Below are 112,755 nucleotides of genomic sequence, written 5' to 3' on the forward strand. Positions count from 1 at the left end.
GGATCTGATCTGCAGGGCGCGCCAGCGACATGCCCCCGTTTCGGCCACGCTGCGTGCTCAGATAGTCCAACTGACCAAGTTGATTGATCACCTGCGCCAAGTGGTTTTCCGAGATGTTGCACACCTCGGCAATCTCGGATTTCGTCACCAGCCGATCCGGATGCGCCGCGCAATACATCAGCAGGCGCACAGCAATATTCGTTCGTTTGGTAATCCGCATAGGGACCTCCCTCGCTCAAATATACAGCCTTATTGCATGTTCGGCGAAAAAGCGGTTTGACATACATCAATTACCCGAAAAGGCTCCTAGCAGATGGCAGACCCCTATTTCTTTGGCTACGGCAGCCTTGTGAACCTAGCCACCCATGACTTCCCTGATCCGCGACCGGCAAAGCTCAAAGGGTGGCGACGAGCGTGGAAGCATACGGATTTGCGGTCTGTTGCCTTCCTGACTGCGGTTCCCGATCCAGACTCCGAAATCGAAGGCATGATCGCGCATGTCCCCCAGAACGACTGGGCCGCGCTGGATGAACGGGAATGGGCCTATGATCGCATCCCGACGACGCAGTCGGTCTCCCATCCGCTGGCCCGTGACGTCGAAATCGCGGTCTATGCGGTGCCAGAGGAACGACACAATCAACCTTCGGATCACCACCCCTTGCTGCTCAGCTATATCGATGTGGTTATACAGGGATATCTGCGCACATTTGGGCCAGACGGGGCCGACCGTTTCTTTGCAACGACTGATGGCTGGGACGCACCTGTGCTGAATGACCGGGCCGAGCCAAGATATCCGCGCCACCAACAGCTTAACCCAGATGAGACCGCGTTTGTGGATGACCGCTTACAGCGCGCGTCGGTAACGATCCTTCAGCCGCAGCATCAAAAAGAGGCAGACGAATTGCCTGCCTCCTTCAAATTCTAGTTTGCTTTCGGTTCAGGGCTTTCAGCCCCGCGCGCGGATCACCTGTAGCAGCGGCAACAAAGCCGCCATCTCTGGTCCCCGCTCCATCCCTGTCAGCGCCTTGCGCAGCGGCATGAACAGACCTTTGCCCTTGCGGCCCGTGGCCTCTTTCACCGCTTTGGTCCAGCTGCTCCATGTTTCATCGTCGAACGGTCCGTCGGGGAGCAGCGCAACCGCCTCGCCGATGAATTCACGGTCTTCATCGGCGATCAAGGGCTCTGCCCCGTCACGGCACAGCTCCCACCAGCCCTTGAGATCGGACAGAGTGGTGATGTTCTCACGAGCCATCGCCCAGAACGGCTCGGCCAGTTTCGTCGGAACGCCTGCCTCGGCCACGGCATCTGCAACATCCGCCAACGGTAACGATTGCAGGTGCTTGGCGGTCAGCGGGAACAGGTCCTGCACGTCGAACTTAGTCGGGGCCGCGCCAAAGCGGTTTACATCAAAGCCTTCGATCAGCTCGGCCATGTCAGAGCGCAGTTCAACCGGATCGGACGAGCCCAAACGCGCCATCAGGCTCAACAAGGCCATCGGCTGCACGCCTTGTTCGCGCAAGTCGCGCAAGGCCAGCGTGCCAAGCCGTTTCGACAGTGCCTCACCCTGCGGGCCAGTCAGCAGCGAGTGATGAGCAAAGCGCGGGCAGTTCCCGCCCAGCGCTTCGATGATCTGAATTTGGGTCGCCGTGTTGGTCACGTGGTCCGACCCGCGCACCACATCCGTGACACCCATCTCCGTGTCATCCACGACCGACGCAATCGTATAGAGTACCTGACCATCGCCCCGGATCAGCACCGGATCAGACACCGAGGCCGCATCGATCGAGATGTCGCCCAGAATGCCATCATTCCATTCGATCCGCTCGTGATCCAGCTTGAAGCGCCAGACACCATTGCCGCGTTCAGCCCGCAGCGCCTCTTTCTCCGCTTCCGACAGGTTTAGCGCAGCGCGATCATAAACCGGAGGCTTGCCCATGTTCAGTTGCTTCTTGCGCTTCAGGTCCAACTCGGTCGGCGTCTCGAACGCCTCGTAGAAGCGGCCCATCTCGCGCAGTTTGTCAGCGGCTTCGGCATAGCGGTCCAGCCGGTCCGACTGATGCTCGACCTTGTCCCAGTGCAGGCCCAGCCATTCCATATCCCGCTTAATCGCATCTACATATTCTTCTTTCGACCGCTCTGGGTCGGTATCGTCGATACGCAGGATGAACGTTCCGCCCACCTTGCGAGCGATCAGATAGTTCATCAATGCGGTGCGCAGGTTGCCCACATGGATGTAACCGGTGGGCGACGGGGCGAAACGGGTGGTTGTCATGGGTGTCTCCTGTTGGCGCGGCTCTTGTCACAAAGGCGCGTTTTTGTCCAGCAAGGTTTCCGATCACCCTATCACCCGGATCACGAGATGAACAAATGTTCACACGCAATGTTCATCCATGCTGATAACGAACCCAAGTATATACTGGCAGAGGAACCTTAGCGATCTATGTTCCGATATGGCATTTTCACAGGGAGACTAAGAAATGGCCATCAATTTGACACGCAGAGCGGCCCTTGGCGCCGCCGCAGCCCTTCCATTCGCATCCGCAGCGGCTCCGCTGTTGGCGGCAGGGGCTGAGACCAAGGCAAATTCGACCATCGCCAAATCCTTCGCGCTGGGTGATTTCACCGTTACAACCTTGCTGGATGGCAGCGCCGCGCGCGACGATGTCCGAACACTGTTTGGCGCCGATGCGTCTGAAGAAGAATTTAATCAGATTTCGTCGGATAATTTCATCTCCCCCGACAAGGGATTGTTGGCCTTCACACCATCCCTGGTCCACACCGGATCAGAATTGGTGCTGTTTGACACGGGGCTGGGTCAGGGTGGAATTCAGGCCGCGCTGGCGGATGCAGGTGTATCACCTGACCAGATTGACGTGGTTGTCATCACCCATATGCACCCCGACCATATCGGCGGCATGACCACCGATGGTGCGGTAACATTCCCGAATGCGCGCTATGTTACGGCGGCAACCGAGTATGACTTCTGGTCCGGTATGGACGCTGGCAACCCTGTCGGAGATTTGGTGGCATCCAAGGTCAAGCCGCAGGCCGAAAAGATGACGTTTGTCGAAGACGGCGGCGAGGTCACATCAGGCATCACCGCAATGGCCGCCTTTGGCCACACACCGGGTCACATGGTTTTCCATCTGGAAAGCAATGGGCAGCGGCTGGTTTTGACCGCCGACCTGGCGAACCACTATGTCTGGTCCTTTGCGCGCCCCGACTGGGGGTTCAGCTTCGATGGCGACAAAGAGGCCGCCTCGGCGTCGCGTCGCAATGTGCTGGGTATGCTGGCGGCAGATAAGGTGCCGATGATCGGCTATCACATGCCTTTCCCCGCCGCCGGTTTCGTGGAAACACGAGGCGACGGGTTCCGCTTTGTGCCGGTCAGCTATCAGATGATGGGCTAAGCGCTTGATATCCCGGGTCCGGCCGCACCTTTGAGCCATCGCTGAACCGCGACAGGCGAAAGGCGGCCGGGTCCACACAGGGCGCGCGCTGGGTGACCAGATCAGCCGCCAAGCGCCCGGCCCCGGGCCCAATCCCAAAGCCATGCCCCGAGAACCCTGTGGCAATGACAAGTCCGGGGACGTGATTGACCGTGGAAATCACCGGGATCGCATCTGGTGTGACATCGATTAACCCAGCCCAGCTTTGTACGATTTCTGCCTTGTGAAGGGCCGGGAATCCTTTTTTAGCGCGGGCCCAGGCATTGCGCAGAACCTTCTGCGATGGTTCGGGATCCAGGACCCTGCAATGCTCGAACGGGGTGACATCGGTAGGTAGCCACTTCCGATCTTGCGCGGCTTCAACCTTCCAACGGCCAGACAGGCGAAAGCGCAGCGACCTCCATTCCTGAAAAAACGCTGGCAGAAACTGCAGTGCCAGCCGGAAACTATCAGGCACAAGGTCATAGGTGTTTTCATGACCCGACGCGATGGTGTATCCCCCATCTGCCCGCTTTCGGATCGCGAAGTCATCTGACCAAAGCGCGGCTTCGGGGCCGTCTTCAACGGGCGAACTGCGCATGACGGTGTTCAGGACCTTTAGCTGAGGTAAATCGATCCCGGCATTGCCCGCGAACAGGCGCGACCACGCACCACCCGCAAGCACCACATGATCACAGGCAACGCGCCCGCGTTCCGTGAAGACCCCGGTGATCTGACCAGCCTGCAGATCAAGACTGCGAACAGCACAATTGGTCATCACCGCAGCGCCTTTGTCTCGCGCACCTTCGGCAATCGCAGGGGCCGCAAGCTGTGGTTCCGCGCGCCCGTCCTGTGGCATGTATAGCGCGCATTTCAAGTCGGTTTCTTGCCCGTGCAGCAGCTCTGCCAGTTCAGGTCCTGAAACCATCCTTGCCCCGGTCTGCAGCCCGTCAACGTTGCGCAACCAGCGTTCCAGATTGCGCGCATCTCGCACTCCAGACGCTCCGAACAGGATGCCTGCTTGTGTGTAGCCAGTCGGTCGCTCGATACGCGCATCCAATTCCGGCCAAATACGCAAAGCCTCTTGCATCAACGGTATCTCACGCGGGTCACGCATGCCAAGTCGAACCCAACCCCAATTGCGAGAACTTTGTTCCCCCGCAATCTGCCCTTTTTCGCACAGCAAAACCGAAACTCCACGTTCGGCCAGTTCCAGCGCGGTGGACACGCCAATGATGCCGCCGCCTATCACGACAACATCAACAGATTTTGGCAGCGAGAGATCAGGTTCAAATGGGTTTGGCTTGGGGCCTGGCATCAATGACTCGTTCTTAACACATACGAGCCCTCAAGATGCCAGAGCCGGATGCTCTGACAACAGAAATCGAAACTATCAAACCGATAGTATCAGCCTGTGGCAAAGGTGCCAGCAGGCGCAGTGCATGATAGATTTGGCAGCGCTTAAGCTGCGCCGGACAGTTCAGCCCATTTCTGGCGCAACACGCCAGACAAACCGCCGTCTTTGGTATCAGTTTTTGCCGAAATTTCAGGTTGTGACTTCAAATCAGGGAATTCCAGACGCTGCGGGGGCTCCGCGGTTTGCTCCCCAATCAGATCGGCAATTGCTGCGTCTAGCTTTGCTTCATCCAGCTCCTGAGCCGGAGATTCCATTGTTCTGTACTGCCACGGCTTGTGCAGAGACCTATCGTATTCCTCGTACATGTTAACACCACACCATTAACTCAGACATCCAACCCCGGATGCATCACACAGACAAAACACTTGTCAAAAACTGCAAACTCTACAGCAATGCGTCACATCCGCCCCATATAGGGCAACTTCCAAGCATAAATGTGGCAGAAAAATGTCGACCAAACAAGCACTGACACAGTCAGAACCGCCTGAAATCGCTTGGTTTTGTCAGATTTTGGAAACAGTTACCGCAATTTATGGTCACTGTTTATGATTTAGGGCCAGCGTGCTTAACCACGATCTCGCCAGCGATTCACAATCGGATAGCGCCTGTCCAACCAAAACGCGCGGCTGGTCAAACGTGTGCCAGGGGCGGATTGAAAACGCTTGTATTCGCTGATGTAGACCAGATGTTCGACCTTGCGCGCGTCCTGTTCATCATATCCAGCGGCAACGCAATCCGCGATGGATCCATCCTGATCCACCAGAATCTCAAGAATACCGTCCAGCACGGGATAATCCGGCAGGCTGTCGCTGTCTTTCTGATCCTCCCGCAGCTCAGCGCTTGGAGGCTTGTCGATGACCGAGGGGCGAATGACCTCGCCATCCGGTCCCATCATCCAATCGCAGTGATTGGCATTGCGCCAGCGACAGGTTTCAAACACGCGGGATTTGTACAGGTCCTTGATCGGGTTATAGCCGCCATTCATGTCGCCATAGATCGTGGCATAGCCAACCGCGACTTCGGATTTGTTGCCCGTGGTCAGCAACATCTCGCCAAACTTGTTCGAGATCGCCATCAGCAACACGCCACGCAGGCGCGATTGGATGTTTTCTTCGGTCAGGTCCGCGTCCCGCCCGGCGAACAACGGGGCCAGAGTGTCCGTCACAGCGGCGCGACTGTCTGAAATCGGAACAAAGTCATAATGCACGCCCAGCGCTTTTGCGACCGCCTCGGCATCATCCAGCGAGGCCTGGCTGGTGTATTCCGAAGGCAACATCACGCAGCGCACATTCTCGGCCCCGATGGCATCCACGGCGATGGCCGCGACAAGGGCTGAATCCACACCACCCGACAAACCCAGCAACGCCTTTTTGAAACCGGTTTTGCCCATGTAGTCACGCAAGGATTCCACCATGGCGCGATAGTCCTGCTCCCACGCATCGGGCTGGGGCACGATTTCTGCGGGGATAATCCGCCAACCTTCGTCGCCGCGCTCAAGGTCCACATGAGCGATCGTCTCATCAAAGACCGGCATGCGAAAGGCCAGCTCTCCGCCCGGGTTCAGGCCGAACGTGGCGCCATCGAACACCTGATCGTCCTGCCCGCCGACCATGTTCAGGTAAATCAGCGGCAGACCTGTCTCGACCACGCGCGCTACCATATGGTTCAAGCGCACATCGTATTTGTCGCGGAAATAGGGCGATCCATTGGGGATCAGCAGAAACTCGGCCCCCGTTTCTTCCAGCGTTTCGGCAACATCCGGGTGCCAGCTATCTTCGCAGATCGGGCTGCCGATGCGCGAATTGCCAACCGAATACGGCCCACCAAGAGGGCCTGAATCGTACAGACGCACCTCATCAAACACCGTTTCATTCGGCAGGTGATGTTTCAGCACTTTACTGGTGATCCGACCGCCTTTGAGGATCAGATAGGCGTTGAACAGGCTGTCATCCTCGGCCCAAGGACTGCCGATGGCCAGGGCCGGTCCTTCGGCACATGTCTTGGCCAGTTCCTCAACCGCAGCCATTGCCGCGCGGTGAAACACCGGCTTCATGATCAGGTCCTGCGTGTTGTATCCGGTGATGAACATCTCGGGCAGCGCGACCAGATCAGCTCCGGCCTCGCGACCTTGTTCCCAAGCCGCAAACGCCTTGGCTGCATTGCTTTCAAGATCGCCCACAACAGGGTTGAGTTGCGCCAGTGTGATACGGAAACGGTCGGCCATGCTGCCCTCTTGCCTTCGCCAGTCCTACTGCATTTAGCAGATCATTGCGCGAGTGGAAGACCAATGGCTCAAAAGCCGTTGCTCTGATCTGTGTGGTCCCCTATTTTTGCCCAAACGCATATGAAACCGATAATCGGGCAGGCAGGACAAACCATGAAGCTGATCCGCAATTCTCTCACGGCCGGGATTCTGTGCCTTTCGATCACGGCGGCATGGGCCCAGGATGGTACAGTGATCGTCAAAGATGACGAACTTGGCGGGGTCTACGAAGGCACGTTTGAAAACGGGTTGCGCCACGGTACCGGCACATACCGGTTACCGGATGGGTTTGAGTATTCCGGTCAGTGGGTTGAAGGCGAAATTCAGGGGCAAGGCACGGCTCGCTTCGCCAACGGATCGGTTTATGAGGGTCAATTCGCCAAGGGACAGCCCGAAGGTCAGGGTAAAATCAGCTATGCGGATGGCGGGACCTACGAAGGCGAATGGCGTGACGGTGCAATCAATGGCTCGGGCATTGCCGAATACGCAAATGGCGTGCGCTATGAAGGAGAGTTTCAGAACGCCCGCCATCACGGCAAGGGCACCCGCACCGACCCCAACGGCTATGTCTATGACGGTGAATGGGTTGATGGTGCACAGCAGGGCGCGGCCCGGATCACCTATCCGGACGGGTCGGTTTATGAGGGCGATGTTCAACAGGGCCAACGCCACGGGCAAGGGCGTTTGGTCCAATCGGACGGGCTGGAATATGACGGGCAGTGGGTTCAGAACCTTATGACCGGAACCGGGCGGCTGACACTGGCCAATGGCGATGTCTACGAAGGCGAGGTCACCGAAGGTCGCCGACAGGGCAAAGGCAAAGAGACCTATGCCAATGGCAATGTCTATGAGGGCGACTACCAAGACGACCGCCGCCATGGCAAAGGCACCTTCATCGGCACAGATGGCTATCGCTATACCGGCGAATGGTCCGAAGGTCAGATCGAAGGATTTGGTGAGATCACCTACCCCGACGGCTCGGCCTATATCGGTGCGCTCAGCGCCGACCTGCCGCATGGCAAGGGCCAAAGCACCTATGCCGACGGGACCGTCTATGACGGCGAATGGATCGCGGGAGTGTTTGAGGGGACTGGTACTGCAACTTATCCCAACGGGACCGTTTACACCGGCCAGTTCCGCAATGCGGTGAGCCATGGAACCGGCACCGTCACCTTCGCCAATGGGTATCGATACGAAGGCGAATGGGTCGATGGTGTCCGTCAGGGCAAAGGGAAATCTACCTTTGCCGATGGCACGGTGTACGAGGGCGATTTCATCAACGGCGCGCGCCATGGCAAAGGGACTATTACCGCGCCCAGCGGCTTTACTTATTCAGGAGATTGGGCTGACGGAAAGATCACCGGTGTTGGCGCGGCAACCTATCCCTCGGGCGATGTCTACGAGGGTGGTTTTTTTGAGAACAAGCGTCAGGGTCAGGGCACAATGCGCTATGCCAATGGACAGGAAGAAGCGGGTGTCTGGGACAACGATGCCCTATCGTCCGAAGAGACACCTGAAACCGGTGGCGAAGAAGCAAACGCGCAAGAGCCTGCGACAGACGGTGAAAACCCCGAAGCGCCTGCCGAAAATTAAGCCGCTACCACGGTACGCGCGCACCTGACCAGTCAAAGAACCCGCCTGTGTCTTCCGGTGTCAGTCCCTGGATGACACTCAGAAGGTTTTCGGCAGCTGTATCCGGTTCAACCGCGGGATGGCGACCAAGATATTTCTGTGTGAACGCTGTTTTAACGGTGCCGGGATGCAGCGCGACGCAGATCGCTTGCTTATGCGTGCGGGCCAGTTCAATCGAGGCTGTGTGGACCACCTGATTAACCGCCGCCTTGGACGCGCGATAGCTGACCCAACCGCCCATGCGATTATCCCCGATCGATCCAACCCGCGCCGAAAGCACCGCGATCACAGAGCGCCTGTTTCGAGTCAGCAGCTTATGCGCACGGCTCAGAATCAATGCCGGTCCAACCGCGTTCAAAGCGAACTGATCCATCATGGCCTGCGCTGTCACCGCGCGCATAGTCTTTTCAGGCTGCGCGCCATTAATCTCCAAAGCTCCAGACGCGACCAGAACCAAATCGAACCGATCTTGAAAAGCATCAAGTGTTTTCAGGGCTACCTCGGGTTCAGTCAGATCGAACCCGTCACCTGACCGCGACAATCCTGTCACCGCCACATGCTGCGCAGTAAGCCGATGACTCAGCGCACTGCCGATGCCACCTGATGCGCCAATGATCAAAGCCGTTTGCATATTGGGCGACCTAGTGGTCTGCACCTTCAGTTCAATGACATGTGCAAAAGAAACCTCAGCAAATCGGCCCTGGCTAAATTTTGGTTCTTTTCATTCGCCGTGCGCTCTGTATAACCTAATCCCATGATCAACCGCGCAGATATCCTTGTTGCCGACACCGCCCTTCGCGGTGCGTCGCTGCGTGGCCTACTGATCCTAATCCGCCTCTGAGCGTGCCATCCGGCGCGCCCGCTCAGAGGAGGACGCCAGCGCGCCATAGGCTTTAGGACAGAAGAAGAAAGAGAATCCCATGACCAACGTGACCGACCAAGACCGCGTCTTGATCTTTGATACCACTTTGCGCGACGGAGAGCAGAGCCCCGGCGCCACGATGACCCATGCCGAAAAGCTGGAGATTGCCGAGCTGCTGGACGAGATGGGCGTCGACATTATCGAAGCCGGTTTCCCAATCGCATCCGAAGGCGATTTCAAAGCAGTATCTGAGATTGCCCAAAGGTCGAAAAACAGCCGCATCTGCGGACTCGCGCGCGCCAATTTTGCCGATATTGACCGGTGTTGGGAGGCGGTGAAACACGCCGAACAAAACCGCATTCACACCTTTATCGGCACGTCCCCGCTGCACCGCGCGATCCCAAATCTGACCATGGACGAGATGGCCGACAAGATCCACGAAACGGTCAGCCATGCGCGCAACCTGTGCGAAAACGTGCAGTGGTCGCCGATGGACGCGACGCGGACCGAATGGGATTACCTGTGCCGCGTGATCGAGATCGCCATCAAGGCCGGTGCTACAACCATCAACATCCCCGATACCGTGGGCTATACTGCTCCGGTCGAAAGCGCTGACCTGATTAAACGCCTGATCGAAACCGTACCGGGCGCGGATGAGGTGGTGTTTGCCACCCATTGCCACAACGACCTTGGCATGGCGACCGCGAACTCTCTGGCCGCTGTTGCAGGGGGTGCGCGCCAGATCGAATGCACCATTAACGGTCTGGGTGAGCGCGCAGGCAATACAGCCTTGGAAGAGGTCGTGATGGCGTTGCGCACACGCAATGACATCATGCCCTGGCACACCGGTATCGATACGACCAAGATCATGCATATCTCGCGTCGTGTGGCAACGGTGTCAGGCTTCAACGTGCAGTTCAACAAAGCCATCGTCGGTAAGAACGCCTTTGCGCATGAAAGCGGCATCCATCAGGACGGGATGCTCAAGAACCGCGAAAACTTCGAAATCATGCGCCCCGAGGATATCGGCCTGTCGGGCACCTCTCTGCCATTGGGCAAACATTCAGGTCGCGCTGCGCTGCGCGACAAGCTGGAAACGCTGGGCTTCGAGGTTGGCGACAACCAATTGCGCGACATCTTTGTACGGTTCAAAGATTTGGCCGACCGCAAGAAAGAAGTGTTCGACGACGACCTGATCGCGCTGATGACCCTGGATGAGGAGGATGACTATCTGCAACTGGTGTCAATGAAGGTCACCTGCGGTACCGGCGGGCAAGCCGAGGCGACGGTCGAGCTGGAAATGGATGGCAAGGACATTATTGCAACCGAACATGGCGACGGCCCGGTTGATGCCGCGTTCAAAGCCATCCGCGCAATCCACCCAAACACAGCCCGCCTGCAACTCTATCAGGTGCATGCGGTGACCGAAGGGACAGACGCGCAGGCGACCGTTTCGGTGCGCCTGGAAGAGGATGGCATGATCGCAACAGGCCAATCAGCGGATACCGATACGGTCGTAGCATCGGCCAAGGCCTATATCCACGCCTTGAACCGTTTGATCGTCCGCCGGGAAAAAGCAGGCCCAGGGGCCGATGCGCGCGAGATCAGCTACAAAGACCTGACCTGAGCAAAAAACGCCCAAGCATAGGGTTCCCGCGTTCGCGGGGCCCCGACAGCAGCGACGTGAATGAGTGACTGGCTCGTACGCTGCCCTTCAAACCCAGTCCAAACCGCTATATCCCGGCTGATGCTTGCGGTGACGTCACGCCTGAAGCCCACGAGCGCGCGATGGACCGCCTGGTTCAAGCAGGTGCAATCCCGATGAATTCGCTGCAGTTCGTATTCGAGCTTCAGCAGGATTGGGCCCGCGGTGATAGATCGACGAGGAGTTCCGATCAAACAGTCGACCAATCGAGCTCATCGACTCTCCGCGTTGCCACCGATCCCAGATCTCCGCCATTTGCTTCTCTGTAAAATAAATTCGACGTCGATAGGCCATTCCAACACTCCATCTTTGCTCTCAAAGTGAAGTGTTGCGTCGATCCATTGAGACCGCCGCAGAAAGCTGCCGAATGCGTCCGCAGCGCCAACGCTGAGCGGCAATGACTGGTAAGGGCTCTGTCCGTAACGCGCAGCTACTGGCTTGTCTGGCACGAAAACCAGGCCGTTGCCCGCCGCGTTCGCGCCGTTGTGGACCTTTTGGAGCAGATTCTCAGCGAAGACCGCAGCATGTTTCTGCCGGCATCCGAACCCTAAAGCGTGAATGCGTCCCGGAAGGCTTCCAGCGCGGCGTCCTCGTCGCCTTTTGCAAACGCCTCCATGCCGACAGGGCCGGAATAGCCTAGTTCAGACAAAGCGCGCGCAACCGCCGCATAGTTGATTTCGCCTGTTCCTGGCTCGCAGCGGCCCGGGTTGTCTGCGACCTGGACCTCACCGATCCATGGCAGGCAGGCTTCACACCAGCGGATCAAATCCCCTTCTCCGATCTGGGTGTGGTAGAGGTCGAGGTTGATCCTGAGCTGCGGGCGGTTGACAGCGGACACAAGGGATAGCACGGCCTCGGTAGATCCGAACGGGCATCCCGGGTGGTCCAGCGGGTTGAGATTCTCGAGCGTAAACGTCACGCCCTCTTCTTCGGCCATGTCGCAGATGCGATTGAGCGTGTCGCGTGCGCGCAGTTCCATCCCGGGCGCAAACGTGCCGTGGCGCGGGATCGGGATGCCGCCATCGCCAAGCCCGGTGCCATGCAGGTTCAGACGGTCAACACCCAACCGTTTGCCAACCTGCGCTGTCTCGTGCGCCGATTTCAGAAGCATCTCGGCGCCCTCGTCGTCGGTCAAGCGTCCTTCGAGGTAGCCGTTCATGATGGTGAAGTTCGCGCCGGTTCTCTGCAGCGCGTCCAGGTCCCATTCGGGCCAGTTCCACAGACCGACGCCAAAGCCCATCTCGTGAAGCTTCGCCGCGCGCCAAGCGATCGGTTTGTTTTGCCAAAGCATCTCTGCGCAGGCGGCGAGTTGAAATCTTGCGGTCATCTCAGGCGTCCCGTTCCATAATCCATTCGACCTCAGATGCAGGCACAAAGCGCCATTTGCGCAGCGGCCCGGCCATGACATTGAGGTAGTACATTTCGAAGCCGTAGGGCGCGCCGCACGGGTGGTGGCCGCGCGGGACGAGGACCACGTCGTCATCTGCCACGGCCATGGTTTCGTTGAGTTGCAGGTCGTCGGTATAGACGCGCTGGATGCCGAAACCGTTCGCAGGGTTCAGGCGGTGGTAGTAAGTCTCTTCGAGGTAGGTGATGCGTGGGAAGTCATCCTCGTCGTGGCGGTGGCTGGGATAGGACGACCAGTGGCCCGCGGGGGTGAACACCTCGGTGACCAGAAGCGAGTCACAGTAATCCTCGTTCTCCATCGCGATGTTGTTGATGTGGCGCGTGTTGGTGCCCTTGCCGCGTTCGGTGAGCGTGATCCCGTCGGGCCCGATCCGGCGCGCTTCGTGGCCGCCCATGCCGGGCGCTGAACAGACGGCAAGAACGCAATCGGTTTCGGCCGTGGCCGCCCATTCCGTGCCATTTGGCAGGTAGAGGCAATGCGGCGGGGTCTTTTCGAAGACATTCATGCGATCGCCCAGAACGCCCCAATCCTGCCCTGCGCCGGTGAGCGCGACCTTACCCTCGACCACCACGAGGATCACCTCGCGGTCGCCCGTCGCCTCGGCGGCGGTATCGCCCGCGCGCAGGCGGTAGAGAGAGAACCCGACGTAGCGCCACCCGGCGCTTTCCGGCGTGATCTGGTGCACCTTGCCGCGTGTACCAAAGGGTTTTCTGAGAAGATCGGGCATATCGAGGTCTCTCTATTCGATGGTCAGACCGGAGCGGCCACAGATTTCGGTGATGTGGTCGAAACCAAGCTTCGAGTATTCATATGGCGGTGCCTTGGCGGGGTCCTGTTCCGCCTCGACGACAATCCAGCCGGCATAGTCCATGGCCTTGAGTTTGTCGGTGATCGTCTGGAAGTCGATGCAGCCCTCTGGGTCGCCCGGGACCGAGTATATGCCTGCCGCGACGCCATCGAGGAAACTGCGGTCCTCGGCCCGAACCCAATCCAGCACGGGCTGGCGCACGTCCTTGAAGTGGACGTGGTGAACCCGGTGGCCCCACTTTTCGAGCACCGCGACGGGGTCCGCCCCAGCAAAATGCAGATGACCGGTATCATAGAGCAGAGTCAGATCCTCGGTTGACCCCTCCATCAACCAGTCGATGTCTTCGGCGTCCTGCACCATCGCGCCCATGTGGTGGTGATAGCTCAGCACACAGCCCTCGTCGGCGGACCATTTGGCAAGCTCCGAGAGCTTGGCGCCATAGGCCATGACCTCGTCGCGCGAGAGCTTGGGGCGCTGGCTGACGGGTTGGCCGTTGTTTCCCTGGATCGTGTTGGAACACTCGGCATAGACGATGCAGGGTGCGTTCAGCGCAGCGAACTGTTCGACCTGCTGGCGGATCGCCTCCTTTTCCTCGTGGACCGAGGCCACCATCAGGTTGCCCGAACACCAGCCGCCGCACAACGCAACGCCGTAGCGGTCGAGATAAGCGCGCAGACCTTCAGTGTCGGTGGGCATCCGGCGGCCACGTTCAACGCCGGAATAGCCGATCTTGGCCGCATCCTCCATGGCGCCTTCGGTGGTGAAGGCCGCAGTCAGCTCCGGCAGATCGTCGTTCTGCCACGCGATCAGGGATATTCCGATCTTTACACTCATCAATCTGCTCGCTGGGTTTTCTTGTTTTGGATGTATTTCTCATGGGCCGCGTTGACCTCGGCCCGCTCGGAGACTTCTGGCACGCCGACATCCCACCACGTTCCACCGGGTTCCGTGGACGGATAAGGATCGGTGTCGATGACGACCACGTAAGGGCCTTTGACATCGCCGCGTTTCGCCAACGCCTGCTCCAGCTCAGCGATCGAGGCGACCTTGACGGATTTCGCGCCCATCGCTTCAGCGTGTTTGGCAAAGTCGATGTTGGAGTTTTCGCCGCCGATCGCGTGATCCAGCAGGTTGTTGAACTCCGCCCCGCCGGTGCCCATTTGCAGCCGGTTGATACAGCCATAACCGCGGTTGTCGGTGACCACGACGGTGAAGGAGACACCCTTCATCGCGGCTGTCGCCATCTCGGAATTGGCCATCATATAGGTGCCGTCGCCAGTAAAACAGATAACATCCCGCTCCGGCTGGGCCATCTTGATACCCATGGCACCAGCGATCTCGTAGCCCATGCAGCTAAAGCCGTACTCCATGTGGTAAGAGCCCGGCTTTCCCGCCTTCCACAGCTTGTGCAGTTCGCCCGGCATAGTGCCTGCGGCGCACATCACCACCGTGTCTTCGCCTGCAGCGCGTTGGACAGCCCCGATCACCTGCATGTCGGTGGCAAGTTCGTTGCCTTCAGGCGCGTCGGTCAGCGGATCGACCTTGGCGAACCAGTCCGGTTTCAGCCCGTCGATTTTGCCGGGAGATTGGTGTCCGCCAAGCGCCGCACCCAATTCATTGAGGCCGACCATCGCATCCGATTGCAACGGTACGGCCCCGTGCTTCATGGCGTCATAGGCCGCAACGTTGAGCGAGATCAGCCTGCGTTCGGGATTGGCAAACAGTCCCCATGATCCGGTGGTGAAATCCTGAAAGCGGGTTCCGATGCCGACCACCACATCTGCCTCGGCGCAGACCGTGTTGGCCGCTTCGCCCCCAGTAACACCGATGGGCCCAAGATTGAGGGGGTGATCCCAAGGCAGGGCCGACTTGCCCGCCTGCGTCTCGACAACGGGGATGTTGTGCGCTTCGGCAAAACCCGCCAGCACCTCGGTCGCCTGCGCATAATGCACACCGCCGCCCGCCACGATCACGGGGCGCTTGCCTGCGCGGATCAGCGCGGCAACCTCAGCCAACTCGGCTTCATCGGGGCGGATACGGCGCTGACGCCAGACCTTTGGCTCGAAGAAGCTCTCGGGGTAGTCATAGGCTTCGGCCTGCACATCCTGACAGAACGACAGGCAAACCGGACCGCACTCCGCCGGGTCGGTCATGGTGCGGAAGGCGCGTGGCAAGGCTGTCAGCAACTGCTCTGGCCGCGTTATGCGGTCAAAATAGCGCGTTACCGGCTTGAAGCAGTCGTTCACGGTCACGGTGCCGTCAGAGAAATCCTCGACCTGTTGCAAGACAGGGTCAGGGCCACGATTCGCAAAGACATCTCCGGGGATGAGCAGAACCGGCAGGCGGTTCACATGTGCGAGTGCGGCAGCCGTCACCATGTTCGCAGCACCAGGACCAATCGAGGACGTCACGGCCATCGCCTTGCGCCGATTTAATTGCTTGGCATAGGCGATGGCGGCATGCGCCATCGTCTGCTCGTTATGCCCGCGCCATGTCGGGAAGTCGTCCTTGGCAGCATGCAGAGCCTCGCCGATCCCCGCCACATTGCCATGACCGAAGATCGCCCAGCAGCCTTCGATGAAACGCGCGCCATCGTCATTCTGTTGCGCCACAATATAGCGCACCATGGCTTGCGCGGCCGTCAGTCGGATTGTCTTACCCATTAGATCACTCCACGTTCAGACGAGCATCAGCCCGCGCCTTGTCCCAAATTTCGCAGAGCCGTGTATAGCGCTCGGACATCTGAGCCACGGCCGCGGCATCTGACATCTCACCCTTCAACCAAGCGCGTGCAGCATCGCCGAATATCGTCCGCCCTACGGCAAAGCCTTTGACCAGCGGCTGCTTGGCCGCCAGCGCGAAACTTGCCGCCAATTCGGCTTCCGGCGCGTCGAGGCCCAGAACCACGATGCCACGGGTGCGCGGATCGTTCCGCTCGATGGCGTCGACCGCATTTGCCCAAGCGGCATCTGTCTTGAATGGCTCCAGCTTCCACCAATCAGGATAAACGCCCGCGTCATAGAAGGACTGGATCAGCGTGGCTGATGTATCATCATCCACAGGACCAACTTTCGACGGGATGATCTCGAGCAGGAACTCCAGCCCGTTGCGCCGCGCGGCTGAGAACATGCGTTTCACGCGCGTCAGGTGCTTTTCTTGCGTTTCCGCGTCATCATCGGGATGCACAAAGACCAACAACTTAACGACGTTTTCACGCGCCCATTCGCCCAAACCGCCAAGATCTTCGCCCAGTTCCGGCTCAAATTCGATGGGCCGAGGCCCAGGAAGTTCCGTCGGTCTGCCAATCCAAAGCCCGGTACCTGTGGCCTTGTGCAACGCAGATCGCCCGATCCGGTTATCGCAAAGGATACCAAAGCCTGATCGTCCGCCTTGCACGTTCAAGGCCGCCTCAAGACAAAGTTCCTTGAAAGCGCCGCCTTTTTCCAGCGTGTAGCCGGCCATCTCTTCCAGTTGCAGCCGGTGATCAAAGGCAAAGGTCTTGACCGAAGCCCAATCCCCCGCACGGTTCGTGGCCCAGTGCACCTGTTCAAGCTCCGCATCGTTGCGCAGATCGGGCCGCTTGATCCCGCGATCAAAGAAGAACTGAAGCTCTTCCCATGATGGATACGCTGGCGTGCACCCATGGCGGCTAACTGCAAAAGCACCGCAAGCATTCGCGTATTTCAATGCCGTCGGCCAGTCCTCGCCATCCAGCCAGCCTTTCAGCAGGCCAGACATAAAGCCGTCGCCAGCCCCCAGGACATTGAACACCTCGATCGGAAAACCCGGGCCCGCTTGCCCATCATCCAGACTGTCCGGTACGTCGCCAGTGAAGGCCACCGCGCCTGCCGCGCCGCGTTTACACACCAGCGTCGCGCCAGACACCGCACGCACCGCGCGCAGTGCAGCGATCGTATCGGTCGAACCACCCGCGATGTGGAACTCTTCCTCGGTGCCGACGATCAGATCAAAAAGGTGCAACGTCGATTGCAGTTTCGCCGTGACCGCTTTGCTTTCGACAAAGCGACTTTCGCCATCGCCATGCCCGGCCACACCCCATAGGTTCGGGCGATAATCGATGTCGAGCGCGGTCTGCTGTCCGTTTGCACGAGCAAGTTCCAGAGCCTTGATGGTTGCCGCCTCTACCTGCGGGTGACTCAGATGCGTCCCCGTTGCTACAACCGCGCGGGCTGAACGAATAAAGTCCGGGTCGATATCATCAGCCGTCAAACCCATATCCGCGCAATTCTCGCGGTAGAAAATCAATGGGAACTGTTCCTGATCGCGGATGCCCAGAAGCACAAGCGCGGTCAATCGGTCCGGATCGGTCTTGACGCCGTCAGTGTTGACGCCCTCGCGCTGCAATTGCTCCACGATGAACCGGCCCATATGCTCGTCGCCGACACCAGTAATCACCGCCGACTTGAGGCCCAGCCGCGCCGTGCCGCAAGCGATATTGGTGGGCGAGCCGCCAATATACTTGTCAAACGACCCCATATCTTCCAGTCGTCCGCCAATCTGCGCCCCGTAGAGATCAACCGAGGACCGACCAATGGTGATGAGGTCAATTTTTGTCATTGTCCGTGCCTTAAACGTCATTTTGAAAAAGTGGGGCCGATAAGACTTCTCTCACCAGCCCCACTGACCACTTTTTTATCCTTGGGAGGAATCCGAGTGGTATTCGGCAAGCTTCGCTAAACTGTCCCGCCGAGCGACCCTTCGAGCTGGGCCATTTCTTGGCCCCCAGCCATGAGATCCTGCAACTCTTCTGGGCTGATCTCACCGCGCTTTGCGGTTCCAAGCGTTTTGCCACGGTTTAGCACAGTGAATCTGTCTCCAACTGCTAGCGCATGTCGGACATTGTGGCTGATGAAGACCACTCCGATGCCCTGCTTGCGCACCTTGTCGATTGTCGCCAACACGTTGGAGGTTTGACGCACGCCAAGTGCGGAGGTCGGTTCATCGAGGATCAGGACTTTCGCTCCGAAATACACGGCACGGGCAATGGCAACCGTTTGGCGTTCACCCCCTGAAAGGGTGCCAACCGCTTGGTCGGGCGCACGCAGGTTAATGCCCATCTTGCGCATCTCGGCCATCGTGATTTCGTTCGCCGTTTCCAGATCGAAACGCTTCATCGGCCCGCGCCCTTTCGTCGGCTCGCGCCCCATAAAGAAGTTCCTAGATACGGACATTAACGGGATCATTGCGAGATCCTGGAACACGGTTGCTATACCCGCTTCCATAGAATCCCGCGGTGTGGCGAAACTCATCGGCTTGCCTTCAAACAGAATTTCCCCATGCGTAGGCTGGTGCACGCCTGACATTGTTTTGATGAAGGTCGATTTACCTGCACCGTTATCGCCCAGCAGGCAGTGGCATTCGCCGGGGCGGATATCAAAACTGACACCGGCAAGCGCGATGATGTTGCCGAAGTGCTTTTCAATGTCCTTCATCTGGACGATTGGGGCAACGCTATCGTCAACATCGCCGTGGTGGAATTTGCTGTCTTCGGTCATATCAACGCTCCCCCGTGACGCGCTTGCGAATGGCATTGTTGAAGAGAACCGCGATCAGGAGCATGCCGCCCAGGAAAACCTGGAACCAATCCTGGTCAAAGTCGGTGTACGTGAGGCCGATAACCACCATCCCGAAGATGATTGAGCCGAAGAAGGCCCCGATGGCCGACCCGTAACCGCCAGTCAGAAGGCAGCCGCCGATCACCGCGGCGATGATCGCCTCGAATTCCTTCTGGAAACCGCGACGCGCGTCGGTCGAGCCTGCGTCGATCACGGTGATGATGGCGACAAGCGCAGCGCAGCAAGCCGTGACCATGAAGAGCGAGATCTTGACCCGGTTTACTGGCACACCCGAATTTGAGGCTGCGCTGCTGTCACCGCCCGCTGCAAAGATCCAGTTGCCGGCGGGTGTGCGAAGCAGGATGTAAGTTGCAGCCAAGGCAAGAACGATGAACCAAAGGATCTCAACCGGGATCCCCGTGACTTTGGGCGTGCCGTTCTTGAAGGTCTCGACCAGACCGCGTTCGGCCAGCCAGCCGAAGAGAGCCGGAAAGGCATCCCCGGAGAAGACAGGTGCAAGCCAATCGTTCTCGGTCGCATCACGTACACCGCGCAACTGGGTTGAGCCTCCGGACGCCCATTTCAAGCCGACGAGCGACAGACCGCGCAGGATGAAAAGGAACGCCAAAGTCACGATGAAGGACGGCAAGCCAGACCGGATCACGATGAGCCCGTTGATCGCCCCGACGAAAGCCGAGAACAGGAAAGTCAGAGGAATGGCGATTATCAAGGGCAAGCCCCAAACCATGACGCAGACCCCAAAGAAGAGACCGGCGAAGGCAACCATGGACCCGATGGAGAGGTCGAACTCGCCGCCGATCATCAGCATCGCGGCACCGATTGCGAGGATGCCAAGCTGTGCGGCGGGTGTCAGAAAGTTGATGATGCCCGAAGTGGTGAACATCGCGCTATCGGCGGTGATCACGAAGAAGATAGCCACCAGCACAACACCCGCGATGGCGCCAAGCTCGGGCCGTTTCATCAGACGTGAGAGCAAAGGCTCTGCCTTGATCCTTTCGTCTGTCATTGAATTCGGTGTCGTGTCGCTCATTGGATTCCCTCCCCCTTTTGGCTTGTGAGTGGCACACACATGCGCCACTCACTTTTGCTCTTCGCTAAAGGCTTAGCGGATGCCTTGAGCGGACAGTTCGATCACTTGCGCGGCTTTGTCGGCGGTGATCAGGTTCGGGCCGGAAGCCACGTCGCCACCCGGCATCAGGCCGTACTTGGCCTGCAACGCCATGATAGAGACGCCCATGTAGCCCTGCAGGTACTGCTGCTGGTCCAGAGCGAAGGCGGCATCGCCGTCAACGATCGACTGCAGGAAGCCAGCCGAAAGGTCGAACGTGGCGACATTCACGTCGCGGCCCGAAGCTTTCGCTGCAGCAACGGAAGGCTCACCAGCCGTGGATGCGCCCAGTGCCATCACGGTGTCGACGCTTTCGTCGGATGCCAGAGCAGCGGCAACCTTGGATTCGATTTCCGCCGGATCGTTGGTAGTCGGCAGAACCGTCACGGTGCCGCCGAAACCTTCCTCAAAGCCAGCACAGCGCTGGTCGAGAGAGATGTTGCCGACTTCCTGGTTCACGCAGAGCGCGTTCGTGCCTCCCATTTCGGCAAGCGCTGCACCAGCGGCGACACCTGCGTCATATTCGTCCTGGCCCACGTGCATCGCCGTGCCCAGCTCTTTGCCCTGCGCACCACCGGCGTTGATGGTGATGACAGGGATGCCAGCCGCAATCGCACGTTCAACCGAGGGCCCGAGCGCATCGGGGTCGGGGAACGAGATGATCAAGCCATCGGGCTCTTCGTTCACGGCAGCGTCGATCAGTTGCGACATCAGAACCATGTCGAAGGTTTCAGGCGAGTTGTAAGACACGTTCGCGCCGGTATCGGCAGCGGCCTGATCGACGCCGGCCTTGACGACGGACCAGAACGCATCGTTGGCCTGACCGTGGACAACAACCGAGATGTCCTGGGCAACGGCGGGTGCTGCGACAGCGATGGCCGTGGCGGCGACCGCGCCTTTCAAAAAGGTTTTCATTTGGGATCCTCCCTTGGTTTGCCTTTCACGCCGGTCACCCGGCGGCTCTTTCACGCGACTCCGTCGCGCATTTCGCATCGCCCCGAGAGGACGAGTGCCTCTTGTCAGGCCGCCTCCCCGCGACCCGAAATCTCTAAAACGTCTGCCATTGCGACGGGCTGGCCTCTCTGCGCAGAGCGCGTCGCGGCCTCAGCCATGGCCAATGCCTCGACGCCGTTGTGCAGGTTGACTGGCATGTCCGACTTGCTCTGAACGGCTTCCACGAAAGCGGCCCATTCGGCCTTGTAGGCGGGCATGTAGCGTTCGAGGAAAAAATATGTGGGCTTGGCACTGCTGACGCCAGCCGTCGTGGATTTAACCAGTGTGTTCTCGAGCACGTTCTGTGCCTGAAGCAAACCTTCTGAGCCGAGCACTTCGACCCGCTGGTCATAGCCATAGACCGCGCGCCGGGAATTCTTGATCACAGCAATGCGACCGTCCGCGTAGGTCAGTGTCACAGCAGCGGTGTCAACGTCACCAGCCGCGCCGATGGCGGGATCGACCACCGATGTCCCGACGGCGCTTGCGGACACGGGCGCTTCGCCCATGATGAAGTTCGCCATGTCGAAGTCGTGGATCATCATGTCCCGGAACAGGCCGCCGGAAACCTTGATGTACTCGACCGGCGGCGGGGCGGGGTCAAAGGACGTGATCGACAGCAACTCAGGCTTGCCGATCTCACCCGCGTCGATGGCTGCCTTGAGCGCGCCGAAGCTCGGATCAAAGCGGCGGTTGAAACCGATCATGATGTTTGAGGCCTTGTCGCCGACATTGCCAAGACAGGCCGATGCGCGTTCGAGGCTGAGGTCCACAGGCTTTTCGCAAAGGACTGCCTTCTCTGCTGCTGCGGCTGCTTCGATCAGGTCGGAGTGCGTGTCGGTCGACGTTGCGATAAGGACGGCATCGATGGATGTGTCTGCGATGATCTCATCCGAGGTGCGAACTTCACAGCCATAACTCTTCGCCAGAGCCTGGGCGTTCTTATCAAACGCATCCGAAACCGCGACCAGTTCGCTCTCCGGATGCGAAGAAATCGCCTGTGCATGAACATTTCCGATGCGCCCTGCGCCGAGCAATCCAACCCGCATCCTGAGACCTCCCGATTCTCGTTTGAGAGAGACCATCAACATTTCTGCACCCGCGTGCAAGAAAAATTTGCACCCGCGTGCAAATTCCTGCTAGCCTTGCACAGAGTACCGGGCATGGATCGTTTGTGATTCCAAGAGTTTCGAGCGCTGGGAGGTCTGCGAAAAAGATGAACGATCAGGGAGGATCCACTACAGCAGATGATGTCGCAGCGCTTGCTGGCGTGTCCCGCTGGACAGTGAATCGCGCCTTCAAGAAGGACGCGTCAATCTCTGCCAAATCACGCGAAAAGGTTATGAAGGCAGCCGAGGAGCTTGGCTATGTCCCGGATCTGCTGGCAACCAGTCTTGCGACGGACCGAACCAACCTCGTCGCGCTTCTGGTCGATGACTTTGCCAACCCGCACAAGCTGATCATGATGGAGCGCCTGACGCGCATATTGCGAAAGAACGGCTATGACACCCTGCTCGTCAACACGAGCGACGAAGAAGACGCCTCGGCCGCCCTGCTCAATGCAAGCCAAAGACGGGTAGATGCGGCTGTCCTCATTGGGGTCAGTTTCAATGACCAAAGCCTTGAAACCGCGCTTGGGGCTAAAAGGGTCAAGAAACTGATCGTTTTTGCCCGTATGTCCAGCAATGACAACACGATCTCTATCTGCTGCGATGACCGCGCTGCCATGACCGCGATCACGCGGCATGTCTTCTCGGCGGGCTATCGCAATCCGCTATTTATCGCAGGCCCGCAATCTCAATCGGCACATCTTCAACGGAAGGAAACGTTTCTTTCGCAATGGGAAAGGGCCACAGGATCACGTCCCAAATTCGCGTCGGTCGACCGGTATGATCCCAAGATGGCATACGATCTTGTGGCTGAGTGGTTCCGGGATACACCAAAGTCCGAGCTACCGGACGTTCTGGTCTGCGAAAACGATGCACTGGCTATGGGAACGATCGACGCGATCCGCTTTGAGCTCGGTCTGCGCGTGCCCGAGGACATCGCTGTTACTGGTTTCGACAACGCGCCTCAAGCCTCCAGCCCGCATTACGAACTGACAACCTATCGCCAGCCCCTAACGGACATGGCAGAAGCGTTGGTGGATGTCCTTGACGGCAAAAAACGCACCAAGAAGTTGAATGCATTTCTGGGAAACTTGATTATCCGCAAGAGCGCATAGGCTACTCATTGATCAAAAGCCTCTGACGGGCCTGCCGAGTTCGCTGTCTTGGGCTTGAGTTTGTCGTCATGCCTCTGATGCTAATACGAAGTGCGCAAAGCGGATTTTGCCCAAGGAAGTAAGGCAGATTGCATTGGTGCTTCTTGGTGTCGATCTTGCGTCGGACAACGGGTGGATTGGGATAGCTGAAGCCCTTTCCTCCAAACGACCGGTTCGGTGAAGTCCAGGGCAGAATTGAAATTTGAGTGCTGCGGTCGCGAAGATTTTCTGCTTCGGCAAAAGCGGCAGGTGCATAAGTCCGGTTTGTCCGCATCTTGTCCCTGCACGCGTGTTGCAACGAAGGTGATCTACAGCGTGGATCCGCCGCTGCCGCCAATTTCATTGCAAAGGAACAATTCAGGCAGGTGCATCATCTGACTTGGGGCGAACATCTCACTCCTGGTCATACTATGACGGTTGGATCAGGTTCGTGTAACGTTCAACAGCTCCAAGAGACGCGAACCGATCCGAAAGGCGGGTCATCTCTTCCTCAATACCAAACGGCGCGTTCAACATGAACATCCCCGACCCAACCATTCGATGCCCATTCCGCGCAGGCGGGAACTGCACTTCATGGAAGACGGCTTTGGGGTATTTCTGCAACCTCAGCGCCTCGATCATTGAAGTGTGGCGCCCATCCGTCAGGATCGGATACCACAAGGCAATCACACCGACATTCCATTTGTGGTGAAACTTGGCGATGAGCCCCGGTAAGCGCGCATAATCGGCCTTCACCTCATAGCTGGGGTCAATCAGCATCAACCCGCGCCGAGGAGTCGGTGGCAGCAGGGATTGCGCCAGTTCAAACCCATCTTGCTGGTAGGTCTTCGCGCCAAACGGCGACACCGCCAGTGACAGGGCTGTATGCTCCTGCGGGTGCATCTCTGCGAAATGCAGCGCATCCTGATCCCTCAATAGTTGCGCCGCGATCAGAGGTGACCCGGGATAGGCCGCTGCGCCATATCGCGCCTGTGTCGCCTGCAGCACCTGTGTCATTGGATGATCAGCACCGAACCATGCCTCACGCCGAGCACGTTCGATCCCGGCTGCGGCTTCGCCAGTTCGAAGCGCCTCGACCGCGTCCAATTGGTACAGACCGCGCCCGGAATGGGTCTCGACATAGCTGATCGGCTTGTCCTTGCGGGTCAGATACTGCAGAACCGACGCCAATAAAGCGTGTTTTTGTACATCAGCCAGATTTCCTGCATGGTAAATATGTTGATATGAGAGCATTTTGCCTTCTAAAGTCCTTACCAATGAGGCGAAAAGGTGCTGATTGTCACGGAATCAGCCCTTTTACCGGGCGAGTTGGCACCCTATAAGTCATCCGTCCCGGAACCGTCGAGTCGCGGGCAGAAGAAAAACTGACATACAGGATCAGGGGAAACATGGGGATCTTAGGCAATCTGGGCGGCCTGTTCACTTCGGACATGGCCATCGACCTTGGGACAGCAAACACGCTGGTTTATGTCAAGGGTCGCGGTGTGATCCTGTCTGAACCGTCCGTTGTTGCCTACCACGTCAAAGACGGGGTCAAAAAGGTTCTGGCCGTCGGCGAAGACGCCAAATTGATGCTGGGCCGGACGCCCGGTTCGATCGAGGCCATCCGCCCAATGCGCGAAGGTGTGATCGCCGATTTCGACACCGCTGAAGAAATGATCAAGCACTTCATTCGCAAAGTGCACAAACGCTCGACATTCTCTAAACCCAAGATCATCGTCTGCGTCCCCCATGGCGCGACACCAGTGGAAAAACGCGCGATCCGTCAGTCGGTTCTGTCTGCGGGGGCCCGCCGCGCCGGTCTGATTGCCGAACCAATTGCCGCGGCGATTGGCGCAGGGATGCCCATCACCGATCCGACCGGAAACATGGTCGTGGATATCGGTGGCGGTACAACCGAGGTTGCCGTTCTGTCGCTAGGTGACATCGTCTATGCCCGCTCGGTCCGTGTGGGCGGAGACCGCATGGATGAGGCGATCATCTCGTATCTGCGCCGTCAGCAGAACCTGCTGGTGGGTGAGTCCACGGCTGAGCGGATCAAAACAACCATCGGCACCGCACGCATGCCCGACGATGGCCGCGGCCAGTCGATGCATATCCGAGGCCGCGACCTGTTGAACGGTGTACCGAAGGAAATCGAGATCAGCCAGGCTCAGGTGGCCGAAGCGCTTTCAGAACCTGTGCAGGCGATCTGTGAGGCCGTGATGACCGCCTTGGAAACCACACCACCCGATCTGGCAGCGGACATTGTCGACCGGGGCGTGATGCTGACCGGTGGGGGTGCTTTGTTGGGCGATCTTGATCTGGCACTGCGTGAACAGACCGGTCTGGCGGTGTCGATAGCCGATGAAAGCCTGAATTGTGTGGCTTTGGGCACTGGCAAAGCGCTAGAATACGAAAAACAACTGCGCCACGCGATTGACTACGAAAGCTAAGGCGCGCACCCTTTGAATGTAGGGTAAATTCGGCACGAGCAGCACGGGAAGGTAACCTGTGGCAAAAGACCGATCACAGCGCGATGACTACACGACCCCGCTGCGCCGACTGTTGCTGGGGATTGTTATACTGTGCTTGCTGGGCATCTTCCTTGTCTGGCGCATTGACAGCCCAAGGGTCGAACGGTTCCGCGCACAGGTGGTGGACGCCGTTGTTCCATCAATGGAATGGGCCATGGTCCCGGTCACGGCAACAGTAAATTTGGTGCGTGACTTTCAAAGCTACCAAAGCCTCAGCGAACAAAATCAAGAGCTGCGCAGCGAATTGCGCCTGATGCGTGCGTGGAAAGAGGCCGCGCTGCAGCTAGAGCAGGAAAACGCGCGCCTTTTGGATCTGAACAATGTGCGTCTTGATCCACGCCTGACCTATATCACCGGTGTGGTGATGGCCGATAGCGGCTCTCCGTTTCGGCAGTCCGTTCTGTTGAACGTGGGCGCACGGGATGGGATCGTTGATGGCTGGGCCACGATGGACGGGATCGGACTGGTAGGGCGTATCTCGGGAGTGGGGCCCGATACAGCGCGAGTGATCTTGTTGACCGACGCCTCCAGCGCGATACCGGCAACCATCCAGCCTTCGGGGCAAACCGCCTTGATTGCAGGCGACAACACGCCTGCCCCCGCGGCCGAGTTCCTGGAGAATCGGGAACTCGTGCGCCCCGGGGACCGGGTGATTACGTCCGGGGATGGTGGCGTTTTTCCTGCCGGGCTGCTCATCGGGCAAATCGCAGAGGACCCGGGGGGCCGCCTGCGCGTGCGCCTGTCTGCCGATTTTGAGCGGCTAGAGTTTCTGCGGGTTCTGCGCTTCAATGCAGCCCCAACCATTCGGGACCCCGGCACGGTTGTAGGACCCACACAACCCGAAGCGTCGCTGACATCCGAGGAGGCAGGCGATGGATAGACCCGCCTCTTACAATTGGGCCATGCGCGGGCTTTACGTCCTGATGGCGTTTCTTGTTCTTTTCCTGCACTTGCTGCCGCTGAACGCACAGCCGGATCGCTGGCCCTTTCCGGATGTGATGATCGCGCTGACCTTTGCGTGGGTATTGCGCCGCCCAGAATATGTTCCAACCTTGTTGATTGCGGCTGTGATGCTGATGGCAGATCTGCTCTTGCAACGCCCACCCGGATTGCTGGCGGCTTTGATCGTACTCGGCGCGGCCTATCTGAATGCAGCCGCGCCCAGCATGCGAGACGCCGGGTTCATCGGTGAATGGATATCCGTCAGCATGGTCACTACAGCGGTATTTCTCGGCAATCGTATTTTGCTGGCCCTCGTATCTGTCGACCAAGCTGCCTTCGGACCCGTTCTGTTCCAGCTGATCGTGACGATTGCAGCTTATCCTGCGATCGTCCTTCTCAGCCAATCCGTGTTCGGCGTTCGCAGGATATCAGCGGCGGACGCTAGTGTTGCGGGGGCGCGGGCATGAAGCAACGCAAATCCAAAGCGCAAGGCCTTGCCTATAAACGCCTCCCGCGTCGGGCGCTGATACTGGGCGGTTTGCAAGCCGCCTTTGTCGGCGGGCTGGCCGCGCGGATGCGGTTCATGCAGGTTGAACAAGCCGACCAGTACCGGCTTTTGGCCGAAGAAAACCGCATTAACCTGCGCCTGATCCCACCAACACGCGGTCGGATCTATGACCGCAATGGTCAGATCATCGGGCAGAACACGCCATCATATCGTATCGTGATCGTTCCCGAAGATGCAGGTGATCTGGACAAGGTGATTGCCAAGCTGTCCAACCTAATCCCGCTGACCGAGGATGAGATAGAGCGCGCCAAGACCGAGATACGCCGCTCGGCCCCATTCCTGCCGGTCACACTGGCCGATCAGGTGACGTGGGAGGATATCTCGAAAGTTGCGGTGAACGCACCTGCACTTCCTGGCGTGACGCCCGAGGTCGGCTCAACCCGGCAATATCCCAGATACGAGGATTTCGCCCATATCGTCGGTTATGTTGGCCCGGTCAGCGACTATGACCTCAGCCAGATCGAAGACCCCGAACCGGTGCTGCGCATCCCTCGGTTCCAGATTGGCAAGGTCGGGTTGGAGGCAAAACAGGAAATCTCGTTGCGCGGTCGGGCCGGGTCCAAACGGGTCGAAGTCAACGCAACAGGCCGTGTCATGCGCGAGTTGGATCGGCAGGAGGGTCAGCCCGGTGCCGATCTACAATTGTCAGTCGACGCAAACCTGCAACAATACGCACAGGCAAGACTGGCCGGGGAAAGCGCCGCCGCTGTTGTGATCGATTGCGAAACCGGCGATCTGCGCGCGATGGCCTCGGCCCCCAGTTTCGACCCCAACTTGTTCGTGCGCGGTATCTCAGTCGCAGATTATCAGTTCCTGACACAGGACAAGTATCGCCCGCTGGCCAACAAGACAGTTCAGGGCACTTATCCGCCGGGGTCGACCTTCAAGATGGTCACCGCACTGGCCGCACTAGAAGCTGGTGTCGTGGGCCCCGGTAATACCGTCTATTGTCCCGGCCATCTGAAAGTCGGCAGCCGCCGCTTCCACTGCTGGAAACGCGGCGGTCATGGCATGGTGGACTTGAACACATCTCTGAAACGCAGCTGCGACGTTTATTACTACGACGTGGCGATCAAGGTCGGCATCGACAAAATATCTGAGATGTCCAACATCCTTGGCCTGGGAATCAAGCATGACATCCCCATGTCCGCCGTGCGCGCCGGGCTGGCGCCCAATCAGGCATGGAAACAGCGGGTTCATGGCGAGGAATGGCTGATCGGTGATACGGCCAACGCGTCCATCGGGCAGGGCTTCATGCTCGCCTCGCCCATGCAACTGGCCGTAATGACCGCAAGGATCGCCACGGGACGCGCCGTTGCGCCCCGACTGGTGCGGTCGATCAACGGAGTCGAACAGCCCTCGGGCGCGGGTGAAGCGCTACCGATCAGCCTGACCAACCTGCGCTACATTCGCGAGGCGATGTGGTCGGTGTCGAACGACCGGCGCGGGACGGCCTATCGCAGCCGGATCATCGCGGATGATCTGCGTATGGCGGGTAAGACCGGCACCAGCCAGGTTCGCAACATCACCAAGGCTGAACGGGCCGCCGGTGTGATCCGCAACGAAGATCTGCCCTGGGAACGGCGCGACCACGCCCTGTTCGTCAGCTTTGCGCCCTATGACAACCCCAAATACGCAATTGCCGTGGTGGTGGAACATGGCGGTGGCGGATCAAAAGCTGCAGCCCCCGTCGCGCGGGATATCATGCTACAGGCGCTTTACAACGGCACCCCGCCACTTGAGGCCTATCCGGTTGCCGACCGCGACCGCATCAAGGAACAGCAAAAGAGGCTTGAGGGCGATCGTCGCCCCAAAGCGCGTCCTGACGAAAAGGACCGCGCATGAGCTATCTTGAGTATAACGTCAAATCCACGCCATCGGGGTTCCGCAAGTTTCTGTACATGAACTGGCCCTTGACCCTGTTGCTGATCAGCACGGCGAGCGCCGGGTTCCTGATGCTGTATTCAGTGGCAGGTGGGTCGTGGATGCCCTGGGCCGAACCTCAGATGGAACGGTTTGGTCTGGGCCTCACGGTCATGTTCATCGTCGCGCTGGTGCCGATCTGGTTCTGGCGGAACATGTCTGTGCTGGCCTATCTGGGCGCTATCGCCCTGCTGGTTTTTGTTGAGCTTTTTGGCACCGTTGGGATGGGCGCGCAACGCTGGATCGATCTGGGGTTCATGCGGCTGCAACCCTCTGAGGTCATGAAGGTCACGCTGGTCATGCTGCTGGCGGCCTACTATGACTGGCTGCCGTCACACAAAACATCGCGCCCGCTTTGGGTGATCCTACCGGTGATCCTGATCCTGATCCCAACCTTCATGGTTTTGCGGCAACCGGATCTCGGAACCTCGATCCTGTTACTGGCTGCCGGTGGCGGGCTCATGTTTCTGGCTGGTGTGCACTGGGCCTATTTCGCTGCTGTCATCGCTGCGGTCGTCGGCCTGATTGCGACCGTGTTCAACAGTCGGGGGACCGAGTGGCAATTGCTGAAAGACTATCAGTTCCGCCGCATTGATACGTTTCTGGACCCGTCCACAGACCCATTGGGGGCAGGCTATCACATCACCCAGTCCAAGATCGCGCTCGGATCGGGTGGCTGGAACGGTCGGGGCTTCATGCAAGGCACCCAATCACGCCTGAACTTCCTGCCCGAGAAGCACACCGATTTCATCTTCACAACGCTGGCAGAGGAATTCGGCTTTGTCGGCGGTATCACCCTGCTGGTACTCTATGCCCTGATCCTGATCTTTTGCATGGTCACGGCGCTGTCGACCAAAGATCGGTTCTCCTCACTGGTCGTGCTCGGGATCGCTCTGAATTTCTTCCTATTCTTTGCGGTCAACATGTCGATGGTCATGGGGCTGGCCCCTGTGGTGGGCGTACCGTTGCCGATGGTCAGCTATGGCGGATCGGCCATGTTGGTCCTGATGGCCGCCTTCGGCATCGTCCAAAGCGCACATATCCACCGCCCTCGCTGATCTGAAAGGCCCTTCATGCCCGTCAACGTTCTATTCTCTGCGCGCCCTGAACTGTGGCCGATATATGAACCGCTTCTGACCATGGGGCTGGCTGAGGCGGGGTTAGACGTGCATCTGGCCACAGACATCGAACCGGATCAGGTAGACTACGTCGTTTATGCACCAAATGGCGGCTTACTGGACTTCAAACCCTATTCTCAGCTCAAAGCCGTGCTGAGCCTCTGGGCCGGGGTCGAAAGCATCGCCGACAACGAAACCCTGACCGTTCCGTTGGCCCGTATGGTCGATCATGGATTGACGCAAGGCATGACCGAATGGGTCGTGGGTCATGTTCTGCGGTATCATCTGGGCATGGACACCCATATCACCCAGCAGGACGGTGTTTGGACCCCGATCGCGCCACCGCTTGCGACCGAGCGCACGGTTTGCGTGCTGGGGCTGGGAGAGTTGGGTCAGGCGGCAGCGCAGGCGCTGGCCGCGTTGAACTTTCGCGTCCTAGGGTGGAGCCGCACGCAGAAGGACATCCAAGGCGTGACCTGCCTGCATGGTGCCGACGGTCTGCACACCGCCTTGTCCCAATCCGAGATTGTCGTGTTGCTGCTCCCCGACACACCCGCGACGGAAAGCACTCTGAACGCCGAAACGCTGGCGCTGTTGCCGAAAGGGGCAAAGATCATCAATCCTGGACGCGGCCCGCTGATCGATGACGGCGCCCTTCTGGATGCGCTGAACGCCGGGCAGATCGGACACGCGACGCTTGATGTATTTCGGGTCGAACCTCTGCCGCCCGAACACCCCTATTGGGCACATCCAAACGTCACGGTCACCCCGCACATCGCGTCCGAGACCCGACCCGTCACAGCCGCGCAAGTGATCTGCGAAAACATCCGGCGCGGTGAGACGGGTGAGCCCTTTGTGCACCTGGTGGACCGCCAGTTGGGGTACTGACGGCCCGATCCGATCAGGCTGCGATCAGTCCGCGCCCTTTCAACAAAGCCTCGACACCCGGCAGACGCCCCCGGAAAGCCAGATACAGATCTTCAGCCTCGCGCGAGCCACCGGTGGACAGGATGTTGTCTTCCAGCGCTTTGGCCCGTTCGGGGTCAAAGGCGCCTCCGGCCTCTTCAAACGCGGCGAAGGCGTCGGCATCCATGACCTCGGACCACATGTAGCTGTAGTAGCCCGCGCTGTACCCGTCGCCCGCAAAGATATGGGCGAAATGCGGCGTCGCGTGGCGCATCCCGATGGCCTTTGGCATGCCGATTTCGGCCAGAACCTCGGCCTGCTTGGCCATCGGATCCGCCGGGGCCGCGCCGTCATGGAAGGCCAGATCGACCAGCGCCGAGGCCACATATTCAACCGTCTGGAACCCCTGATCGAAATTGGCCGCCTTCAGCACCTTCTCCAACATCGCCTGAGGCATCGGTTCACCGGTCTCGGCGTGGGTCGCGTATTCCGCCAGAACCTCGGGCACTTCCAGCCAGTGTTCATAAAGCTGGCTGGGCAGTTCGACAAAATCCCGCGCAACGGACGTGCCCGAAATACTTTCATAGGTCACGTTCGAAAGCATCTGATGCAGCGCATGGCCGAACTCGTGGAACAGGGTCCGCGCGTCATCATAGGACAGCAGCGCCGGATCGCCCTTGGCGAAGTTGCACACGTTGATTACGACGGGGGCCTGTTCTTCGGGGAACTTCGCCTGCGCCCGCATGGCGCTGCACCACGCGCCCGACCGTTTCGAGCCACGGGCAAAATAGTCCCCAATGAAGACCGCCAAATGACGTCCGTTGCGCGTCACTTCCCAGGCCCGGCAATCGGGGTGATAGAGCGGCACGTCCAGCGGCACAAACTCCAGCCCGAACAGACGGTTGGCGCAGGCAAAAGACGCCTCGATCATCCGGTCGAGTTGAAGGTAGGGTTTCAGCGCGGCCTCATCCAAATCATGCTCGGCCTTGCGGCGCTTTTCGGCATAGTAGCGCCAGTCCCACGCCTCCAATAGGCCGTTCACACCATCCTCCTGCATCATGCCGGTCAGAATCTCGGCATCCGCATCGGCGCGGGCTTTGGCGGGCTCCCAAACCTGCATCAACAGATCGCGCACGCGGTCGGGCGAGCGGGCCATTTCGGTTTCCAGTTTGAAATCCGCAAAACTGTCGTAGCCAAGCAATTTCGCCCGCTCTTCCCGCAGGGTCAGAATTTCGGCTGCAATCTCGCGGTTGTCGGTCTCGTTCCCATTTGCCCCCCGCGCGGCCCAGGCGCGATAGGCTTTTTCCCGCAGGTCGCGGCGGGATGAGAATTGCAGGAATGGCACGATCAGCGAGCGATACAGGGTCACAACCGGCCCGTTCGCACCCTTTTCCTCACCCGCCGCTCGCGCGGCAGCGACGACGAAATCTGGCAGGCCGTCCAGATCATCTTCGGCCAGCTCCATGAACCAGTCACGCTCATCCGCCAACAGATTCTGGGTGAAAGACGTGCCCAGCGAAGCAAGGCGGGACTTGATTTCTTGCATCCGGGCATCGGCCTCACCCTCCAGCGCAGAACCGGCGCGGACAAAGCCGCGATGGGTCAGCATCAGAACGCGGGCTTGTTCGTCACCCAGGTCCAGATCACCGCGCCGCTGCCACAGATCGGCCACCCGACGGAACAGATCCTTGTTCGATGAAATGCCCGAGAAATGCGCCGAAAGCTTCGGTGAAAACTGCCGCTGCAATTCCTCGCGTTTCGGGTTGCTGTCAGCGCCCGCCACCGTGAAAAACACTGACAGGACCTTGTCCAACTGCTCACCCGCCGCTTCGAGCGCTTCGATTGTGTTGGCAAAGGTGGGCGCGTCCGGGTTGTCAGCAATCGCGTTGATCTGTGCATTATGCGCGGCCATCGCTTCGTCCAGCGCAGGTGCGAAATCCCCATCTGAAATCGCGGAAAACGGGGCGATCTCAAAGGGCGTGGTCCAGTCGGACAGGATCGGGTTGGTCATGCAGGTCTCCTTTGACCCTCAAGCTATGTAGAGGGTCGCCAATGGTCCAGAGGGGGGGGTGTGAAATTACAGCCCCGACTTAGCCGCAAATCGGGCAATCGGCGCGTTTCGACAGGGTGATCTTGCGGCTTTCCCCATAAAGCGCATCATAGATCAGCATCTCACCGCGCAAGGCGGCACCGGCACCTGTGATCACCTTGATCGCCTCGACCGCCATCATCGACCCAACCACGCCGGGCAGCGGCCCGATCACTCCAGCCTCGGCACAGGACGGGGCGAGCCCGGCGGCGGGTGCTTCGGGGAAGATACACTGGTAACACGGGCCTGCGGTTGCAGGATCAAAAACGCTCAATTGCCCTTCCCATTGTGATAAGGCACCTGAAATCAGCGGTTTGCCCAAAGTTACAGCCGTTCGGTTGGCCAGATAGCGGGTATCGAAGTTGTCCGTTCCGTCTAGGATCAGGTCGAAATCAGCGAACAGATCGGCCGCGATCTCCTCTGTCAGGCGGCGGTGATATGGCAGTACCGTCACGTTCGGGTTCTGCGCTTCCATTGCCTGCTGTGCGGAAAAAACCTTGGGCATTCCGATATCGGCATCGCGGTGAATGACCTGTCGTTGCAAATTGGCGTTCTCGACCACATCGTCATCGACCACCCCGATGGTCCCCACGCCCGCAGCCGCCAGATATTGCAGGGCCGGCGCACCCAAACCTCCTGCGCCAATCACCAGCACGCGCGCCTGTTTCATCTTCTTCTGACCCGGTCCACCCAATTCGCGCAGTACGATGTGGCGGGCATAGCGGTCGAGTTCCGTTTCCGAAAACCGATCAGTGCGCGCCTGAGGGTCTTGTTCAGACACGGATGTTGCGCGGCTGCGCAGAGCCTTGATAATCTTGCCATAGCCCAGAACCAACCCGACGCACCCCGCCAGGATCAGCCATATCGCCGCGGACCCGCCTGTCGCCTCGCGCAGGGGGTTGCCATCCGGCAAAACCAACTGCGCCAAGATGACACCCGTCAGCAGCACGCCCACAGAAACCATACGCGCGCTGCGGGAAACGCCCGCGACATAGCCGACACCCCAAAGCCCAGCGGCAAGCAGCAGAACCAGTAGCATCAGCCGCGCCCGGTAGACCCGAACCCGCCCGATCCGCGTTCGGTTTCGCTGAGTCCATCGACAAACTGGAAATCTGCCTGAACCACCGGAGCAACAACCAACTGCGCAATGCGTTCGCCATGCGCAACTTGGAAACTCTCTTGCCCCGCGTTCATCAGGATCACACCCAGTGGCCCGCGATAGTCGCTGTCGATGGTACCCGGCGTGTTTGGCAGGGTAATACCGTGTTTCAACGCAAGCCCGGAACGCGGCCTGACCTGCACTTCATACCCTACAGGAATCTCGATCCGCAGCCCCGTCGGGATCAGCGCACGCTGCCCCGGTTCCAAAGTGATTGAGACACCGCCGGGAAGGTTTGCACGCACATCCGCCCCTGCGGCTCCGGTCGTCTCATAAGACGGCAGTGCCACCAAAGCGTCTGCGCCCGCTTCACGGATCACGCGGATTGCAACCATCATCGTACCTCTTTGTTCAGGGCTGGGGGCATCGGCTACCCAACGCCTCAGCAATCTTTTGCGCCAGTCGGGCCGCAACGGCATCCTTGCCCATGCGCGGCCATTCTTCGGCACCAGCATCCGAAATCAACACAACCGCATTCTCTGTGCCGCCCATGATACCCGTCGCGGGGCTGACATCATTGGCAACGATCCAGTCGCACCCTTTGCGCTGGCGCTTTGCCGTCGCATGTTCAAGAACGTCATTGGTTTCAGCAGCAAAGCCAACAAGCAACGTCGGACGTCCTTGCTCCATGTGTGAGACGCGTTTCAAGATGTCCGGGTTTTCGGCAAACTCAAGCGCGGGCAAGCCATCCTGGGTTTTCTTCAGCTTCCGGTCCGATGCACTGGCCACACGCCAATCCGCCACCGCTGCAGCAAACACGCCCGCATCCACGGGTAAGGCCGCATCCACCGCGTCTGACATCTGCTGAGCTGTTTCGACGCGTACAACCTGCACACCTTCGGGTGGCGGCACATCTGCGGGACCGGTGACAAATGTCACCTCTGCTCCCAGGGCTGCCAGTGCCCCTGCCACCGCCGTACCCTGCGCGCCCGAGGATCGGTTGGCAATGTAGCGCACGGGATCGATCGGTTCATGGGTGGGGCCTGATGTCACAAGGATGCGTTTTCCTTTAAGCGGACCATCTTCCAGTTGCGCTTCGATAGCCGCAACAATCTCCAACGGTTCAGACATTCTGCCGGGGCCGTATTCGCCACAGGCCATATCACCTTCATTCGGTCCGACAAAACGCACGCCATCGGCCTGCAATTGCACAAGATTACGTTGTGTTGCCGGATGATCCCACATCCGCACATTCATGGCGGGCGCACATAGAACAGGCGTATCCGTGGCCATCAACAGGGTTGAGGCCAGATCGTTCGCCAACCCTGCCGCCATTTTGCCCATCAGATCCGCCGTCGCCGGGGCGACCACAACCAGATCGGCAGAGCGCGACAACTGAATATGGCCCATCTCAGCCTCATCCGTCAGGTCAAACAGGTCGCGATAGCATTTCTCGCCCGCCAGTGCGGACACGGACAAAGGTGTCACGAATTCTTCAGCAGCGCGGGTCAGAACCGGGGTCACGGCAGCGCCACGCTCTTTCAGGCGGCGGATCAGGTCCAGCGACTTGTAGGCCGCGATCCCTCCGCCAATGATCAGCAGGATACGTTTGGAAGCCAGCATGTTCAGCCTTTCCCGTTCTGGTCGGCGCTGACATTAGGCAAGGCCACAGCGTAGTACCAGCGGTTAATTCTGCACCTCGAAGGCTTTGCAGGGGTCTTCGCGATCTACTGCAGGGCTATCGATGACCACATCAAAGGTGCCATCGATCTGCCCGTCTTCGGATTGGCCAACGACAAAGACCTTCAAACCGGGACGCAAGCGGGACAGGAAGGTGGGGATACCGCGATCCTTGCGCGCATGGCCGTTGCCAGTGATCACAGCTACCGGCCCGCCGGTATCGTCCACCGCCAGCAGGATCGACCGCGTCAGCACTGCATCACGCAAGCGTTGTATCGCAACCATCTGCGGCAGCACCTGTTCGGGCAGTGCATTGCAATGCGCCACAAGCTGATCCGCCTCACGCGCCGCTTGTTCTTGCGCAGGCAGTGGAACCGTCAGACCGTAGCGTGCCGCATCTGCGCCAAGTGCGGTTGCCGCGCCGCGTTCCATGGCCGCGCGTGATGCGGCGCGAGGCACCATCGCACCGTAGACCGGCGCATCTGTCGCCTGAAAGATGGGATAGTACATGCTGAGCGGCGGCCAGCCCGTTTCTGCCCAGCGCAGGATGCGACCCAGTTCTTCTGGATTGGACACCGCTGTCCGCGCCAAACGTTGTGCGCCCTCTTCGGTAACCATTTCCCAAACGACAGCAGACGGGGCGATCACCTCAATCGCCTCGGTCTGAACCTTGTGATGGTCCGGATTGTCGTGAATCTCGCCCAATATCACGACATCCGCTGCCTGCATCGCAGCAACCACGTCGTCAGGGATAAGGTCAGAGGCAATACCCGGGCACGCCGGGATTGCCGTAACTGTCAGAGCAAAAAGAAGAATCGCAAGCCGTGTCATGCGATGAAGTGTTGCACCTCACGCGATTGGGCTTCAAGGTTCTTACGCATCTTCGTGAAGGCGGCAGCCTCAAGCTGGCGCACGCGTTCCTTTGATAGACCAAGCTCGTCACCCAAGCTTTCAAGGGTTCGTGCCGGTTCCCGCAGCTTGCGTTCACGCACGATGAACCTTTCCCGGTCATTCAGCGATTTCATCGCGGTTAGCAACCATTCGCGTAATTGCTCGGTATCATGGCTGTGTTCTACCGCTTCGGCGGCCTGCTCACGATCATCTTCCAGCGCGTCGATCCATTCGCGCCCATCCTCATCGGCGGATTGCACCGCATTCAACGAGAAATCCGATCCGGACAGGCGACCTTCCATCATCTCGACATCGCGCAGCGGCACACCAATCTCGGTCGCAATCATCTGGTGCAATTGATGGCGATCCAGCTCAAGGCCTTCGGTTGCGGCCTCGCGCTCCAACCGCGCCTGAACACGGCGCATATTGAAAAACAAGGATTTCTGAGACGAGGTCGAGCCAGTGCGCACCATAGACCAGTTGCGCATCACATAGTCCTGAATGCTGGCCTTGATCCACCAGACCGCATAGGTCGAAAACCGCACGCCCCGGTCGGGATCGAATTTGTCGGCTGCTTTCATCAGGCCCAACCCGGCCTCTTGGATCAGATCGTTCATCGGCGCGCCATAGCGTTTGAACTTGGCCGCCATTGAAATCGCCAAACGCATGTAAGCGGTGATCAGACGGTGCAGGGCCTGTTCATCGCGCTCGTCTCGCCACGCATAGGCCAGTTTCAACTCTGTCTCTGCATCCAGCAGTTCGGCCTTCATCGCTCGCCGGGACATCGAAAAGTCGGTCGTGTTGTCAAGTGCCATGAAACTCTCCCTATTTCATATTCGATGGCCGGGCTTGCCTTGCCGACCTATGGTCGATACGCAGAACCCAACAGACCGGATCACTTGAAAGGTAAGAATTGTGCTTCCCGATTTAACCTTTGTTCTGGGTGGGGCTGCATCGGGCAAGTCTGTTTTTGCCGAACAACTGGTTGTTTCGTCGGGCAAAAGCCGCGTTTATCTGGCCACTTCACAAGTGTTTGATGATGAGATGCGTGCGAAAGTCGATCACCATATCGCGCAGCGTGGGCCGGATTGGCCTACGGTCGAGGCTCCGCTGCATCTGGCTCCCGTGCTGGCTGATCTGCACGCCGAACAGATTTGCCTGATCGATTGCGCCACAATGTGGCTGACCAATCATCTGTTGGCAGAAAGTGATTTGCATGTTGCGCAGACTGCCCTGTTACAGGCCCTTAAGAATTGCCCGGCCCAAATCGTCATCGTATCGAACGAGGTGGGGCACGGTATCGTCCCCGAAAACACGCTGGCCCGCCGGTTTCGTGAGGCGCAGGGCCGATTGAACATCGCATTGGCCGCCCAAGCCGGGCTGGTTGTTCAGGTGACAGCAGGTCTGCCAACTGTTCTGAAAGGGGCCCTTACGTGACGCTATTACATCTGGTCCGGCACGGCCCAACCCATGCCAAAACCATGGTCGGGTGGTCTGATGTTCCCGCCGATCTTAGCGACACCGCCGCCCTGAAGCGGTTGCATGATTACTTACCTCGTGACGCCGTTGTTATCTCATCAGACCTGACGCGCGCCGTTGATACCGCATCCGCTATTCAAGGCGCACGCGCACGCCTGCCCCATCATCGTGATTTGCGAGAGATTAATTTCGGGGCATGGGAATTGCGCGGTTTCAAGGAGATCGAGGCAGAAGACGCCGAACTGGCCTTTGCCTATTGGGATAATCCCGGTGATGTGCGCCCACCAAACGGGGAAAGCTGGAATCAGGTCCGCGCGCGTGTCGACCGCACTGTTGACGCCCTAATCGCGGATCATAAGGGCCGCGATATCGTAATCGTCGCCCATTTCGGGGTTATCCTGACGCAGGTCCAGCGGGCCCTTGATCTGGACGGACAACAGACCTTTGCCCATCGTATCGACAACCTGTCGGTCACCCATCTGACCTGTAAGGGAACAGGCTGGTCCGCAGGGGCGATCAATCACCGTCCGTGATCCCACTGCGCACAAATCACTGATTTACCAATTGCCTGTCCGACGCCATCGTGGGCTCATGACCTATGATCTCTTTATCGGTGACAGGCTGTTTTCCAGCTGGTCTTTGCGCGGTTGGCTGATGCTGGAGAAGTTCAGCCTGCCTTATCGAACCCATATGATGGGGCTGTATTCCGGCACTATGGCGCAGGATATGCAAACCCTCGCACCCGCACGGCTTGTGCCCGCCTTGCGCCTGCCCGACGGAACGGTCGTGGGTGAAAGCCTGGCGATGGCCGAAACACTGGCAGAACGCCATCCGGATGCCGGGCTCTGGCCAAAGGATGCGGCAGCACGGGCAACGGCCCGCTGGCTCTGCGCCGAGATGACCGCCGGATTCAACGCCTTGCGTGAAGACTGCCCCATGCAGTTGAAACACGCCTGGCAAGACTTCAACCCATCGCAGGATACGCTGGCCGATTTGGCGCGTGTTGAAACGCTTTGGGCCCATGCCCGCCAGATATCCGGGGCTGCAGATGGCCCATTGTTCGGGGCCTATTCGCTTGCGGATGTGTTCTACACCCCCGTCGCGGCGAGGATTGTGGGCTATGGTCTACCGGTGTCTGACCCCAATCGCGACTATTGCCATTTTCTGCTTGGGGAGACCTCGGTACGGCAATGGCGGGCCATGGGACTGACAGTTGAGTACGATCCATTTCCCTACAATCATGGCTCCGTTTCTTCACCCTGGCCCGTTGGTGGTGTTTCAACTGCCAAAGCTGTCGAGACCGGCCCTTCCTTGAATGCGCACTGCCCGTATTCCGGGGAACCGGTAACGGATTTTCTGGAACTCGATGGGCAATGCTGGGGTTTTTGTAACGCATTCTGCCGCGATAAAACTGCCGCAGACCCCGAGGCTTGGCCAAAATTCATCGCCATACGAGACGCCGTTAACGATTCCTAAACCGCAACCATGGCAGCAACGTCCTGTTAACCAAGAACAGGATTGCCATGGTCGCCCGCGCCCATACTGTTGCGTTTCAAGGGGTTGATGCCCGCCCGGTCGAGGTGCAATGCGCCGTTTCGCCCGGACTGCCCGCGTTTTCGATCGTAGGGTTACCGGACAAGGCGGTCTCGGAAGCCCGCGACCGGGTGCGCAGCGCGCTCAGCGCCATGGCCATCGCTCTGCCATCGAAACGGATCACCATCAACCTGTCCCCAGCGGATCTACCGAAAGAAGGCAGCCATTTCGACCTGCCCATTGCCGTCGCATTACTTTCGGCGCTTGAGATTATTCCTGCCGACGCGGCAGAAGGAACGGTCGCTTTGGGCGAATTATCGCTGGATGGGTCACTGGTTCCTGTAGTCGGGGCTCTGCCTGCCGCGATGACCGCCGCGTCCGAAGATCGCGCCTTGCTGTGCCCGCGCGCCTCCAGCGCCGAGGCGGCTTGGGTCGATGCAACCCAGGTGATTGGCGCTGGGTCATTGGGCGATGTGGTGCGCCACTTTTCGGGCCAGACGCCGCTTGCCGCCGCAATTCCGGGTGAGGTGACCCTCGCAACCAACCAACGTGATCTGCGTGATGTGAAGGGGCAGGAACGGGCCAAACGTGCGTTGGAGATTGCGGCAGCAGGTCGGCACCATCTGATCATGATCGGTACGCCCGGCTCTGGGAAATCCATGCTGGCGGCCCGCCTTCCCGGGATTCTTCCCCCATTGACCCCGATTGAGGCTTTGGAAACGTCAATGATCCAATCGCTCTGCGGTCTGTTGGATGAAGGCGGAATCAGCCGTGCCAGGCCTTTTCGGGAACCACATCACACCGCATCAATGGCGGCGATTGTCGGTGGCGGTAAGGGCGCGAAGCCGGGTGAGATATCGCTGGCCCATAACGGCGTGCTGTTCATGGACGAATTCCCTGAATTCCCCCGAACAGTGCTGGAAACCCTGCGCCAGCCGATTGAAACCGGCGAAGTCATGGTCGCCCGTGCCAATGCACATGTGAAATATCCCTGCCGCTTCATGCTGATCGCAGCAGCCAACCCTTGCAAATGCGGATACTTGACCGACCCGTCCCGCGCCTGTTCGCGTGCACCCGGATGCGGCGAGGATTACCTCAACCGCATTTCCGGCCCGTTGATGGACAGGTTCGACCTGCGGATCGAAGTGCCACCGGTTGCATTTACCGACCTTGATCTGCCGCCCTCAGGCGACAGTTCGACCACCGTCGCCGCACGCGTCGAACAAGCACGGGCGGTGCAGTCCGCCCGGTTCGAGGGACACACTTCTGTGCGTCAGAATGCCGACGTAGAGGGTAAACTTCTGGAGGAAGTTGCGGCGCCCGATGCAGAAGGGAAGGACTTGCTGCTTAAGGCAGCTGACCGGTTCGGCCTGTCAGCCCGCGCATTTCACCGCATCCTTCGGGTCGCACGAACCATTGCCGATCTTGAAGGGACCCCGGATATCCGCCGCCCCCATGTGGCCGAAGCGCTGAGCTTTCGCATCAGCGCCAAGGTGATGGCTTAAACTTTGGCCTCAATCGCCTGCCAGATTTTTTCGGCAATGTTCTCACCATTGAACCGCTCAAGCTCTTGTATGCCGGTTGGGGAAGTGACGTTGATCTCGGTGAGGTAGTCGCCAATCACGTCGATGCCGACAAAGATCTGACCTTTTTCTCTCAGAAGCGGGCCGATAGCAGCGCAGATTTCCAGATCACGTTCTGAAAGTCCGATTTTCTCGGGCCGCCCTCCCACATGCATGTTTGATCTGGTCTCACCTTCGGCCGGAACGCGGTTAATGGCTCCAACGGCTTCGCCATCCACAAGGATCACGCGCTTGTCGCCATTTCTGACATCCGGCAGGAATTTTTGCACAATCAACGGCTCACGCGAGAAGCCAGTGAAAAGCTCATGCAGAGAGGTCAGGTTGCGATCACCCGCATCCAACCGAAACACGCCCGCACCGCCATTGCCATATAGCGGTTTCAGGATGATATCCTGATGCTTGTCCTTGAACGCTTTGATGGTTCGCAAGTCCCGCGCAATCGAGGTGGGCGGCGTCAATTCCGGGAAATCCAACACCAGTAGTTTTTCAGGATAGTTGCGGACCCAGAACGGATCATTCACCACCAGAGTCTGACCTTTGAGCCGGTCCAACAGGTGTGTCGAAGTAATATAATGCATGTCGAACGGAGGGTCCTGACGCAGCCAGACGACATCAAAATCGGCCAGATCAACTTCGCGCTCAGGCCCAAGAACTGCCGGATCGCCGGGGACGCGCTGCACTGTCATGTCCTGACCACGTGCCGTGATCCTGCCTTCCTGATAGGCCAATTGGTCCGGGCCGTAGAAGAACAGCTCATGACCTCTGGCCTGCGCCTCTTCCGCCAGGCGGAAAGAGCTGTCGGCATTTATGTCCACGTCCCCGATCGGGTCCATTTGAAAGGCGATTTTCATGGCATGTCCCTCAACTTCATGCCAGATACATGGCCCAGCAGGCCGAGGGGTTCAATGGGGCTTACGCCTGCCCAAAGGCGTTTTCGATGATTTGAACAGCCCCCGTGTGGTCAACCAGGGCGGCGTCAAACCGAACATTCGTCAGTTGCCCGCCCGGTTCGTTTTCCAGAAACTGCGCGGCAGAGGCGCAAATCCGTTCCGCCTGCCGCCGCGTGATCCGGGCAGCGGCCTTGTCAAAACTGCTGCTTTTCTTCACCTCGATGAACACCAGCCCATCCGCATCACGTGCGATCAGATCAATCTCTCCGCCTGCACCGCGCCAGCGTCGATGCGCAATCGAGTATCCGCGGCGTTCATAGTCCGTCGCCACCTGCAGTTCAGCGGCCTGTCCCGAGTGATAAGAAACCGATCCCTGAACCGCGCGCTGCGCCATCTTATCCCTTTCCCAGTTTCAGGGCCTTTTGATAGATCGGGCGACGCGGCAGATCGTACATTTGCGACACCAAATCCGCCGCATCCCGTACCGAATGGGTTTGCAGGGCCTGTTTCAAAGCGTCTTCTACGTCAGACTCGTTAACGCTTTGCGAATGGCTGCGATCCACCAGCAGAACAACTTCACCTTTGACGGATTGCTCCTGATAGGCTTCCGAAAGTTCACCCAAGCTGCCGCGCCGAACCTCTTCGAATTTTTTCGTCAATTCACGGCAAAGCGCGGCTTGGCGGTCCGATCCCAGAACGCCTGCCAGATCAGACAGGCACGCCGCTACACGCTTAGGCGATTCGTAAAAAGCAAGCGTGCCGGGGATATCACGCAGCGCTTCGATGCGGCTGCGGCGCGCGCCAGAGGCATTTGGCAAAAAACCCGCAAAAAAGAACGCATCCGTTGGCAATCCGGCTAGCGTGAGTGCGGTCAAAACCGCCGATGGGCCGGGCGCGCAGGTCACCGCATACCCGGCCTCAGACGCCTGCCGCCCCAGATCATAGCCCGGGTCCGCAATCAGCGGCATTCCGGCCTCGGACGCATAGGCCACCGAAAGCCCTTGTTCCAGCGCATCCATGATTTTGCCGCGTGCTCCTGCACCGCTGTGATCGTGATAGGCCTGAATGCGCCGCCCCTCCAGTGGAACGCCATGAATCTCCATCAGTCTGCGCAGGCTGCGGGTGTCTTCTGCCGCGATCATGTCGGCAGAGGCCAAGACGTCCAAAGCCCTGAGCGTAATGTCGCGCGCGGTGCCAAGGGGTGTGGCAACAAAATACAGGCCCGCAGCCAATCTGGTCTTTTGGAAATTCAAAGCTGGACCCTCACCGCGTGACGTTTATTATCCCGGATCGACAGAACAGCGGCGTCGCGCGCTGCCGGATCAGGGAGTTTTCTTTTAGATGTTTACTGTTTGCAAGCCCGTAAGCAAGCTGGCGAAAGCCGCAGCGGTCCTGGCCACCGCAGCATTTCTAGCGGCCTGTGAGCCTGGCGGCCTTGGCGGCGGTCCGTCGATCGATACATCCGATCCCGTTCCCGTCGCCCTTTTGGTGCCGCGCGGATCAGGTCAGGCCGGTGACGCCGCATTGGCGCAGAGCTTGGAGAATGCGGCGCGGCTTGCCATGTCTGATCTACCGAACGTGAAAGTCGACCTTCGGGTCTATGACACGGCCGGAAATTCCGGTACCGCCTCGACAGTCGCGCAACAGGCTGTGGCGGACGGAGCAAAGATAATCATTGGCCCGGTTTATGCGCAGGCTGCAAATGCCGCCGGACTGGCAGTATTGAACAAAAACGTCAATGTCCTGTCTTTCTCGAACAATACCAGCATCGCCGGAGGCAATGTTTTTGTTCTTGGGCCTACGTTCCAAAACACTGCGAACCGGCTGGTGAACTATTCGGCCTCTCAGGGCAAAACCGGAACCGTGATCGTCTACAGCAACGACGCCGCAGGTCAGTTGGGTCAATCTGCGATTGCCTCGGCCTTGGGCAGCAGCCCTGTCAACAACGCGGGCACCGTTTCCTATGATCGTTCGCAACAAGGAGTGATCAACGCGGTGCCGACCATCAAGGCAACCGTCGATTCTTCGGGTGCGGATTCGGTTTTCTTGACAGCGACAACGGCCGGGGCACTGCCTTTGCTGACGCAGCTTTTGCCCGAAGCGGGTGTGTCCCCCGCCACAACCCAGTTCATTGGTTTGACGCGTTGGGACATCCCGCCGCAAACGCTTGAACTGCCGGGGGTTCAGGGGGGGTGGTTTGCCCTACCCGATCCATCGAAGGCGCAATCCTATCGTCAGCGTTATAACGCAACCTATGGCGAAGCACCGCATCCGATCAGCGGCCTGGCCTATGACGGGATCGCCGCCATTGGCGCTTTGGTCGCGCAGGGCAAATCCAATGCGCTGACCGGAGCAGCCCTGACCCAGAACGCCGGCTTCCAGGGCGTTGGTGGCATTTTCCGCCTGCGACCGAACGGCACCAATGAACGCGGTCTGGCCGTCGCCACGATCCAAAACAAACAGGTGGTTGTGATTGACCCTGCCCCACAAAGCTTCGCTGGCGCCGGTTTCTGACCGGCCCGGCCTGATCCCCGCGCCTGATGCTGCACTGATCTGCCCCGCCGAAGACATTTTCGACAGCGTCAGCGTGAATGAACAACTGGCCGCTGCGTTTGAGACATGCACGGACAATACCGCTATGCGGGCCGAGACCGTGCGTATTCTGCGGGAGGCGCAAAAATCCGGGCGCAACGCGATTGCACATGCCTTTGCGACGCGCCCATTTGAGGCGCGCGCCTTGACCCGCTCGTACACCTACCTGACCGATCAGCTGGTGGGCTCAGCAATGCGCGTATCCAGCGAGCGGCTGCACCCGCTTGCCACCCCCACACGTGGTGAACGGATTGCCGTTCTGGCGGTTGGCGGCTATGGGCGGGGCGAAATGGCCCCCGCATCCGACGTGGATCTGCTGTTCCTGACACCTTACAAGATCACTGCCTGGGCTGAGAGTGTGATCGAATCCATGCTCTATATCCTGTGGGACCTGCGGTTAAAGGTCGGGAACTCCTCTCGCACGATCAAAGACTGCCTGCGCCTCGGGGCGGAAGATTTCACCATCCGTACCGCCATGCTGGAACAGCGTTATCTGGCGGGTGACAACGCACTGGCGGATGAGTTGGACAAGCGGCTCAAATCTGAACTGTTCAAAGGAACCGAGCGCGAGTTTATCGAAGCCAAGCTGCAAGAACGCGACGCCCGGCACCTGAAACAGGGCCAGCGCTATGTGGTCGAGCCCAATGTGAAAGAAGGCAAAGGCGGATTGCGCGACCTGCAATCTCTGTATTGGATTGCCAAATATATCTACGGTGTGCAGGACGTGGCCGAGCTGGTGCCTCTGGGTCTGTTTACGCCTGAGGAATTCAAAACATTTGTCGAGGCCGAAGATTTTCTATGGGCCGTTCGATCTCATCTGCATCTGGTGACCGGTCGGGCAACGGAACAGCTGACCTTTGATCTGCAAGTCGAGGTGGCGGCGCGCATGGGATACAAAGACCGTGCCGGGCGACGCGCGGTCGAAGTGTTCATGCAGCGCTATTTCCGCGAGGCGACACGCGTGGGAGAACTGACGCGAATCTTCCTGACCAAGCTGGAAGCGGCGCATATGAAAGGCGCCCCGCTGCTGGAACGGATTTTCCGCCGGCGTCCTCAGGTCAAAACCGGATACAAGGTTGTGCATGGGCGGCTGGACATTGCCGACCCAGATGCCTTTCTGTCTGACAAGGTCAACCTGCTGCGCCTGTTTGAAGAAGGGCTGCGGACAGGCATGCTGATCCATCCCGACGCCATGCGCCTTGTCACGGCCAATCTGAACCTGATCGATGACGAGATGCGCAACGACAAAGAAGCGCGGCGCATCTTTCTGGACCTGATGCTCAAACACGGAAACCCCGAACGTGCCCTGAGACGCATGAACGAGCTTGGCGTGCTATCGGCCTTCCTGCCCGAGTTCGAACACATCGTCGCGATGATGCAATTCAATATGTATCACAGCTACACGGTGGACGAGCATACCATCCAGTGCATTACGAACCTTGCCCAGATTGAACGTGGCGAATTGGTTGAGGCTTTGCCATTGGCCTCATCGATTCTGGAAGGCGGCGTCAATCGCAAGGTTCTGTATGTGGCGCTGTTGCTGCATGATATTGCCAAAGGGCGACCCGAAGATCATTCGATCCTAGGCGCGCAAATCGCGCGCAAGGTCACCCCCAGGCTTGGGTTGAACAAGACCGAGTGTGAAACGGTCGAATGGCTTGTGCGGTATCACCTGCTGATGTCGGACATGGCACAAAAACGCGATGTTTCGGACCCGCGCACGGTGCGCGACTTTGCCAAGGCTGTTCAGACGGTCAAGCGGTTGGACCTGCTGACTGTGCTGACGGTCTGTGACATTCGCGGTGTCGGGCCGACCACCTGGAATAACTGGAAAGCCACTCTGCTACGTGCGTTGCATGCTGAAACCAAGCGCGCGCTCGAAACCGGACTGGAGGTCCTGAACCGCGCCAATCGCGGGGCAGAGGCCAAAAAGGCGCTACGCGCCGAGCTGGCGGACTGGTCCAAGGCTGACCTCAAGGCAGAGACCGGACGCCACTATGCGCCCTATTGGCAAGGTCTGCCTCTGTCGGCCCACGCAGAATTTGCAGAGATGTTGCGCGCCCTAGAACGCAGCGGTGATCCCGGCGCGATGGAAATCCGCCTGCACCCGGATGAGGACCGCGATGCAACCCGCGCCTGTTTTGCGATGGGTGATCATCCCGGCATTTTCGCACGGATCGCCGGTGCGCTGGCATTGGTTGGGGCCAATGTCGTGGACGCACGCAGCTACACGACCAAGGATGGCTATGTCACCGATGCGTTCTGGATACAGGATGCCGAGGGACACCCGTTCGAAGCCTCGCGCCTGCCGCGACTGACGCAAATGATCCAGAAGACGCTCAAAGGTGAGGTGGTCGCCGGTGAAGCACTGAAATCCCGCGACAAGATCAAGAAGCGCGAACGCGCCTTCAACGTGCCGACCCATATCACCTTCGACAACGAGGGGTCCGAGATCTATACGATCATCGAGGTGGATACTCGTGATCGGACCGGGCTTTTGTATGATCTGACCCGTACGCTTGCATCCTCGAACGTCTATATCGCCAATGCGGTGATCGCGACCTATGGCGAACAGGTTGTGGATACCTTCTACGTGAAAGATATGTTTGGCCTGAAGTACCACTCGGAAAGCAAGCAACGCGGGCTTGAGGCAAAGCTGCGCAAAGCCATCACCGAAGGCGCCGAGCGCGCGGTCTCATGAAGCAAATCCGTTTGTTTTCGGGCCTGTTCACGGTTGGGTTCTGGACCCTGGCCAGCCGTATCCTCGGGTTTCTACGAGAGATTCTGCTAACCGCCTACATAGGCCCCGGACCGGTGATGGACGCGTTCGTGGCGGCGTTCCGCCTGCCCAACATGTTCCGTAGGTTCTTTGCCGAGGGGGCATTCAACGCTGCCTTTGTCCCGATGTTTTCGAAACGGCTGGAGAGCGATGAAAACGCCGAAGGGTTCGCGCAGGATGCCTTTAATCTGCTCGGTACAGCCGTGCTGGCACTGGTTGGTCTGGCGATGGTGTTCATGCCCGGCCTTGTCTGGCTCACGGCAGAAGGATTTTATGGCGACGAACGGTTCGATTTGGCCGTCGACTACGGCTATGTCGTCTTTCCCTACATCCTGTTCATGTCTCTGGCGGCTTTGTTTTCGGGTGTCCTGAATGCAACCGGACGCTTTGCCGCCGCTGCTGCCGCCCCTGTTTTGCTGAACATCTTCGCTTGCACCGCCCTGATCTTCGGCGCGCTGTCCGGGGGTGAGGTCATTCGCTGGCTGATCGCCGTGATCCCGATCGCCGGCATCGCGCAATTGGCGTTGGTCTGGGTGGCGACAGAACGGGCAGGCATCCGCATTCGACCCGGCATGCCCAAACTCAGCCCCGAAATGCGAAACATGGTTCGCATCGCCATCCCGGCGGCTTTGGCCATGGGTGTCACGCAAGTCAATCTGGTGGTTGGGCAACTGGTTGCTTCGAAAACCGAGAAAGCCGTCAGTTGGCTTTTTGCGGCAGATCGGCTGTATCAACTTCCCTTGGGCGTTGTCGGGATTGCTATCGGCATCGTCCTGCTGCCCGACCTGTCCCGACGCCTGCGTGCGGATGACAAAGACGGCGCACGCAACGCCTTTTCCCGCGCCGGGGAGTTCATGCTGCTGCTTACGCTGCCCTCAACCATCGCCTTTTTGATCATCCCGATCCCACTGGTTTCGGTCCTGTTCGAACGGGGCCAGTTCAGCGCCGAGGATACCGCCGCCACAGCGCTGGCCGTCGCCGTCTATGGCGTCGGGCTTCCGGCCTTCATGCTGCAGAAACTTCTGCAACCCCTGTTCTTTGCGCGCGAGGATACGCGGTCGCCGTTCCGCTATGCTATGGTCGCCATGGTCATCAATGCGGCTTTGGCCTTCGGGCTATATCCGCTGGTCGGATGGATTGCGCCCGCGATTGCCGCCTCTGCCGCTGGATGGGCCATGGTCGCCTTGCTGGCCATCGGCGCGCGCCGCATGGGGGATGAGGCGCGATTTGATGATCGGTTCAAACAGCGGGCCTGGCGGATTGTTGCGGCCTCGGTTGGAATGGGTGTCGTGTTGTTTGTTGCCATCCAGATGTTTGGCTGGGCCTTCGAGTTGGCAGGCTGGCGTTATCTTGCCCTTCTAGGACTGATCGGCGCGGCAGCCGTAGCGTATTTTGTGCTTGGACACCTATTGGGTGCCTTCAAACTGGCCGAGTTCAAACGCGCCTTGCGCCGCGCCTGATCAATCCCGCCGAATGCGACCTCTGATCCGGGCCCAACCACCCGGTGCCAGAAAGAACGACAATCCGAACCCGGTGGCAAACCCCGCCAGATCGGCGATCCAATCCGGCGCACCGCCAAAAATCAATCGAAACAGAAACTGAATTCCCATCAGCACTGCGATCAGTTGAAACGCCTTGGCTTGGTTTGCGCCCACCAAAGACAGCTTGCGCCACAAAAGCCACGTGAACGCGCCGATCAGCCCGTAAACAGGTGGGAAGCCCCCAACCAGATAGGCGCCAGGCGCCAGGATCAACGCATAAACGACCGCTGCGCCGACGCCAGACAGCACAAAGATCAGCAACATCGCAACGCTGCCGAACACTTCGGCAACCATCTTGCCCATGGCCAGAACAAAGACGCAGACAAAGACGGATTGCGTGAAGTTGAACGAGACAAACGGGTAGGTGATCAGGCGCATCAGATAGTCGACCCGCCACTGCCCTGTCTGCAACATCCGATCAAACTGGCTGACAAAGAACGAATAGCTGTCAATCGCCTGCGTGCGCCAGCCTATGGCCCCCGGGCCGCCGATCAGGCCGCGCTCGCCCAGAATAAAAGCCAGCTCGATCCCCATGATGAACAGAACCAGCGCCACGACGACGGGCGGCAGAGGGTTCACGGCGGGTGTATAATGCTCACTGCTCATCTGCCGGGCCTTTCGCGGCTGTTGACGTCCCTTACCCTCATGGGTAAGCGACGAGGGCTGATTTTTCCAGACGGGAGTTCCCTTCGATGACCCAGACCCAATTCACGCCGCGCGTGTTTTCCGGCATCCAGCCCTCGGGCGGGCTGACCTTGGGCAATTATCTGGGCGCGCTGAAGCGCTTTGTGGATATGCAAGGGCCAGAGTTCGAAACCGTTTATTGTATGGTCGACCTGCATGCGATCACCACATGGCAGGACCCCGCAGTGCTGTCGCACAATACCCGCGAACTATGCGCCGGGTTCATAGCCGCAGGTATCGATCCGGAACAGTCGATCCTTTTCAACCAAAGCCAGGTGCCTGAGCACGCGCAACTAGGCTGGATTTTCAACTGCGTGGCCCGGATGGGCTGGATGCAACGGATGACACAGTGGAAAGACAAGGCGGGCAAGAACACGCAGAACGCCTCGCTGGGTCTGTTTGCATATCCGTCACTGATGGCGGCTGACATTCTGATCTACCACGCGACGCACGTACCCGTGGGAGACGATCAGAAACAGCACCTTGAACTGACACGCGATATCGCGATCAAGTTCAACAATGACTTTGGTGTGGATTTCTTTCCGATCACCGAGCCGGTGATCGAAGGGGCAGCCACGCGGGTTATGAGCTTGCGGGACGGGTCCAAGAAAATGTCCAAATCCGACCCGTCGGATATGAGCCGTATCAACATGACGGATGACGCGGATACGATCGCCAAGAAAATCCGCAAGGCCAAAACGGACCCGGATGCTCTGCCATCCGAAGCTGACGGCTTGGACGACCGGCCCGAGGCGCGCAATCTGGTCAATATCTATGCGGCGCTTTCGAATCAAAGCGTGGAACAGGTGCTGTCCGATGTGGGCGGCAAGCAATTCGGAGACTTCAAACCGATGCTGGCCGATCTGGCGGTCGAAAAGCTTTCGCCCATCTCGTCCGAAATGGCCCGATTGATGAATGATCAGTCCGAGATCGACCGCATCCTGGCCCGTGGTGCCGAACGGGCGCGCGAGATCACCAAGCCGATTCTGAAACGGACCTACGAGATCGTAGGCATGGTCGGCGCGTCAGTGCGCTGATTGCACTGGACCTTCGCCTGGCGCACTCCTAGGTTTGCCCAAAGTTTGGGAGGGCGTCATGGCAACGGGCAAGAATATCCGCACCTATTTCGAAGGCCAATGGCATGATGGGGATGCACCTATCATGCGCGCGGCAGATCATGGCGCGTGGCTGGGATCCTCTGTCTTTGACGGGGCGCGGTATTTCAATGGTATGGCACCGGATTTGCTGGCACATTGCGAGCGCGTCAACCGATCCGCCAAAGCGCTGATGCTGACCCCGACCGTGACCCCCGAACACATGGTCGAATTGGTGCATGAGGGGTTGCAAACCTATGCCCCGGACAGCGCTGTCTATATTCGTCCAATGTATTGGGGCATCGATGGCGATCACACCGCAATTGTGCCACAGGAAAACAGCACAGGGTTTGCAATCTGTCTGGAAGAAATCCCGATGGCACCCGAAACGGCCTCTGCCACGCTTACGACCACGCAGTTTCGGCGGCCAGTTCTGGAATCTGCCGTGGTGAACGCCAAGGCCGGGTGTCTGTACCCCAACAATGCCCGCATGTTGGCCGAAGCAAAGGCCAAGGGTTTCTCAAACGCTCTGGTCGCAGATGCGATGGGCAATGTTGCCGAGACTGCAACCGCCAATATCTTCATGGCCAAGGATGGAGAGGTGTTCACCCCAATCCCAAACGGCACGTTCCTAGCCGGGATCACCCGCGCGCGTCATATTGCAAACTTGCGCGCGGATGGTGTCACGATCCACGAAACCATCCTGAGCTTTGATGATTTCCACGCAGCGGATGAGGTATTCATGTCCGGAAATATGAACAAGGTGACGCCTGTGACGGCTCTGGACGATACGCAATATCAGATTGGCCCTATTGCCCGGCGCGCCCGCGCGCTTTACTGGGATTGGGCTGCAAGCGAAGGCTAACCGATCACCTGGGATTTACCCGAGTTGCCAGCACGCAATCGGTCGGGCATGATCCCCGAAATGAATGAGGACCCCCATGCGCAAGTTTCTGGTCGTATTGGATGATAGCCGCGAATGCCTGAACGCGATGCGTTTTGCCGCCATGCGCGCCTCGCACACCGGTGGCGGCGTCACGATCTTGTCGGTGATCCCGCCGGATGAGTTCAACCATTGGATTGGCGTGGCCGAGGTGATGCGGGAAGAAGCGCGCGAGCGTATCCATGCCCATTACGAGGTGTTCGCCAAATGGATGCGCGACAAACAGGGCGTTGATCCAGAGCTCGCGATCCGGGAAGGCGATCCCGTGCCTCAGATCATCGAACATGTTCAATCGGACCCTGAAATCGGAGTGCTGGTTTTGGGCGCAGGAACCGACAAGAAAGGCCCCGGCCCCCTGATCACCCAGTTGACCAAAAGTTCGGGCAGTCTGCCAATTCCGATCACGATCGTACCCGGTGATCTGAGCAAGGAAAAACTTGAGGAAATCACCTGATATGGCGTCGCGGGTCGAGTTCTGGTTCGAATTCGCCTCGACCTACTCCTATCTCAGCGCCATGCGCATTGAACAGGTCGCTGCCGACCGGGGCCTTACGGTCGATTGGCAGCCCTTTCTGCTGGGACCTATCTTTGCGGAACAGGGGTGGACCACATCACCGTTCAACCTCTACCCCGCCAAGGGCTCCTATATGTGGCGCGATATGGAAAGGTTATGCGCGGCGCGGGGCCTGCCTTTTCAGAAGCCCGACCCCTTTCCCCAAAATGGCTTGCGTGCGGCGCGGCTGGTTCTGGCAATCGACGACCCCGATCATAAAGCCCGGTTTGTACGTGTGGTCTACAGCGCTGAGTTTGGTGAAGGGCGTGATATCTCAGACGAGGCGACGCTGCTGGCTTGTTTGGACAAAGCCAGGCTATCACCTGATTTGCTGCATCGCACCAGTGAACCGAGCATCAAATCCGCTCTGTTCCAGCAAACTGAGCGCGCCAAGGACAAGGGCATTTTCGGCGCCCCCAGTTTGTATGTCAAAGACGAACTGTTCTGGGGTGACGATAGGTTGAGTGAAGCGTTGGACTACGCGGCCCAAATTTAGAACCGTTCCAAATCTTGACTTCCACGAGCGCCACGCGCATATCAGAGGCAACTCAGATGGAGCTGCCCCATGTTCATTCAGACCGAATCCACCCCAAACCCGGCCACACTAAAGTTTTTGCCCGGCCAGACGGTGCTGGAGGCAGGAACCGCGGATTTCCCAAATGCCGAAGCGGGTGAGAAGTCCCCCTTGGCCAAGCTTATCTTTGGTGTCAGCGGTGTGACCGGCGTGTTTTTTGGTAATGACTTTGTCACGGTCACCAAATCTGATGACGTAGAGTGGGACCATATCAAACCCGCCATCCTTGGCGCGGTGATGGAGCATTTTCAGTCCGGCCAACCTGTCATGGGTGCTGACGCAACAGCGGCATCGGGCCATGCGGAGCATACCGGCGAGGATTCTGAAATCGTGGATCAGATCAAGGACCTGCTGGACAGCCGCGTCCGGCCTGCGGTAGCGCAGGATGGGGGTGACATCACATTCCACGGTTTTGACCGGGGTGTTGTTTACCTGCACATGCAGGGCGCCTGTGCAGGCTGCCCGTCTTCGACCCTGACCCTGAAAATGGGCATCGAAAACCTGCTGCGCCACTATATTCCCGAAGTGACCGAGGTTCGCCCGGTTGCCGTCTGACCCAACAATACTGGCATTTGACACATCGGCCGCGCATTGCGCGGCCGCTTTGCTACGGGACGGTGCGATTGTTGTGTCCACCGCCGAGTCCATGTCACGCGGGCAGGCAGAACGGCTGATGCCCCTGCTGGAAGACGTTTTGGAGCAATCTGGTTGTGCCTGGGCCGATCTGGATGCAATCGGGGTTGGTGTCGGACCCGGTAACTTCACCGGCATTCGCATCTCGGTCTCTGCAGCGCGGGGGCTGGCATTGGGGCTGGGTGTTCCAGCAGTCGGGGTTTCAGGCTTCGATGCCTTGGCCGAAATCGCACCGAACGGTCATCTCCCAGCCATTCAGGCACCGCGCGAACAGGTCTATCTGCAGCAAGACGACGGCCCCGGGCGCCTGATGCCCAAAGCCGAGGCAGATGTGCTTGGACAGCTGTTCTTTTGCTCCGATCCGGCGGCGCACGCAAAGGCAATTGCCACGGTTGCTGCGCGTCGATGGACGACCGTCTCACTCCCGCCAGCACCGTTGTATGTCCGGGCTGCTGATGCCGCGCCATCCAGCGACCAACCTCCGGTGCTACTGGACGAATGACCCCACACGAAATGGCCCAAACACATGCGGCTGCGTTCACACAATCCCGCCCGTGGACAGCGGCAGAGTTTGCCGACTTGCTGGCAAACCCGTTTACGCACTGCGTTGGATCAAGTGATTCTTTCGCCCTGTTTCAGGTCATCGCGGATGAAGCGGAACTGCTGACCATTGCGACTCACCCCGCGTATCAGCGGCGGGGTCTTGGCCAGCAATGCATGGCGGACTGGCATGCTAAGGCCAAAACGCTTGGGGCAAAACGCGCCTTTTTGGACGTGGCCGCCGACAACCTGCCCGCAATTGCGCTGTATGAACGGTGCGGATACCGGCCTTGTGGGCAGCGAAAGGGCTACTATGCCCGAAAATCCGGCGAAACCTGCGACGCAATGGTCATGGAATACCTGTTGCACCTTAACTAAGGCACAATTTTTGGACCAACTGGTCAAAAACCTCTTGACCCTGCCGGTTGCAAACACCCTTAATTCCCGTCATCACAACGGTTATGCTCGCTCTGAGTGGGTAAACGGGGCTATCTTGGTTCCGGACCGACAAAAACCAACGGGAGTAAAAAATGACCCTGATGAAATCTTTGATGGGTGCCGCTGCGGCGGTCGCACTGACAGCTGGCGCAGCTCTGGCCGAGCCGGCGCTGATCTTTGACCTGGGCGGTAAGTTCGACAAATCGTTCAACGAGGCGGCCCACAATGGCGCCACACGCTGGGCCGAGGAAACCGGCGGTACATACCGCGAGATCGAACTGCAATCTGAAGCCCAGCGCGAACAGGCATTGCGTCGCTTTGCCGAAGCGGGCGCGAACCCAATCATCACCATGGGCTTTGCCATGGCCGATCCGCTGTCCGCCGTTGCCGGTGACTATCCGGACACCAAGTTCGTCGCCGTCGACGTCACCTGGCTGGATGCCCCAAACATCCGTCAGATCGGATTTGCCGAGCATGAAGGGTCATATCTAGTTGGCATGATGGCCGCGATGGCGTCGGAATCCGGCACCGTTGGCTTTATCGGCGGTATGGATATCCCGCTGATCCGCCACTTTGGCTGCGGCTATGCGCAAGGCGCCAAAGCTGTGAACCCAGATATCGAAGTTGTTGCCAACATGACGGGCACCACCCCGGCGGCCTGGAACGACCCGGTGAAAGGGTCCGAGCTGACCAAGGCGCAGATCAGCCAGGGCGCTGACGTGATCTATGCGGCCGCGGGTGGCACCGGCGTTGGTGTTCTGCAAACCGCAGCCGACGAAGGTATCCTGTCGATCGGCGTGGACAGCAACCAGAACCACCTGCACCCAGGCAAAGTTCTGACCTCGATGCTGAAACGCGTGGACGTGGCCGTCTATGACGCGATGAAGGCAGGCGAAAACCTTGAAACCGGTGTCTTCGCAATGGGTCTGGCCGAAGAAGGTGTGGGCGTTGCAATGGATGACAACAACGCCACGCTCGTCTCGGATGACATGAAAGGCGCGATCGACAAGGCGCGTCAGGACATCATCGACGGCAACGTCACCGTTGTCAGCTACTACGAGAACGACAGCTGCCCTGCACTGCAGTTCTGATCTTTCGCGGGACGGAGGCTTTCAGCCTTCCGTCCCGTTTCCATTTTGCCGCTTTGTGCAAACGCGGCCCTTTCGGCAACCCAAGGACAAGACATGATCGTCCCCGCCATTGAGCTCAAAGGGATTTCCAAAGCCTTTGGGCCGGTTCAGGCCAACAAAGACATTTCCATCAGTGTCGCCCCCGGCACGATCCACGGGATCATCGGTGAAAACGGTGCGGGCAAATCCACGCTGATGAGCATTCTCTACGGCTTCTACAAGGCCGACAGAGGTGAGATCTGGATCAACGGCACCAGGACCGAGATACCGGATAGCCAGGCGGCCATCGCCTCGGGCATCGGGATGGTGTTTCAGCATTTCAAGCTGGTTGAAAACTTCACCGTTCTCGAAAATATCGTTCTGGGTGCCGAAGATGGCGGGCTGCTGGCCCCGTCTTTGGCCAAGGCCCGCAAAGAACTGAAAGCGTTGGAAGAAGAGTACGAACTGTTCGTTGACCCCGACAAGCGCATCGACGAGATTGGCGTCGGCATGCAGCAGCGTGTCGAAATCCTCAAGGCGTTGTATCGCAAGGCCGAGATTCTGATTCTGGACGAACCCACCGGTGTTCTGACGCCGTCTGAGGCGGATCAGCTTTTTCGCATCCTCGATCGGCTGCGGACCGAAGGAAAAACGATCATCGTGATCACGCATAAACTGCGTGAAATCATGGAAAACACCGACACCGTGTCGGTCATGCGACGCGGTGAGATGACGGCGACCGTAAAAACCGCCGAAACCAGCCCCGAAGAACTGGCCGAACTGATGGTAGGCCGCAAGGTACTGCTACAAGTCGACAAAGTACCCGCCCAGCCGGGCAAGCCCATACTGGAAATCGAGAACCTGCAGGTGTTCGACAGCGCGGGCGTTGAGCGGGTCAAAGGCATCAATCTAACGGTCCGCGCGGGTGAGATTGTCGGCATCGCGGGCGTTGCGGGCAATGGTCAGTCAGAACTGTTGGAAGTTCTGGGTGGAATGCGACCCGGTCAAGGCTCGATCAAGCTGAACGGCACCTCTCTGGCACTCAGCGGTGCCGGATCGGATGGTCAGGCGCGACGTGCCCAGCACATCGCCCATGTGCCCGAAGACCGCCAGCGCGAAGGGTTGGTGATGGACTTCCACGCGTGGGAGAACGTCGCCTTTGGCTACCACCGCGATCCCGCTTATCAGCGCGGTCTGTTTATGGACAACGCGGCTTTGCGCGCCGATACTGAGGCCAAGATCGCCAAGTTCGACGTGCGCCCGCCCGATCCGTGGCTGGCCGCCAAAAGCTTCTCGGGTGGCAACCAGCAAAAAATTGTTGTCGCACGCGAGATTGAACGGAACCCTGATCTGCTGCTGGTCGGACAACCGACGCGAGGCGTGGATATCGGTGCAATCGAATTCATTCACAAACAAATCGTCGCCCTGCGAGATCAGGGCAAAGCGGTCCTGCTAGTCTCGGTCGAGCTGGAAGAGATCTTCTCTCTGTCCGACCGGATCGCAGTGATGTTCGACGGACAAATCATGGGTGAACGTTTGCCTGCCGGAACCGATGAAAAAGAACTGGGCCTGCTGATGGCCGGTGTTGCGGAAGAGGCCGCTTAAAGCATGGAAAAGATGCCTAAATGGGCCGATGTGGTTCTGATCCCGGTGATCAGTCTGCTGTTGGCCACGATTCTGTCGGCGCTGGTCATTCTGGCCATTGGAGAGAACCCGGTTGAAGCCGTAAACCTGATGGTCACGGGCGCGCTGGGGTCGACCTATGGCTGGGGCTATACGCTCTACTACGCAACCAACTTCATGTTCACCGGGCTGGCCGTGGCCGTGGCCTTTCATGCGCGGCTGTTCAACATCGGCGGTGAAGGCCAGGCGATGTTGGGTGGTCTTGGCGTAGCCATTGTATGCCTGTATATCCCGTGGCCGCATTGGAGTATTGCGCTGGTCGCCGCAGCGCTTGGGGCCGCTCTGTTCGGTGCGGCATGGGCCGCAATCCCAGCCTATCTTCAAGCCAAGCGCGGCAGCCATATCGTGATCACTACGATCATGTTCAACTTCATCGCTGCCGCCTTTTTGAACTACATGCTGGTCAATGTGATGCGTCCGCAAGGCTCACAAGACCCTGCAACCGCACGCTTCCCCGAGGCGGTGCATCTGCCGACGTTCCAATCCATGTTCTCAACCGCTGAAAACGTGATGTTCCGGGGCGCACCGGCAAATATCTCATTCTTCGTTGCGATCTTGGCCTGTGTCGTGGTGTGGGCCCTGATCTGGCGCACGCGCCTTGGGTACGAAATCCGGTCCTACGGCAAAACCGAAACCGGGGCCGTCTATGCCGGGATTTCACCAGTACGGATCACCATCATTGCCATGCTGATCTCAGGCGGGCTGGCAGGCATGATGGCCATCAACAACGTTATGGGTGAGGCCGAGCGCCTGGTCCTGAACTCGACCGAAGGCGCCGGATTCATCGGTATCGCCGTGGCACTCATGGGCCGTTCGCATCCGTTTGGCGTGTTCCTTGCCGCGCTGCTGTTCGGCTTCCTGTATCAGGGCGGGGCCGAGCTTGCGCTTTGGACCTCGATCCCTCGCGAACTGATCGTCGTCATTCAGGCGCTGGTTATCCTGTTCACCGGGGCGCTGGACAATATGGTGCGTATGCCGCTTGAGAAGCTGTTCCTGGGTCTGCGGAAGGGGGTGGAGTGATGGAGTTCTTTATCACCCTCATTCAGGTCCTCGATTCGACCATTCGCCTTGCAACACCCCTGCTGCTGGCCTGTTTGGCCGGGCTTTATTCCGAACGCGCTGGAATCTTTGACATCGGGCTTGAAGGCAAGATGCTGATGTCTGCCTTCTTCTCGGCAGCCGTTGCAGCGGTAACGGGGTCTGTCTGGTTGGGCCTTTTGGCAGGTATTGGTGCGTCGCTTGTCTTGTCGGCTTTGCACGGGGTGGCCTCGATCACCTTCCGTGGCAATCAGCTGATCTCGGGCGTGGCGATCAACTTTCTGGCCTCGGGGCTGACCGTTCTGATCGCCCAAAGCTGGTTCCAGCAGGGCGGTCGCACCCCGTCCCTGTTTGGCGGAGGCCGCTTTGAACCGATCGAGTTCCCCTTTGTAGAGGCGCTGAGCAACGTTCCGATCATCGGACCGATCTACTCGGAACTTCTGTCCGGGCATTCAATACTGGTCTACGTCGCCTTCCTGATGGTGCCCCTTACATGGTGGATCCTTTATCGCACCCGGTTTGGCCTGCGCCTGCGAGCCGTGGGTGAAAACCCGGCGGCGGTCGATACAGCTGGCGTTTCGGTCGTTGGCTTGCGGTTTGCGGCCGTTGCCATCTGCGGCATCCTATGCGGGATTGCCGGGGCCTATCTTGCTACGGCGTTGCAGGCAGGTTTTGTCAAAGAAATGACCGCCGGTCGCGGGTTCATCGCTTTGGCAGCTTTGATCTTCGCAAAATGGCGCCCATGGCATGCGATGTGGGCGTGCCTGTTGTTCGGACTACTGCAAGCCATCGCCTTGCGGTTCCAGAACATCGATCTAGGCGGGGTCGTGATCCCGGTTCAGGTGATGGACGCCCTGCCCTATATCCTGACCGTGGTGATCCTGGCGGGCTTTGTCGGCAAGGCCGTTCCCCCACGTGCAGGCGGCGAACCCTATGTGAAGGAACGCTGATAGGTCCAGTTTGGAACAATTTTGGATCCTGTTCGCTGCAAAGCGGCATGCAGAGTTGATTTTGCATGCCGCAACCGCTCTAAGAGGGTATGAACCTCTGGTCTCGGATAAGTATCACGGCTCGGCGGCCCCGGCACGCTGTTGACGTTGGGCTTGTGACTGTTCAGAACTCGGGTCGAATCCAGTTACCAACCCGTTCCCGCCGCGACAGCATTGCATCGCTGCGCAATCGTTCCCGGCGCACCTAGAAGAAACCATGCAAATATACCTTCCCATTGCCGAAGTCTCCGTAAATGCCTTTCTTCTACTAGGGCTGGGGGGGATGGTCGGCATCCTTTCCGGTATGTTTGGTGTTGGCGGGGGGTTCCTGATGACCCCGTTGCTGTTCTTTATCGGCATTCCCCCGGCAGTCGCTGTTGCGACCGAAGCCAACCAGATCGTCGCATCTTCGTTCTCGGGTGTGCTGGCGCATCTTCGACGAAAAACCGTGGACCTGAAGATGGGCACAGTGCTTCTCGTGGGTGGCCTGATCGGGGCCGCCGTGGGTGTAGTGATCTTCAACTATCTCAAAAGCCTGGGCCAGGTCGATCTGCTGGTCACGCTTTGCTATGTGGTCTTCCTGGGTGTTATCGGCAGCCTGATGTTCGTCGAAAGTCTACGCGCCCTGCGGCGGGTGAAGAAAGGTACAGGTGGACCTGCTAAACGACGCCAACGTGGCTGGGTGCATTCACTGCCGCTGAAGATGCGCTTTCGCACTTCTGGCCTTTATATCTCGGTCATCCCGCCGGTTGTCGTCGGGCTGTGTGTTGGCATCTTGTCTGCCATCATGGGCGTGGGCGGAGGCTTTATCATGGTCCCGGCCATGATTTACCTGCTGGGCATGCCGACGAAGGTTGTGGTCGGAACTTCATTGTTCCAGATCATCTTCGTCACCGCCTTCACAACCATGCTGCATGCCACGACCAACTATACGGTCGACATTGTGCTGGCGGTTCTGTTGCTGGTTGGGGGCGTGATCGGCGCCCAGATTGGCACCGTGATCGGAGCCCGCATGCCTGCCGAACAGCTGCGCGTACTTCTGGCGGCTTTGGTCCTTGTGGTCTGCGGCAAGCTGGCGCTTGATCTGCTTTTGGAACCGAGCGAGCTCTACTCCCTTGGCGCAAGCGGAGGGCATTGATGATGGTCCGCGCATTCTTTGCCTCCCTATGTCTGATGTGCTTGCCTGCCGCCGCTGCAGAAGAACAGGTGGTTCTTGGGCTCAGTCAGGATCGCGTCGCAATCACCGCGAATTTCGACGGATCCGAGATTCTGATCTTCGGCGCTATCAAACGTGAGGCCCCGATACCCGAAGGCCCTCCGGTTGAGGTTATCGTCGCCCTTGCAGGCCCGTCAGAGCCGATAACCGTACGCCGCAAGGCGCGCCGGCTTGGGATTTGGGTCAACACCGACAGCGTGCTGATCGACCTTGCGCCCAGCTTCTATGCGGTCGCCACCAGCGCCCCGTTTGACGATATTATCACCGACACCGAAGACCTGCGCTATCGCATCTCAATCGAGCGGGCCATCCGGTCTGTTGGCGCCGCGATGAACATTCAAGGCGCTCAGGACTTTGCCGAAGCAGTTGTGCGCATTCGGGAAAGCGAAGACCTGTATTCCATCCGTGAAAACACGGTGGCAGTGGATGAGCAAACACTGTTTCGCACCTCAGTTGCGATGCCGGCGGACCTCACCGAAGGCGACTATGTGGCGCGCATCTACCTGACGCGCGACGGGCAGGTCGTATCGCACTATGAGACAACGATTGACGTGCGCAAGGTGGGACTTGAGCGGTTCCTTTATACCATGTCGCGCGAGCAACCTGCGCTATATGGTTTGATGTCGCTGGTCATCGCAATCGTGGCAGGTTGGGGCGCATCGACCGCCTTCCGTTTGCTGCGCGAGAAGTAACGCCTATCCCCTTCCGATATAGGGCATGGTGGTGGCCATCACCGTCATGAACTGGACATTCGCCTCAGGCGGCAGGTTGGCCATATGCAGGACTGAAGACGCGGCATCCTGAACATCCATGGTCGGGTCGGGCGTTTCACCGTTGGAGATGGCGGCATCGACCAGCCCTTGCACCATCTGCGTCCGCGCATTTCCAATGTCGATCTGACCGCAGGCAATGCCAAAGCTGCGCCCGTCCAGGGACAGGCTGCGAGTCAGCCCTGTGATCGCGTGTTTCGTCGCTGAATAATGTACCGAGTTCGGACGCGGTACATGTGCAGCGATTGACCCGTTGTTGATAATGCGGCCGCCTTGTGGAGATTGGTTGCGCATGGTCCGAAACGCTGCCCGGGCGCACAGGAACATGCCGTTCAGGTTCACATTGACACTGTGATACCAATCCTCCAGCGTGATTTCATCGATCGTGCCGCCGGGGGCAAAGATACCGGCATTATTGAACAGCACATCCAACCGACTCGTTTGGCCCTCAAACTCCTGAAATGCGTCATCGACAGCCTCGGGATCCGTGACATCCGCAACCAGCGGTATCGCATGCGCCTGACTTTCGGCAATTGCGGCCAGTTTGTCAGCACTGCGGGCCAAAAGGCCCACGGTCCAACCTTCGGCCAAAAACAACTCTGCAGTGGCTTGCCCGATGCCTGAACTCGCTCCGGTAATAATGATCGTTTTCACGTCTCTTCCACCTCCAGCGTCAGTGAGGCCGCCGGAACGGCCCTCAGGTCATCTACACGCAACGGATATGTGGGCTTCGATAGCCGGTTTCGCACAACCCAGATCAATCGTTCCTGTGCCCGTGTTATCGCCACATAGGCCAACCGCTTCCAAAGAGGTTGCCCGGCCTCGGTCCGGCCCATCCGAGCTGCTGCGTAGATATCTGGAGCAAAAACCTGAACCGTGTCCCATTGCGACCCCTGCGCCTTGTGGATTGTCACCGCGGCGCCATGCAGAAATGTTGCGCCCATGCGGGCGGCATAGGGGATAAAGGGTTCTTCCTCATCCGGCTGTTCGATCTGCACAATCGAAGCCGCGCTAACCTGCGGGTCTTCTGCGCCCATCACATGCAGACGCGAAAAACCCGGCTTGCGCCCCGGTCCCAGATAGATAACCTGAGCGCCCTTGATGAGGCCACGCGCCTCAAGGTCCAGCCGCTTTTTGCGATGCTTCAAAGGCAGTTCAAGGCCGTCACAGATCAGCGGCTCGCCTTCCAGCAATTCAGTATCCGGCGCGCCATGGACCTGTCGGAAGGCCTGGATCAATCGAATACGTGTTGCATTGCGCCAGACCAGAACCGGGCTGCGGGCCATCAGATCGACCTCAACCCTTTGCCCCCATATGACACGGTCGTCGCGGCGTGCGGTGTCTTCGACCATCCGCTCGAAATCCTCAAACCCCATGGCCGGGTCCGCCAGCGCGTGCGCCAAATCAAGTATCGGATTGTCCGCGTCCTGACGATGCACGCGATGCAGTTCCAGCTTGCGCGGCTCGGGCAGGGTTTCAAACACCATGCTGCCGGATTGATTGACCGGGGCCAGCTGCGCCGGATCACCAAACATCAGCAAGGTTGGAAAAATCTCTTTCAGGTCTTCGAACTGACGGTCGTCCAGCATCGAGGCTTCATCAACAAAGCCGATATCCAATGGCTCGTCGCGGCGTTTCCAGCCGGTGATGAAATCCGACCCTCGCAACCCGGCTGCAGCCAGTGCGCCGGGAATTGATTTGTTATTTTCATAGAATGCCGCAGCACGGTCCAGCGCTTCGTCGGTCAGGCCTTCAATCTCGGGCCGTTCGCCATTTCCGGCCAGCCATTCCGCAATGCGCTCGTATTCCGGATCATAAACGGGTGTATAGAGGATGCGGTGAATGGTGGTGGCGGGCACGCCGCGCAAGCGCAGCACACTGGCGGCCTTGTTGGTCGGGGCCAGAATCGCAAGCGTCCGCTTATCCCGAGATTTGCGGCTTTCATAATCGCCCGAGACGATCTGAACACCGCTTTCAGCCAAAGCCTTATAAAGTTCAGCCAGCAGCAGAGTCTTACCCGACCCGGCCTTGCCAACCACGGCCATCACGCCTGACCTACCCGCCCCCGGCAGTTTCAGCAATGCATCATCTTCCAGGTCGACACCGGCTGATCGCAGCATCTCGGCGATGCTGTCATAGGCGGCGGCCTGGTCTTCAGAAAAGATCACGTTCGGCAAAGACATGGCGCGACCCTACAAGGCCGCGCCAGCCATCACCAGATACCGAGTGGTGTTTTCGCGCTCGTCACGCAGACAAAGCAAACCGATGGTGTTTTCCGGGTCCAAACGCCGCTTTGAACCACAGCCTGGAGAGCTCGCGCGGGATACCCGCCCGCGCCGCCACACGGTTGCAATCATCCGCCGAATAAGGCCACAGCCCCACGGAAATCTGATCACGTCCTTTACCTTCGGTGCCCAGCACAACCGGTGATGAACCAATCATCCGGTAAATCCGGATCATACGGGCATCAAAGACGCCAGCAATATGGGTCAGGCCGAACCCTTGCATCATCTCACCACCGCTGAGCATGATGGCCCCGGCTGTGTGCGGGCTGGCTGTGCGTGACAAGCAAAAGCGTGTCACCTCCCAGATCAGAGGGCTGCAAATCGGCTCCCCCTCGTTCAGATGCCCGAACACTTCGTTGATCATCACAGGCCCGGTGGTCGGCAACACGCGCATCGAACCGCCATGACTGCCATCGGATTCTTCCCAAATGACATAGAGCGGGTTCAGATCATCGTATTGATCCCGCTCTTCCCCTTTTGCATTTACGTGAACGTCCCAACCCAACCGGGTTTTGAACTGATCCGCACGATCCAGAAACATCCCCTCGGCCAGAGTCGGAAATTTATGCAGCTCGTCAGCATACAGATAACGCAACATGACTTTTTCCCCTTGTCGTCCTGTGCAGGAACGAAAGGGGTACAGAGTCGTGGTTAATTATCTGTTCTCAGGACGTGCGGGGCTTAAACCACTATTAATCCTCGGCTAAGCGCCGTGGCGATAGCATGGGTTGTGTTTTGCGCGCCCAGCTTTGCGCGGGCGCTTTCAATATAGACCCGCAGCGTATGTTCGGAAATCGACAGGGAATGCGCCACCTGCGCACGGCTATAGCCCAAAGCCAATAACGTCATCGCGTCGATCTCACGCGGGGAAAGGCTACGTGTCGATTCGGGTTGCCGGTCCGTTTCAAACTCCAGCGCTTTGCGGTTGATGAAGTGGGCCACCAGAATCAATTCGCGCCCGTAATCTGCAATGAAGTTCTGCCAGGTTTTATCGTCACAACTGTGATTGACGGTAAACAGCGCGAACTGACCATTAGGCCCCCGGATCGGGATCGAATATCCCTGATTGCCAACCCCATGATCCAGCGCGTCCTGCAAAAACGCTTTTGAAACTTTACCGGACCAGTCTAGGGCCTTCCAATCGACCGGGTGAAATCGTTGGAAACAGCCTAGAATAACAGGGTCAATGCGGTGATAGTTTTTGTCACGATACCGTGCGTCCCAGGCATCGGAATAGGTTGTACAGCCGTATTGATCTCCGGCCCCGTCAACCCAATGGTATGTCAGATGTTCGACCTTCAGATGGTCGCGTAGTCGAAAGGCAACGACGCTGAGCTCATCAAGCGTGCTGGTGTTTTCCAAATCCTGCAGGATCTGACTCAAATCGAGTTCTGTTGCCATCCGCCGGCGCCTGTGCCTCATCCTTGATGGACGCGATCTCGGCGGCGGCAATCAGCCGGGTGTCATCCAACTGTTCAGCCAACGCGGTCAACCCATTCGCAACTGCGAACGCGTTGAGGTCCGACAATACGTCCAAAATCCACTCATTCTGCGCCATCAGGGTCTCTCTGAAACAGTTAACGAACAGTTAACACAACCATAACATGTATGATCTTTTTCGGCATATTCACTGGTTTCTACTCCCCAAAAGCAGCGAGGGTCGGTTTGGCAACTTATTGAAAGCCTTCAAACTGGTTCCAAAAAGTAGAGCACCCGCGAACCGAAACGGTGATTCGCGGGTGCGGAAAGCGTACTTGCGGATATCTTAAGCGCGCGCGTCCAGAACCTCTTCCAACGTGCGCATTCCAGTGCGCGGCGCCTGAACAAGGACCGACATATTGCCAGGTTTGTGCTCGTTTCGCAGCATTTTCATATGCGCCTCGGGCAGGTCGTTCCACGTGAACACTTCGGACATGCACGGATCCAGACGACGTTCGACCATCAGCTGGTTCGCCGCTGCCGCCTGTTTCAGATGCGCAAAATGTGAGCCCTGCAGGCGTTTCTGATGCATCCACATGTAACGCACGTCGAAGGTGCAGTTGAACCCGGTGGTTCCGGCGCAGATCACAACCATACCGCCCTTTTTCACCACGAAGGTCGAAACCGGGAACGTGCTTTCACCCGGATGTTCGAACACCATATCGACATTGTTGCCTTTGCCGGTGATGTCCCAGATTGCCTTGCCAAACTTGCGGGCCTCTTTGAACCACTCGGCATATTCAGGGGTGTTCACCGTGGGCAATTGACCCCAGCAGTTGAAATCCTTGCGGTTCAGAACCCCCTTGGCACCCAGCCCCATGACAAAGTCACGCTTGCTTTCGTCCGAGATCACGCCGATCGCATTCGCTCCTGCTGTATTGATCAGCTGGATCGCATAAGAACCCAAACCACCCGACGCACCCCAGACCAGAACGTTCTGCCCGGGTTTCAGATCGTGCGGCTCATGACCAAACAACATCCGATAGGCAGTGGCCAGCGTCAGCGTATAGCACGCCGCCTCTTCCCATGTCAGATGCTTCGGGCGCGGCATCAACTGTTGCGCCTGTACGCGGGTGAACTGACTGAACGAGCCATCCGGAGTCTCATAACCCCAGATTCGCTGGCTGGGCGAGTACATCGGATCGCCGCCATTGCATTCCTCGTCATCGCCATCGTCCTGGTTGCAGTGGATGACCACCTCATCGCCCACTTTCCAGCGCTTGACCTTGTCACCAACGGCCCAAACGATTCCCGACGCATCCGAACCCGCAATGTGATACGGGGCTTTGTGGCCGTCAAACGGGCTGATCGGCTGGCCCAGTGCAGCCCAGACTCCGTTATAGTTGACGCCCGCCGCCATCACGAGGACCAGGACCTCGTTGCTGTCCAGCTCGGGCACATCGACCACTTCCTGCTGCATCGCAGTATTTGGTTCTCCGTGGCGCTCTTTGCGGATCGCCCAGGCGTACATCTGTTTGGGCACAAACCCCATCGGAGGGATTTCCCCCATCTCATAGAGGTCCTTTTCGGGTGCCTCGTACGACGCGATACCACTTTCGGTGTCCAAAGCCATGCTGGCCTCCTTCTCTCAATACCTTTGCCGCGCCGCAGAATCGTGCGCGTCTCAAGATGTGAATATTGACCACTAAGTAATATTGCAACCGTTTTTGCGTGTAATTTGTAATTTTATGACCCTGCGGGTGCAGAAATTTCCTTTGCACCTGCAGTATTGCCAGAATCTACACGCGCCGGAACCGACGCCGCATAGTAGTTTTGAAGATCAACGCGTTGATCTGAGAGGCTGAGGATGCCCTGATCGCGGCGCAAGATCCGACGCTCGACCAATTGATCCAAAGCGTCGCTCACCGCGTCGTCATCTTCGGGCAGCAGATCATCATCTGCCTTCATTAACGCTGCAATGCGCGCTTTCAATTCCTGCTCTGACAACGGGCCCTGGTCACGCAGCAACGCACAGGCAGCCGGTGCCGGGACTACAGGGATCGCAGCGCCAATTCGCTGCATGAGCTCGCGGGCCAGATCTGTCATCAGATCACTCCGGCCCTCCTCACTGAACTGTTTCAACGAAATCGGCCGGCCATATCTGACCGATGCCATTCCAAACCGCTTGTACCGGCCAATCAAGCGACGCCAGATCTGTTTCAAAATCCAGCGTGTGATCACCCCGATACGGGCCCGAAATCGCCGCTCAGCCCCCAATGCGGCACGGGTCAAGATCGTATCCTCTAGAACCCGGTCGTAATTCAGCGCGACGGGAACAAAGACCACATCCCGCCCTTCTGCCGAAGTCCCGTCGATGATGTATTTCAACAGCCCCAGCTTTGGCCGCCCCAAAGCGCCGGTCAGGCTAAGCCCCCCTTCCGGGAACATCGCTTGTGTCACCCCGGCCTCGGTCGCATGGCGGACATAGCTGGCCAGCACCTGACGATACAGGTCACTGCCAGATTTGCGACGGATGAAATAGGCCCCCATGGCCCGTATCAGGCGGCTGAGCGGCCAAACCCGCGCCCATTCCCCAACCGCATAAGACAGCGCCGATTGCCGTGCAGCCAGATAGGTGACCAGCACATAATCCATGTTGCTGCGATGGTTCATGACAAAGACCACTGTCGCCTCAGGATCAATCTTCTTGATCGCGGCTTCGTCCGTATAGCTGAGGCGGACATCATAGAACGTATTGCTAAGCAGGCGGGCAAGACGAATGGCGAAGCTGAAATAGACGAAGGTCGAAAAAGACGGCGCGATCTCACGCGCGTAGCGACGCGCCTGTTCAAAGGCGACCGCTTCGGGGATGCCTTCTTCATGCGCATGCTGCTGAACGGCCTGACCAACCTGCGGGTCATAAATCAGCCGCTGGATCATGTCATGCCGCCTTGCCAGCTTGAACGGCTGGATCGGTCGCTGCAGGCGTTGGTTCAACCGGGATACAGCCCGTTCCAATCGACGCCGAAAGAACCAGCGCACCGAGGGGAACAGAAAATGCGAGGCAAAGGTAACCATGGCGAAAACCACGATCAACAAAAAGAGCCACAGCGGAAGTTCCACAGTCTGAGTCATGCCAGCACAGTGCCACTAATCGGAACGGCTCACAATCTGAACAAATTTGAAATGCCGCAACGCAGCGAATTGACATAGCCCGAAAATTGCGCTTTAGAACCCCGAGACGTAATTTTGTTACTTTTTAATATGCGAGGCCCACCAATGACGCAGACGCAGAAAGACCGCCCCTGGCTGATCCGCACCTATGCTGGTCATTCCACCGCCAAAGCGTCGAATGCCCTGTATCGCGGCAACCTTGCCAAAGGTCAGACTGGCCTGTCGGTGGCCTTCGACCTGCCCACTCAGACTGGCTATGACAGCGACCATACGCTGGCACGGGGCGAAGTGGGCAAAGTGGGCGTACCGATCTGCCATCTGGGTGACATGCGGGTTCTGTTCGACCAGATTCCGCTGGAACAGATGAACACCTCGATGACGATCAATGCGACAGCCCCTTGGTTGCTGGCCTTGTACATCGCGGTGGCCGAGGAGCAGGGCGCGGATGTCTCAAAGCTGCAGGGCACGGTTCAGAACGACCTGATCAAGGAATACCTGAGCCGTGGCACGTATGTCTGCCCGCCCAAACCGTCGCTGAAGATGATCGCGGATGTGGCCGAGTATTGCTATACGCACGCGCCGAAATGGAACCCGATGAACGTGTGTTCCTATCACCTGCAAGAGGCAGGCGCGACGCCGGAACAGGAACTCGCCTACGCGTTGGCCACCGCCATCGCGGTGCTAGACGAACTGCGCCCGCGCGTCCCCGCCGAAGATTTCCCTGCTCTGTGCGGGCGGATTTCTTTCTTTGTGAATGCAGGCATCCGATTTGTCACCGAGATGTGCAAAATGCGCGCTTTCGTCGACCTTTGGGATGAAATCCTGCAAGACCGCTATGATGTCGAGAACCCCAAATTCCGCCGGTTCCGCTATGGTGTTCAGGTAAACTCGCTGGGTCTGACCGAGCAGCAGCCAGAAAACAACGTCTACCGCATCCTGATCGAGATGCTGGCCGTGACCCTGTCGAAAAAAGCCCGTGCCCGTGCCGTGCAGTTGCCCGCGTGGAACGAGGCGCTTGGCCTGCCGCGCCCGTGGGATCAGCAATGGTCGATGCGAATGCAACAGATTTTGGCCTATGAAACCGACCTGCTGGAATATGGCGATCTGTTTGATGGAAACCCCGCCGTCGATGCCAAGGTCGAAGAACTGAAGAGCGGCGCGCGTGCCGAACTGGCGAACCTGGATTCGATGGGCGGTGCCGTCGCCTCGATCGAGTACATGAAGTCCCGCCTTGTGGATTCCAACGCCGAACGCCTGAACCGAATCGAGCGCAACGAGACAGTTGTTGTGGGTGTGAACAAGTGGATCGAGGGTGAACCCTCGCCCCTGCAAACCGAAGATGGCGGCATCATGGTTGTTGATCCGGCTGTCGAGCAGGAGCAGATCGACCGCCTGAACGATTGGCGCGCTGAACGCGACGATAGCGCGGTTGCTGTCGCCTTGGCCGCGCTGCGCGAGGCTGCGCAGAACGGCACCAATGTGATGGAACCCTCAATTGCGGCCGCAAAGGCAGGTGCCACCACCGGCGAATGGGCCGAAGAAATGCGCAAGGTCTATGGCACCTATCGCGGCCCGACCGGGGTATCAGGATCGGTCTCAAACAAAACCGAAGGCTTGGACGACCTGCGCGCCGCAGTTGATGCGGTCAGCGACAAGCTGGGCCGTCGCCTGAAGTTCCTGGTCGGCAAGCCCGGGCTGGATGGTCATTCGAACGGGGCTGAACAAATCGCCTTCCGTGCGCGAGATTGCGGCATGGACATCAGCTATGAGGGCATCCGCCTGACGCCCGAAGAGATTGTGACCGCCGCCGCCGAGGATGAAGCGCATGTCATCGGGTTGTCTATCCTGTCCGGCAGCCACTTGCCGTTGGTCGAAGACGTCCTATCCCGCCTGAGCAAGGCTGGTCTGGATCACATACCAGTCGTTGTTGGCGGAATTATCCCGGATGAAGATGCAGTGAAGCTCAAGGCCATGGGTGTCGCCAAAGTCTATACCCCTAAGAATTTCGAACTGAATTCGATCATGGGGGACATTGTCGACTTGGTGGATCCGCAAAACCTGGCCGCAGAATAATGGACATTTAATCCAATAAATTCCCCGTTTCTATTCCCAATTCTTTGGGGGTAAGGTATCGCGTTGTGTGAATTCGCGCGCGCCTTTGCGTGCGGCACCAAAATACCGGACGGAGAATACCAATGGGGATCAATCTTGAAGAAATGTCGCGGAAAGAGCTGTTGTCTTTGCGTGATAACGTCGAAAAAGCGTTGACCAATGCTGAAAAACGCGAACGCAAAGAAGCCCTGAAAGCGGCGGAAAAAGCCGCGGCTGAATTTGGTTTCTCGCTTTCTGAATTGTCCGATGATGCGCCTCGCGCAGCAAAAGGCACCAAGGCAAAAGCGAAATACCGCAACCCGACCGATCCGGCACAAACCTGGTCCGGTCGTGGCCGTAAACCGCAATGGATTCATGATGCGCTGAAATCTGGTGCAGATATTTCCGATTTGGAAATCTAAGCGGGGCAGGTGCCGAAATGACAATTCATATTGGCGCGGAAAAAGGCGAAATCGCAGAAACCGTTCTTTTGCCCGGCGATCCATATCGGGCAAAATGGGCGGCTGAAACGTTTCTTGCCGACGTAAAGCAAGTCAATAATGTTCGGGGCATGCTGGGCTTTACCGGCAGCTGGAATGGCCATGCGGTAACGATTCAGGGCAGCGGCATGGGCATGCCGTCCCTGTCGATCTACGTAAATGAACTGATCCGGGACTATGGTGCCAAAACGCTGATCCGGATCGGGTCATGCGGCGGGATGCAGGACAGTGTGAATGTGCGCGATGTCATTCTGGCGATGACGTCGACAACGCTCAGTACGCCTTCACGCGGCATCATGAAAGAGCTGAACTTCGCCCCCTGCGCAGATTGGGGCTTACTGCAAGCGGCCGCTGTGGCAGCCAAAGCAAAGGGTACGCTAACCCATATCGGCGGCATCTATTCATCGGATGTGTTTTACGATGAACGCCCTGATCTGAACGAACAGATGGTGCGTCATGGTGTGTTGGGCGTCGAGATGGAAGCCGCTGAGCTGTATATCCTCGCCGCGCGGCACAAATGCAGAGCCCTGGCCGTCCTGACGGTGTCTGATCATCTGCTAACCGGTGAGGCCCTGCCCTCGTCCGACCGCGAAAGCAGCTTTGGCGATATGGTCGAAATTGCACTGCACGCCGCTTTTCCGGACGCAGGCTAAACCTGAACGGGCAGAGTACGCCTCTGCCCGGTTTCTATTTGCCCAAAGTCTGCCGTAAGCACTGCGTTGGGCTATCCACGTCTTCCACCTTCGCGCCACAATAGGCGCAGACCCACAGACCTTGATCGCGATGCTGCCGCCATCGGCATTCTCGCGTCAGTGAGGACGTGCGGGAGCGCCATAGGAAATATGCAAAGACCCCGGCGGCCAGAAGAAGCAATAGAATGGGCATGCATCTGTTTCGCCCATTCTATCCATTGATGGCAAGCCGTCAGGCTGCGTTTGCATACTCAAAAAGCTCGGGCTCACGCGGCTGAACAGCCGCCGGCTCGGGCGTGTAGTAGGCCCATGCCTGTTCAAGCATTTCCACCGCCTCCTTGGCGGTTGGTTTTGGGGTTTGTGGTGTTGTTTTCATCGGAGTGATCCTGAGTTGATCCCATCACTCCTCCCTAAGGCAAATCTAGGGTGTTTTGCGCCCGTCGACATCGGTTGATTTCGCAACAGGGACATGCGCTTGCCGCAACTCGGCAAGCGCGATTTTTCGGTCAAACCGAACGTTCAACCATCATCTTTTTGATCTGCGCAATCGCCGCCGCCGGGTTCAAGCCCTTGGGGCAGGTCTTAGCGCAGTTCATGATCGTGTGGCAGCGGTACAGCTTGAAGGGATCTTCAAGCTCATCCAGACGCTCACCCGTGGCTTCATCGCGACTGTCGATGATCCAGCGATACGCATGCAGCAACGCTGCGGGGCCGAGATAACGGTCGCCGTTCCACCAGTAGCTGGGGCACGAAGTCGAGCAACTGGCGCACATCACACACTCATACAGGCCATCAAGTTTCTTGCGGTCTTCGATCGACTGCTTCCACTCTTTCGCGGGGCGGTTGGTCTTGGTTTCCAACCACGGCATGATCGAGGCATGCTGGGCATAGAAATGCGTCAGGTCGGGGATCAGGTCCTTGACCACCGGCATATGCGGCAGCGGATAGATTTTCACGTCGCCCTTGATCTCGTCCATGCCATAGATACAGGCCAACGTGTTGATCCCGTCGATATTCATCGCGCAGGAGCCACAGATGCCTTCGCGGCACGAGCGGCGGAAGGTCAGCGTCGGATCAATCTCGTTCTTGATCTTGATCAGCGCGTCCAGGATCATCGGACCGCAGTTATCCATATCGACAAAATAGGTGTCGACCCGCGGGTTTTGCCCGTCATCCGGGTTCCAGCGGTAAATCTGGAACTTGCGCAGGTTTTTCGCGCCGTCCGGTTTGGGCCAGGTCTTACCGGTTGTTATCCGGGAATTCTTGGGCAGGGTCAGTTGAACCATGTCAATTCTCCATTCAGCCTGTCCGGGCGCGATCAGATGCGCCGCGATTGTGGTGCCCCCAATGGGCAATGTTCACGTCAAAATCCGGAGACAGCCAGTCGGCAATCGCCTGTGGCGCGTCCCGGTCGATATCAAAGCGCAGAAACCGTGGGTTTCCTGCGAAATACTCCTGCACCTCAGCATGGTGCACGTCATACATACGGCGCCATCCTTGCTTGACTTCGTCGGCGGTCTGGCCGTTGGCTTTGCAGCACCGTTCCAGATATCCGCCATTGCTGTGACGCGCGCGTGAGCCGATCCAATCGTCCGCGTTACGCGTATTCAGCAGGAAATAGGCATCTGGGTAAGCCGCATGCAGTTCGCGAAAAAACCGTGTGCCATCCAGCATGAAGCGCGCGTTCACAAAGGAAATATCTGTAAACGCCCGAACTGCACCAAACCCATCCAGCGGTTTGCGGCCCATGGCAATGCTGGTCATCATACGATGCGCCAGATTATCGCCCTGCTGATCCACCCAATGCACCGACGAAATACCACTTTCCTTAAACAGCCTGTGGAACGAGGTCGTCGCGCAGCGGTTCAAACCGATCAGAATGATTTTCGGATCGGTTTGAGCAGAGTGCAGCACTTCGACCGTCATGAGCGCCTCCGAGCACTAAACGATGCCAGACGGCCCGAGGTCAGGGCGTTGTTCTTGGGTATGAGGCGTTCGCACACCATTGCCTGGTCAAAACGCTCCTTAGAAGGTCCGCGCCTTGGGCGCGATTTTCTTGAGGCTGATGCCGCCTTCGGCTTCGGTGCTCAGCGGGTCGACGATGACCGGACGATAGCTGAGGTCGACCTTGGTGCCGTCAACACGGCTAACGGTGTGGACACGCCAGTTCTTATCATCCCGTTCGCTGAAATCCTCATGCGCGTGCGCGCCACGAGATTCCTTGCGCGCCTCAGCACCGACAATAGTGGTCAGAGCATTTGGCATCAGGTTGGTCAGCTCCAACGTCTCCATCAGGTCGCTGTTCCAAACAAGCGAGCGGTCGGTGACTTGCAGATCGTCCATCTTGGCGGCAATCGCGGTCATCTTTTCGACCCCTTCAGCCATGGTTTTGGCGGTCCGGAATACGGCTGCGTCAGCCTGCATGGTTTTCTGCATTTCAAGCCGCAGATCGGCGGTTGGGATCGCGCCACTGGCGTTACGCACCGTATCAAAGCGATCAAAGGCCTTATCGACGGAAGCCTGGTTCAGGACCGGGTTCGGAGCCTCAGCATCGACAACCTTACCAGCGCGGATCGCAGACGCGCGTCCAAAGACCACGAGGTCGATCAGCGAGTTCGAGCCCAGACGGTTCGCGCCATGGACCGAGGCACAGCCAGCTTCACCCACGGCCATCAGGCCCGGCACAACGGCGGTCGGATCTTCGGCAGTTGGGTTCAGAACCTCACCCCAATAGTTTGTCGGAATACCGCCCATGTTGTAGTGCACGGTGGGCAGAACCGGGATCGGTTCTTTGGTGACATCCACGCCCGCAAAAATCTTGGCGCTTTCCGAGATACCGGGCAGACGTTCGGCCAGAGCTTCGGCAGGCAAGTGCGACAAGTTCAGGTGGATGTGATCCCCTTCCGCCCCAACGCCTCGACCTTCGCGGATTTCCATCGTCATGGAACGGCTGACATAGTCGCGTGGTGCCAGATCCTTGTACTGGGGCGCATAACGCTCCATGAACCGTTCACCTTCGGAGTTGGTGAGGTACCCGCCCTCGCCGCGCGCGCCTTCGGTGATCAGGCAGCCCGAACCGTAGATGCCGGTCGGGTGGAATTGCACAAACTCCATATCCTGCAGGGCCAGACCTGCGCGCGCCACCATACCACCGCCGTCGCCGGTGCACGTATGGGCCGAGGTTGCGCTGAAATACGCCCGGCCATAGCCGCCGGTCGCCAGCACCACCATCTTGGCGTTGAAGACATGCATCGTACCGTCGTCCAGCTTCCAGCAGACGACACCCTGACACTGCCCATCCTCGGACATGATCAGGTCGATGGCGAAATATTCGATATAAAACTCGGCGTTGTTCTTCAGCGACTGCCCATACAGAGTGTGCAGGATCGCATGGCCGGTCCGGTCGGCAGCGGCACAGGTGCGCTGCACGGCGGGGCCTTCGCCAAACTCGGTCGTGTGGCCACCGAACGGGCGCTGATAAATCTTGCCTTCTTCGGTCCGACTGAACGGCACGCCGTAATGCTCCAGCTCATAGACCGCCTTGGGCGCTTCACGTGCCAGGTATTCCATTGCGTCGGTATCGCCCAGCCAGTCCGAACCCTTGACGGTGTCATACATGTGCCACTGCCAATGGTCCGGGCCCATGTTGGACAGCGACGCGGCGATCCCGCCTTGCGCTGCAACCGTGTGCGAGCGGGTCGGGAAAACCTTGGTCACACAGGCCGTACGCAGACCCTGCTCCGCCATACCCAGCGTTGCGCGCAGACCGGCGCCGCCTGCCCCGACAACCACGACGTCATATTCGTGGGTTTCATATTCATATGCTGCTGTCATTATCTCTGATCCTTACCGCGCGTCGTCACAGGGCCAGCTTGACGAGGGCAAACAGCCCCGCAGCCATCAGCGTGTAGCCAAACGCCCACATCGCAACGAGTGTGATCTTTTCCGCGATCCCGTGCACGTAGTCCTCGATGGTTTCCTGCGCCTCATACATGAGTTGCAACAGACCAACGACCAGTGTCAGTGCAGTGATGATGGCCGGGAAGGGTCGGGCGAAATAGGCCAGAACCTCTTCGTAGGTTCCGCCGATGCCATAACCAAAAGTGAAGATGAACAAGGGCACCAGAACGGTCAGGATCATCGCCCGAACCATGGTGCGCCAATGGGTTTGAGTTCCGGATTTCCCGGCACCCAAGCCTTGCGCGCGCTTGCGGTCGGTAAGGTATTGCATCGCCATCCTCCTTACACCAGCGCCATGGTGATGATGGTCAGAACCGTCGCCCCGACAAACATGCCGACGCCCAACTTTTCGGACACCGCAACATCCAGGCAATAGCCGAAATCCCAAATCACGTGGCGCAGACGGCCCAGCGTGTGATACCACAGCGCCCAGACACCACCAGTCAGGATGAGCTGACCAAACCAGCTGCGCAGAAAGCCATCAATGCCAGCAAATGCGGCCTCAGACGTGGCAGCGGCAAGCAGCCACCAGACCACCAGTGCCGCAATAGCGAACACCGCAAGACCGGACAGTCGAACCATGATCGACGATATCGAGGTTATCTGTGGGCGATAGATCATTATATGTGGCGAGAGCGGGCGGTTGCCCCGATTGACATCGGCCATGGCGGCTCCTCTTACTTTGGCTACTTGTCGTTTTACCCGTTTTTGGTGCTCTGTCACGTGCTGCACCCGCAAAAACAGGTAAAATTGCCGCAAAAGGGGCGATTTCTTCAAAATGTGATCACGCAAATAAAAGCTGTGATCACAAATAGTATTTAACACTGCCTATGTTAGCGATTTCAGTAGGAAAGCAATGTGATCACGAATCTGCCTTCCCTATTTCAAGTCGGCGGATTGCTGTGTGACCTCCCGCAGCAGCTTTTTTCGAATACGTTCAGGGTAATCTGCAAATCCGGCGGCAGACACAACAAAGGCACCCTCGCCCACAATGACGTTTTCAAAGAAGTAGGCCGTCAGATCAGGTTCAGATTCTTCGATGGCAATCGCATTCACGATTATGCCATGGGCACGCAGCAGCGGGTGAATCTGTGAAGGCTCAACTCCTTCATTCGAAACCCCATCGCCAGAGATATCAATCAACAAACGTTTGCAATCTTCCACAGCATCAAAGCTGGCCAGCGTCATCTCCAACGCTTCGCCAATTGCCGTTGAGAAATTCCGCCAGATACGCGGATCTTGCGCGACCTGGCTGGCAAACCCATCCAATGCGTCGAAACTGTCGATCCGGGTCCAGGGGATGGTCACACGTTGGCGCCACGCGCCGGTCCATTGCACCAGCATCAACCGCGCCTGCCCGCGCACCAGCGCTTCGGACACAATCGGGTCGCGCAACCCCGCCGCCAGCCCATCCATCTGGATGCGATATTCGTCACTGTCGACCGACCCCGAAACATCCACTGCCAAAGCCAATGCCAGATCGCAAGACCAAGCGGGCGGTGTTAAACACAGGCAAGCGATCAAGGCGCGAAACAGGATCATAGCAGTACCCTAGCATGTATCGCAGGGTCTGCACGAAATCACATTGGCATGAGCGCCCAGTAGTCCAGATCCAGCAGAACCTGCGGCTGATACTTGCCGTCGTCATTGCGCAGCTCAAACGGCGCGCCGCCTTTTGTGGCAACCAACCGCAAGCGGATAGCCCCAACGCCGGGAACGCTGGTTTCGGCTTTGTCTAAAACCTCGGACCACGCTTTGATGGTTTCACCCGCAAAACAGGGGTTCGCATGGGCCCCACCGTTCAGGCCAACAATCATCTGCGCATTGGCCAACCCGTTAAATGACAACGCCCGCGCCATCGAGATCACGTGACCGCCATAAATCAATCGCCCCTCGGGCCGGAAGGTCAGATCAAAATGCACCTTGGCGGTGTTCTGCCACAGGCGTGTGGCCAGCATATGCTCGGCCTCTTCTACGGTGACACCATCCACATGGTCTATCGTTTCACCGATCTCATAGTCACCCCAGCGATGGGGCTCACCCGCCAGCGTGAAATCGTAGTTCGAGAAATCCAGGCCCTCGGGGATCACCAGATCTTCCGGTGCCAAAACCTTTTTCAGGTCCGGCACAACGGTTTCCGGTGCGGGCGTATCCGGGCTCGACTTTCGAACCATGACCCAGCGCACATAGTCGATCACAACCTCGTCCAGCTGGTTCAGACCACGGGTGCGCACCCAGACCACCCCGGTTTTGCCGTTGGAATTCTGCTTGACCCCGATCACCTCAGAGACCGACCTTACAGTGTCACCGGGATAGACCGGTTTTATCCAACGCCCCTCGGCATAGCCCAGATTGGCCACTGCGTTCAGCGAGATATCCGGAACAGTCTTACCGAACACCACATGAAACGCCGCCAAATCATCCAGCGGGCTTTCTTGTAGACCACAGGACCGCGCGAACTCGTCCGAGGAATAGAGCGCGTGGCGCGCCGGATAGAGCGCGTGATACAGCGCCCGCTCCCCATCCGTCACGGTACGGGGCACCGCATGGGGCAAGACCTGCCCAACGGAATAGTCCTCGAAAAAGCGGCCCGGATTGGTTTTTGCCATTATTGCTGTCCCAGTTTCATGTCAGGTGAATAGTCGCCCTCGACCTCTTTGGTCACGGCCTGCGCACAACGCATGACACCGTTTTTCGCGTCAAACGCGTAGGATGGGTCGCCATACAGGTCCCAGCCTTTGGCCAGCGCATCTGATACTTTGTGGCAGAACGCGGAGGTGTCTTCCTCGGTCAGCAATCGATAGAGCTTTGCCATGACTGGTTCTCCTTATCCGCCGAACGGGGATGGACCGACCAGCCCGTGGATATATCCGATGATACCCAGCAGAACGATTGAGGCGCCAAAGAACATCGCATCCTTGCCGTATGTACCGGGCTCACCCGGCGTCCAATCCGGTTCGGATTTGTTGATCACAATGACTTCGACGACGGCCCAAGCCAAAAGACCACCGAACAGGACGATCGAAGCCAGATCGCCATTCACCAGCAAATGCGCAAAGGCCCAGAGCTTGAACCCGCCCAGCATCGGGTGGCGCAGTTTATTGAGCAGGCGGCCTTTCTGGCCAGCCGGGCTCATCATGAAAATCGCGATCAGAACCAGCAGGTTGTTGACGTGGATCAGGAAGGTTGGCGGTGCCCAGACATAGATGAAATCGGTCATGCGATAACCGAAGATCATCAGCAGGATTGAGGCGACCAGCGCCAGCGCCACGACGCCCTTGCCAGCATCGCCCATAGCTGCCCGCTGTTCGGGCATCACGCGTTTGAAAAGATGCGCGGCCCACCATAGTGCCACGCCCAAAATTAGAAGAACAAAGCCCATGCTGGCTTACCCCGCTTGCAAAGCTGAAATCGCCTCTGCTTTTGCCAGAATTTCACGGGCAGTTACAACATGCAGGTTCTCAACGATCTTGCCATCCACAACGGCGACGCCCTGCCCCTGCGCCTCGGTCTCTTCAAAGGCGGCGATCTGGCGGCGCGCCAGATCAATCTCGGCCTCAGACGGGGCGAAGGCGGCGTTGGTCACTTCAACCTGCGCCGGATGGATCAGGGTCTTTCCGTCAAAGCCCATATCCCGACCTTGCGCGCATTCAGCGGCCAGACCCTCGGTATCTTTGAACGCGTTATAAACCCCATCGACGATAATCAGGCCTTCGGCCTTTGCGGCCAGTAGACACAGGCCCAGCGAGGTCATCAATGGCAGACGATCCGGGCGAAAACGGGTCTGAAGCTCTTTGGCCAGATCGTTGGTGCCCATCACGAAACCGGCCATCAGGGGATGGGCGGCAATCTCGGCTGCGTTCAGCATACCGCGTGGCGTTTCCATCATCGCCCAGATCGGCAGATCGTCGGTGATAGCGGCCAGCGCGTCCACATCTGCGGCCGAATTCACCTTGGGCAGCAATACCACATCCGCGTCCATATCGCGCACCGCTTCGGCATCTGCACGGCCCCATTCGGTGTCCAACCCGTTGATCCGAACGATCTTGACCCGCGCGCCATAGCCACCGGCCGCCAGCGCCGCCTTTAGCGTTTCGCGGGCGTTAGGTTTTTCATCGGCGGCGACTGCATCCTCAAGATCAAAGATGATCGCATCCACAGGCAGAGTGCGCGCCTTTTCCAGCGCCCGCTCTTTCGAGCCTGGAATATACAAAACCGAACGATAAGGACGTTGACGCGGGTCCATCGACCTCTCCCTTAGGTAATAAAGTTGCGTGGACTGGGGCATTTTTTTCGAGAAACTTCAAGATCAAATTTGCCGCATCGCAGCATAGGCGCGTATTAGTGACGCAACGCACTTTGGTTTAATCAAATCTCCGGCCCTTGTTCGCAAGCTGGCCCTCGGATCAGACAAATGGGGCCAGAGATGAAGAAATCGCTTTTGAACATGACGATCGGGCTGGGGATCATGGTGCTGGCCGCGCAGCATGTGAGCGCGCAGAACCGCAACTGCGCCCCGCGCCCGGACGTGATCAAACGCCTGTCGGAAGGGTATGGCGAAACACGTAAAGGGATCGGGATTGCTGGCCAGGGCGCGGTGATGGAATTGTTCACCTCTGACGAAACAGGTAGCTGGACGATGACCGTAACGCTGCCAGATGGCACCACCTGCCTTGTCGCCTCGGGTCAGTCCTATGAGACTTTGGCCGAAGCCTTGCCGCCGAATGCCTAAGCCAAAGCGTCCCAGATGAGTTTGCTACCGGTCAGTGTCAGCAGAACATAGGTGATCCTGAAAAACACCTGTTCGGACAACATGAAATGTGCACGCACCCCAAGCCACGCACCGATTAGTGCGAAGGGCGACAGCAGAAGATTGGCCCAGGCGGTATGCCACGTAAAAAGGCCCAGATATGCGTAAGGTACAAACTTAACGATGTTAATGGCCCAAAAGACCAAAACGGTTGACGCCTGAAACTCGGTCTTTGTCAGACGCTGTGACAACAGATAAACGGCGGCAGGCGGGCCGCCAGCATGGCTGACAAAGCTTGTGAACCCGGCCACCAATCCAGCAAACAAGCCGGCCGATGGCGGCAACTGCCGCGTGAAGCCGCCAATCCAATCCCTGGCGCGCGCCACATGCCAGATCACAAAACCAATTGAAATCGCACCGATCAAAAGGCGCAAAACGTCGTCATTGGTCGCGCGATACAGAACCGTTCCCAAAATCACGCCGGGTATTGCCCCCAGCATCAGCAGGCGTGCACTTGGCCAATCCCAGCGCTTCCAGTAAGGCTTCAGCGTCGCCAGGTCGATGATCATCAGGATCGGCAGCATCAGTGCCAGCGCCTGTCCCGGGCTTAGGATGATCGCAAGAATCGATGAAGACGCGAAGGCCACTCCCGAACCAAACCCGCCCTTGGAAATACCCGCGAAGATAACCGCAGGGATCGCCACGGCAAAAAACATAAGATTCAATTCGAACATGTGGCGGCCTGCGAATTGGCTTGTCTCACGAGACGTTTAGCGCAACCATCAGGAGCAAGGCAAATGGTATGCGGTTGCATGCCGCGCCGCACAGGCCTTGCGCTGCGGCGTTTTAGGGACTAGCAAAACCGCGATTTCAAAACCGACCGGAGATATTCCAAATGGCCAGACCCAAGATTGCGCTGATCGGCGCGGGGAACATCGGCGGCACGCTCGCGCATCTTGCAGCTGTCAAAGAACTGGGTGACGTTGTCCTGTTTGACATCGCTGACGGGCTGCCCCAAGGCAAAGCGCTCGACATCGCAGAATCCGGCCCGTCCGAAGGGTTTGACGCGTCAATGTCCGGCAGCAGCGACTATGCCGATATCGCGGGCGCAGACGTCTGCATCGTCACCGCTGGTGTCGCCCGCAAGCCGGGCATGAGCCGCGATGACCTGCTGGGCATCAACCTGAAAGTCATGAAGTCGGTCGGCGAAGGTATCGCCGCCCATGCGCCCGACGCGTTCGTGATCTGCATCACCAACCCGCTGGACGCCATGGTTTGGGCGCTGCGCGAATTCTCGGGCCTGCCCCATAACAAGGTCTGCGGCATGGCTGGCGTGCTGGATTCGGCCCGTTTCGCGCATTTCCTGTCGGAAGAATTCAACGTCTCGATGCGCGACGTCACCGCCTTCGTTCTGGGCGGCCATGGCGACACGATGGTGCCTTCGGTGCGTTACTCGACCGTTGCCGGCATCCCGCTGCCTGATTTGGTTGAGATGGGCTGGACCACGCAGGAAAAACTGGATGCCATCGTACAGCGCACCCGTGACGGTGGCGCCGAAATCGTTGGCCTGCTGAAAACCGGTTCGGCATATTACGCACCGGCTACTTCAGCAATCGAAATGGCCGAAGCGTACCTGAAAGACCAGAAGCGCGTTCTGCCCTGCGCCGCGTACTGCAATGGCGAACTAGGTGTTGACGGGCTTTACGTCGGTGTCCCAACCGTGATTGGCGCCGGTGGTGTTGAGCGTATCGTTGACATCAAACTCAACGAAGACGAGCAGGCCGGTTTCGACAACTCGGTCAACGCCGTTAAGGGCCTGATCGATGCGTGCAAGGGCATCGACAGTTCACTGGCATAAGTCTGCTGAAAGCTTCCAGGAACCGGCCCCCATACGGGCCGGTTTTTTTGTACCCGGTCCATCCGTTATATCGCAAATGTTTGCGCAACCGTCGCAAACCCCCTTTTTTGAATATGTTTTCCGCACGCGCGATGCGAGATTCGAATCAAAACCACGGGCCCTTCTATTTGTGATCACACGCTAAAAAAGCGTGATCACAAATAGTGAAAATCTTCGTGAAAAACCTCCGCCCTGTCAAAAAACCCTTTAAACTTGCCCGCTAGACACCCCTATAACGGTTTAATCGTAGTCAGACGGGACAGTTTCGATGAATATTCACGAATACCAAGCCAAAGCGCTTCTTCGCAGCTATGGCGCTCCGGTCTCCGACGGTCGCGCGGTTCTGCGCGCCGAGGAAGCCAAAACCGCAGCCGGTGAACTGGATGGCCCCCTGTGGGTTGTCAAAGCACAGATCCACGCAGGTGGACGCGGCAAAGGCAGCTTTAAAGAGGCCGATGCAGGCGAAAAAGGCGGCGTCCGTCTGACCAAGTCGGTGGAAGAAGCCGCCGAAGAAGCCAAGAAGATGCTGGGCCGCACGCTGGTCACGCACCAAACCGGCCCCGCAGGCAAGCAGGTCAACCGTATCTATATCGAGGCCGGTTCGGGCATCGAGCGTGAACTGTACCTGGCCCTGCTGGTGGATCGCCAAACCAGCCGCATTTCGTTTGTCTGTTCGACCGAAGGCGGAATGGACATCGAGGAAGTGGCAGCTGCTACGCCCGAGAAAATCCTTTCCTTCTCGGTCGACCCGGCCACCGGCTATCAGGCCTATCACGGCCGCCGCATCGCGTTCTCGCTGGGTCTGCAAGGTGCGCAGGTCAAGCAATGCGTCAAGCTGATGAACCAGCTCTATAACGCCTTCGTCGAGAAGGACATGGAGATGCTGGAGATCAACCCGCTGATCGTCTCAGACAGCGGCGATCTGAAGGTGCTAGACGCCAAGGTCGGCTTTGACGGCAACGCGGTCTACCGCCACCCGGATATTGCCGAGCTGCGCGACACGACCGAGGAAGACCCCAAGGAACTGGAAGCGTCGAAATACGATCTGAACTACATTGCGCTGGATGGTGAGATTGGCTGCATGGTCAACGGTGCCGGTCTGGCGATGGCGACCATGGACATCATCAAGCTGTATGGGGCTGAGCCGGCAAACTTCCTCGACGTCGGCGGCGGTGCCACCAAAGAGAAAGTGACCGAAGCGTTCAAGATCATTACCTCGGACCCGCAGGTCAAAGGTATTCTGGTCAACATCTTCGGCGGCATCATGCGCTGTGACGTCATCGCCGAGGGCGTTGTTGCCGCGGTGAAAGAGGTCGGCCTGCAGGTTCCGTTAGTCGTGCGTCTGGAAGGCACAAATGTCGAGAAGGGCAAAGAGATCATCAACACCTCTGGCCTGGACGTAATCGCGGCGGACAACCTGAAAGACGGCGCCGAGAAGATCGTGAAAGCGGTTAAGGGTTAATCTGACTGATTAGCTTGAGATTTTGCTACACATTGGGAAGCCGCAATGCGAGACAGTGTCAGATCAGTATTCGAAAGCAAGAGTTGGGCTGGCCGGCGTAATGGACCGCGTTCAGGACCCGGATCCACTCTTGCTGCTACTGCGGCCCTGCGCACTGCGCTTCCCCGTATCTTTGTCGACTACAAGATCGGCACCTTTCTTGACGCACCGTGCGGGGATTGGACTTGGATGCAAGATGTGGACCTAAATGGTATCCAATATATCGGGGGCGATATCTCTACGGAAGTTTTGACTGAGGTCAAAGATCAGCATGCAGCACCCGGTCGCGAGTTTATCCATCTGGACATAACTTCGGACGCCTTGCCTAAAGCGGATCTCATGATGTGTAGGGACTGTCTCTTTCATCTAAAATGGTGGTTGAGATGGGCATTCTTCGAGAACTTTGTTGAAAGTGAGATTCCATATCTCATGACTACGATGGACTATGTTCCGCGCAATCCGCGGCTTCAGAGAAATGGAGACTTCAAAAAGTTCAACCCATGTGCCGCTCCGTTCAACTTCCCGGATCCTATCGAAACGGTAAGTGAAACGGGTGAAATCAATCTCAACCCGGATTTTCTGGCAACGCCTGAGGGTCGGAAACAACGCTCTCTTGGAATTTGGTCCAGAGATCAGGTGATCGACACTTTGGAACGGCGTGAAGGTTGATCAAGACGCAAAAACAACTCGCTGTGCCGCAGAAGTCAGAAAACGGCGCGCTAACAACAATCATTACGGAGGCCTAAAATGGCAGTCCTCATCGACGAAAATACCAAAGTGATCTGTCAGGGCTTTACCGGCTCGCAGGGCGCGTTGTGCTCGAGGTGGGCGGGCTGAGGAATGTTTAAGCCATGACCATACCCATCTTCCTCATAGGCCTAGAACGCGCCACCGGACGGGCACGTTTGATGGAGCAGGAGCTGCAAAAGGCGGGCCTGTCGGCAACGCGGGTCAACGCTGTGGACTGCGACGCCGTCACCCGTGAGGATTTTCTGCGGGAGTGTCAGCCAGAAGGACCCTGGGGGTATTTTCATACCAAAGACATGGCCTGCACGCTGAGCCACGCCAAGGCGTGGGAGGCCGTGGTCGCCTCGGGTGCGGAGCAGGCGTTGATCCTTGAGGATGACGTGTTTCTGACACCCGAACTGGCAAATTGGCTGAACGATCCGTCATGGTGGCCTGATGATGCCAATATCGTGCGGTTCGAACGCTGGCGCAGCACCAAGCTGTATGTCGCTTTGGGGCGCGAGCGGAAGCGCCATCTGGGGCGGGACCTCCGCCTGATGCGGTCGCGAAACCCCGGCGGTGCGGCCTACGCACTCACCCGCAATGCGGCGCAGCATTTTCTGGCCCAAAAGCCCTATGACATCACCTTGGACGGGTTGTTGTTCAACCCATCCGCCTCTGCCGCCGCACGGCAGATCAATATCTATCAGGTCGTCCCGGCCATGGTGGAACAGGGCAACGAAGCACCCGGTGAACACCAGATGGGTGCGCCACGTCGTCGACCGACGGGATGGCCTCTGTTACGTCAAAAAATCCGGCGCGGGATTGCCGAGATCGATGGCAGCGCCCGTACCATCGCCAATTTGGCCCTTGGCCGCGCAACGCTCGAAAAAATCACTTACGCGCCGCAGGTTCTGCCGGACGCGCGACCCAATCAAACCAGCATCGCCTAAAGAAAGGGACATCATGGCAGTCCTCATCGACGAAAATACCAAAGTGATCTGTCAGGGCTTTACCGGCTCGCAGGGCACATTCCACTCCGAACAGGCCATCGCCTATGGCACCAAGATGGTCGGCGGCGTGACCCCCGGCAAAGGCGGGATGACCCATCTCGACCTGCCCGTGTTCAACTCGGTCCACGAGGCCAAGCATGTCACCGAAGCCAATGCCAGCGTGATCTATGTGCCGCCGCCGTTTGCAGCGGACTCGATCCTTGAGGCGATTGATGCCGAGATGGAAGTGATCGTCTGCATCACCGAAGGCATCCCGGTTCTGGACATGATGAAGGTGAAGCGCGCGCTGGAAGGCTCAAGCTCGCGCCTGATCGGCCCGAACTGCCCCGGTGTCATCACGCCGGATGCCTGCAAGATCGGCATCATGCCCGGCCACATCCACAAGCGCGGATCGGTCGGTGTTGTGTCGCGTTCGGGTACGCTGACCTATGAGGCCGTCAAGCAGACCACCGATGTGGGCCTGGGCCAGTCCACCTGCGTGGGCATCGGCGGCGACCCGATCAAAGGCACCGAGCATATCGACGTGCTGGAATGGTTCCTGGCCGATGACGAGACCGAGTCGATTATCATGATCGGTGAGATCGGTGGCTCGGCCGAGGAAGAAGCCGCGCAGTTCCTGGCGGATGAGGCCAAGAAGGGCCGCAAAAAACCGACCGCCGGTTTCATCGCGGGCCGCACAGCCCCTCCGGGCCGCCGCATGGGCCACGCGGGTGCGATTGTCGCCGGCGGCAAAGGCGGTGCCGAGGACAAGATCGAAGCCATGCGCTCGGCCGGAATCGTCGTGGCCGAAAGCCCGGCGCAGCTGGGTGAGGCTGTGTTGGAAGCGATTGGGTAAGTGACCAAGGACCGGGCATATGCGTTTAGGGCAGCGCCCGGCCCGAGGGTGGGCGAGAAGCGCCCGCCCTGGGGGGCGGGTCGGGCGCTGCCCGGCGGTACCCGCCGTGCGATCGCTACAATCTTAATCGTATGCTCAGGAACATCCGGCATGGCTCAAAACACTAAGTTTGAGCCCATGGACCAGTTCATCGTGCGAGCTATCCCAGGTGTGCACGCTGCCACGACGGACATATTGGAAGACGACAAAATCGCGTTTACCTACTTTAGCATTCGTGTGGATCAAGAGGAATTGCGAGCGGCGGCTGACACATGGTGCGCACAACTCGATGGAAAAGCTCGTCTGGACTCTGATGTGCGAGCGGGAGGCTATCTTTGGTTATTAGGACGCCGCCAGACTACATTTGATTGCGCTGTCGGGAACTGAGCCAACATGACCTTCTCCGATGCCATCCGAACCTGCTTCTCCAAGTTCTTCACCTTCTCGGGCCGTGCCTCACGGCCCGAATACTGGTTTTTTTTCCTGTTCATCGTGATCTGGAGCATCATTGCCGGGATTATCGACCTGCAATTCTTCACTCAGATCGCAGTGACCGAAACTGAGACATCGAAATCCGTCGCGGCCACCTCCTCTGGTCCGGTGCAGAGCATCGTCAGCCTGATCGTCTTCTTTCCGCATCTGGCCGTCGCGTGGCGACGGATGCATGATACCGGGCGCAGTGGGCTCTACGCCTTGCTGCCAATCCTGCTGATCCTCGGGGCCTTTGCGGTTCTGATCTTTGGCATCGGTCTTGCCTCAAGTTTCCAGCATGGCGGCAATCTGGACATCCTGTTCACCCGCGCCACTTTGCTGATCGTCATTCCGACACTCATCGTTCTGTTTGTATCGCCCCTCCTGGTTCTGTGGTGGCTGTCCCGCCCCAGCCAGCCAGGCACCAACCAATACGGTCCCAACCCATATGAGGTAGCCAAATGACCGAACATACGCCCAACACTGCCTTTCATGCCTCTAGCTTTATGCAGGGGCACAATGCCGAGTATCTGGAACAGTTATACGCCCAGTATACGAAAGACCCCAACGCGATAGATGCGGCATGGGTTGAGTTCTTCCGGCAGATGGGCGACGCCACACCGGACGTTCAGAAAGAGGCCGAAGGCCCCTCTTGGGCGCGCACAGACTGGCCACCGATGCCAACAGATGATCTGACCGGGGCGCTGACAGGTGAGTGGGCCGAGATTGATGCCAAGGCCGCTGGCAAAAAGATTCAAGAAAAGGCGGCCGATACGGGTGTGCAGGTCAGCGAAGACCAGATCAAACGCGCGGTGTTGGACAGCCTGCGCGCTCTGATGCTGATCCGGGCCTACCGGATCCGGGGCCATCTGGCCGCCGATCTGGACCCGCTGGGCATGCGCGCGGCCAGCAATCATCCAGAGCTGGACCCGAAGACATACGGCTTCACCGATGCCGATATGGATCGCCCGATCTTTATCGACAATGTTCTGGGCCTGCAGATGGCCAGCATGCGCCAGATCGTCGAGATCGTGAAACGCACCTATTGCGGCACCTTTGCGCTGCAGTACATGCATATCTCGAACCCGGAAGAAGCTGCCTGGCTGAAAGAACGCATCGAAGGGTATGGCAAGGAAATCCAGTTCACCAAGGAAGGCCGCAAGGCGATCCTGAACAAGATGGTCGAGGCCGAAGGGTTCGAGAAATTCCTGCATGTCAAATACATGGGCACCAAGCGCTTTGGTCTGGACGGTGGCGAAAGCCTGATCCCCGCGATGGAACAGATCATCAAACGCGGCGGAGCCTTAGGGGTACAGGACATCGTCATCGGCATGCCGCACCGCGGTCGCCTGAACATTCTCGCCAATGTGATGGGCAAACCTTACCGCGCGATTTTCAACGAATTTCAGGGCGGCAGCTTCAAACCTGAAGACGTGGATGGCTCGGGCGACGTGAAATACCACCTCGGCGCATCCAGCGACCGTGAGTTTGACGGCAACAGCGTACACCTGTCGCTGACCGCGAACCCTTCACACCTTGAAGCGGTGAACCCGGTTGTACTGGGCAAGGTTCGTGCAAAGCAAGACCAACTGAAGGATAGCGACCGCACCAAGGTGATGGGCATCCTGTTGCACGGCGATGCGGCCTTTGCCGGGCAAGGTGTGGTCGCCGAAGGGTTCGGTCTGTCCGGTTTGCGCGGGCACAGGACCGGTGGCACCATGCATATCGTGGTGAACAACCAGATCGGTTTCACCACCGCGCCACACTTCAGCCGCTCCAGCCCCTATCCAACGGATATCGCGCTGATGGTCGAGGCGCCGATCTTCCACGTGAACGGCGACGATCCCGAGGCGGTGGTACACGCGGCCAAAGTTGCGACCGAGTTCCGTCAGAAATTCCACAAAGACGTGGTGATCGACATCTTCTGCTACCGCCGGTTTGGTCATAACGAGGGCGATGAGCCCATGTTCACTAACCCGATCATGTACAAGAAGATCAAGACGCATAAGACCACGCTGTCGCTGTACACGGAACGTCTGGTCAAGGACGGGTTGATCCCCGAAGGCGAGATCGAAGATATGAAAACCGCCTTTCAGGCCCGCCTCAACGACGAGTTCGAGGCCGGAAAGGACTATAAACCCAACAAGGCCGATTGGCTGGATGGGCGGTGGTCGCATCTGGACAAGAACAAAGACGAATACATGCGCGGTGAGACTGCCATTGCGCCGGAGACTTTGGCCGAGATCGGCGCTGCACTCTCTCGTGCGCCGGACGGGTTTGCGATGCATAAAACCGTTGGCCGTCTGCTCGAACACAAGAAACAAATGTTTGAGAGCGGCAAAGGGTTCGACTGGTCGACAGGTGAGGCTCTGGCCTTTGGCTCATTGCTGACCGAAGGCTACCCGGTTCGTCTGTCCGGTCAGGATGCCACGCGCGGGACCTTCAGCCAGCGTCATTCGGGTTTCATCAACCAGGAGAATGAGGAACGGTACTACCCGCTCAACAACATTCGCGCGGGTCAGTCACAGTATGAAGTGATCGATTCGATGCTGTCGGAATATGCGGTTCTGGGCTTTGAATACGGCTATTCACTGGCGGAACCCAACGCGTTGACCCTATGGGAGGCGCAGTTTGGTGATTTCGCCAACGGCGCGCAGATCATGTTCGACCAGTTCATCAGCTCGGGCGAGAGCAAATGGTTGCGCATGTCTGGTTTGGTTTGTTTGCTTCCGCATGGCTTTGAAGGTCAGGGCCCGGAACACAGCTCGGCACGACTGGAACGGTTCCTGCAGATGTGCGGCCAGGACAACTGGATCGTGGCAAACTGCACGACGCCGGCGAACTATTTCCACATCCTGCGCCGCCAGCTGCACCGGACCTTCCGCAAGCCGCTGATCCTGGTAACGCCCAAATCGCTGCTGCGTCACAAGCTGGCTGTCAGCACGGCCGAGGAATTCACCACCGGCTCCAGCTTCCACCGCGTGTTGTGGGACGATGCGCAGCATGGCAATTCGGATACCAAATTGGTTGCCGACAGCAAGATCAAGCGGGTCGTGATGTGTTCCGGCAAGGTCTACTATGACCTGCTGGAAGAACGTGACGCGCGTGGCATCGACGATGTGTACCTGATGCGGATTGAACAATTTTATCCGTTCCCTGCGCATTCTCTGATCAATGAGCTTGAGCGTTTCAAAGGCGCTAAAATGATCTGGTGTCAGGAAGAACCCAAGAACCAAGGCCCCTGGACCTTTATCGAGCCCAACATCGAATGGGTCCTCACCCGCATCAAAGCAAAACACACACGGCCTCGCTATGTCGGCCGCGCCACATCGGCTTCGCCCGCGACGGGGCTGGCCAGCCAACACAAAGCCCAACAACAAGCGCTGGTGAACGAAGCGCTGAGCATTGAAGGAAAGTAAACGATGACGATTGAAGTTCGTGTTCCCACGCTTGGCGAGTCGGTAACCGAAGCCACGGTTGCGACATGGTTCAAGAAACCGGGCGACGCGGTCGCCGTGGATGAAATGTTGTGTGAGCTTGAGACGGACAAGGTCACCGTCGAAGTCCCCGCCCCCGCTGCCGGTGTGATGGGTGAGGTCATTGCAGCCGAAGGCCAAACCGTCGGGGTCAATGCATTGTTGGCGACCATCGCAGACGGTGACAGCGCAACGGCTGCCCCTGCGGCCGCGGCGCCAGCCCCTGCAACAGCGCCAACGGCTTCGGCGGGCAGTGTCGACGTGATGGTGCCAACGCTGGGCGAGTCCGTGACCGAGGCAACCGTGTCGACCTGGTTCAAACAGGTTGGCGACAGCGTCGCTCAGGACGAAATGTTATGTGAGTTGGAAACCGATAAAGTCTCAGTCGAGGTGCCTGCTCCGGCGGCAGGTGTTCTGGCGGAAATCACGGCCCCTGAAGGCACGACCGTCGACGCTTCTGCGAAACTTGCGGTGATCTCTGGCGGTGCGGCAGGTGCGGCCCAGGCCCCTGCCCCGGCAGCAGTTCCTGCCTCTGGCGGGATAGACAGTGGTGGCGGCAAAGACGTGGCCAATGCACCTTCTGCTGAGAAAGCCATGGCCGAGGCTGGCCTGTCCGCTGATCAGGTCACCGGGACCGGTCGTGATGGTCGCATCATGAAAGAAGACGTGGCCCGCGCCGTGGCAACCGCCTCCGCCCCGGCCCCAGCGCCTGCGGCAACCCCTGCTCCGGCCCCGCGTGCACCGGTTGCGGCCAGCGACGCTGCGCGCGAGGAACGGGTCAAGATGACCCGTTTGCGTCAGACCATCGCCAAGCGCCTGAAAGACAGCCAGAACACCGCTGCCATGCTGACCACCTATAACGAGGTTGACATGACCGAGGTGATGGCCCTGCGCAGTCAGTACAAAGACCAGTTCGAGAAGAAGCACGGTGTGCGTCTGGGCTTTATGTCCTTCTTCACCAAGGCCTGCTGCCACGCGCTGAAAGAAGTGCCCGAGGTGAATGCCGAGATCGATGGCACCGATATCGTTTATAAGAACTTCGTCCATATGGGCGTGGCCGCCGGAACGCCAACCGGTCTGGTGGTTCCGGTGATCCGCGATGCCGACAGTATGTCCTTCGCCGCGATCGAAAAGGCGATTGCCGAGAAAGGCAAACGCGCCCGTGACGGCAAGCTGAGCATGGAAGAGATGCAGGGCGGCACCTTCACAATCTCGAACGGTGGTGTCTATGGCTCGCTGATGTCCTCGCCGATCCTGAACCCGCCGCAATCGGGCATCCTTGGCATGCACAAGATTCAGGACCGTCCGATGGCGATCAACGGTCAGGTGGTGATCCGTCCAATGATGTATCTGGCGCTGTCCTATGACCACCGGATCGTCGACGGCAAAGGCGCTGTAACCTTCTTGGTGCGCGTGAAAGAAGCGCTGGAAGACCCGCGCCGCCTGCTGATGGATCTGTAACCATGGCAACGCATATTCTCTGGCAGGCCGATGTCGCTGATTTCGATGTCTGGCTAAAGGTGTTCCAAGAGGACCAAAAGATGAGAGAGGCCGCGGGCATCCGCGACCTCCACATCTGGCGGGACCCGAATCTGAAAGATCACGCGGTGGCCTTGTTTGAAGTCACCGATCTGGAACGCGCTCAGAGTTTCATCGAGTCTGAAGAATTGGCCATGCATCACGAACGTGGCGGCGTGGCCCATATCCAGGTCAAGATACTGACACCCGCCTGAATGCGACTGCCGCTGGACATAGACCCCAAGCATGGCCCGGGCGCGACAACGCCGAGCCGCACAACAAAAGTTTCTCACGCGTGACCCCTGAACTCACAGCCCTGACATTGGCCGCACTTTTGCAGGTTGTTCAGTATGTGGTGATGGCAGTCCCTGCGAATCGGGAACTCGGACCCGGCAAGACGATGTCTGCTCGCGACCGAAGCCGCTTGGGCGGCGGGTTGGAAGATCAGCTTTCGGAAAAAACAGCGCGCCTGTACCGCGCATTGAACAATCACTTCGAAGGGCTGATCCTGTTCGCAATCGCCTGTGTCGTCGTCACGCTCAGCGGATCATCCGATGGCTTTACGACGACCAGCGCGTACATCTATCTGGCTGCGCGCATCCTGTATGTTCCTGCATATTACTATGGCCTCAGACCCTGGCGCACGTTGATCTGGCTGGTCGGATTTCTGGCCACAACCCTCATGCTTTTGGCGGTGTTATTGTGACCCCGCTGTTGTACAAATTGTTCATAGGCCCAAACCCTGTGACAGCCCGACTTCTCAAGGAGACCCCTCATGGCAAACTATGACGTCATCGTAATCGGAGCAGGCCCCGGCGGCTATGTCTGCGCCATCCGCTGCGCCCAACTGGGCCTGAAAACCGCCGTGGTCGAAGGGCGCGAGACGTTGGGCGGCACCTGCCTGAACGTGGGCTGCATCCCATCCAAAGCGCTGCTGCATGCCAGTCATCAATTGCACGAGGCCGAACATAACTTTGCAAAGATGGGCCTGAAGGGCAAGTCGCCTTCTGTCGATTGGAAACAAATGCAGGCCTATAAGGACGAGGTCATCGAAGGTAATACAAAGGGCATTGAGTTCCTGTTCAAAAAGAACAAGATCGATTGGCTCAAAGGCTGGGGCTCGATCCCTGCCGCGGGTCAGGTCAAGGTTGGGGACGACGTGCATCAGGCCAAGAACATCATCATCGCGTCGGGATCCGAACCGGCATCCTTGCCCGGTGTAGAAGTTGACGAAAAGGTCGTTGTCACCTCAACCGGTGCGCTGTCTTTGGGCAAGATCCCCAAGAAGCTGGTGGTCATCGGCGCGGGTGTGATCGGTCTGGAGCTGGGTTCAGTCTATCAACGTCTGGGGGCCGAGGTCACGGTGATCGAATTCCTCGATGTGATCACTCCGGGCATGGACCCCGAGGTGCAGAAAACATTCCAGCGTATCTTGAAGAAGCAGGGTCTGAAATTCGTGATGGGGGCTGCAGTTCAGAAAACCGAGGCCACCAAGACAAAAGCCAAAGTCACGTACAAACTGCGCAAGGATGACAGCGAACATGTGGTCGACGCAGACGCCGTGCTGGTTGCCACCGGGCGCAAGCCATTCTCAGACGGTCTGGGGCTGGACGCTCTGGGCGTCGAAATGACACCGCGTGGTCAGATCAAAGTCGGTGCCGACTGGCAGACCAACGTGCCCGGCATCTACGCCATCGGCGACGTGACCGAAGGCCCAATGTTGGCGCATAAGGCCGAGGATGAGGGCATGGCCGCAGCCGAACAGGTCGCGGGCAAGCACGGTCATGTCAACTATGGCGTCATTCCGGGTGTGATCTACACCTGGCCCGAGGTCGCCAATGTTGGCGAGACCGAAGAGACGCTGAAAGAAAAGGGCCGTGCCTACAAGGTTGGCAAGTTCATGTTCATGGGCAACGGTCGCGCCAAGGCGAACTTTGCTGCCGATGGGTTCGTCAAGATTCTGGCCGATAAGGAAACTGATCGTATCCTCGGCGCACATATCATCGGCCCGGCCGCAGGTGATCTGATCCATGAGGTCTGCGTGGCGATGGAGTTTGGTGCCTCTGCAGAGGACCTCGCCCTGACCTGCCACGCCCACCCGACTTATTCCGAAGCCGTGCGAGAGGCCGCACTGGCCTGCGGTGACGGACCAATCCACAGCTAACACTCATGACCCCGGCCGCGATCAGCGCGCTGGGGTCAGCCACGCCTGCAGATAGGTTTCCAGTCTGTCGGTGAATGTCGTCGCAGAATGCAGCGCGCAGAATCTCAGAGACATGGCCTGAATCGCAAAAGCCTGCACGCCCTCGGCCAACAGCTCTGATGGCACATCCTTGCGCATCTCGGCGGCATCAAGCCACATCATCACCACGCGGAAATACCGCTCAAAGCAATAGGCGATGGGCCCGATTTCAGCGATAGCGGTTGCACCTGAATATCGGATCAAGAGATCGAAGACATACCGCTCGGACGTCATGAAACTGTGAACTGGTTCAAGGGCGGTGATGATCTCGGCGACGGTTCCGGGCTTTGGCCCGTTGTCAGCCTGATCCAGACAGGCATTCAATTTGTCCGCGATCATGATCTCCATCAACGCATCTTTGTCGCGGAAATGGGCGAAGAACGTGCCTTTGGCAACGCCAGCCAGTTGCACCACCTCCTCGACCCTTAAGGCCTCGTATCCGTTTTTCTGAATCAACTCTTCCGATGCTGCCATCAGGCGCGCGCGGGTTTTCAGTGTGCGTTTTTGAACTGTCTTTTGCATAAGCCCAGATTGCATATTTTTTGACCGTGGTCAAATTTATTATTGACCGTGGTCATTTTTTGATTCTATAAGATGACCGCGGTCACTTTTTAGGAGAAACCCAATGCAACCGAAGAAAATTCTGATCCTGGACGGGCACCCTGGTAAAAACAGCCTGTCACGCACCTTTGCGCAGACATATGGCGACGCGGCACGCCAGAATGGTCATGACGTGCGCGTCGTTCACTTAAGCGATCTCCAGTTTGATCTGGATTTCGGTCAGGGCAATTATCACGATTTCAAACCCCTCGAACCCGAACTGGAACAGGTTCTGCAGGATATTGAGTGGAGCAATCATCTGGTCCTCACTGCGCCTATGTGGTGGGGTGGATTGCCCGCGAAACTGAAAGGGTTGATCGACCGGATGTTCATCCCAGGGCGCACATTCGACACGCGCAACACGACGAAACTGGGTTTTCCAGCCCCAATGCTGACCGGGCGTACTGCGCGCGTAATCCTGACCTCAGACACGCCCGGCTGGTTCATGCGCCTGATCTATCGCCAAGCGCTCATCCGTCAGGTGCGTGATCAGATATTGGGGTTTGTCGGTTTCAAACCAACGAAGTTCACTTACTTCGCCGGTGCCAGCTATCCAAAAGCCGGCAGCGTCGAGCGCTGGATCTCGAAGGTTGAAAAAATTGGGGCGGCGGCGGTTTGATCGCTATGCTTACCACATCGTTTTGGCGGCGCGCGGAGCCCACGCCTGGTCATAGCGTGCGCCGCCCTCCTCACCGTCCGACGCTTCGGCCAGAATCTCTCCCACCGTTGGAAGGTCTTGGGATTCATCATCGCTCGACCAGGTTTTTGCCCGCATCAGCGCACGGGCGCATTGCGTGTAGATTTCCTGGATATCAACGACAATCACGGTCGCCGGACGTTTGCCGTGCTTTTCGAACTGCGCGCGCAAATCTTCATCAGCCGTCAGCCGTGCCGACCCGTTCAAACGCACCACATTGTTCGAACCCGGCACAAAAAACATCAACGACACGCGCGGGTCACGCACGATATTGCGCAGCGAATCCAAACGGTTGTTTCCTCGCCAATCCGGCAGGGCCAGCGTAGCGGGATCCAGTTCCAGAACCACCGGGCCATCGTCACCGCGCGGGCTGCCATCTACGCCTTCCGGGCCAACCGTACTCAGAACGCATAGTCGGGACGCCATAATCCACTTACGATAAAGTGGCGTAAGCTGTCGCACCACCTTACGCAAAGATGGCGCGCCCGGTGTGCCGTAGAGCCCTTCTAACGTGCTTAGATCGTCAATGAACTGCATCCGGATCAAACCCCACTTCTTGCATCAGCGCGTCAGAACGTGTTTCGATTACGTTTTCTAGACGTTCCAGAAATTCTTCGCGTTCTACACCGGGCTCAATGGGTTCAAGGAAGTCTACAATCGCAAGGCCCGGCTTGCGCATGAGACCCGTACGCGGCCAAAACACGCCCGCATTTGTCGCCACAGGGACACAGGGAAAACCCAACCCTTCGTACAAAACGGCAGTGCCAACTTTGTAAGGTTTCTTGGCCCCCGGTGCGACGCGGGTGCCTTGCGGATAGATGACCAGCTGACCGGGTTCGGTGAATTCTTTAGCGACGTCCTTGACCATCTTGGCCACTGCGGCGCCCTTCTTGCCCCGGTTCACGGGAATACAGCCCAAACGGCGCGCATACATCCCGATGATCGGGGTCCACAACAGCTCTCGCTTCATGATGAACTTGCCATGCGGGATAGCGTTGAAGATCATGATGATATCGAGAAAGGATTGATGCTTGGCACCGATTACAACCTCACCTGTCGGCGGTGTTCCGCGTACTTCGCTGCGAATACCCACCATCCAACGCGCCAGCCACAATGTGCTGCGCGCATAGGTTTTGCAGGCCCTTGATGCCCCCCGTTTTGCAAAAATCGCATAGGGTAAAAATACGATGCCTAGAATCAACATCCAAAGGTAGATCACGAACATAAAGACCAACGAGCGGACCCATTGAACAGCCTTGGACATCAGGAAAGCTCCTTCAACTTGCGGCGCGCAGCGGTCCAGGTCGCGAAGAAAGCGACAACGGCACCCAGAATGGGGATCAGCACGGGCAACGCCCAATCCCTCCCCTGAAATCCGACGCCGGACAAGAACCCTCCGGCATCCGAGGCTTCGGGCAACAGCAGAACACCGATCATGCCCAGCATTGTGCCCACCGCTGCACCGAACAGCGCGCGATAGGTGAACCGACGCACAAAGGCGCCCGCTATAAACCGGTCGCGCGCACCGACCTGGCGCAGCACCTCGATGATCTGCGCATTCGCCGCCAGCGAAGCATTGGCCGCTAATGTGATCATGGCCGCCGTTGCCCCGCCAATCAAAAGGATCGAAATCCACCCAAGACGTCGCAGAGACGTCGCCGCATCCACCAAAGGTTCGCGCCATCTTGTGTGGTCATCGAGAACGGCACCCGGCACCTCGGCCCCCAGGCGTAGGCGCAGGCCAGCGGCATCCAGTCCAGGCTCACCCTCTACAATCTCGATCAGTTGTGGGATGGGCAGCGTATCCAGCGGCAGATCCGGCCCGAACCAGGGCGACAGCAACGCAGCCTGTTCATCCGCAGTCAGTGCACGGGCTGATGCCACACCCGGTGTCTGGTTCAGAACAATCAGCGCGGCCTCGGTCTGGGCGGCCAGTTGCTCGGCAGGGGCGTTGATCCGCAGCGTTGCCGCCCCGGCCAGTTCCGAGGCCCAGCGATCCGCGATCCGGCCCGAAGCCAGAGACAAGGCCAACGCAAAAACCGTCAGAAAAGCCATCGCACCAGAAACAAACAGCGTCAGATGGGCGGTATAACCAGTGGGCGGCACCACCCGATCAGCGCGGCTGTCGCGGCGCAGCAGGTTTCGGATGTCACCCTTGCTCATAGATCTGCCCCCGCCAGCTGCAACCGGCGCTGCGAAATACGCAGCACGCGGGCCTGAACCTGGCTTTTTGCGGCGCGGATCAGGCTTAGATCATGGGTTGCGATCAGGACGGTTTTGCCCATTTTGTTCAACTCGACCAGAAGGCGCAACAGACGCTGCGACATCTCCCAATCCACGTTTCCCGTGGGTTCGTCCGCCAATACGACATCGGGTGACAGGATCAGGGCACGCGCCAGTGCCGCACGTTGGCGTTCACCTCCGGACAGTTCGGGCGGATGTGCGTCTAGCCGGGACCCCAATCCGACCCATCCCAGCAGTTCCGACAGGTTGCTTTGTTCCTCGGCCTCGGCGCGGCCCGAAACCATGAGCGGCAAAGCCACGTTTTCTGCGAGCGTCATGTGATCGAGAAATTGACAATCCTGATGCACAACACCAATTCGGCGGCGCAGCAACGCCATCTCATCGCGGTCCAGTGCTGAAATATCCTGCTCAAAGGCGCTCAGACGCCCCGAAGTTGGCAACAACGCGCCATAGCACAGCTTTAGAAATGTGGTTTTACCCGCACCAGAGGGACCCGTCAGAAAATGAAACGAGCCCGGCTGCAATTGCACCGAGACGTCGCTCAGCAATTCGCCGCCACCATAAGTGTAGCTGACATTTTCCAGCTCGATCACACGTGCCCCCTTTTTATCTGCTCTTCTTGCCCGAGCGCGGGTGTGGTTTCAATGCCTGTACCGAGTCCAATTGGTGACACTTGGACCGCGAAACCGAAAACGCGCTTTGCTGTTGGGTCTTAACGGAATAACATGCCTGAAAAAACTATTATCCGCCGAATTGTCGGCCGGGGAGGCAGCATGCGTCTTACATGTCCGAATTGCAGTGCCCAATATGAGGTACCAGACGAGGTCATCCCCGAAGAAGGCCGCGATGTGCAATGTTCCGCCTGTGATCAGACATGGTTTCAGGCGAAATACCCCACCGATGAAACACCTGAAACAGCTGGGGTGGAAACCACCGAACTCAAGGCCAAGCTGTCTGAGCTCGAGACGTCGACACCTGAGGAAGAAGACGACTCAGGCACTGACAGGTTGCCGGTCGAGGAAGCCTTTTCCGACCAGGAACCGGAAGTGGCCACGGCTGAAACCAAGACTTCTGGAAATATCGACCCCTCTGTTGCCAATATTCTTCAGGAAGAGGCCGCGCGCGAATCCGAACTTAGGGCGCAGGAAGGCAGCAGCCTTGAAACGCAGCCTGATCTCGCATTGGATGTCGCACCAATTCCGAAGGTCGAACCCAAAACGCCAACCGCATCAGAAACATCCCAAGATGCCGGTCAGAAAGAAGCGTTGCCGGATGTCGAGACGATCAACTCCAGCATGTTGGCCGAAGACCCGGATGCCGTGCAACCAGCACGCAAATCCGGTGGCTTTGTGCGCGGGTTTGCATTTGTTCTCATCATCGCGGTGATCCTGTATCTGATTTATGGCAATGCGCAGCAAATCAGCGAAGTCGTCCCACAGGCCGATCCAGTGCTGAAACCTTACGTATCTCTGGTCGATCAGGCGCGTATCTGGCTTGAGGCACAGGCCGGATCAGGCGCGCCACAGAACTAACGGCCTCAGAACCGTTCCAGCAGCCGTTTCAGGTATTCCAGTTCAATCGTGGGCCGGTCCGTTTCGCCGGTCCGGCGACGGATTTCGTCCAGCAGCTCACGCGCACGGCGGTAGACATCTTCGCCTTGCAACAGATTGTCATCCGTCGAGATCGACCCTGCAGCCCCGGGGTTTCGGCCCAGTGGGTCACGGTTATTCGCCTGGGCCTCGCCTTCCTCGGCGCCTTGGCCAGGCTGGTTTTGCTGGTTCTCGGCCAGCGCCTCACCTAATGAGCGCATGCCTTCGCGCAGGGCTTCCATCGCCTCGGATTGGCGATCTATCGCCTCGGCCAGATCGTCGCCGCGCAGGGCCTGTTCGGCCTCATCCATGGCCCGACCCGCACGGTCCAGCGCATCACGGGCGGCTTCACCTTCCTGCGTGCCCGCACCTGGCAGGCCCTGTTCCTGACTCCGCAATTCATCGCGCAGCGCCTGTTGGCGATCCGCCAGACTTCCCTGACCGGACTGACCTTCTCCTGCCTGATCGGAATCCTGACCCTGACCACCCTGCCCTTCGTGGCTTTGACCCCGACCCTGACCACCATTGCGGCCTTCGTTGCCCTGGCTCTCACCGGCCTGACCGCCCGGATTGAATTGTTCCTGCAAATCGCGGAAGGCCTGATCGCTCAGCCCTTGTTGTTCGCGCAGTGTCTCGGCCAGACCTTCCATGGCCTGTTGCCCCTCAGACTGGCCGCCCTGACCCTGACCTTGGGTGACGCGCATGTTCTCCATCATCTGCTGGAACTCTTCCAGCGCCTGCTGAGCTTCGGCCATGCGACCCTGTTCCATCAGTTCCTGAATACGGTCCATCATGGCCTGCAGATCATCCTGCGACATCTGCAGCGACTCGCCATTTTGCCCGGACTGACGTTCGCCATCTTCGCCATTCTGTTGCGCCAGACGCTGCAACTGCTGCAGATAGTCTTGCGTCGCCTCGCGCAGCTCCTGCATCAACTCTGCAATCTCCTCATCGCTCGCGCCGTTTTTCATAGCCTCGCTTAGGCGTTCCTGCGCGCGGCGCATTCGCTCAAGTGCGTTGGCCAAGGTACCGTCTTCGATAAGAACCGCCAGATCCCAAAGGGCTTGCGCGATTTCATCCTGCTGAGGCTGCTTCAGCCCGTATTGATTGAAAGCTTCCAAACGACGCAAGAGAACGCGCAGTCGTAGGTAGGCCGTATCCGAGCGGAACAAACCCTCGGGCTGATGCGAAACGGCCCGTAACACCTGAGCGACTCGCACCCCATTTTCGCGCGACCATAGCAGATCGCGGCGTTGTTCGATCACAGCCGCCGCCAGCGGGTCAAAGAACCGGCGCGCAGGCAAGGCGGTCAGATAGGGTTCGGATTGCGATTGCTGATCCGCCGCATCGCGCGCCATCAACGTGATCCGCACCGGCAGATGCGCCCAAGGATGTTCCGAGAAATCTTCGATCAGGTCTTCGGTGAAATCGGCCCGGTCGCCGGTGATGGGCATGGGCAATTCAATCTCGATCACCTCGCGCGGCTCAGGTTCTGTGGTCAAACCATACCGGCGATCTACGGCATCCAGATCAAGTTCGATCAGGGCAGAGCCAGAGACAACGCCATAGTCATCGCTGGATTGAAACGGCAGTTTCATCTGCCCGCCTGCTTCGGCCTCGGCCCGACCTGCCACGTCAATGGTCGGAGGGGCATCGCCAATCACGTCAACAACCCAATCCCGGCCTGCGGGTCCTTCGATCCGCAATTGCCCCGATTGAGTGACAACAAAATCCTGTTCTGGTTCAGTGGCAGCTTCGGTTCCAGTGACCGAACTTGTTTCGGTCAGGCTGTGCGCACCGACCTCGCCATAAAACCTCAAAGTAACGCTACTGCCCGCAGGCACGGATAGGGTGGGGCCCGACTGATCGGCAAGATAAAGCGTTGGCAGGCCGGTATAGCGCGGTGGCTCGACCCAGCCTTCCCAAGTCGGTCCCTGGCCGGCGATAGCTGTTCCCGGCGTCATCTCGGCGACGGAGCCAATGCGCCAAAGTGATCCGAACAGCATGGCGACAACCAATGCCAATAGAGCGGCATAGCGCAGGGCATATGGATCGCGCGAAGCAAGGCGCAGATCAGGTTTCACTGCCTCGGCCTGAGAAACGCGCTGTGCCATCCGCTCCTTGTGCGCCTGCCATAAAGCAACCGAATCCGCATCCGTCGCCCCGATGGCCTGGTCATCGATCAACGCCTGAATAGGGCGTCCGGGCAAAGCCTCATCCAAGCGCACAAGCGCCTCGGCGCGCGTCGGCCGATGGAATCGCCGAAGCCCAACAGCCGCAGCCACGCTCAGCGCGATCAGGCTGACTGCACCTGCGGCCCAGACAAATTCAACGCGAACCTGATCCTGAATGCCGAGCATCAAAGCAGCCAGAACGGCCATCAAAATCGAGAAAAACGGCCAGAATGCACGCAAAGCCTGCTCGGCCAGCATCCCAGCATGGGTCAGCCAGAGCGATCGTCTTGGTATCGGCAGCTTCATTTTATCGCGCAATGCGGGCCTCCTGATCGGGCCCTTACGCTGATTGCGTCAAAGCCACATAGGTATGGTATCGCGGTTTATGATTTCGTCAAAGCTTGGGCGTTCACGAATAACTGCAAATTGATCCCCATGCACCAGAACCTCGGGGATGAGGGGTCGCGTGTTGTATTCGCTCGACATCACCGCGCCATAAGCACCGGCACTGCGGAACGCCACCAGATCGCCCGCATCAAGCGGCGGCATGTTGCGCTGTTTGGCAAATGTATCGCCGCTTTCGCAGACTGGGCCGACGATGTCATAGGGTTGTTGTTCAACGCCAGGGACAGGTTCCTGAACGGCTATAATGTCGTGATACGCCTCGTACATCGCCGGGCGGATCAGATCATTCATTGCGCCATCAAGGATCAGAAAATCCCGACCCTCGCCGGATTTCACATAGATCACCTTGCTCACCATCAATCCGGCATTGCCCGCGATCAGACGTCCGGGTTCGATCTCAATTTCACAATCCAGATGGCCCAGCGTCTTCTTGATCAGCGCGCCATATTCGACAGGCAGCGGCGGCGCATCATTAGAGCGCGCATAGGGAATGCCCAAACCGCCCCCCAAATCGAGACGGCGGATATTGTGCCCTTCGGCCCGCAACTGCTCGGTCAGTTCAGCGACCTTGGTATAGGCAAGCTCAAACGGCTCCAACTCGGTCAATTGTGACCCGATATGAACGTCAATCCCAATCACTTCGAGCCCCGGCAAGCTGGCGGCCAGCGCATAAACCTCGGATGCGCGCGAGATCGGAATGCCAAATTTGTTTTCGGATTTACCTGTCGCAATCTTGGCATGAGTCTTCGCATCCACATCCGGGTTTACTCGGATTGTGATCGGCGCAACCATCCCCAGCGCTGCCGCGACCGCGCTGATCACCTGCATCTCGGGTTCGGATTCCACGTTGAACTGGCGGATACCGCCGGTCAGGGCAGTCCGGATCTCATCTGCCGTTTTGCCGACACCCGAGAACACGATCTTATCGCCCGGAACGCCTGCGGCCTTGGCCCGCAGGTATTCCCCGCCCGAAACAACATCCATCCCGGCGCCTGCCTGTGCCAATGTCTTCAGGATGGCCTGATTGCTGGCCGCTTTCATCGCGTAGCAAACAAGGTGATCAGTTCCCTCAAGCGCATCATCGAACAGCATGAAATGACGCAGCAAGGTGGCTGTCGAATAGACATAGAACGGGGTTCCGACCGCAGCTGCGATTTCGGAGATCGGGACATCCTCGGCGAAAAGCGCGCCGTCGCGGTAGAGAAAGTGATCCATATCTGCGCGCTTAGACCAAAACGGCCCCCCGGTTCAATGGTTTCGGGCCGTCATAGCCCGGTACGGCCCTTTAGAACTCGGTCGAGACGCCAGCACGTGCATAGCCGGATACGGAAATGCCGGACTGTTTTGGCTCTGGCTTAGGATCAGGGCGCGACGCAGATGTCGGTTCGCAAGCCACCAAAACGGCAAGCACAAAAATTAGGCCGATGGTTCGCATATGCCGTTCTCCTTAGAGTCTGTACTGCCGGTGTTGGATTTCAGATCAGACACCCAGATAAAGGCCAAAGCCGCCCTTGCGCAGGCCAACGCCTCCGCCAACATGTGTCCCGCTGGACCCAACGCCAACGCCCAGGCTGGCCGTCGGCTGAACGGGTTCGCCATCGGCACCGCAGGCTGCCAAGGCAAACCCAGTCAAGATCAGCAGAATGACCCGAAACATACGCATCACACCAGCGCCTTCCATCGTTTGATCTGAGCCCGCACCTGATCAGGCGCAGTCCCCCCATAAGATTGACGCGAGTTTACCGAGTTTTCAACGGTGAGGACAGAATAGACGTCATCGGTGATATCAGCGTGCACCGATTTCATATCCTCAAGCGTTAGGTCGGGCAGGTCGCAACCCTTGGTTTCGGCCATCGCGACCAGCGATCCGGTCACGTGGTGCGCATCGCGGAACGGCAGGCCCAGCACACGGACCAACCAGTCAGCCAGATCGGTTGCAGTTGAGAACCCCGACCCTGCCGCTGCGGCAAGGGTTTCGCGGTTGGCGGTCATATCCTTGACCATGCCCTCCATCGCGGCCAGCGCCAGCATCCAGTTGTCGGCGGCGTCAAAAACCTGCTCTTTATCTTCCTGCATGTCCTTGGAATAGGCCAGCGGCAGGCCTTTCATCACCATCATCAGCGCGGTATTGGCCCCATAGATGCGGCCCACCTTGGCGCGGATCAGCTCGGCGGCATCGGGGTTTTTCTTTTGCGGCATGATTGACGAGCCGGTTGAGAACCGGTCGGACAGGGTGACAAAGCGGAACTGGGCCGAGGACCAGATCACCAGCTCCTCGGCAAAACGCGAAAGGTGGACGGCGCAGATCGAGGCGGTGGACAGGAACTCCAGCGCGAAGTCGCGGTCGCTGACCGCATCCAGTGAGTTCGCGGCGGGGCGGTCAAAGCCCAGCGCCTCGGCAGTCATGTGACGGTCGATAGGGAATGATGTCCCGGCCAGCGCGGCGGCACCAAGTGGGGATTCGTTCATCCGGGTGCGCGCATCGCGCACTCGGCTGAGATCGCGGCCAAACATCTCGACATAAGCCATCATGTGATGGCCCCACGTCACCGGCTGCGCCGTTTGCAGATGGGTAAAGCCCGGCATGACCCAATCGGCTCCGGCCTCAGCCTGCGCCAAAAGCGCGCGGATCAGGGCCAGCAATCCGGTTTCCGCCGCATCGAACTGATAACGGACCCACAGCTTGAAATCGGTCGCAACCTGATCGTTGCGCGACCGGCCTGTGTGCAGACGGCCTGCGGGTTCACCGATCACCTCTTTTAGCCGTGCCTCGACATTCATATGAATGTCTTCCAGCGCGGTCGAGAACTGAAACGAACCGGATTGGATTTCTGACAAAACGGTGAGCAGCCCTTCCCGAATAGCCTGCGCATCACTATCAGTTATAACGCCTGTGGCAGCCAACATGGCGGCATGGGCCCGCGAGCCTGCGATGTCCTGGGCTGCCATCCGCTGATCGAACCCGATCGAGGCATTGATTGCCTCCATGATCGCGTCTGGACCGGCGGCAAAGCGGCCGCCCCACATCTGGTTCGAGGATTGATCGGTCATGAAAGAAAACCCGGAGTTGATATGCGCCTGTTTCGTCTGATCCCCCTTTATATGGCCCTTGCGCTGGGTGCAAACGCCGCTTTGGCCACCGATGCCGAGACATTGGGCCCGCTGCGTGAGGATAGCCTGAAGCGACTGATCCTGCACAAAGAGCCAAAACCGGTCGAAGCGGTTGAGTTCGAATTGGAAGATGATGGCGGCACGGCCACTCTGGAGGACTATAAGGGCAAATACATCCTACTGAACTTCTGGGCCACCTGGTGTGCGCCTTGCCGCAAAGAAATGCCCCAGATCGCTGAGCTGCAGGAGGAGTTCGGCGGTGACAGGTTCGAGGTGCTGACACTGGCCACCGGGCGCAATTCGCCCGCCGGGATCAAGAAGTTCTTTGACGAGAACGGGATCTACAATCTACCCCGCCATCAGGACCCCAAACAGGCAGTTGCGCGTGAGATGGGCGTTATCGGTCTGCCAATCACCGTGATCCTTGATCCGGACGGCAATGAGATCGCGCGTCTGATTGGCGATGCCGAATGGAACTCGGATAGCGCGAAGGCGATTATCTCGGCTCTCGTCAACGCTGAAAGCTAAGAAATTCTGCTCTAAACCGTTAGAATCATAATACTCTCCCGCCGTTTAGTCAGGAGAGTATTTTATGAAGAGTATCACGACACTTGCCGCCGCGACCTGCATTCTGCTTGGTGCGGCGATGGCTGCTGACGCCAAGGACATCAAAAAGGAAAAACAATTCCTGGATGCGGTTGCAGGCAAAACGCTGACCGGAAACGGGGCGACCCTGGTCATCTCGGCCGACGGAATACTGTCTGGTAAACTGAAGGACGGTCGAAACGTTGCCGGGGCCTGGGTTTGGAACAAACGGTTCTGGTGCCGCAATCTGGTTGTTGGAAGCGATACACTGCCGCAGGATTGCCAGACCGTTTCGCTGGATGGCAATCAGGTGACGTTCACTCGCAACAAAGGTAAGGGTGACTCTGGCGGGACCTACACGATCAGCAACTAATATCAGTTTGAGTGGATCAAGTTTTGAAGGGGCGCAACCACCACGGCTGCGCCCCTTCGCCGTTCCGCCTTACGCCACGCCACCTTTGACAGCCGCAAGGGTCGGCTGCACTCTGGCCGCGGGAGGGCCAAATGCCGCTGGATATTCTTCTGGTGCTGGTGGTCGGAGGAATCGCCGGTGTCACGCTTTTGCTGCACCTGACAGGCCGATCGCAGTTGCGCGATCTGACACAGGAAAACACGCGTCAGGAATGGCTACGCCATTTCCCGGACGATGACGTCATTGATCTCACAATTGCCCATGATGGCCATACAGCCCTGATCCGGACCGTATCCGGCACCGGACTGATTTGGTCTTTTGGCGCGGATACCGTCGCCCGACACCTGCAGGATTATGACCTGTTGGACCATCCCGACGGGTTCGAAATCCAGTTTCACGACTTTGCCACACCCAGATGCCTTGTCCATCTGGACGAATTCGAACGCAGCCATTGGCGTAACCTGATGGAGCCCGCATGACAGACCAGATCACCTTTCCCGACGCCGTCCAATGGGCCGTGCCCTTTTTCATCGCTGCCATTCTGGCCGAGTTCTTGTGGATCGCTGTCAAAGGCCGGGGTGGCCGGTATGAGACACGCGATGCGGTAACCTCATTGATCATGGGGGCCGGGAACATCGCCTCGGGATTTCTTCTGGGGTTCATCGCCTATGCATTCTTCATGGGGCTGTGGCAGATCACGCCGCTTGATCTGGGCACCTCGATCCCGGTGATCATCCTGTGCTTTGTGCTGGATGACCTGCGGTACTACTGGGTGCATCGGTTCGGTCATCGAATCCGCTGGGTCTGGGCCAGCCATGTGAACCATCACAGTTCTCAACACTACAACCTGACCACCGCTTTGCGGCAGACATGGACCTATACGTTCACCTTCATGATGGTGGTCCGCGCACCGCTGATCCTGCTAGGTTTTCACCCGGCCATGGTGCTGTTCGTGGGTGGCTTGAACCTGATCTACCAATTCTGGATTCATACGGAGGCCATCGGCAAAATGCCCCGCTGGTTCGAGGCGGTGATGAACACACCCAGCCACCACCGCGCGCATCATGGCCGCAATGCCCGCTACCTGGATTGCAACTATGCCGGCGTCTTCATCATCTGGGACAAGATGTTCGGCACCTTTGTGCCCGAGCAGGAAGATGACCGGGTCGATTATGGGCTGGTTCACAATATCGGCACGTTCAACCCGTTGCGCGTGGCCTTTCATGAATGGGTTGGTATTTGGCGCGACGCCACGCAACCCGGCCTGACTTTGCGCCAACGGCTTGCCTATTGTTTTGCACCGCCCGGATACAGCCATGATGGCAGCCGGGACAGTTCGGACCAAATCAAACAGAAACACCTGGCACGGCATCCAGAAGACCACGGAACGCCCGGTTTCCAGCATCTCGGAGAGAGATTGCCCAATCTAAAGGCAAAACAACACTGAACTGTGCGTGATCGCGCAGGCCTGAGCTTGAATTGCCGGTTGCAAGTGCCATATGGGGTCCATGGTTTAAAACAACGAGTGACCGGAGACCCGCACATGACCCGCTTAACCACCCTTTCGATATCCGTGGGTCTGATGGGTCTGATGCTCGCCATGATCGCCGCGCTTGCCAGTGCTTTAGCCGGTTTGATCGCGTTGGGTTTCCTGATGATGCTGTTGGGCTTTACCGGTGCCGTGATCGGGGCTGCGGCCACTTTGGTACGCGCTGAACACTCGGCCCGCTGAAACTTCACCCATTTTAACCGCAGATTCACCTGTTTGCCCTGACACTGGGACCGAAACTCTATTCGGACATGTTCAGGGAACCGGCGCTAATGCGGGACAAGAAACTTGCGGATTTACCCGAAGGATCGGACAACCCGTTAAACTCGGCCATCTCGGCGCGGGATCGATCCGTGGTGAAAATGGCGACCGAAGCGGTAAAGCATAAGCAGTGCAAGCTGGCCTTTCAGCCTGTTGTACAAGCGCAATCGCCTGGTGGCATTGCCTTTTACGAAGGCTTTATCCGCGTGCTGGACGAAACCGGGCGTGTGATCCCGGCGCGAGAGTTCATGCCGCAGGTGGAAAACACGCCTCTGGGGCGCGAGATTGATTGCATCGCGCTGGAACTTGGGTTGCAGACGTTGGTGCGAAACCCCGACATACGCTTGTCGATCAACATGTCCGCGCGCTCAATCGGGTTTTCGCGCTGGGCAAAGGTACTGGATCGATTTCTGAAACGGGACGAGAGCGTTGGTGAGCGGCTGATCCTGGAAATTTCGGAACAATCCGCCATGCAAGTGCCCGAGCTTGTGATCGACCTGATGGATCGCCTGCAGGAACTTGGCATTGCCTTTGCGTTAGACGACTTTGGCGCCAGCGATTTTGGTCTGCGCCATTTTCGTGAGTTTCTGTTCGACGCCGCAAAGATTGATGGCCAGTTCATACGAGGCATAAGTGAACAGCCCGACAATCAGGCGCTGGTGCGCGCGTTGATCCAGGTCGCACAGGAATTCGAGATACTTGTAACCGCCGAATCGGTTGAAAACCGCGCAGATGCTGAGTTTCTGCGCAATAGCGGTGTCGATTGTTTGCAAGGTTTTCTGTTCGGAGCGCCCTCAGTCGCTCCACCTTGGAAGCAGGAAAACAACTCCAAAACAGGATCTTAAGCAACAATCGGCCTGGCTGCTTCGCTCGCGTAATCGGCTGAGACAAGCTGCCCGTTGCTGCATATGCAGCATTGCGATATGCCATAAAGCGCTGGAGCGGGGAACTTGGGGCGCTCTTGTTTTGTCAGAGACCTCTCTGCCACCTGCGCCGTCAGATTTCCCAAAGGACCTTGACGGTAAAGGACTGACTATATGACCAACGTAGTAATCGCATCCGCCGCACGCACAGGCGTGGGCAGCTTTAGCGGTTCGTTCGCGAACACACCTGCACATGATCTGGGCGCTGCCGTTTTGGAAGCGGTCGTGGAACGCGCCGGGGTGGACAAGGGCGAAGTAAGCGAAACCATCATGGGTCAGGTTCTGACGGCCGCTCAGGGCCAGAACCCCGCCCGCCAGGCGCATATCAATGCGGGCCTGCCGCAGGAAAGCGCGGCCTGGGGCATCAATCAGGTATGCGGCTCGGGCCTGCGCGCTGTGGCTCTTGGTGCGCAGCATATCCAACTGGGTGATGCAGACATCGTCGCCGCCGGAGGCCAGGAAAACATGACCCTGTCGCCCCACGCCGCCGCGCTGCGCGCCGGTCACAAAATGGGCGACATGAAGTATATCGACACGATGATCCGCGACGGTCTGTGGGATGCCTTCAACGGCTATCACATGGGTCAGACCGCCGAGAACGTCGCCGAGAAATGGCAGATCAGCCGAGACATGCAGGATGAATTTGCCGTGGCCAGCCAGAACAAAGCTGAAGCTGCGCAGAAAGCAGGCAGGTTCGCTGATGAAATCGTGCCCTTCACCATCAAGACCCGCAAGGGCGACATCGTGATGGACAAGGATGAATACATCCGCCACGGCGCGACCATGGATGCAATGGCCAAACTGCGCCCGGCCTTCACCAAGGACGGCTCGGTCACCGCCGCCAACGCCTCCGGTCTGAATGACGGCGCCGCGGCCACGTTGCTGATGTCGGCTGAGAATGCCGAAAAACGCGGTATTGAGCCTCTGGCCCGTATCGCATCCTATGCGACCGCCGGTCTCGACCCGTCGATCATGGGCGTTGGCCCGATCTATGCGTCGCGCAAGGCGCTGGAAAAAGCAGGTTGGTCGGTTGACGATCTGGATCTGGTCGAAGCCAACGAAGCCTTTGCCGCGCAGGCCTGCGCTGTAAACAAGGATATGGGTTGGGACCCGTCCATCGTAAACGTCAACGGCGGTGCGATTGCGATTGGCCACCCTATCGGCGCCTCGGGTTGCCGCGTTCTGAACACGCTGCTGTTCGAAATGAAACGCCGCGATGCAAAAAAGGGTCTAGCAACCTTGTGCATCGGTGGCGGCATGGGCGTTGCCCTTTGCGTGGAGCGTGATTAAGTGCGCTGAAAACCAGATAAAAAAGGGCGTCCACCGGGCGCCCTTTTTTGTTACAATCGGATCATATCCCTTTGATGCGACAATATCTCCGAACAGAAAGACAGAACGATCACGAAACGATATTGCGCATCTCTGACTCTCAGAGTAACAGAATTACCAAGACGTTTAAATTTGAAGGAGTCCTAAATGGCACGTACAGCACTCGTCACCGGCGGTTCCCGCGGCATCGGCGCAGCGATTTCCAAGGCGCTTAAAGCCGAAGGGTGTAATGTTGCAGCGACTTACGCAGGAAACGATGAAGCCGCAGCAAAATTCACCGAAGAAACCGGCATTGCCACATACAAATGGAACGTGGCCGACTACGACGAGTCCAAAGCCGGCATCGAAAAGGTCGAGGCCGAAGTTGGCCCAATCGACATCGTTGTGGCAAACGCGGGTATCACCCGCGACGCGCCGTTCCACAAAATGACGCCCGAGCAGTGGCATCAAGTGATCGACACCAACCTGACCGGTGTGTTCAACACGGTCCACCCTGTCTGGCCTGGTATGCGCGAGCGCAAGTTCGGTCGTATCATCGTCATCAGCTCGATCAACGGTCAGAAGGGTCAGTTTGCGCAGGTGAACTATGCCGCGACCAAGGCGGGCGATCTGGGCATCGTGAAATCGCTGGCGCAGGAAGGCGCGCGTGCGGGTATCACCGCAAACGCGATCTGCCCCGGCTACATTGCCACTGAAATGGTTATGGCCGTGCCAGAGAAAGTCCGTGAATCCATCATCGGCCAGATCCCGGCAGGCCGCTTGGGTGAGCCAGAGGAAATCGCACGCTGCGTCGCATTCCTGGCCTCAGACGATTCGCAGTTCATCAATGGGTCGACCATCTCGGCCAACGGTGCTCAGTTCTTCGTCTGATCACACTCAGTAGTAACAAAAAACGGGCCGGTCCTGTTGGACCGGCCCTTCTTTATCCCGTAAGATCACGCGCGCTGTGATCAGCGGGAACCAGTTAACCAGGCCCAAAGTTGGTGAATGACTTTGCTGCGTTCTTCATGGGCGCGACGGATCGCATCTTGAACAGACGGGTTGGTCGTCATCTCGATCATGGCATATCCTCTTGGCTAAAGCTGAACTTGACTTGCACCCAAGATGCCGCTTGATTTCCAGATACACAAACGAGAGTTTTCGACTGTTCACATAAGTAAATCTTAACCGATATGTCCGACAGACTGCCCCCTTTGACCGCTTTGCGCGCCTTTGATGCCGCCGCGCGCCATATGTCATTTGCCAAAGCTGCGGATGAGCTGAACGTAACGCCCGCTGCGCTGTCTTTTCAGATCAAGTCACTAGAGGAGCATCTGGGCCACCCTCTATTTCGGCGCTTGAATCGCGCGGTGGAACTGACCGAAGCTGGCAAAGCACTGGCCCCCGGTACAGCAGATGGTTTTGCCGCGCTCAAATCTGCATGGGCTGCGACGCGCAGATTGCACGACAACACAACGCTGACCGTCACGGCCGGGCCAGCCCTGACGGCGAAATGGCTGGCCCCGCGCCTTTATGATTTTGCGCGCGCCTATCCGGAAATCGATCTGAGATTCTCGGCTACCCTTCGCAATATGGATTTGGAACGGGACGATGTGGATGTCGCAATCCGCTTTGGCTACGGTCAGGATGACGGTTTGTACTGCCTTCCGGTTCGCAAAGAGTGGCTGACCCCGGTCATGACGCCGGAATTGGCCGAGCAGTTCAGAACCCCCGACAGCCTGCGTGACGCACCATTGATCCATGATGACTCAATTGCGTTCCTAAAACCGCCCGCCGATTGGCCCGCCTGGTTTCGCGCGGTTGGCGTGGATTTCATACCCACACATGGCGCGCATTTTTCGAACGCGGATCACGCGATTGATGCTGCGGTTGCGGGGGTTGGTGTCGCTTTGGGGCGACGGGCGATGATTATCAAGGATATGACCGAAGGGCGATTGGTCGCCCCGTTCAAAACCGCCATCGAAACCAAAGGGCGGTTCCGGTTTCTGTGCCTGCCCGGTGCGGAAAACCGGCCACAGGTGGCCGCATTCCGAGATTGGTTTCAGGCCGAGATTGAAAAGACCGCCCACATCTCGGATGAGTTCACGATCATTCCTGTAGAAGACGTTTTAGCCAAATGACAAGAAACCGCGCTACTGCCATCGGATTCATCGCTGTTCTGCTATGGGCCTTGCTGGCGTTGTTCACGGTCGGCTCGGCCCCAACCCCACCTTTGTTGCTGAACGCCATCTGCTTCAGCATCGGCGGTTCTCTGGGTTTGATCTGGACATGGCGATCCGGTGGGTTTTCCAAACTGCGCAGCATCAGTTGGAAAATCTATGCATTCGGTACTGTCGGCTTGTTCGGATACCACGCGCTCTACTTCTCGGCCCTGCGCATGGCTCCGGCGGCAGAGGCCGGGCTGATCGCC

The 112,755-nt window shown here is 58.3% G+C and carries 113 protein-coding genes and 1 pseudogene (2 of these 114 running past the window's edge); 58 read left to right on the forward strand and 56 right to left on the reverse strand.

Annotation, left to right across the window (positions count from 1 at the left end):
• A protein-coding gene (locus AC2FFE_RS09825) for an RrF2 family transcriptional regulator (RefSeq protein WP_480548644.1) crosses the window boundary here: on the reverse strand, positions 1–220 show its 5' end (the start). Its footprint begins 227 nt before the window's first position; 220 of the gene's 447 nt are visible here — the first part of the coding sequence; it begins with the start codon at positions 218–220; the stop codon falls past the left edge of the window.
• Between the two features lie 93 nt (positions 221–313).
• Between AC2FFE_RS09825 and AC2FFE_RS09830 the strand changes: the two genes are divergently transcribed.
• Positions 314–925: a gamma-glutamylcyclotransferase family protein gene (locus AC2FFE_RS09830; protein WP_496846528.1), complete on the forward strand. Its 612-nt coding sequence runs from the start codon at positions 314–316 to the stop codon at positions 923–925.
• Between the two features lie 21 nt (positions 926–946).
• Here AC2FFE_RS09830 and gltX read toward each other — a convergent pair whose 3' ends face one another.
• Positions 947–2,272, reverse strand: coding sequence for a glutamate--tRNA ligase (gltX, locus tag AC2FFE_RS09835; protein ID WP_496846529.1), 1,326 nt, complete (start codon positions 2,270–2,272; stop codon positions 947–949).
• Between the two features lie 205 nt (positions 2,273–2,477).
• Here gltX and AC2FFE_RS09840 point away from each other — a divergent pair, with 205 nt between their 5' ends.
• A complete protein-coding gene (locus AC2FFE_RS09840; RefSeq protein ID WP_496846530.1) occupies positions 2,478–3,410 on the forward strand; it encodes an MBL fold metallo-hydrolase in 933 nt (310 codons plus the stop codon).
• On the opposite strand, the gene AC2FFE_RS09845 is transcribed toward AC2FFE_RS09840, so the two are convergent.
• From AC2FFE_RS09845 to AC2FFE_RS09855, 3 genes are all read right to left on the reverse strand, one after another.
• Positions 3,388–4,746, reverse strand: a complete 1,359-nt coding sequence (locus AC2FFE_RS09845; protein ID WP_496846531.1) for an NAD(P)/FAD-dependent oxidoreductase — start codon at positions 4,744–4,746, stop codon at positions 3,388–3,390. The two genes, AC2FFE_RS09840 and AC2FFE_RS09845, sit on opposite strands and share 23 nt — an antisense overlap.
• A gap of 143 nt (positions 4,747–4,889) precedes the next feature.
• Complete coding sequence (locus AC2FFE_RS09850) at positions 4,890–5,150, reverse strand: hypothetical protein (RefSeq protein WP_496846532.1); 261 nt, start codon at positions 5,148–5,150, stop codon at positions 4,890–4,892.
• A 260-nt stretch (positions 5,151–5,410) separates the two neighbouring features.
• The gene (locus AC2FFE_RS09855) at positions 5,411–7,069 is read right to left on the reverse strand and encodes an NAD+ synthase (protein ID WP_496846533.1); all 1,659 of its coding nucleotides are present in this window, start codon (positions 7,067–7,069) and stop codon (positions 5,411–5,413) included.
• Positions 7,070–7,222: 153 nt separating this feature from the next.
• On the opposite strand from AC2FFE_RS09855, the gene AC2FFE_RS09860 reads away from it, so the two are divergent.
• On the forward strand, positions 7,223–8,701 hold the full coding sequence (locus tag AC2FFE_RS09860; protein ID WP_496846534.1) for an MORN repeat-containing protein: 1,479 nt from the start codon (positions 7,223–7,225) through the stop codon (positions 8,699–8,701).
• 4 nt (positions 8,702–8,705) lie between these two features.
• Here AC2FFE_RS09860 and AC2FFE_RS09865 read toward each other — a convergent pair whose 3' ends face one another.
• Positions 8,706–9,371, reverse strand: coding sequence for an SDR family NAD(P)-dependent oxidoreductase (locus tag AC2FFE_RS09865; protein ID WP_496846535.1), 666 nt, complete (start codon positions 9,369–9,371; stop codon positions 8,706–8,708).
• A 289-nt stretch (positions 9,372–9,660) separates the two neighbouring features.
• On the opposite strand from AC2FFE_RS09865, the gene AC2FFE_RS09870 reads away from it, so the two are divergent.
• Positions 9,661–11,229, forward strand: coding sequence for a 2-isopropylmalate synthase (locus AC2FFE_RS09870; RefSeq protein ID WP_496846536.1), 1,569 nt, complete (start codon positions 9,661–9,663; stop codon positions 11,227–11,229).
• A gap of 246 nt (positions 11,230–11,475) precedes the next feature.
• Here AC2FFE_RS09870 and AC2FFE_RS09875 read toward each other — a convergent pair.
• From AC2FFE_RS09875 to iolG, 10 genes and pseudogenes are all read right to left on the reverse strand, one after another.
• Positions 11,476–11,601, reverse strand: a pseudogene (locus AC2FFE_RS09875) (IS30 family transposase); the annotation flags it as partial.
• A 253-nt stretch (positions 11,602–11,854) separates the two neighbouring features.
• On the reverse strand, positions 11,855–12,634 hold the full coding sequence (locus tag AC2FFE_RS09880; protein WP_496819090.1) for a TIM barrel protein: 780 nt from the start codon (positions 12,632–12,634) through the stop codon (positions 11,855–11,857).
• Between the two features lies 1 nt (position 12,635).
• Entirely contained in the window at positions 12,636–13,442 is an 807-nt protein-coding gene (gene iolB, locus AC2FFE_RS09885) for a 5-deoxy-glucuronate isomerase (protein ID WP_496819089.1), read from the reverse strand.
• A 12-nt stretch (positions 13,443–13,454) separates the two neighbouring features.
• Entirely contained in the window at positions 13,455–14,357 is a 903-nt protein-coding gene (gene iolE / locus AC2FFE_RS09890) for a myo-inosose-2 dehydratase (protein ID WP_496819088.1), read from the reverse strand.
• Positions 14,357–16,186 (reverse strand): 3D-(3,5/4)-trihydroxycyclohexane-1,2-dione acylhydrolase (decyclizing), encoded by a 1,830-nt coding sequence (gene iolD / locus AC2FFE_RS09895; RefSeq protein ID WP_496846537.1) that lies wholly within the window; start codon positions 16,184–16,186, stop codon positions 14,357–14,359. Before iolD ends, iolE begins: the two co-directional genes overlap by 1 nt.
• A gap of 4 nt (positions 16,187–16,190) precedes the next feature.
• Positions 16,191–18,101: a bifunctional 5-dehydro-2-deoxygluconokinase/5-dehydro-2-deoxyphosphogluconate aldolase gene (locus AC2FFE_RS09900; protein WP_496819086.1), complete on the reverse strand. Its 1,911-nt coding sequence runs from the start codon at positions 18,099–18,101 to the stop codon at positions 16,191–16,193.
• Between the two features lie 116 nt (positions 18,102–18,217).
• Entirely contained in the window at positions 18,218–19,039 is an 822-nt protein-coding gene (locus AC2FFE_RS09905; RefSeq protein WP_496819085.1) for an ATP-binding cassette domain-containing protein, read from the reverse strand.
• 1 nt (position 19,040) lies between these two features.
• Positions 19,041–20,150, reverse strand: coding sequence for an ABC transporter permease (locus AC2FFE_RS09910; RefSeq protein ID WP_496819084.1), 1,110 nt, complete (start codon positions 20,148–20,150; stop codon positions 19,041–19,043).
• Between the two features lie 72 nt (positions 20,151–20,222).
• Positions 20,223–21,143, reverse strand: coding sequence for a substrate-binding domain-containing protein (locus tag AC2FFE_RS09915; RefSeq protein ID WP_496819082.1), 921 nt, complete (start codon positions 21,141–21,143; stop codon positions 20,223–20,225).
• A 104-nt stretch (positions 21,144–21,247) separates the two neighbouring features.
• On the reverse strand, positions 21,248–22,270 hold the full coding sequence (gene iolG, locus AC2FFE_RS09920; RefSeq protein WP_496846538.1) for an inositol 2-dehydrogenase: 1,023 nt from the start codon (positions 22,268–22,270) through the stop codon (positions 21,248–21,250).
• Between the two features lie 167 nt (positions 22,271–22,437).
• On the opposite strand from iolG, the gene AC2FFE_RS09925 reads away from it, so the two are divergent.
• Positions 22,438–23,445: a LacI family DNA-binding transcriptional regulator gene (locus AC2FFE_RS09925; protein ID WP_496846539.1), complete on the forward strand. Its 1,008-nt coding sequence runs from the start codon at positions 22,438–22,440 to the stop codon at positions 23,443–23,445.
• A gap of 447 nt (positions 23,446–23,892) precedes the next feature.
• Here AC2FFE_RS09925 and rlmJ read toward each other — a convergent pair whose 3' ends face one another.
• The gene (gene rlmJ, locus AC2FFE_RS09930; RefSeq protein ID WP_496819079.1) at positions 23,893–24,717 is read right to left on the reverse strand and encodes a 23S rRNA (adenine(2030)-N(6))-methyltransferase RlmJ; all 825 of its coding nucleotides are present in this window, start codon (positions 24,715–24,717) and stop codon (positions 23,893–23,895) included.
• A gap of 155 nt (positions 24,718–24,872) precedes the next feature.
• Between rlmJ and AC2FFE_RS09935 the strand changes: the two genes are divergently transcribed.
• The 6 genes from AC2FFE_RS09935 to AC2FFE_RS09960 are packed head-to-tail and all read left to right on the forward strand — an operon-like array spanning position 24,873 to position 31,439.
• Positions 24,873–25,919 carry a rod shape-determining protein gene (locus AC2FFE_RS09935; protein ID WP_170535929.1) on the forward strand — a complete coding sequence of 349 codons (1,047 nt, stop codon included), beginning with the start codon at positions 24,873–24,875 and terminating at the stop codon, positions 25,917–25,919.
• A 58-nt stretch (positions 25,920–25,977) separates the two neighbouring features.
• Complete coding sequence (gene mreC / locus AC2FFE_RS09940) at positions 25,978–26,880, forward strand: rod shape-determining protein MreC (protein ID WP_496819078.1); 903 nt, start codon at positions 25,978–25,980, stop codon at positions 26,878–26,880.
• Positions 26,873–27,409 (forward strand): rod shape-determining protein MreD, encoded by a 537-nt coding sequence (locus AC2FFE_RS09945; RefSeq protein ID WP_496819077.1) that lies wholly within the window; start codon positions 26,873–26,875, stop codon positions 27,407–27,409. The genes mreC and AC2FFE_RS09945 overlap by 8 nt, the downstream gene beginning before the upstream one ends.
• Entirely contained in the window at positions 27,406–29,355 is a 1,950-nt protein-coding gene (gene mrdA, locus AC2FFE_RS09950; protein ID WP_496819076.1) for a penicillin-binding protein 2, read from the forward strand. The genes AC2FFE_RS09945 and mrdA overlap by 4 nt, the downstream gene beginning before the upstream one ends.
• The gene (gene rodA / locus AC2FFE_RS09955; protein ID WP_496819074.1) at positions 29,352–30,491 is read left to right on the forward strand and encodes a rod shape-determining protein RodA; all 1,140 of its coding nucleotides are present in this window, start codon (positions 29,352–29,354) and stop codon (positions 30,489–30,491) included. The genes mrdA and rodA overlap by 4 nt, the downstream gene beginning before the upstream one ends.
• Before the next feature lie 15 nt (positions 30,492–30,506).
• A complete protein-coding gene (locus AC2FFE_RS09960; RefSeq protein WP_496846540.1) occupies positions 30,507–31,439 on the forward strand; it encodes a 2-hydroxyacid dehydrogenase in 933 nt (310 codons plus the stop codon).
• A 13-nt stretch (positions 31,440–31,452) separates the two neighbouring features.
• Here the strand turns inward: AC2FFE_RS09960 and AC2FFE_RS09965 are convergent, their stop codons facing one another.
• The 6 genes from AC2FFE_RS09965 to AC2FFE_RS09990 all read right to left on the reverse strand — a co-directional run bounded on the left by AC2FFE_RS09965 (position 31,453) and on the right by AC2FFE_RS09990 (position 38,031).
• On the reverse strand, positions 31,453–33,468 hold the full coding sequence (locus tag AC2FFE_RS09965) for a M3 family metallopeptidase (protein ID WP_496846541.1): 2,016 nt from the start codon (positions 33,466–33,468) through the stop codon (positions 31,453–31,455).
• 79 nt (positions 33,469–33,547) lie between these two features.
• Positions 33,548–34,585, reverse strand: a complete 1,038-nt coding sequence (locus tag AC2FFE_RS09970; RefSeq protein WP_496846542.1) for a HesA/MoeB/ThiF family protein — start codon at positions 34,583–34,585, stop codon at positions 33,548–33,550.
• The gene (gene dut, locus AC2FFE_RS09975) at positions 34,585–35,043 is read right to left on the reverse strand and encodes a dUTP diphosphatase (protein ID WP_496846543.1); all 459 of its coding nucleotides are present in this window, start codon (positions 35,041–35,043) and stop codon (positions 34,585–34,587) included. Before dut ends, AC2FFE_RS09970 begins: the two co-directional genes overlap by 1 nt.
• A 13-nt stretch (positions 35,044–35,056) precedes the next feature.
• Positions 35,057–36,268: a bifunctional phosphopantothenoylcysteine decarboxylase/phosphopantothenate--cysteine ligase CoaBC gene (gene coaBC / locus AC2FFE_RS09980; protein WP_496846544.1), complete on the reverse strand. Its 1,212-nt coding sequence runs from the start codon at positions 36,266–36,268 to the stop codon at positions 35,057–35,059.
• A 63-nt stretch (positions 36,269–36,331) separates the two neighbouring features.
• Entirely contained in the window at positions 36,332–37,156 is an 825-nt protein-coding gene (locus AC2FFE_RS09985; protein ID WP_496846545.1) for a ChaN family lipoprotein, read from the reverse strand.
• A complete protein-coding gene (locus AC2FFE_RS09990; RefSeq protein WP_496819067.1) occupies positions 37,153–38,031 on the reverse strand; it encodes an RNA polymerase factor sigma-32 in 879 nt (292 codons plus the stop codon). Before AC2FFE_RS09990 ends, AC2FFE_RS09985 begins: the two co-directional genes overlap by 4 nt.
• 100 nt (positions 38,032–38,131) lie before the next feature.
• Here AC2FFE_RS09990 and cobU point away from each other — a divergent pair, with 100 nt between their 5' ends.
• The 4 genes from cobU to AC2FFE_RS10010 are packed head-to-tail and all read left to right on the forward strand — an operon-like array spanning position 38,132 to position 41,733.
• Positions 38,132–38,653: a bifunctional adenosylcobinamide kinase/adenosylcobinamide-phosphate guanylyltransferase gene (gene cobU / locus AC2FFE_RS09995; protein ID WP_496819066.1), complete on the forward strand. Its 522-nt coding sequence runs from the start codon at positions 38,132–38,134 to the stop codon at positions 38,651–38,653.
• Positions 38,650–39,228 carry a histidine phosphatase family protein gene (locus AC2FFE_RS10000; protein WP_496819065.1) on the forward strand — a complete coding sequence of 193 codons (579 nt, stop codon included), beginning with the start codon at positions 38,650–38,652 and terminating at the stop codon, positions 39,226–39,228. Before cobU ends, AC2FFE_RS10000 begins: the two co-directional genes overlap by 4 nt.
• Before the next feature lie 58 nt (positions 39,229–39,286).
• A complete protein-coding gene (locus tag AC2FFE_RS10005; protein WP_496819064.1) occupies positions 39,287–40,171 on the forward strand; it encodes a glutathione S-transferase in 885 nt (294 codons plus the stop codon).
• A 47-nt stretch (positions 40,172–40,218) separates the two neighbouring features.
• Positions 40,219–41,733 (forward strand): YifB family Mg chelatase-like AAA ATPase, encoded by a 1,515-nt coding sequence (locus AC2FFE_RS10010; protein WP_496819063.1) that lies wholly within the window; start codon positions 40,219–40,221, stop codon positions 41,731–41,733.
• Here the strand turns inward: AC2FFE_RS10010 and gshB are convergent.
• The 3 genes from gshB to rsmI form a co-directional block, all read right to left on the reverse strand.
• Positions 41,730–42,662, reverse strand: coding sequence for a glutathione synthase (gene gshB / locus AC2FFE_RS10015; protein ID WP_496819062.1), 933 nt, complete (start codon positions 42,660–42,662; stop codon positions 41,730–41,732). The two genes, AC2FFE_RS10010 and gshB, sit on opposite strands and share 4 nt — an antisense overlap.
• 61 nt (positions 42,663–42,723) lie before the next feature.
• Positions 42,724–43,095 carry a YraN family protein gene (locus AC2FFE_RS10020; RefSeq protein ID WP_496846546.1) on the reverse strand — a complete coding sequence of 124 codons (372 nt, stop codon included), beginning with the start codon at positions 43,093–43,095 and terminating at the stop codon, positions 42,724–42,726.
• A 1-nt stretch (position 43,096) separates the two neighbouring features.
• Positions 43,097–43,954 (reverse strand): 16S rRNA (cytidine(1402)-2'-O)-methyltransferase, encoded by an 858-nt coding sequence (rsmI, locus tag AC2FFE_RS10025; RefSeq protein ID WP_496819060.1) that lies wholly within the window; start codon positions 43,952–43,954, stop codon positions 43,097–43,099.
• Between the two features lie 88 nt (positions 43,955–44,042).
• Between rsmI and AC2FFE_RS10030 the strand changes: the two genes are divergently transcribed.
• Genes AC2FFE_RS10030 through murJ form a run of 3 tightly spaced genes read left to right on the forward strand, consistent with a single transcriptional unit; the run spans position 44,043 to position 49,532 of the window.
• Positions 44,043–45,215 carry a penicillin-binding protein activator gene (locus tag AC2FFE_RS10030; RefSeq protein ID WP_496846547.1) on the forward strand — a complete coding sequence of 391 codons (1,173 nt, stop codon included), beginning with the start codon at positions 44,043–44,045 and terminating at the stop codon, positions 45,213–45,215.
• On the forward strand, positions 45,175–47,994 hold the full coding sequence (locus AC2FFE_RS10035; protein WP_496819058.1) for a [protein-PII] uridylyltransferase: 2,820 nt from the start codon (positions 45,175–45,177) through the stop codon (positions 47,992–47,994). The genes AC2FFE_RS10030 and AC2FFE_RS10035 overlap by 41 nt, the downstream gene beginning before the upstream one ends.
• Complete coding sequence (murJ, locus tag AC2FFE_RS10040) at positions 47,991–49,532, forward strand: murein biosynthesis integral membrane protein MurJ (protein ID WP_496819057.1); 1,542 nt, start codon at positions 47,991–47,993, stop codon at positions 49,530–49,532. Before AC2FFE_RS10035 ends, murJ begins: the two co-directional genes overlap by 4 nt.
• On the opposite strand, the gene AC2FFE_RS10045 is transcribed toward murJ, so the two are convergent.
• Positions 49,533–50,219 (reverse strand): rhomboid family intramembrane serine protease, encoded by a 687-nt coding sequence (locus tag AC2FFE_RS10045; protein ID WP_496819056.1) that lies wholly within the window; start codon positions 50,217–50,219, stop codon positions 49,533–49,535. It lies immediately after the preceding gene.
• Between the two features lie 86 nt (positions 50,220–50,305).
• Here AC2FFE_RS10045 and trpS point away from each other — a divergent pair, with 86 nt between their 5' ends.
• The 13 genes from trpS to AC2FFE_RS10110 all read left to right on the forward strand — a co-directional run bounded on the left by trpS (position 50,306) and on the right by AC2FFE_RS10110 (position 61,799).
• Positions 50,306–51,334: a tryptophan--tRNA ligase gene (gene trpS / locus AC2FFE_RS10050; RefSeq protein WP_496846548.1), complete on the forward strand. Its 1,029-nt coding sequence runs from the start codon at positions 50,306–50,308 to the stop codon at positions 51,332–51,334.
• A 58-nt stretch (positions 51,335–51,392) separates the two neighbouring features.
• Entirely contained in the window at positions 51,393–52,256 is an 864-nt protein-coding gene (locus AC2FFE_RS10055) for a branched-chain amino acid aminotransferase (RefSeq protein ID WP_496819054.1), read from the forward strand.
• Positions 52,257–52,332: 76 nt separating this feature from the next.
• Positions 52,333–52,788 carry a universal stress protein gene (locus tag AC2FFE_RS10060; protein ID WP_170535882.1) on the forward strand — a complete coding sequence of 152 codons (456 nt, stop codon included), beginning with the start codon at positions 52,333–52,335 and terminating at the stop codon, positions 52,786–52,788.
• 1 nt (position 52,789) lies between these two features.
• Positions 52,790–53,383, forward strand: a complete 594-nt coding sequence (locus tag AC2FFE_RS10065) for a 2-hydroxychromene-2-carboxylate isomerase (protein ID WP_496846549.1) — start codon at positions 52,790–52,792, stop codon at positions 53,381–53,383.
• 69 nt (positions 53,384–53,452) lie between these two features.
• Complete coding sequence (locus AC2FFE_RS10070; protein WP_496846550.1) at positions 53,453–54,016, forward strand: NifU family protein; 564 nt, start codon at positions 53,453–53,455, stop codon at positions 54,014–54,016.
• Complete coding sequence (tsaB, locus tag AC2FFE_RS10075) at positions 54,006–54,596, forward strand: tRNA (adenosine(37)-N6)-threonylcarbamoyltransferase complex dimerization subunit type 1 TsaB (protein WP_496819050.1); 591 nt, start codon at positions 54,006–54,008, stop codon at positions 54,594–54,596. Before AC2FFE_RS10070 ends, tsaB begins: the two co-directional genes overlap by 11 nt.
• Positions 54,593–55,012: a GNAT family N-acetyltransferase gene (locus AC2FFE_RS10080; protein WP_496846551.1), complete on the forward strand. Its 420-nt coding sequence runs from the start codon at positions 54,593–54,595 to the stop codon at positions 55,010–55,012. The genes tsaB and AC2FFE_RS10080 overlap by 4 nt, the downstream gene beginning before the upstream one ends.
• A gap of 152 nt (positions 55,013–55,164) precedes the next feature.
• Complete coding sequence (locus tag AC2FFE_RS10085; protein WP_496819048.1) at positions 55,165–56,163, forward strand: BMP family lipoprotein; 999 nt, start codon at positions 55,165–55,167, stop codon at positions 56,161–56,163.
• A gap of 93 nt (positions 56,164–56,256) precedes the next feature.
• Positions 56,257–57,786, forward strand: a complete 1,530-nt coding sequence (locus AC2FFE_RS10090; protein WP_496846552.1) for an ABC transporter ATP-binding protein — start codon at positions 56,257–56,259, stop codon at positions 57,784–57,786.
• Between the two features lie 3 nt (positions 57,787–57,789).
• On the forward strand, positions 57,790–58,884 hold the full coding sequence (locus tag AC2FFE_RS10095; protein WP_496846553.1) for an ABC transporter permease: 1,095 nt from the start codon (positions 57,790–57,792) through the stop codon (positions 58,882–58,884).
• Positions 58,884–59,852: an ABC transporter permease gene (locus AC2FFE_RS10100; protein WP_496846554.1), complete on the forward strand. Its 969-nt coding sequence runs from the start codon at positions 58,884–58,886 to the stop codon at positions 59,850–59,852. The genes AC2FFE_RS10095 and AC2FFE_RS10100 overlap by 1 nt, the downstream gene beginning before the upstream one ends.
• Positions 59,853–60,108: 256 nt before the next feature.
• On the forward strand, positions 60,109–61,029 hold the full coding sequence (locus tag AC2FFE_RS10105) for a sulfite exporter TauE/SafE family protein (protein ID WP_170535866.1): 921 nt from the start codon (positions 60,109–60,111) through the stop codon (positions 61,027–61,029).
• Positions 61,030–61,031: 2 nt separating this feature from the next.
• Positions 61,032–61,799, forward strand: coding sequence for a TIGR02186 family protein (locus AC2FFE_RS10110; RefSeq protein WP_496846674.1), 768 nt, complete (start codon positions 61,032–61,034; stop codon positions 61,797–61,799).
• Positions 61,800–61,802: 3 nt separating this feature from the next.
• Here the strand turns inward: AC2FFE_RS10110 and AC2FFE_RS10115 are convergent, their stop codons facing one another.
• The 7 genes from AC2FFE_RS10115 to AC2FFE_RS10145 form a co-directional block, all read right to left on the reverse strand.
• Positions 61,803–62,531: an SDR family oxidoreductase gene (locus AC2FFE_RS10115; RefSeq protein ID WP_496819042.1), complete on the reverse strand. Its 729-nt coding sequence runs from the start codon at positions 62,529–62,531 to the stop codon at positions 61,803–61,805.
• Complete coding sequence (locus AC2FFE_RS10120; RefSeq protein WP_496846555.1) at positions 62,528–64,060, reverse strand: ATP-dependent DNA helicase; 1,533 nt, start codon at positions 64,058–64,060, stop codon at positions 62,528–62,530. The genes AC2FFE_RS10115 and AC2FFE_RS10120 overlap by 4 nt, the downstream gene beginning before the upstream one ends.
• A 61-nt stretch (positions 64,061–64,121) precedes the next feature.
• Positions 64,122–64,760 (reverse strand): acyl-homoserine-lactone synthase, encoded by a 639-nt coding sequence (locus tag AC2FFE_RS10125; RefSeq protein ID WP_496846556.1) that lies wholly within the window; start codon positions 64,758–64,760, stop codon positions 64,122–64,124.
• 83 nt (positions 64,761–64,843) lie between these two features.
• On the reverse strand, positions 64,844–65,563 hold the full coding sequence (locus tag AC2FFE_RS10130) for a helix-turn-helix transcriptional regulator (protein ID WP_496819039.1): 720 nt from the start codon (positions 65,561–65,563) through the stop codon (positions 64,844–64,846).
• Positions 65,502–65,720 (reverse strand): hypothetical protein, encoded by a 219-nt coding sequence (locus AC2FFE_RS10135; RefSeq protein WP_496819038.1) that lies wholly within the window; start codon positions 65,718–65,720, stop codon positions 65,502–65,504. Before AC2FFE_RS10135 ends, AC2FFE_RS10130 begins: the two co-directional genes overlap by 62 nt.
• Positions 65,721–65,927: 207 nt before the next feature.
• On the reverse strand, positions 65,928–67,214 hold the full coding sequence (gene ccrA, locus AC2FFE_RS10140) for a crotonyl-CoA carboxylase/reductase (protein WP_496819037.1): 1,287 nt from the start codon (positions 67,212–67,214) through the stop codon (positions 65,928–65,930).
• A gap of 113 nt (positions 67,215–67,327) precedes the next feature.
• Complete coding sequence (locus tag AC2FFE_RS10145) at positions 67,328–68,716, reverse strand: 1-acyl-sn-glycerol-3-phosphate acyltransferase (protein ID WP_496819036.1); 1,389 nt, start codon at positions 68,714–68,716, stop codon at positions 67,328–67,330.
• A 144-nt stretch (positions 68,717–68,860) separates the two neighbouring features.
• On the opposite strand from AC2FFE_RS10145, the gene AC2FFE_RS10150 reads away from it, so the two are divergent.
• From AC2FFE_RS10150 to deoD, 3 genes are all read left to right on the forward strand, one after another.
• Complete coding sequence (locus AC2FFE_RS10150) at positions 68,861–70,828, forward strand: protein meaA (protein ID WP_496819035.1); 1,968 nt, start codon at positions 68,861–68,863, stop codon at positions 70,826–70,828.
• A gap of 122 nt (positions 70,829–70,950) precedes the next feature.
• Entirely contained in the window at positions 70,951–71,268 is a 318-nt protein-coding gene (locus tag AC2FFE_RS10155) for an H-NS histone family protein (protein WP_496819034.1), read from the forward strand.
• 17 nt (positions 71,269–71,285) lie between these two features.
• Positions 71,286–71,999, forward strand: coding sequence for a purine-nucleoside phosphorylase (gene deoD, locus AC2FFE_RS10160; RefSeq protein ID WP_496819033.1), 714 nt, complete (start codon positions 71,286–71,288; stop codon positions 71,997–71,999).
• A 271-nt stretch (positions 72,000–72,270) separates the two neighbouring features.
• Here the strand turns inward: deoD and AC2FFE_RS10165 are convergent, their stop codons facing one another.
• The 11 genes from AC2FFE_RS10165 to AC2FFE_RS10215 form a co-directional block, all read right to left on the reverse strand.
• Positions 72,271–72,414, reverse strand: a complete 144-nt coding sequence (locus tag AC2FFE_RS10165; RefSeq protein ID WP_496819032.1) for a hypothetical protein — start codon at positions 72,412–72,414, stop codon at positions 72,271–72,273.
• Positions 72,415–72,544: 130 nt separating this feature from the next.
• Complete coding sequence (locus AC2FFE_RS10170) at positions 72,545–73,324, reverse strand: succinate dehydrogenase iron-sulfur subunit (protein WP_496819031.1); 780 nt, start codon at positions 73,322–73,324, stop codon at positions 72,545–72,547.
• Positions 73,325–73,337: 13 nt separating this feature from the next.
• The gene (locus tag AC2FFE_RS10175) at positions 73,338–73,964 is read right to left on the reverse strand and encodes a sulfotransferase (protein ID WP_496846557.1); all 627 of its coding nucleotides are present in this window, start codon (positions 73,962–73,964) and stop codon (positions 73,338–73,340) included.
• A gap of 99 nt (positions 73,965–74,063) precedes the next feature.
• On the reverse strand, positions 74,064–75,872 hold the full coding sequence (gene sdhA / locus AC2FFE_RS10180; RefSeq protein WP_496819029.1) for a succinate dehydrogenase flavoprotein subunit: 1,809 nt from the start codon (positions 75,870–75,872) through the stop codon (positions 74,064–74,066).
• 25 nt (positions 75,873–75,897) lie between these two features.
• Entirely contained in the window at positions 75,898–76,269 is a 372-nt protein-coding gene (locus tag AC2FFE_RS10185; RefSeq protein ID WP_496819028.1) for a succinate dehydrogenase, hydrophobic membrane anchor protein, read from the reverse strand.
• 11 nt (positions 76,270–76,280) lie between these two features.
• Entirely contained in the window at positions 76,281–76,664 is a 384-nt protein-coding gene (sdhC, locus tag AC2FFE_RS10190) for a succinate dehydrogenase, cytochrome b556 subunit (protein WP_496819027.1), read from the reverse strand.
• 213 nt (positions 76,665–76,877) lie between these two features.
• Positions 76,878–77,540 carry a DUF1194 domain-containing protein gene (locus AC2FFE_RS10195; RefSeq protein ID WP_496846558.1) on the reverse strand — a complete coding sequence of 221 codons (663 nt, stop codon included), beginning with the start codon at positions 77,538–77,540 and terminating at the stop codon, positions 76,878–76,880.
• Between the two features lie 38 nt (positions 77,541–77,578).
• Positions 77,579–78,607 (reverse strand): MaoC family dehydratase, encoded by a 1,029-nt coding sequence (locus AC2FFE_RS10200; protein ID WP_496819025.1) that lies wholly within the window; start codon positions 78,605–78,607, stop codon positions 77,579–77,581.
• On the reverse strand, positions 78,607–78,813 hold the full coding sequence (locus AC2FFE_RS10205) for a DUF1737 domain-containing protein (protein ID WP_496819024.1): 207 nt from the start codon (positions 78,811–78,813) through the stop codon (positions 78,607–78,609). The genes AC2FFE_RS10200 and AC2FFE_RS10205 overlap by 1 nt, the downstream gene beginning before the upstream one ends.
• Positions 78,814–78,825: 12 nt before the next feature.
• A complete protein-coding gene (locus AC2FFE_RS10210; RefSeq protein WP_496819023.1) occupies positions 78,826–79,380 on the reverse strand; it encodes an NnrU family protein in 555 nt (184 codons plus the stop codon).
• Positions 79,381–79,386: 6 nt separating this feature from the next.
• On the reverse strand, positions 79,387–80,244 hold the full coding sequence (locus AC2FFE_RS10215; protein WP_496846559.1) for an HpcH/HpaI aldolase/citrate lyase family protein: 858 nt from the start codon (positions 80,242–80,244) through the stop codon (positions 79,387–79,389).
• Between the two features lie 180 nt (positions 80,245–80,424).
• On the opposite strand from AC2FFE_RS10215, the gene AC2FFE_RS10220 reads away from it, so the two are divergent.
• On the forward strand, positions 80,425–80,730 hold the full coding sequence (locus AC2FFE_RS10220; RefSeq protein ID WP_496846560.1) for a hypothetical protein: 306 nt from the start codon (positions 80,425–80,427) through the stop codon (positions 80,728–80,730).
• Here AC2FFE_RS10220 and AC2FFE_RS10225 read toward each other — a convergent pair.
• On the reverse strand, positions 80,727–81,482 hold the full coding sequence (locus AC2FFE_RS10225; protein WP_496846561.1) for a sulfite exporter TauE/SafE family protein: 756 nt from the start codon (positions 81,480–81,482) through the stop codon (positions 80,727–80,729). The genes AC2FFE_RS10220 and AC2FFE_RS10225 overlap by 4 nt on opposite strands.
• 161 nt (positions 81,483–81,643) lie before the next feature.
• Here AC2FFE_RS10225 and mdh point away from each other — a divergent pair, with 161 nt between their 5' ends.
• From mdh to lpdA, 11 genes are all read left to right on the forward strand, one after another.
• A complete protein-coding gene (gene mdh / locus AC2FFE_RS10230; protein WP_496819019.1) occupies positions 81,644–82,606 on the forward strand; it encodes a malate dehydrogenase in 963 nt (320 codons plus the stop codon).
• Positions 82,607–82,913: 307 nt separating this feature from the next.
• Positions 82,914–84,107 carry an ADP-forming succinate--CoA ligase subunit beta gene (gene sucC / locus AC2FFE_RS10235; RefSeq protein ID WP_496846562.1) on the forward strand — a complete coding sequence of 398 codons (1,194 nt, stop codon included), beginning with the start codon at positions 82,914–82,916 and terminating at the stop codon, positions 84,105–84,107.
• 228 nt (positions 84,108–84,335) lie between these two features.
• Positions 84,336–84,815 (forward strand): hypothetical protein, encoded by a 480-nt coding sequence (locus AC2FFE_RS10240; protein ID WP_496846563.1) that lies wholly within the window; start codon positions 84,336–84,338, stop codon positions 84,813–84,815.
• A 182-nt stretch (positions 84,816–84,997) separates the two neighbouring features.
• Complete coding sequence (locus tag AC2FFE_RS10245; protein ID WP_496846564.1) at positions 84,998–85,825, forward strand: glycosyltransferase family 25 protein; 828 nt, start codon at positions 84,998–85,000, stop codon at positions 85,823–85,825.
• A 13-nt stretch (positions 85,826–85,838) separates the two neighbouring features.
• The gene (gene sucD / locus AC2FFE_RS10250) at positions 85,839–86,720 is read left to right on the forward strand and encodes a succinate--CoA ligase subunit alpha (RefSeq protein WP_170350627.1); all 882 of its coding nucleotides are present in this window, start codon (positions 85,839–85,841) and stop codon (positions 86,718–86,720) included.
• Between the two features lie 432 nt (positions 86,721–87,152).
• Positions 87,153–87,695, forward strand: coding sequence for a DUF805 domain-containing protein (locus AC2FFE_RS10255; RefSeq protein WP_496846565.1), 543 nt, complete (start codon positions 87,153–87,155; stop codon positions 87,693–87,695).
• On the forward strand, positions 87,692–90,649 hold the full coding sequence (locus AC2FFE_RS10260; protein ID WP_496846567.1) for a 2-oxoglutarate dehydrogenase E1 component: 2,958 nt from the start codon (positions 87,692–87,694) through the stop codon (positions 90,647–90,649). The genes AC2FFE_RS10255 and AC2FFE_RS10260 overlap by 4 nt, the downstream gene beginning before the upstream one ends.
• A 3-nt stretch (positions 90,650–90,652) precedes the next feature.
• Entirely contained in the window at positions 90,653–92,167 is a 1,515-nt protein-coding gene (odhB, locus tag AC2FFE_RS10265) for a 2-oxoglutarate dehydrogenase complex dihydrolipoyllysine-residue succinyltransferase (protein ID WP_496819012.1), read from the forward strand.
• A 2-nt stretch (positions 92,168–92,169) separates the two neighbouring features.
• Positions 92,170–92,439 carry a hypothetical protein gene (locus AC2FFE_RS10270; protein ID WP_496819011.1) on the forward strand — a complete coding sequence of 90 codons (270 nt, stop codon included), beginning with the start codon at positions 92,170–92,172 and terminating at the stop codon, positions 92,437–92,439.
• An 80-nt stretch (positions 92,440–92,519) separates the two neighbouring features.
• Positions 92,520–92,930 carry an MAPEG family protein gene (locus AC2FFE_RS10275; RefSeq protein WP_496819010.1) on the forward strand — a complete coding sequence of 137 codons (411 nt, stop codon included), beginning with the start codon at positions 92,520–92,522 and terminating at the stop codon, positions 92,928–92,930.
• 69 nt (positions 92,931–92,999) lie between these two features.
• A complete protein-coding gene (gene lpdA, locus AC2FFE_RS10280) occupies positions 93,000–94,388 on the forward strand; it encodes a dihydrolipoyl dehydrogenase (protein ID WP_496819009.1) in 1,389 nt (462 codons plus the stop codon).
• 21 nt (positions 94,389–94,409) lie between these two features.
• On the opposite strand, the gene AC2FFE_RS10285 is transcribed toward lpdA, so the two are convergent.
• Positions 94,410–94,988, reverse strand: a complete 579-nt coding sequence (locus AC2FFE_RS10285; RefSeq protein ID WP_496819008.1) for a TetR/AcrR family transcriptional regulator — start codon at positions 94,986–94,988, stop codon at positions 94,410–94,412.
• Positions 94,989–95,091: 103 nt separating this feature from the next.
• Between AC2FFE_RS10285 and AC2FFE_RS10290 the strand changes: the two genes are divergently transcribed.
• Complete coding sequence (locus AC2FFE_RS10290; RefSeq protein ID WP_480548535.1) at positions 95,092–95,685, forward strand: NAD(P)H-dependent oxidoreductase; 594 nt, start codon at positions 95,092–95,094, stop codon at positions 95,683–95,685.
• 9 nt (positions 95,686–95,694) lie between these two features.
• Here the strand turns inward: AC2FFE_RS10290 and AC2FFE_RS10295 are convergent, their stop codons facing one another.
• Genes AC2FFE_RS10295 through AC2FFE_RS10310 form a run of 4 tightly spaced genes read right to left on the reverse strand, consistent with a single transcriptional unit; the run spans position 95,695 to position 98,600 of the window.
• Positions 95,695–96,300 (reverse strand): pyridoxamine 5'-phosphate oxidase family protein, encoded by a 606-nt coding sequence (locus AC2FFE_RS10295; RefSeq protein WP_496819006.1) that lies wholly within the window; start codon positions 96,298–96,300, stop codon positions 95,695–95,697.
• Positions 96,287–97,027, reverse strand: a complete 741-nt coding sequence (locus AC2FFE_RS10300) for a lysophospholipid acyltransferase family protein (RefSeq protein WP_496846568.1) — start codon at positions 97,025–97,027, stop codon at positions 96,287–96,289. Before AC2FFE_RS10300 ends, AC2FFE_RS10295 begins: the two co-directional genes overlap by 14 nt.
• The gene (locus AC2FFE_RS10305; RefSeq protein WP_496819003.1) at positions 97,027–97,926 is read right to left on the reverse strand and encodes a cell division protein FtsX; all 900 of its coding nucleotides are present in this window, start codon (positions 97,924–97,926) and stop codon (positions 97,027–97,029) included. Before AC2FFE_RS10305 ends, AC2FFE_RS10300 begins: the two co-directional genes overlap by 1 nt.
• Entirely contained in the window at positions 97,923–98,600 is a 678-nt protein-coding gene (locus tag AC2FFE_RS10310) for a cell division ATP-binding protein FtsE (RefSeq protein WP_496819002.1), read from the reverse strand. Before AC2FFE_RS10310 ends, AC2FFE_RS10305 begins: the two co-directional genes overlap by 4 nt.
• Positions 98,601–98,780: 180 nt before the next feature.
• Between AC2FFE_RS10310 and AC2FFE_RS10315 the strand changes: the two genes are divergently transcribed.
• Positions 98,781–99,539 carry a zinc-ribbon domain-containing protein gene (locus AC2FFE_RS10315; protein WP_496846569.1) on the forward strand — a complete coding sequence of 253 codons (759 nt, stop codon included), beginning with the start codon at positions 98,781–98,783 and terminating at the stop codon, positions 99,537–99,539.
• A 5-nt stretch (positions 99,540–99,544) separates the two neighbouring features.
• Here the strand turns inward: AC2FFE_RS10315 and AC2FFE_RS10320 are convergent, their stop codons facing one another.
• The 5 genes from AC2FFE_RS10320 to argH form a co-directional block, all read right to left on the reverse strand.
• Positions 99,545–102,076 (reverse strand): TIGR02302 family protein, encoded by a 2,532-nt coding sequence (locus AC2FFE_RS10320; protein WP_496846675.1) that lies wholly within the window; start codon positions 102,074–102,076, stop codon positions 99,545–99,547.
• A 48-nt stretch (positions 102,077–102,124) separates the two neighbouring features.
• A complete protein-coding gene (lysA, locus tag AC2FFE_RS10325) occupies positions 102,125–103,390 on the reverse strand; it encodes a diaminopimelate decarboxylase (RefSeq protein ID WP_496846570.1) in 1,266 nt (421 codons plus the stop codon).
• 70 nt (positions 103,391–103,460) lie between these two features.
• Positions 103,461–103,610, reverse strand: coding sequence for a hypothetical protein (locus tag AC2FFE_RS10330; protein ID WP_496818999.1), 150 nt, complete (start codon positions 103,608–103,610; stop codon positions 103,461–103,463).
• Positions 103,611–103,655: 45 nt separating this feature from the next.
• Positions 103,656–103,838, reverse strand: a complete 183-nt coding sequence (locus tag AC2FFE_RS10335) for an argininosuccinate lyase (protein WP_298935422.1) — start codon at positions 103,836–103,838, stop codon at positions 103,656–103,658.
• On the reverse strand, positions 103,838–105,226 hold the full coding sequence (argH, locus tag AC2FFE_RS10340) for an argininosuccinate lyase (protein WP_496818998.1): 1,389 nt from the start codon (positions 105,224–105,226) through the stop codon (positions 103,838–103,840). Before argH ends, AC2FFE_RS10335 begins: the two co-directional genes overlap by 1 nt.
• A gap of 21 nt (positions 105,227–105,247) precedes the next feature.
• Here argH and AC2FFE_RS10345 point away from each other — a divergent pair, with 21 nt between their 5' ends.
• The 10 genes from AC2FFE_RS10345 to yddG all read left to right on the forward strand — a co-directional run.
• Entirely contained in the window at positions 105,248–105,814 is a 567-nt protein-coding gene (locus AC2FFE_RS10345; RefSeq protein ID WP_496846571.1) for a TlpA disulfide reductase family protein, read from the forward strand.
• 64 nt (positions 105,815–105,878) lie between these two features.
• On the forward strand, positions 105,879–106,244 hold the full coding sequence (locus AC2FFE_RS10350) for a hypothetical protein (RefSeq protein ID WP_496818996.1): 366 nt from the start codon (positions 105,879–105,881) through the stop codon (positions 106,242–106,244).
• 131 nt (positions 106,245–106,375) lie between these two features.
• Positions 106,376–106,762: a hypothetical protein gene (locus tag AC2FFE_RS10355; protein WP_496818995.1), complete on the forward strand. Its 387-nt coding sequence runs from the start codon at positions 106,376–106,378 to the stop codon at positions 106,760–106,762.
• Positions 106,759–107,730, forward strand: a complete 972-nt coding sequence (locus AC2FFE_RS10360) for a sterol desaturase family protein (RefSeq protein WP_496846572.1) — start codon at positions 106,759–106,761, stop codon at positions 107,728–107,730. The genes AC2FFE_RS10355 and AC2FFE_RS10360 overlap by 4 nt, the downstream gene beginning before the upstream one ends.
• A 96-nt stretch (positions 107,731–107,826) precedes the next feature.
• The gene (locus AC2FFE_RS10365; RefSeq protein WP_496818993.1) at positions 107,827–108,015 is read left to right on the forward strand and encodes a hypothetical protein; all 189 of its coding nucleotides are present in this window, start codon (positions 107,827–107,829) and stop codon (positions 108,013–108,015) included.
• 89 nt (positions 108,016–108,104) lie between these two features.
• The gene (locus AC2FFE_RS10370; RefSeq protein ID WP_496846573.1) at positions 108,105–108,938 is read left to right on the forward strand and encodes an EAL domain-containing protein; all 834 of its coding nucleotides are present in this window, start codon (positions 108,105–108,107) and stop codon (positions 108,936–108,938) included.
• 192 nt (positions 108,939–109,130) lie between these two features.
• Positions 109,131–110,306, forward strand: a complete 1,176-nt coding sequence (locus AC2FFE_RS10375; protein WP_496818992.1) for an acetyl-CoA C-acetyltransferase — start codon at positions 109,131–109,133, stop codon at positions 110,304–110,306.
• 186 nt (positions 110,307–110,492) lie between these two features.
• On the forward strand, positions 110,493–111,215 hold the full coding sequence (gene phbB, locus AC2FFE_RS10380) for an acetoacetyl-CoA reductase (RefSeq protein ID WP_353012069.1): 723 nt from the start codon (positions 110,493–110,495) through the stop codon (positions 111,213–111,215).
• Positions 111,216–111,517: 302 nt separating this feature from the next.
• Positions 111,518–112,465, forward strand: a complete 948-nt coding sequence (locus tag AC2FFE_RS10385; RefSeq protein ID WP_496818989.1) for a transcriptional regulator GcvA — start codon at positions 111,518–111,520, stop codon at positions 112,463–112,465.
• Positions 112,462–112,755: the beginning of an aromatic amino acid exporter YddG gene (gene yddG, locus AC2FFE_RS10390; protein ID WP_496846574.1), read on the forward strand. The gene runs 573 nt beyond the window's last position; the window shows 294 of its 867 coding nt (coding positions 1–294); the start codon lies at positions 112,462–112,464; the stop codon falls past the right edge of the window. The genes AC2FFE_RS10385 and yddG overlap by 4 nt, the downstream gene beginning before the upstream one ends.

This window comes from Ruegeria sp. YTSA168, from assembly GCF_059610045.1.

Excerpts from the sequence above, each read along its gene's own strand:
- AC2FFE_RS09830 (WP_496846528.1), top strand. The coding sequence starts at position 314 with ATGGCAGACCCCTATTTCTTTGGCTACGGCAGCCTTGTGAACCTAGCC.
- gltX (WP_496846529.1), bottom strand. The coding sequence starts at position 2,272 with ATGACAACCACCCGTTTCGCCCCGTCGCCCACCGGTTACATCCATGTG.
- AC2FFE_RS09840 (WP_496846530.1), top strand. The coding sequence starts at position 2,478 with ATGGCCATCAATTTGACACGCAGAGCGGCCCTTGGCGCCGCCGCAGCC.
- AC2FFE_RS09845 (WP_496846531.1), bottom strand. The coding sequence starts at position 4,746 with ATGCCAGGCCCCAAGCCAAACCCATTTGAACCTGATCTCTCGCTGCCA.
- AC2FFE_RS09850 (WP_496846532.1), bottom strand. The coding sequence starts at position 5,150 with ATGTACGAGGAATACGATAGGTCTCTGCACAAGCCGTGGCAGTACAGA.
- AC2FFE_RS09855 (WP_496846533.1), bottom strand. The coding sequence starts at position 7,069 with ATGGCCGACCGTTTCCGTATCACACTGGCGCAACTCAACCCTGTTGTG.
- AC2FFE_RS09860 (WP_496846534.1), top strand. The coding sequence starts at position 7,223 with ATGAAGCTGATCCGCAATTCTCTCACGGCCGGGATTCTGTGCCTTTCG.
- AC2FFE_RS09865 (WP_496846535.1), bottom strand. The coding sequence starts at position 9,371 with ATGCAAACGGCTTTGATCATTGGCGCATCAGGTGGCATCGGCAGTGCG.
- AC2FFE_RS09870 (WP_496846536.1), top strand. The coding sequence starts at position 9,661 with ATGACCAACGTGACCGACCAAGACCGCGTCTTGATCTTTGATACCACT.
- AC2FFE_RS09880 (WP_496819090.1), bottom strand. The coding sequence starts at position 12,634 with ATGACCGCAAGATTTCAACTCGCCGCCTGCGCAGAGATGCTTTGGCAA.
- iolB (WP_496819089.1), bottom strand. The coding sequence starts at position 13,442 with ATGCCCGATCTTCTCAGAAAACCCTTTGGTACACGCGGCAAGGTGCAC.
- iolE (WP_496819088.1), bottom strand. The coding sequence starts at position 14,357 with ATGAGTGTAAAGATCGGAATATCCCTGATCGCGTGGCAGAACGACGAT.
- iolD (WP_496846537.1), bottom strand. The coding sequence starts at position 16,186 with ATGGGTAAGACAATCCGACTGACGGCCGCGCAAGCCATGGTGCGCTAT.
- AC2FFE_RS09900 (WP_496819086.1), bottom strand. The coding sequence starts at position 18,101 with ATGACAAAAATTGACCTCATCACCATTGGTCGGTCCTCGGTTGATCTC.
- AC2FFE_RS09905 (WP_496819085.1), bottom strand. The coding sequence starts at position 19,039 with ATGACCGAAGACAGCAAATTCCACCACGGCGATGTTGACGATAGCGTT.
- AC2FFE_RS09910 (WP_496819084.1), bottom strand. The coding sequence starts at position 20,150 with ATGAGCGACACGACACCGAATTCAATGACAGACGAAAGGATCAAGGCA.
- AC2FFE_RS09915 (WP_496819082.1), bottom strand. The coding sequence starts at position 21,143 with ATGAAAACCTTTTTGAAAGGCGCGGTCGCCGCCACGGCCATCGCTGTC.
- iolG (WP_496846538.1), bottom strand. The coding sequence starts at position 22,270 with ATGCGGGTTGGATTGCTCGGCGCAGGGCGCATCGGAAATGTTCATGCA.
- AC2FFE_RS09925 (WP_496846539.1), top strand. The coding sequence starts at position 22,438 with ATGAACGATCAGGGAGGATCCACTACAGCAGATGATGTCGCAGCGCTT.
- rlmJ (WP_496819079.1), bottom strand. The coding sequence starts at position 24,717 with ATGCTCTCATATCAACATATTTACCATGCAGGAAATCTGGCTGATGTA.
- AC2FFE_RS09935 (WP_170535929.1), top strand. The coding sequence starts at position 24,873 with ATGGGGATCTTAGGCAATCTGGGCGGCCTGTTCACTTCGGACATGGCC.
- AC2FFE_RS09945 (WP_496819077.1), top strand. The coding sequence starts at position 26,873 with ATGGATAGACCCGCCTCTTACAATTGGGCCATGCGCGGGCTTTACGTC.
- mrdA (WP_496819076.1), top strand. The coding sequence starts at position 27,406 with ATGAAGCAACGCAAATCCAAAGCGCAAGGCCTTGCCTATAAACGCCTC.
- rodA (WP_496819074.1), top strand. The coding sequence starts at position 29,352 with ATGAGCTATCTTGAGTATAACGTCAAATCCACGCCATCGGGGTTCCGC.
- AC2FFE_RS09960 (WP_496846540.1), top strand. The coding sequence starts at position 30,507 with ATGCCCGTCAACGTTCTATTCTCTGCGCGCCCTGAACTGTGGCCGATA.
- AC2FFE_RS09965 (WP_496846541.1), bottom strand. The coding sequence starts at position 33,468 with ATGACCAACCCGATCCTGTCCGACTGGACCACGCCCTTTGAGATCGCC.
- AC2FFE_RS09970 (WP_496846542.1), bottom strand. The coding sequence starts at position 34,585 with ATGCTACTGGTTCTGCTGCTTGCCGCTGGGCTTTGGGGTGTCGGCTAT.
- dut (WP_496846543.1), bottom strand. The coding sequence starts at position 35,043 with ATGATGGTTGCAATCCGCGTGATCCGTGAAGCGGGCGCAGACGCTTTG.
- coaBC (WP_496846544.1), bottom strand. The coding sequence starts at position 36,268 with ATGCTGGCTTCCAAACGTATCCTGCTGATCATTGGCGGAGGGATCGCG.
- AC2FFE_RS09985 (WP_496846545.1), bottom strand. The coding sequence starts at position 37,156 with ATGACACGGCTTGCGATTCTTCTTTTTGCTCTGACAGTTACGGCAATC.
- AC2FFE_RS09990 (WP_496819067.1), bottom strand. The coding sequence starts at position 38,031 with ATGGCACTTGACAACACGACCGACTTTTCGATGTCCCGGCGAGCGATG.
- AC2FFE_RS10005 (WP_496819064.1), top strand. The coding sequence starts at position 39,287 with ATGACCTATGATCTCTTTATCGGTGACAGGCTGTTTTCCAGCTGGTCT.
- AC2FFE_RS10010 (WP_496819063.1), top strand. The coding sequence starts at position 40,219 with ATGGTCGCCCGCGCCCATACTGTTGCGTTTCAAGGGGTTGATGCCCGC.
- gshB (WP_496819062.1), bottom strand. The coding sequence starts at position 42,662 with ATGAAAATCGCCTTTCAAATGGACCCGATCGGGGACGTGGACATAAAT.
- AC2FFE_RS10020 (WP_496846546.1), bottom strand. The coding sequence starts at position 43,095 with ATGGCGCAGCGCGCGGTTCAGGGATCGGTTTCTTATCACTCGGGACAG.
- AC2FFE_RS10030 (WP_496846547.1), top strand. The coding sequence starts at position 44,043 with ATGTTTACTGTTTGCAAGCCCGTAAGCAAGCTGGCGAAAGCCGCAGCG.
- murJ (WP_496819057.1), top strand. The coding sequence starts at position 47,991 with ATGAAGCAAATCCGTTTGTTTTCGGGCCTGTTCACGGTTGGGTTCTGG.
- AC2FFE_RS10045 (WP_496819056.1), bottom strand. The coding sequence starts at position 50,219 with ATGAGCAGTGAGCATTATACACCCGCCGTGAACCCTCTGCCGCCCGTC.
- trpS (WP_496846548.1), top strand. The coding sequence starts at position 50,306 with ATGACCCAGACCCAATTCACGCCGCGCGTGTTTTCCGGCATCCAGCCC.
- AC2FFE_RS10055 (WP_496819054.1), top strand. The coding sequence starts at position 51,393 with ATGGCAACGGGCAAGAATATCCGCACCTATTTCGAAGGCCAATGGCAT.
- AC2FFE_RS10060 (WP_170535882.1), top strand. The coding sequence starts at position 52,333 with ATGCGCAAGTTTCTGGTCGTATTGGATGATAGCCGCGAATGCCTGAAC.
- AC2FFE_RS10065 (WP_496846549.1), top strand. The coding sequence starts at position 52,790 with ATGGCGTCGCGGGTCGAGTTCTGGTTCGAATTCGCCTCGACCTACTCC.
- AC2FFE_RS10070 (WP_496846550.1), top strand. The coding sequence starts at position 53,453 with ATGTTCATTCAGACCGAATCCACCCCAAACCCGGCCACACTAAAGTTT.
- AC2FFE_RS10080 (WP_496846551.1), top strand. The coding sequence starts at position 54,593 with ATGACCCCACACGAAATGGCCCAAACACATGCGGCTGCGTTCACACAA.
- AC2FFE_RS10085 (WP_496819048.1), top strand. The coding sequence starts at position 55,165 with ATGACCCTGATGAAATCTTTGATGGGTGCCGCTGCGGCGGTCGCACTG.
- AC2FFE_RS10090 (WP_496846552.1), top strand. The coding sequence starts at position 56,257 with ATGATCGTCCCCGCCATTGAGCTCAAAGGGATTTCCAAAGCCTTTGGG.
- AC2FFE_RS10095 (WP_496846553.1), top strand. The coding sequence starts at position 57,790 with ATGGAAAAGATGCCTAAATGGGCCGATGTGGTTCTGATCCCGGTGATC.
- AC2FFE_RS10100 (WP_496846554.1), top strand. The coding sequence starts at position 58,884 with ATGGAGTTCTTTATCACCCTCATTCAGGTCCTCGATTCGACCATTCGC.
- AC2FFE_RS10105 (WP_170535866.1), top strand. The coding sequence starts at position 60,109 with ATGCAAATATACCTTCCCATTGCCGAAGTCTCCGTAAATGCCTTTCTT.
- AC2FFE_RS10110 (WP_496846674.1), top strand. The coding sequence starts at position 61,032 with ATGGTCCGCGCATTCTTTGCCTCCCTATGTCTGATGTGCTTGCCTGCC.
- AC2FFE_RS10120 (WP_496846555.1), bottom strand. The coding sequence starts at position 64,060 with ATGTCTTTGCCGAACGTGATCTTTTCTGAAGACCAGGCCGCCGCCTAT.
- AC2FFE_RS10125 (WP_496846556.1), bottom strand. The coding sequence starts at position 64,760 with ATGTTGCGTTATCTGTATGCTGACGAGCTGCATAAATTTCCGACTCTG.
- AC2FFE_RS10130 (WP_496819039.1), bottom strand. The coding sequence starts at position 65,563 with ATGGCAACAGAACTCGATTTGAGTCAGATCCTGCAGGATTTGGAAAAC.
- AC2FFE_RS10135 (WP_496819038.1), bottom strand. The coding sequence starts at position 65,720 with ATGGCGCAGAATGAGTGGATTTTGGACGTATTGTCGGACCTCAACGCG.
- ccrA (WP_496819037.1), bottom strand. The coding sequence starts at position 67,214 with ATGGCTTTGGACACCGAAAGTGGTATCGCGTCGTACGAGGCACCCGAA.
- AC2FFE_RS10145 (WP_496819036.1), bottom strand. The coding sequence starts at position 68,716 with ATGACTCAGACTGTGGAACTTCCGCTGTGGCTCTTTTTGTTGATCGTG.
- AC2FFE_RS10150 (WP_496819035.1), top strand. The coding sequence starts at position 68,861 with ATGACGCAGACGCAGAAAGACCGCCCCTGGCTGATCCGCACCTATGCT.
- AC2FFE_RS10155 (WP_496819034.1), top strand. The coding sequence starts at position 70,951 with ATGGGGATCAATCTTGAAGAAATGTCGCGGAAAGAGCTGTTGTCTTTG.
- deoD (WP_496819033.1), top strand. The coding sequence starts at position 71,286 with ATGACAATTCATATTGGCGCGGAAAAAGGCGAAATCGCAGAAACCGTT.
- AC2FFE_RS10165 (WP_496819032.1), bottom strand. The coding sequence starts at position 72,414 with ATGAAAACAACACCACAAACCCCAAAACCAACCGCCAAGGAGGCGGTG.
- AC2FFE_RS10170 (WP_496819031.1), bottom strand. The coding sequence starts at position 73,324 with ATGGTTCAACTGACCCTGCCCAAGAATTCCCGGATAACAACCGGTAAG.
- AC2FFE_RS10175 (WP_496846557.1), bottom strand. The coding sequence starts at position 73,964 with ATGACGGTCGAAGTGCTGCACTCTGCTCAAACCGATCCGAAAATCATT.
- sdhA (WP_496819029.1), bottom strand. The coding sequence starts at position 75,872 with ATGACAGCAGCATATGAATATGAAACCCACGAATATGACGTCGTGGTT.
- AC2FFE_RS10185 (WP_496819028.1), bottom strand. The coding sequence starts at position 76,269 with ATGCAATACCTTACCGACCGCAAGCGCGCGCAAGGCTTGGGTGCCGGG.
- sdhC (WP_496819027.1), bottom strand. The coding sequence starts at position 76,664 with ATGGCCGATGTCAATCGGGGCAACCGCCCGCTCTCGCCACATATAATG.
- AC2FFE_RS10195 (WP_496846558.1), bottom strand. The coding sequence starts at position 77,540 with ATGATCCTGTTTCGCGCCTTGATCGCTTGCCTGTGTTTAACACCGCCC.
- AC2FFE_RS10200 (WP_496819025.1), bottom strand. The coding sequence starts at position 78,607 with ATGGCAAAAACCAATCCGGGCCGCTTTTTCGAGGACTATTCCGTTGGG.
- AC2FFE_RS10205 (WP_496819024.1), bottom strand. The coding sequence starts at position 78,813 with ATGGCAAAGCTCTATCGATTGCTGACCGAGGAAGACACCTCCGCGTTC.
- AC2FFE_RS10210 (WP_496819023.1), bottom strand. The coding sequence starts at position 79,380 with ATGGGCTTTGTTCTTCTAATTTTGGGCGTGGCACTATGGTGGGCCGCG.
- AC2FFE_RS10215 (WP_496846559.1), bottom strand. The coding sequence starts at position 80,244 with ATGGACCCGCGTCAACGTCCTTATCGTTCGGTTTTGTATATTCCAGGC.
- AC2FFE_RS10220 (WP_496846560.1), top strand. The coding sequence starts at position 80,425 with ATGAAGAAATCGCTTTTGAACATGACGATCGGGCTGGGGATCATGGTG.
- AC2FFE_RS10225 (WP_496846561.1), bottom strand. The coding sequence starts at position 81,482 with ATGTTCGAATTGAATCTTATGTTTTTTGCCGTGGCGATCCCTGCGGTT.
- mdh (WP_496819019.1), top strand. The coding sequence starts at position 81,644 with ATGGCCAGACCCAAGATTGCGCTGATCGGCGCGGGGAACATCGGCGGC.
- sucC (WP_496846562.1), top strand. The coding sequence starts at position 82,914 with ATGAATATTCACGAATACCAAGCCAAAGCGCTTCTTCGCAGCTATGGC.
- AC2FFE_RS10240 (WP_496846563.1), top strand. The coding sequence starts at position 84,336 with ATGCAAGATGTGGACCTAAATGGTATCCAATATATCGGGGGCGATATC.
- AC2FFE_RS10245 (WP_496846564.1), top strand. The coding sequence starts at position 84,998 with ATGACCATACCCATCTTCCTCATAGGCCTAGAACGCGCCACCGGACGG.
- sucD (WP_170350627.1), top strand. The coding sequence starts at position 85,839 with ATGGCAGTCCTCATCGACGAAAATACCAAAGTGATCTGTCAGGGCTTT.
- AC2FFE_RS10255 (WP_496846565.1), top strand. The coding sequence starts at position 87,153 with ATGACCTTCTCCGATGCCATCCGAACCTGCTTCTCCAAGTTCTTCACC.
- AC2FFE_RS10260 (WP_496846567.1), top strand. The coding sequence starts at position 87,692 with ATGACCGAACATACGCCCAACACTGCCTTTCATGCCTCTAGCTTTATG.
- odhB (WP_496819012.1), top strand. The coding sequence starts at position 90,653 with ATGACGATTGAAGTTCGTGTTCCCACGCTTGGCGAGTCGGTAACCGAA.
- AC2FFE_RS10270 (WP_496819011.1), top strand. The coding sequence starts at position 92,170 with ATGGCAACGCATATTCTCTGGCAGGCCGATGTCGCTGATTTCGATGTC.
- lpdA (WP_496819009.1), top strand. The coding sequence starts at position 93,000 with ATGGCAAACTATGACGTCATCGTAATCGGAGCAGGCCCCGGCGGCTAT.
- AC2FFE_RS10285 (WP_496819008.1), bottom strand. The coding sequence starts at position 94,988 with ATGCAAAAGACAGTTCAAAAACGCACACTGAAAACCCGCGCGCGCCTG.
- AC2FFE_RS10290 (WP_480548535.1), top strand. The coding sequence starts at position 95,092 with ATGCAACCGAAGAAAATTCTGATCCTGGACGGGCACCCTGGTAAAAAC.
- AC2FFE_RS10295 (WP_496819006.1), bottom strand. The coding sequence starts at position 96,300 with ATGCAGTTCATTGACGATCTAAGCACGTTAGAAGGGCTCTACGGCACA.
- AC2FFE_RS10300 (WP_496846568.1), bottom strand. The coding sequence starts at position 97,027 with ATGTCCAAGGCTGTTCAATGGGTCCGCTCGTTGGTCTTTATGTTCGTG.
- AC2FFE_RS10305 (WP_496819003.1), bottom strand. The coding sequence starts at position 97,926 with ATGAGCAAGGGTGACATCCGAAACCTGCTGCGCCGCGACAGCCGCGCT.
- AC2FFE_RS10315 (WP_496846569.1), top strand. The coding sequence starts at position 98,781 with ATGCGTCTTACATGTCCGAATTGCAGTGCCCAATATGAGGTACCAGAC.
- AC2FFE_RS10320 (WP_496846675.1), bottom strand. The coding sequence starts at position 102,076 with ATGAAGCTGCCGATACCAAGACGATCGCTCTGGCTGACCCATGCTGGG.
- lysA (WP_496846570.1), bottom strand. The coding sequence starts at position 103,390 with ATGGATCACTTTCTCTACCGCGACGGCGCGCTTTTCGCCGAGGATGTC.
- AC2FFE_RS10330 (WP_496818999.1), bottom strand. The coding sequence starts at position 103,610 with ATGCGAACCATCGGCCTAATTTTTGTGCTTGCCGTTTTGGTGGCTTGC.
- AC2FFE_RS10335 (WP_298935422.1), bottom strand. The coding sequence starts at position 103,838 with ATGCGTATGTTTCGGGTCATTCTGCTGATCTTGACTGGGTTTGCCTTG.
- argH (WP_496818998.1), bottom strand. The coding sequence starts at position 105,226 with ATGACCGATCAATCCTCGAACCAGATGTGGGGCGGCCGCTTTGCCGCC.
- AC2FFE_RS10345 (WP_496846571.1), top strand. The coding sequence starts at position 105,248 with ATGCGCCTGTTTCGTCTGATCCCCCTTTATATGGCCCTTGCGCTGGGT.
- AC2FFE_RS10350 (WP_496818996.1), top strand. The coding sequence starts at position 105,879 with ATGAAGAGTATCACGACACTTGCCGCCGCGACCTGCATTCTGCTTGGT.
- AC2FFE_RS10355 (WP_496818995.1), top strand. The coding sequence starts at position 106,376 with ATGCCGCTGGATATTCTTCTGGTGCTGGTGGTCGGAGGAATCGCCGGT.
- AC2FFE_RS10360 (WP_496846572.1), top strand. The coding sequence starts at position 106,759 with ATGACAGACCAGATCACCTTTCCCGACGCCGTCCAATGGGCCGTGCCC.
- AC2FFE_RS10365 (WP_496818993.1), top strand. The coding sequence starts at position 107,827 with ATGACCCGCTTAACCACCCTTTCGATATCCGTGGGTCTGATGGGTCTG.
- AC2FFE_RS10370 (WP_496846573.1), top strand. The coding sequence starts at position 108,105 with ATGCGGGACAAGAAACTTGCGGATTTACCCGAAGGATCGGACAACCCG.
- AC2FFE_RS10375 (WP_496818992.1), top strand. The coding sequence starts at position 109,131 with ATGACCAACGTAGTAATCGCATCCGCCGCACGCACAGGCGTGGGCAGC.
- phbB (WP_353012069.1), top strand. The coding sequence starts at position 110,493 with ATGGCACGTACAGCACTCGTCACCGGCGGTTCCCGCGGCATCGGCGCA.
- AC2FFE_RS10385 (WP_496818989.1), top strand. The coding sequence starts at position 111,518 with ATGTCCGACAGACTGCCCCCTTTGACCGCTTTGCGCGCCTTTGATGCC.